We start from the raw sequence: 115,343 nt of genomic DNA, 5'->3' as shown, positions 1-115,343 counted from the left end.
ACCAGAAGGTTAACTAAAATCCCTGCTCGTTAACCATTCAGCGTCCCTGACGGGCCGCATTTTTCAGGAAAAATTATGGAGCTGCTCTGCCCAGCCGGTAACCTTCCGGCGCTTAAGGCGGCCATCGAAAACGGCGCCGATGCCGTCTATATCGGGCTGAAAGATGACACCAACGCCCGCCACTTTGCCGGCCTTAATTTCACCGAAAAGAAACTGCAGGAAGCCGTCAGCTTTGTGCATCAGCACCGTCGTAAGCTACATATTGCGATCAACACCTTCGCCCATCCCGACGGCTACGCCCGCTGGCAGCGCGCGGTGGACATGGCCGCCCAGCTGGGCGCCGATGCGCTGATCCTGGCCGATATCGCCATGCTGGAGTATGCCGCGGAGCGTTATCCACACATTGAGCGTCACGTTTCGGTGCAGGCTTCCGCCACCAATGAAGAGGCCATTCGCTTCTATCATCGCAACTTTGACGTGGCACGCGTCGTACTACCACGAGTGTTATCTATTCACCAGGTGAAGCAGTTGGCCCGTGCCACGCCGGTGCCGCTGGAAGTCTTCGCCTTCGGTAGCCTGTGCATCATGGCGGAAGGCCGCTGCTATCTCTCTTCCTACCTGACCGGCGAATCGCCGAATACCGTCGGCGCCTGTTCACCTGCCCGCTTCGTGCGTTGGCAGCAAACGCCGCAGGGGCTGGAATCTCGCCTTAATGAGGTGCTGATCGACCGCTATCAGGATGGCGAAAACGCCGGCTATCCGACGCTGTGCAAAGGCCGCTATCTGGTCGATGGCGAGCGCTATCACGCACTGGAAGAACCCACCAGCCTAAACACCCTGGAGCTGTTGCCGGAGCTGATGGCCGCCAATATCGCCTCGGTGAAAATCGAAGGCCGTCAGCGCAGCCCGGCGTACGTCACCCAGGTGGCGAAAGTCTGGCGCCAGGCGATCGACCGCTGCAAAGCCGATCCGCAGAATTTTGTGCCGCAATCCGCCTGGATGGAAACCCTTGGTTCGATGTCCGAAGGGACGCAAACCACCCTTGGCGCCTATCACCGTAAATGGCAGTGAGAAACATGAAATATTCATTAGGGCCGGTGCTGTACTACTGGCCAAAAGAGACGCTGGAAGATTTTTACCAGCAGGCGGCAAACAGCAGCGCCGACACCATTTATCTCGGCGAAGCCGTGTGCAGCAAACGCCGCGCCACCAAAGTTGGCGACTGGATCGAGATGGCAAAAGCGCTGGCCGGTAGCGGCAAACAGGTGGTGCTGTCTACCCTCGCGCTGGTGCAGGCCTCTTCCGAACTGGGCGAACTGAAGCGCTATGTCGCTAACGGCGAGTTCCTGATTGAGGCCAGCGACCTTGGCGTGGTGAACCTCTGCGCCGAACGCAAGCTGCCGTTCGTTGCCGGGCATGCGCTGAACTGCTATAACGCCGTCACTCTGCGCCTGCTGCTGAAACAAGGCATGATGCGTTGGTGCATGCCAGTAGAGCTTTCCCGCGACTGGCTGGCAAATTTACTGACCCAGTGCGAAGAGCTGGGTATTCGCAACCAGTTTGAAGTGGAAGTGCTGAGCTACGGCCATCTGCCGCTGGCCTATTCCGCGCGCTGCTTTACCGCCCGCTCGGAAGACCGGCCAAAGGACGAATGCGAAACCTGCTGCATCAAGTACCCGACCGGACGCAGCATGCTGTCGCAGGAGAACCAGCAGGTGTTCGTGCTCAACGGTATCCAGACGATGAGCGGCTACGTCTATAACCTTGGCAACGAGTTAACCTCGATGCACGGCCTGGTGGATATGGTGCGCCTGTCGCCGATGGGCAACGAAACCTTCGCTATGCTAGAGGCCTTCCGCGCCAACGAAAACGGTGCTGCGCCACTGGATCTTACCAGCAATAGTGATTGCAACGGCTACTGGAAACGGCTGCCCGGTCTGGTGCTGCAAGCCTGATAAACCGCTCACTTTGTTAACAACAGTGCTCAGATTTTAATGCATTATTAAAGATGCAGCTTTTCTGGCTGGCGCGTCCAGGATGCGCCAGGCTGGAAGAAGACCTTCAATCTGATGACGATGCTGTAGCAAAGTGAGCCTTTATGACTGACAAATCTGTTCCGTTCTCGGTGCTCGACCTGGCGCCGATCCCGCAAGGCTCTTCTGCCAAAGAAGCCTTTACCCACTCTCTGGATCTCGCCAGGCTGGCCGAATCGCGCGGCTATCACCGCTACTGGCTGGCGGAGCACCATAATATGGTCGGCATTGCCAGCGCGGCGACCTCGGTGCTGATAGGCTATCTCGCCGCCAATACCACCACTCTGCATCTCGGTTCCGGCGGGGTGATGCTGCCCAACCACTCACCGCTGGTGATCGCCGAGCAGTTCGGCACCCTGAATACCCTTTATCCCGGGCGTATCGATCTCGGCCTTGGCCGCGCGCCAGGCAGCGATCAGCCGACCATGCGCGCCCTGCGCCGCCATATGAGCGGCGATGTCGATAACTTCCCGCGCGACGTGGCGGAACTGGTGGACTGGTTTGACGCCCTCGATCCGAACCCGCACGTGCGTCCGGTTCCCGGCTATGGCGAACGAATTCCGGTGTGGCTGCTGGGCTCAAGCCTGTACAGCGCCCAGCTGGCGGCGCAGCTCGGCCTGCCGTTTGCTTTCGCCTCGCATTTCGCGCCGGATATGCTGTTCCAGGCGCTGCATCTGTATCGCAGCAATTTCAAACCTTCGGCGCGGCTGGAAAAACCGTACGCGATGGTGTGTATCAATATTATCGCCGCCGACAGCAACCGCGATGCGGAGTTCCTCTTTACCTCTATGCAGCAGGCGTTCGTTAAGCTGCGGCGCGGCGAAACCGGACAGCTGCCGCCGCCGGTGGAAAATATGCATCAGCTGTGGTCAGCGTCCGAGCAGTATGGCGTGCAGCAGGCGTTAAGCATGTCGCTGGTCGGCGATAAAACGAAAGTCCGCCACGGCTTAGAGTCCATTCTGCGCGAAACCGAGGCGGATGAAATCATGGTCAACGGCCAGATCTTCGACCATCAGGCTCGCCTGCATTCGTTTGATTTGGCGATGCAGGTGAAAGAGGAGCTGTTGGGGTAACACAAACGTCAGCCCGGTGGATGTTATGCCACCGGGCATTAACCTTACTGATAAACCGGCAGCAGATTAAAGCTCGACAGGAAGTGCACCACCGCGTTGCCGAGACCAAAGAGCAGGATCAGCACAATCATCGCTTTTCCGCCCCACACGCGGAACTGTGGGCTGCCGAAGCGTTTACGCGAAGCGCGGGCCAGCAGCGCCGGCACAATGGCCGCCCATACCGTCGCCGCCAGGCCGGCATAGCCGATGGCGTAAAGGAAACCATCTGGTTTCACCAGCCCACCGAGCATCGGCGGGATAAAGGTCAACAGCGCGGTTTTAAAGCGCCCCATCGCGCTATCGTCAAAGCCAAACAGATCCGCCAGATAGTCGAACAGACCCAGCGTCACGCCGAGGAACGAACTCGCGACGGCAAAGTTGGAGAACACTACCAGCAGCAGATCCAGGCCGCGGTTATTCAGTACGCCGCTCAGGGCCTGTACCAGTACATCAATGTTACCGCCCTTCTGCGCAATATCGATAAACTGCGGACGCGGGATATTGCCCATCGTCACCAGCAGCCAGACCACGTACAGACCCAGCGCCAGCAGCGTACCGTAAATCAGACAGCGGGTAATGGTGCGCGGATCCTTACCATAATATTTCATCAGGCTCGGCACGTTACCGTGATAGCCAAACGAGGCCAGGCAGAACGGCAGCGTCATCAGCAGGTAGGGCGCATAGGAGGCATTCTTCTCCGCGACGTTAAACAGCGTCGTCGGTTCGACGTGTCCCAGCAGGCTGCCGAAGGTCAGGAAGAAGGTGATGACCTTGGCACCGAGCACGATAGCCGTCATGCGGCTCACCGCTTTGGTGCTCATCCAGACAATAAATGCCACCAGAAGCGCAAAGCCGAAGCCCGCCGCGCGCGCCGGTACGTTCAGCGACATTTCACTGAAGGTATGGTGCAGGATCGAACCGCTCGCCGAAATATAGGCGTAAGTCAGGATATACAGCACAAAGGCGATCGACACGCCGTTCACCAGGTTCCAGCCCTTGCCGAGCAGGTCTTTGGTGATGGTGTCGAAACTGGAGCCAATCCGGTAGTTGAGGTTGGCTTCCAGGATCATCAGACCGGAGTGCAACATGCAGAACCAGGTAAAAACCAGCGCCGCCAGCGACCAGAAGAACCACGCGCCGGACATCACCACCGGCAGCGAGAACATGCCCGCGCCAATAATCGTGCCGCCGATAATCACCACGCCGCCAAACAGGGACGGCCGGGTGGTTGTAGTGGTTAGTGTCGCCATTTACCGAAATCTCCAGTCAAAAAAACTTTCCCACAGTGGGTGCGACGCACTGTACCAGTACATGAGTACAAAAGGAATAAAAAAAGCCCCAATCATGGCGATCGGGGCTGTATTATTTACTTTACGCTAGCGTGTTGCGCTAATTACGCATCGCCACCGAAACGACGACGACCAGCGGAGTCATCACGGCGCGGCGCAGCTGCATCGTCACGACGCGGCGCACGGCCTTCACGACGTTCGCCGCTGAAACGACGACCATCACCACGACCGCCTTCACGACGTTCGCCACCGAAGCTACGGCCGCCTTCACGACGCTCACCGCCGAAACCACGACCGCCTTCACGACGTTCACCGCCGCCACGACGTTCAGTGCGCGGCTGCGCATCGCCCATCAGCTGCATGTTCATCGGTTTGTTCAGGATGCGGGTGCGAGTAAAGTGCTGCAGTACTTCGCCCGGCATACCTTTCGGCAGTTCGATGGTGGAGTGAGAACCGAACAGCTTGATGTTACCGATGTAACGGCTGCTGATATCGCCTTCGTTAGCGATCGCGCCAACGATATGACGAACTTCAACGCCGTCATCACGGCCTACTTCAATGCGGTACAGTTCCATCTCGCCAACATCACGACGCTCACGCTTCGGACGATCTTCACGATCGCCACGCGGGCCGCGGTCATTACGGTCGCCACGACGCTCGAAACGGTCATCACGATCGCGGAACTCACGCTTAGGACGCATCGGCGCATCCGGCGGGACGATCAGAGAACGTTCGCCCTGGGCCATTTTCAGCAGCGCGGCGGCCAGCGTTTCCACGTCCAGCTCTTCGCCTTCCGCCGTCGGCTGGATTTTCGCCAGCAGCGCACGGTACTGGTCCAGATCGCTGCTTTCCAGCTGCTGCTGAACTTTAGCCGCGAATTTTTCCAGGCGACGTTTGCCCAGCAGTTCTGCGTTTGGCAGTTCTACTTCAGGGATCGTCAGTTTCATCGTACGTTCGATGTTACGCAGCAGGCGACGCTCGCGGTTCTCAACGAACAGCAGGGCGCGGCCAGCACGACCCGCACGACCGGTACGGCCGATACGGTGAACGTAAGACTCGGAATCCATCGGGATGTCATAGTTAACAACCAGGCTGATACGCTCAACGTCCAGACCACGGGCCGCAACGTCGGTAGCGATCAGAATGTCCAGACGACCGTCTTTCAGACGCTCCAGCGTCTGCTCACGCAGCGCCTGGTTCATATCGCCGTTCAGCGCGGCGCTGTTATAGCCGCTACGCTCCAGCGCTTCAGCCACTTCCAGGGTCGCGTTTTTGGTACGCACGAAGATAATCGCCGCATCAAAGTCTTCCGCTTCCAGGAAGCGCACCAGCGCTTCGTTTTTACGCATGCCGTAGGCCGTCCAGTAGCTCTGGCTGATGTCCGGGCGCGTGGTGACGCTGGACTGAATGCGCACTTCCTGCGGCTCTTTCATAAAGCGGCGGGTAATGCGACGAATCGCTTCCGGCATGGTGGCAGAGAACAGCGCGGTCTGATGACCTTCCGGGATCTGCGCCATAATGGTTTCTACGTCTTCGATAAAGCCCATGCGCAGCATTTCATCGGCTTCGTCCAGTACCAGACCGCTCAGTTTAGAGAGATCCAGCGTGCCGCGCTTCAGGTGGTCCAGCAGACGACCCGGGGTACCGACAACGATCTGCGGACCCTGACGCAGAGCGCGCAGCTGCACGTCATAACGCTGGCCGCCGTACAGGGCAACCACGTTTACGCCGCGCATATGTTTAGAGAATTCCGTCATTGCTTCAGCAACCTGTACCGCCAGTTCGCGGGTCGGCGCCAGCACCAGAATCTGTGGTGCTCTCAGCTCAGGATCAATGTTGTTCAGCAGCGGTAAAGAGAACGCTGCGGTTTTACCGCTACCGGTCTGGGCCATACCCAGAACATCGCGGCCGTCCAGCAGATGCGGAATGCACTCAGCCTGGATCGGAGATGGTTTTTCGTAACCCAGATCGTTAAGCGCTTCAAGGATGGGAGCCTTCAGGCCCAGATCTGCAAAAGTGGTTTCGAATTCAGCCATGTAGTACGTGTGCCTCAAAATTAATGGCGGCCAGTCTACATAACTCATCGTGAAAATTTACGGTAATTTTCATTGAAAAGTGTGAACCGGCTCAAAGTAGGTGTATTAACGAACAACAACGCCCTCACCCGCAAAGGTGATGGCAAGCAAAAAACTATGGGCTGATGTGTTCGTCAGCTATTGCTGGTCCGATTCTGCCAGGTCATCTTGCTCCTGGCCCAAGAGCGATAATTCCAACAATGCGTATCGGTGCTCAACGTAGTTATGTACGTTGTTAGCGACCGCCAGTTTGAACAGTGCCGTAGCGCTGTCCTTGTCCCCCAGACTTAGGTAGTACTTACCTAAATAGAAGTTGGTTTCACTGAGATGCTCAGCGAGCGAGGTGTTATCCGTTGCGTCTGCCTTCAGACGAGTCATCAGCTCTTTTTCGCTAATGTCGCCAAGGTAGAACTCGACAATGTTCCATCCCCATTGCTCTTTGTCCGACTTGTTTAAGCGCTCTCTGAGTGCTTCAAGCGCCCGCTTCTCGTCGAGTTTACGCTCGGCGATATAAAGCCACAGGCTACGGAAAGGATCATTGGGATCGTCTTGATAAAACGCCAGCAGATCATCTTGCGCTAACTTAGCCCGGCCGCCGTAATACAGGGCGATACCGCGGTTCAAGTGCGCGTAGTTGTAAGTTGGATCAAGCTCAAGTACAGAATCAAACGCTTCATAGGCAGCATCAAAATTGCCTGCCTGCGTTAAGTAAATGCCTAAGTAATTGAATACTTCAGGCATATCGGGTCGGATTGCCAGCGCTTGTGAAAAATCATTTCGCGCTAATGCCCTCAGACCGAGACTATCATACAACACTCCGCGCTCATATAAAAGCTGTGCGCGTTCGTCATCGGATAAAGCCCGACTGGCAAGAATTTGTTCCATGCGTGCCAGAATCACTTCTTGCTGTAAAGTCGGTTGCAATGGTACTGCGAGGACGGCGTCCTTACGCCAGGCGGTGCTACTGCATCCTGCCAGCGTGAGAGCTGTCGCCACGAAACACCAGCGCAAAAAAGGCTTCATTTCCCACTCCCGAAGACAACGATTGGATGAACGTCCTGTTCCCCGGCTGCAAACGAGGCGTCCTGCCCGTAAAACGCCCTCCGCAAAAGCGGAGGGCTAACGGCAACCTTACTCGCCCTGCTCGGCGACCGGAGCTTCCGGCGCTGCGGCAGACGGAGTCTGTTCAGTTGCTTCTTTGATGCTCAGACGAACACGGCCCTGGCGGTCAACTTCCAGAACCTTAACCGGCACTTCCTGACCCATCTGCAGGTAATCAGTCACTTTCTCAACGCGCTTATCAGCGATCTGCGAGATGTGAACCAGACCTTCTTTACCGCCGCCGATGGCAACGAACGCGCCAAAGTCAACGATACGGGTCACTTTACCATTGTAGATGCGGCCAACTTCGATCTCAGCGGTGATCTCTTCGATACGACGGATAGCATGCTGTGCTTTATCGCCGTCGGTCGCTGCGATCTTCACGGTACCGTCATCTTCGATTTCGATGGTGGTGCCGGTTTCTTCGGTCAGGGCACGGATAACAGAACCGCCTTTACCGATAACGTCTTTGATCTTGTCCGGGTTGATCTTGATGGTGTGGATACGCGGTGCGAATTCAGAGATATCGCCGCGCGGCGCGTTAATCGCCTGCTCCATCACGCCCAGGATGTGCAGACGCGCACCTTTAGCCTGGTTCAGAGCAACCTGCATGATTTCTTTGGTGATACCTTCAATTTTGATATCCATCTGCAGCGCAGAGATACCGTCGCGGGAACCCGCAACTTTGAAGTCCATATCGCCAAGGTGGTCTTCGTCACCCAGGATGTCAGACAGAACGACGAAGTTGTCGCCTTCTTTCACCAGACCCATTGCGATACCCGCAACGGCGGCTTTCACCGGCACACCCGCATCCATCAGCGCCAGAGAGGCGCCACAGACGGAGGCCATGGAAGAAGAACCGTTGGATTCGGTGATTTCAGACACCACGCGAACGGTGTACGGGAATTCGTCGATAGTCGGCATCACGGCCAATACGCCGCGCTTAGCCAGACGACCGTGACCGATTTCACGACGCTTCGGAGAACCCACCATGCCAGTTTCGCCTACGGAGTACGGAGGGAAGTTGTAGTGGAACAGGAAGGAGTCGGTGCGCTCGCCCATCAGTTCGTCGATGTTCTGCGCGTCGCGTGCGGTACCCAGAGTCGCGGTAACCAGCGCCTGCGTTTCGCCACGGGTGAACAGTGCGGAACCGTGAGTACGCGGCAGTACGCCGGTACGAACGTCCAGACCACGGATCATGTCTTTTTCGCGGCCATCGATACGCGGCTCGCCTGCCAGTACGCGGCTACGAACCACGTTTTTCTCGATGGCGTGCAGGATTTCACCCAGCTCGTTAGCGTCCAGGGTTTCATCTTCTGCTACCAGCGTGGCGATGGTTTCAGATTTGATCACGTCAACCTGAGCGTAACGCTCTTGTTTGTCGGTGATACGGTAAGCATCGCTCAGGCGGGATTCAGCCAGCGCAGCCACGCGCGCGTTCAGCGCTTCGTTGACGGCTTCCGGCTGCCAGTCCCAACGCGGTTTACCGGCTTCTTTCACCAGGTCGTTGATGTTCTGAATAACAATCTGCTGCTGCTCGTGGCCGAAGACCACCGCGCCCAGCATCTGGTCTTCGCTCAGCAGTTCAGCCTCGGATTCAACCATCAGCACGGCCGCTTCAGTACCGGCAACCACCAGATCCAGTTTGCTGGACTTCAGTTCTTCCTGGGTTGGGTTCAGTACGTACTGGTCGTTGATGTAACCCACGCGCGCGGCGCCGATTGGGCCATTGAACGGAATACCAGACAGGGACAGCGCAGCGGAAGCGCCGATCATCGCGACGATATCCGGGTTAACCTGCGGGTTAACGGAAACGACGGTGGCGATAACCTGAACTTCGTTAACGAAGCCTTCCGGGAACAGCGGGCGAACCGGGCGGTCAATCAGACGCGCGATCAGGGTTTCGCCTTCGCTTGGACGGCCTTCACGACGGAAGAAACCACCCGGGATTTTACCGGCAGCGTAAGTACGCTCCTGGTAGTTAACAGTTAGCGGGAAAAAGTCCTGGCCTGGCTTCGCTTTTTTCTGACCCACAACGGTCACGAATACCGCGGTGTCATCCATGCTAACCATCACAGCGGCCGTTGCCTGGCGCGCCATCATGCCGGTTTCCAGGGTTACGGTATGCTGGCCGTACTGGAATTTACGAACGATCGGATTAAGCAAAATTCTATCCTTTTTATCTATAAATCACGCCATATCAAAGATATAGCGTCTATTGACCCGATCCTCTGCATCCTCGCGACTAATGACAACCTTTACCCGCCCCTGCGGATGAAGCCTCTCATTAGCCGCGCGAACCTCTGCATGAAGATCATTACTAGCAACAATACATGAGTTTTGAATGAATTGCTGCCGCCCGGTCGAAAAAAGGGGCCGTCAGGCCCCTTTTTCTGAAACTCGCAGAATTAGCGACGCAGACCCAGACGCTCGATCAGCGCAGCGTAACGTGCAACATCTTTACGTTTCAGGTAGTCGAGCAGTTTACGACGCTGAGAAACCATGCGCAGCAGACCACGACGGCTGTGGTGATCTTTTTTGTGCTCTGCAAAGTGGCCCTGCAGGTGGTTGATCTGTGCAGTCAGCAGTGCAACCTGAACTTCGGTAGAACCGCTGTCGTTTTCGCCACGACCAAACTCAGAAACGATTTTTGCTTTAGCTTCAACGCTTAGAGACATTTTAGAACTCCAAAAATTAAAAGAAAGAAAGGGTGCCGATCTCTAATTCAGCGACCCCTGATGCAACGCCCGAAAATGTTAAAACACTTTAGCGGACGTTAAGCGGCGATATTCTACTCGTAGCAGGCTTTTATCGCAAGAAAAGCGCTTACGCCGGGTATTCCACCACCAGACGACGCGGCGCCACGCGGCCTTCATCGTCAATTTCGCCCATGCCGAGAAACTTGCCGGATTCGTTTTCCATCACCCGCACCAGCCCGTTAAGCGGCGCGCCTGACTGACGAACCGGGTTACCGTTTTTAAAGTAAACCGCGGAGGTCTCCGGAATCGCCACCAGCGGATAGTCCGATGCCGGGCTGTCCATCGGCATCAGCAGCGGATCAAGCAGCTGCGCGGCAGGAATATCCTGCGCTGCCGCCTGATCGACCAGCGCCTGCAGCTGCTCGAGGGTCACCATCCGCTCAACCGGGTATTTGCTCACCGCCAGGCGACGCAGGAAAATCACGTGCGCGCCGCAGCCGAGCTTTTCACCTAAATCATCGATAATCGTCCGGATGTAGGTGCCTTTCGAGCAGTGGATCTCCAGCTCCAGTTCATCGCCTTCATGGCGAATAAACAGCAGCTCATAGACCGTAATCGGCCGGGCTTCACGCGGGACCTCAATGCCCTGACGAGCATACTCGTACAGCTTCTTGCCCTGATACTTCAGCGCCGAGTACATCGACGGTACCTGCTGCGTCTCGCCGCGGAAACTATCCAGCGCCGCCGCCAGCTGCTCGTCGCTAAAGGTTAGCGGACGCTCTTCCACCACCTGACCGTCGGCATCGGAGGTATCCGTGCGCTGGCCCAGTTTGGCGATCACGCGATAACGCTTATCGGAGTCCAGCAGATACTGGGAAAACTTGGTCGCTTCGCCAAGACACACTGGCAGCATACCGGTCGCCAGCGGATCCAGCGCGCCGGTGTGGCCAGCGCGGTTGGCGTTATAAATACGCTTTACTTTCTGCAGCACATCGTTGCTGGAAGCGCCCTGAGGCTTGTCCAGCAACAATACGCCGTGCACGTCGCGGCCGCGACGACGAGGACGACTCATCAGTCCTCCTTGCTGTCGTCCGGGTTCACACGACGTTCATCGTCGTGTTTCACCACGCTGGTGACCAGGTTGGACATACGCATCCCTTCCACCAGCGAGTTGTCGTAGAAGAAAGTCAGTTCCGGCACGATACGCAGACGCATCGCTTTACCCAGCAGGGAGCGGATAAAACCAGAAGCTTCCTGCAGCGCTTTGATGCCCGCTTTCACCGCGGCTTCATCTTTGTCGTTGAGGAAGGTGACATACACCTTGGCATAGGCCAGGTCACGGGACATTTCCACACCGGAAACGGTGGTCATCATACCCAGACGCGGATCTTTGATTTCACGTTGCAGGATGATGGCAATCTCTTTTTGCATCTCCTGGGCCACACGCTGCGGGCGACCAAATTCTTTCGCCATAATAAGTTCTCCAGAATAAAGACAAAAAAGGGGCCAAAAGCCCCTTTTTAAAATGATTGCCGGGTGGCGCTTCGCTTCCCCGGCTGCTTAGCCATCAAATGATTAATCGATGCTACGCTGGATTTCGATGATTTCGAACACTTCGATCATATCGCCAACGCGAACGTCGTTGTAGTTCTTCACACCGATACCACATTCCATGCCGTTACGGACTTCGTTAACGTCATCTTTGAAGCGGCGCAGGGATTCCAGCTCGCCTTCATAGATAACCACGTTGTCGCGCAGGACGCGGATTGGGTTGTGACGTTTGATCGTCCCTTCGGTAACCATACAGCCCGCGATGGCGCCGAATTTCGGCGATTTGAACACATCACGCACTTCAGCCAGACCGATGATCTGCTGTTTCAGTTCCGGAGACAGCATGCCGCTCATCGCCGCTTTCACTTCGTCGATCAGGTTATAGATGACGGAGTAATAACGCAGATCCAGGCTTTCCGCTTCGATAACTTTACGCGCAGAGGCATCGGCACGAACGTTGAAGCCAACCAGAATCGCGTTGGATGCTGCTGCCAGGGTCGCGTCGGTTTCGGTGATACCACCTACGCCGGAACCGATGATCTTCACTTTCACTTCGTCGGTAGACAGTTTCAGTAAGGAATCGGAAATCGCTTCGACAGAACCCTGTACGTCCGCTTTCAGCACGATGTTCACTTCGTGAACTTCGCCTTCGGTCATGTTAGCGAACATGTTTTCCAGCTTAGATTTCTGCTGACGCGCGAGCTTAACTTCACGGAATTTGCCCTGACGATACAGTGCCACTTCACGCGCTTTTTTCTCGTCACGAACCACAGTCACTTCATCACCCGCAGCCGGCACACCGGACAGACCGAGGATTTCCACCGGAATGGACGGACCCGCTTCCAGCACTTCGCGACCCAGTTCGTCACGCATCGCACGCACGCGGCCATATTCAAAGCCACACAGGACAATATCGCCCTTATGCAGAGTACCTTCGCGAACCAGAACGGTAGCCACCGGGCCACGACCTTTATCGAGGAAGGACTCGATGACCGCGCCGCTCGCCATACCGTTACGTACAGCTTTCAGTTCGAGAACTTCAGCCTGCAGCAGAATCGCGTCCAGCAGGTCGTCGATGCCGGTACCGGCTTTCGCGGAAACGTGGACGAACTGGCTCTCGCCGCCCCACTCTTCCGGCAGGATGCCGTACTGGGACAGTTCATTCTTCACGCGATCCGGATCAGCTTCTGGCTTATCGATTTTGTTCACCGCAACCACCACCGGTACCTGCGCCGCTTTAGCGTGCTGGATAGCTTCGATGGTCTGCGGCATCACGCCGTCGTCTGCCGCCACCACCAGAACCACGATATCCGTCGCCTGCGCACCACGAGCACGCATGGAGGTAAACGCGGCGTGGCCCGGGGTGTCCAGGAAGGTGATCATGCCGTTGTCGGTTTCTACGTGGTAAGCACCGATGTGCTGGGTAATACCACCCGCTTCGCCGGAGGCAACCTTAGTAGAACGAATATAGTCCAGCAGCGAGGTTTTACCGTGGTCAACGTGACCCATGATGGTCACGACCGGTGCGCGCGGTTCAGCCGCAGCGCCGGTGTCACGGTCGCTCATTACCGCTTCTTCCAGTTCGTTTTCACGACGCAGGATAACTTTGTGGCCCATCTCTTCGGCAACCAGCTGCGCGGTTTCCTGGTCGATGACCTGGTTAATGGTCGCCATGGCGCCCAGTTTCATCATCGCTTTGATGACCTGAGAACCTTTCACCGCCATCTTGTTAGCCAGTTCACCAACGGTGATGGTTTCGCCGATGATAACGTCACGGTTAACGGCCTGCGCCGGCTTCTGGAAGCCCTGCTGCAGAGCGGAACCTTTACGGTGCTTACCGCCTTTACCGCCGCGAACGGCCGCACGGGCTTCTTCACGATCAGCTTTGGATTCAGCGTGTTTGTTGCCTTTCTTCGCCGGACGCGCCGCTTTGCTGCTACGGCTACGGCCGCGACCGCCTTCAACTTCACGATCGTTATCATCTTCAGCCTGACGAGCATGCTGTGACGTAGTGACGTGATAGTCGCTGCTATCTTCCGGGCTGTCTGAGGTTTCAGACCAATTTTTTTCGTTTTCTTCTGCCATACGGCGTGCTTCTTCCGCTACACGGCGCGCTTCTTCTTCAAGTTTGCGGCGTGCTTCTTCTTCCGATTTGCGCTTCAGTTCCGCGGCTTCGTTCTCACGGCGGATCTTTTCAGCCTGGGCGGTTTTGGTCATTTCGTCGGTATGTTGATTGCTCACTTTGTCTTTTTCCGCAGCTTCACGTTTCGCTTTATCAGCGACTTCACGTTTAGCTTGTTCTGCGGCCTCACGTTCAGCTTTTAATTGCGCCTCGCGTTTCGCTGCTTCTTCAGCTTCACGACGGGCCTGCTCTTCCGCTTCACGCTGCGCCTGCTCTTCCGCGGCCAGACGTTCAGCCTCTTGCGGATCGCGTTTCACAAAGGTGCGTTTCTTGCGGACTTCGATTTGTACCGATTTACTCTTTCCACCGGTACCTGGAATATTCAACGTGCTGCGGGTTTTACGCTGCAACGTCAGCTTGTCGGGCGCCGAGCCGTGTTCACGGTTCAGGTGCGTCAACAAAGTTTGTTTCTCTTGCGCGGTCACAGAATCATCAGCCGATTTGCGGATGCCTGCGTCAGCAAATTGCTGTATCAGGCGATCCACAGAGGTCTGAATCTCTGAGGCCAGCGCTTTAATAGTCACATCTGTCATGCTGTTCCTTCCTGCTACAGTTTATTACGCTTCGTCGCCGAACCAACAAATGTTGCGAGCGGCCATGATGAGCTCGCCAGCTTTCTCGTCGGTCATCCCTTCGATATCAGCCAGGTCATCAACGCCCTGCTCGGCGAGATCTTCCAGCGTACAAACACCACGGGCAGCCAGTTTGAATGCCAAGGCACGATCCAGACCTTCCAGATTCAACAGATCATCGGCAGGTTTGTTATCTCCCAGGCTTTCTTCCTGAGCCAGCGCCAGCGTAGTCAGTGCGTTTTTCGCACGCTCACGAAGTGCTTCAACGGTGGCTTCATCCAGACCGTCGATTTCCAGCAGTTCTTTCATCGGCACATAGGCCAGCTCTTCCAGCGAGGAGAAGCCTTCTTCAACCAGCACTGTCGCGAAATCTTCATCAATATCGAGATATTTGGTGAAGGTATCGATAGCGGCATGCGCTTCCGCCTGGTGCTTAGCCTGCAGGTCGTCAACGGTCATCACGTTGAGTTCCCAGCCGCTGAGCTGCGAAGCCAGACGAACGTTCTGACCGTTACGGCCAATCGCCTGCGCCAGGTTGCCCGCTTCTACCGCGATATCCATGGTGTGTTTATCTTCATCCACCACGATAGACGCGACGTCTGCCGGCGCCATGGCGTTGATCACGAACTGCGCCGGGTTATCATCCCACAGGACGATATCGATGCGTTCGCCGCCCAGCTCAGTAGAGACGGCCTGCACGCGCGCACCGCGCATACCGACGCAAGCGCCAACCGGGTCGATGCGCTTGTCGTTGGTTTTCACCGCGATTTTGGCACGAGAGCCCGGATCGCGAGCCGCCGCTTTGATCTCCAGCACTTCTTCACCGATTTCCGGCACTTCAATGCGGAACAATTCGATCAGCATCTCAGGTTTGGAACGGGTCACGAACAGCTGGGCGCCACGCGCTTCCGGACGGACAGCGTACAGTACGCCGCGGATGCGGTCGCCCGGACGGAAGTTTTCACGCGGCAGCATATCTTCACGCAGGATCACGGCTTCAGCGTTGTTGCCCAGATCCAGGGTGATGTTGTCGCGGTTCACTTTTTTCACCACGCCGGTGATGATCTCACCTTCGTGCTCGCGGAACTGATCGACCACCATCGCGCGCTCGGCTTCGCGGACTTTCTGCACGATAACCTGTTTAGCGGTCTGCGTGGTGATACGGTCGAAGGTAACAGATTCAATCTGATCTTCGACATAGTCGCCGACGTTCATGCTTTCATCTTCGTAACGCGCTGCTTCCAGCGTGATCTCGCGCGTCGGCTGAGTCACCTCTTCAACAACCAGCCAGCGACGGAAGGTGTCGAAATCGCCGCTCTTACGGTCGATTTCTACGCGAACGTCGATCTCTTGTTCGTATTTTTTCTTGGTGGCCGTTGCCAGCGCGCTTTCCAGCGCTTCGAAAATTTTCTCGCGCGGCAGCGCTTTTTCGTTGGAAACGGCTTCAACAACAGCCAAAATTTCTTTGTTCATCGGGGCCTTTCACCTCAATCCAGACTGTTAAAAGTGGGGAACCAGGTTCGCCTTCTGGATGTTACTCAGCGCGAACACTTCATCTTTGCCTTCGACGGTTACCGTGATCATTTCACCGTCTACCGCTTTGATAATGCCCTGCCATTTGCGACGGTTCTGAACCGCCATGCGCAGCACCAGCGCAACTTCTTCGCCAGTGAAACGTTGGTAGTGTTCGGCGGTGAACATCGGACGGTCGAGACCAGGCGAAGAGACTTCCAGGTTGTAAGCGACAGTGATCGGGTCTTCAACATCCATGACGGCGCTTACCTGGTGGCTCACATCAGCACAATCATCAACGTTGATGCCATCTTCACTATCAATATAGATGCGCAGTGTGGATGTGCGACCGCGAATAAATTCGATGCCGACCAGCTCAAAGCCAAGCGCTTCAACCGGCGCTGTGAGCATCTCTGTCAATTTTTGCTCTAATGTGGACAAACCCACCCCCAAGACATAAAAAAAGGGCGTATAGCCCAGTTATTCTGAAGTCAGATAACAAAAAACCCCGATAAATCGGGGCTTTAGATAACTGAACCCTGAGATCGCCATGGCGATCTGGAACACCTTCCGCAAGAATTCTTTCAAATTCGGCTACGAAGGACACTTAGTCCTCACAGTATATTTGAAAAAGTACTTAATGGGAAAGTGGTTGCGGGGGCCGGATTTGAACCGACGACCTTCGGGTTATGAGCCCGACGAGCTACCAGGCTGCTCCACCCCGCGCCTGAAACGTGGCATATTTTACTCTTATTGAGCAAAAGACGCAAATACTGCTGGGATTTGGTACCGAAGACGGGACATAAAATCGGGGTGAATTGTATCGGCAATTAGTATATTTTGTCAACATGCTTTTTATCGCCCCCGATTGCCGTTTGTGCTGGTATTTCAGGCTTTTTTAGCAAAAAGATGATGAAGCCCTTCCTGTCGCCAGTAAAAGATGGTTAAATGAATACTCACAATTAATGCATAAAAATGCAGTTAAGGTTGTTGAGTCGAACTCACCACAGTCTATCGAGCAGGGTTTTATTTTATGACGACGATTCTCAAGCATCTCCCGGTTGGTCAACGTATTGGTATCGCTTTCTCTGGTGGACTGGATACCAGCGCCGCGCTGTTATGGATGCGCAAAAAAGGCGCCGTGCCTTATGCATATACCGCTAACCTGGGTCAACCGGACGAAGACGACTACGATGCTATTCCGCGCCGCGCGAAAGAGTATGGCGCTGAAGGTGCCCGTCTGATCGACTGCCGCAAACAGCTGGTCGCAGAAGGGATCGCGGCGATTCAGTGTGGCGCTTTCCATAACACCACCGGTGGGTTGACCTACTTCAACACCACGCCGCTGGGCCGCGCGGTCACCGGCACCATGCTGGTGGCGGCAATGAAAGAAGATGGCGTCAACATCTGGGGCGATGGCAGCACCTATAAAGGCAACGATATCGAACGTTTCTATCGTTACGGCCTGCTGACCAATGCTGAACTGCAGATTTACAAGCCGTGGCTGGACAGTGATTTCATCGATGAGCTCGGCGGCCGGCACGAAATGTCCGAATTTATGATCGCCTGCGGCTTTGACTACAAGATGTCGGTTGAAAAAGCCTATTCCACTGACTCCAACATGCTCGGCGCGACGCACGAAGCGAAAGACCTCGAATTCCTCAATTCCAGCGTGAAAATCGTCAACCCGATTATGGGCGTGAAGTTCTGGGACGAAAACGTGAAGATCCCAGCGGAAGAGGTAACCGTACGCTTTGAGCAAGGCCATCCGGTGGCGCTGAATGGCAAAACCTTCGCTGACGACGTCGAGATGATGCTGGAAGCCAACCGCATCGGCGGCCGCCACGGTCTGGGGATGAGCGATCAGATTGAAAACCGCATTATCGAAGCGAAAAGCCGCGGTATTTATGAAGCCCCCGGGATGGCGCTGCTGCATATCGCCTACGAGCGTCTGCTGACCGGTATCCATAACGAAGACACAATCGAGCAATACCACGCCCACGGTCGTCAGTTGGGCCGCCTGCTGTATCAGGGACGCTGGTTCGATTCCCAGGCGCTGATGCTGCGTGATTCTCTGCAACGCTGGGTCGCGAGCCAGATCACTGGAGAAGTTACCCTTGAGCTGCGTCGCGGTAACGACTACTCGATCCTCAATACCGTTTCAGACAACCTGACCTATAAAGCAGAGCGTCTGACCATGGAAAAAGGCGATTCCATGTTTACCGCCGAAGACCGTATCGGTCAGCTGACCATGCGTAATCTGGATATTACCGATACCCGCGAGAAGCTGTTCGGCTATGCCCAGTCAGGCCTGCTGAGCGCCTCCTCGGCAACCGGTTTACCGCAGGTTGAGAATCTGGAAAACAAAGGCAAATAATCGCCTGACGATGTTTGCTCCCCGCCGGCGGCCCTCCGCCGGCTTTTTATTTTTTGTTCCCTGTCAGCGCCAGAAAAATTGAAAAGAGGCATTTTTTCCTTATCGCCCGGTCAGCAAAATTGTTGACTATAATAGCCTCAATTGATTAATTCATATCTGGTGATAAACATCATGAATATTAAACCGCCGATCAGGCCGCAAAAGGCCATTGACCGACTGATCGATGTGCTTGAGCCACACGCGACGCCCGTTAACGCGATCGCCAGAAAAAGACTCACCTGGGAATATAAAGGCAAAACCCAGCTCTTTATTTTTAAAAAAGGCGAGCTATCGATTATTCGGAATTCCGACAAGCTATTGATGGTGACCGTCTATGAGCCCCACCTTTTCGGCGTGGCGGAAATGCTACAGCCCAGCCGCAGCCATAGCCTGCGAGCGGAAGTCTCTTCCGAACTGCTACGCATCGACTATGACCTGGCTTCCGCGCTCTTTCGTCAGCATAACCTGTGGGAGGAGGTGACCAGCCTGCTGGCCTATCATACTTCTTACCTGGTATATCGTGACGATCTGGTCCTGCAACAGCGAACCTATTCAGTGATCCGTAACCATCTGCTGGAAATGATGCTATTAACCGCAGAGACCCGACTGCGCGTGTCTATTCTTGAATATATTCAGGACAGGACCCACCTGTCGCGCAGCAGTATTCTCAATGTCTTGTCAGCATTAAAGAAAGGCGGTTATATTGCTTTCGCCCGCGGCGGTTATTTGCAAAGCATCACCTCACTTCCTGAAAAATTTTGACCGCGTCAGTCACCTTTATTTGTTGTTACTCGCCTCAATGTTGAAAATGTTTAAATTTAAATTAATAAACGCTAACGGTAAAAAAAGAAAAATTTTATGCTGAGCACCTGAATTTACCGGCGGACAACATGTCCCTGGGCTCGACCAGCAGGCAACCACTCACGGCGTTAACCGCCGGGCCTGCACCGGCTCAGGATATGCCCCGGAAATCGGCCAGGCGTGAGCAGCGGTAGCGGGAGTTGACCCCCTCGCCTGCCGTCTGCAGCGACCATAACGATGAGATCCAAGAACCCGTTAATTTTGCCCGAACGCCCGTATCGGGCTTTTTTTTATCTGAAGGAATTCAACAATGAAGTCGATTACTCCAAAATTGGTTGCCGTGATGATCGCCATGGAGGCCAGCAGCGCCGTCTGCGCATCCGTTAACCTGCATGGTGAAGCCGGAGCCGAGTTCACCAATCTGTCCGCCAGCTTTGGCGCCGGGGAACCGGGTATGACGTTCAATACCCAGTGGGCTCACAGCGACAATGACGGGGACAGCGTAGGGCTGGGAATGGGCTACAACTTTAACCTTGGACCTTTTCTGATGACGCTGGGCGGTAAAGGCGTCTATCTGAATCCCAAAGATGGTAATGAAGGCTACGCCATCGCCGCTGGCGGCGGCGCGGAGCTGCCCCTCGGCCAGTACTTCACGCTCTTCGGTGAGGGGTATTACTCGCCGGACTCAATGTCCAGCGGCGTCGATGATTATGTGGAGGCCAATGCCGGATTACGTATTAACGTACTCCCGTCTCTGAATATCGAAGCAGGCTATCGTTATATCGATATGGCGGGGAAAGATGGCAATCGCGACAACACCCTTGCCGACGGGGCCTATGCCGGGGTTAACTTCCGCTTTTAATCCTTACACAGGGATTGCTGTCCGGCAGTCCCTGTCTTCTCTCAGCTGGCCAACGGCACGCTTTTCAGCACGCGGTTAATCTCCTGCAGACCGGCAACATTATTCTCTTTACGGTAAACATCATTCATGGACGCCATCTGCTCCAGGCGGGTCAGGGCGCCATACACCTGGTACGCCTCACTATGTCTGTCAAACACATCGCGGCGCTCCACATCCTGCAAATAATGACTTTTCAACGAATGGTTAAGGCGACCAATCAGTGCCGTATTGTCCTGGAAATAGCGCGTCACCGCCTGGGCATTATTCGCTGTAGCCCCAGGCTCACTGTGCGATACCGGTACCGTTAGCGCATTAATCGTCTCCACCGTTTGGGAGGGTGATGTTGAACTGCACCCTGCTAAACCGAGCACACCGGCGACGACAAGCAACCCGATCTTGTTCATTATGTCACTTCACCTCTGTTAATTTGACGAGGCGACTTTAACGACAGTAAAAGAAGGGAACCAGCAAAGAGATGTTTATAATTAAATGGCCGGAGGGGACAAAAACAAAAAAAGACGCTTTTCAGCGTCTTTTTTCTGGAATATTGGTACCGAGGATGGGACTCGAACCCACAAGCCCGTTAGGGCACTACCACCTCAAGGTAGCGTGTCTACCAATTCCACCACCTCGGTACAGAATACTTAGTGCGGGATGTCGCTGGTCGGCTGAGCCGGCGCAGTTGGCTGAGTTTGCTCCGTTTTCGGTGCGCTCAGGTTATCCCACTCACTTCCTTTACTGGTCTTGTTGCTGTTGATATTACCCAGCGCCAGACTGATGATGAAGAACAGCGCAGCCAGGATGCCGGTCATACGGGTCATGAAGTTGCCAGAACCGCTGGACCCAAACAGTGTGCCGGAAGCGCCTGCACCGAAGGAGGCTCCCATATCAGCGCCTTTACCTTGCTGCAGCATAACCAGACCAACAAGGCCAATCGCTACAATAAGGAAAACAACCAAAAGAGCTTCGTACATAATCAACCTGTTCCTTGCGGATTTGCCGCATACCAAGTGCTTCGACCAATAAAGCGGGACGTTTTAACGTTTCCCACTGAAGCGGGTGTGAATACTAACCAAAGCGAATGACCTTCGCAAGGGCAATTTCGACACATTGTATCAACTGCAGAAAAAAACAGCAAAAAGTCGGTTTTCTATCATAAAAAAGGCGGCAAGCGCCGCCTTTTTAACCACTTAGCCGGCAAGCTTAGACGCTTTTTACCGCTTCGGCGATGCGATGCGCAAACTCGTGCACCTGATCTTCATGCTCGCCTTCTACCATGACGCGGATCAGCGGCTCCGTTCCGGATTTACGCAGCAGGACACGGCCGCGTTTCCCTAACGCTGCTTCCACTTCTGCGGTCACCGCTTTGACATGCTCGTTCTCCAGTGGGTTACCGCTGCCTTCGGTAAAACGCACATTCACCAGTAACTGAGGGAACATCTTCATGCCACTGCAAAGGTCATGCAGACTCATATGGTTACGTACCATCGCCGCGACCACCTGCAGACTGGCGACGATGCCATCACCGGTGGTGGTTTTATCCAGCAGGATCACGTGGCCTGAGTTTTCCGCACCAATGCGCCAGCCTTTTTCCTGCAGCATCTCCAGTACATAACGGTCACCGACCTTCGCGCGGGCAAACGGGATGCCTAACTGCTTGAGCGCCAGCTCCAGTCCCATATTACTCATCAGGGTACCCACGGCGCCGCCGCGCAGCTGCCCCTGACGCAGCCCTTCCCGGGCGATGATGTAGAGGATCTGGTCGCCATCGACTTTATTGCCTTCATGGTCAACCATGATCACCCGATCGCCATCGCCGTCGTAGGCAATACCCAGATCGGCTTTCTCCGCCAGCACGCGCGCCTGCAGCGCACGCACGTCGGTGGCGCCGACCTCTTCGTTGATGTTGAGGCCATCAGGCTCGCAGCCCATCGCGATAACCTGGGCGCCCAGCTCGCGGAAGACATTGGGGGCAATGTGATAGGTCGCACCGTGCGCGCAATCCACCACCACTTTCAGCGTGCCGAGGCTCAGTTCGTTGGGAAAGGTGCCTTTACAAAATTCAATGTAGCGCCCGGCGGCATCAACGATACGGCTGGCTTTGCCCAGCTCTGCCGAATCCACGCAGGTGAGTTCTTTCTCCATTTCGGCTTCAATCGCCTCTTCCACATCATCCGGCAGCTTGGTGCCCTCAATGGAGAAGAATTTAATACCGTTGTCGTAGAAAGGGTTATGCGAAGCTGAAATAACGATCCCCGCCTCGGCGCGGAATGCGCGCGTCAGGTAGGCGATGGCCGGTGTCGGCATTGGCCCGGTGAACGACGCAGAGAGCCCCGCGGCCGCCAGCCCAGCTTCCAGCGCGGACTCCAGCATATAGCCCGAAATACGGGTATCCTTGCCGATGATAATTTTACGCGAGCCGTGGCGCGCTAACACTTTCCCCGCCGCCCAGCCCAGCTTAAGCACAAATTCCGGAGTGATCGGCGCATCGCCGACGCGGCCACGAATACCATCGGTGCCAAAATACTTGCGGTTACTCATAACGTTTTTTTCCCTTAGCGGCGAGGGTGGCTTCCACCACGCGCAGCGCTTCTACCGTTTCTTTGACATCATGGACGCGGATTATCTGCGCGCCCTGCATTGCTGCAATGACGGCACACGCCAGGCTGCCGTTCAGCCGTTCTGACGGCCCGACGTTCAGCAACTGACCTACCATCGACTTCCGCGACATACCAACCAACAAAGGCAGCCCAAAGTGGTGAAATTCACCCAGTCTGGCCAGCAGCTGATAATTGTGGGAGAGATTTTTACCGAAACCGAATCCCGGGTCGAGCAGCAATTTTTCTTTTGCGATCCCCGCCTGCTCGCAGCGCACAATATGTTCTGCAAAAAAGCGCTCGACATCGGCGAAGACATCCTCATATTTCGGCGCCTCCTGCATGGTTTTCGGCTGACCCTGCATATGCATCAGACACACCGGCAGCCCGGTTTCCGCAGCGGCCTGCAGCGCGCCAGGTTCGGTCAGCGAACGAATATCGTTAATGATATGCGCCCCGGCCCGGGCCGATTCGCGGATAACCTCCGGTTTGGACGTATCCACCGAGATCCACACTTCAAAGCGCTGAGCGATCGCTTCGACAACCGGGATCACCCGCGCGAGTTCCTCTTCTACGCTCACCTCAGCCGCTCCTGGCCGCGTGGATTCACCGCCGATATCAATGATGGTCGCCCCTGCGTTAATCATCAGATTGGCATGCTTCACCGCCTCAACCAGCGAGTTGTGAGCGCCGCCATCGGAGAAAGAGTCGGGCGTCACATTAAGAATGCCCATCACATGCGGATGAGAGAGATCGAGGGTTGAGCCCTGGGCTACAAGTTTCATCACAAAATCCCTGAGACTGAAGAGGTTAAAAAAAGAAAAACCCCGGAGCGGGCGCCCCGGGGTTTTTAAGGTTAAAACAAGACATCAACAGCGGTAGCTTACTTGTCGCCCAGCTGCTCTGACATGGTGTTGCCCGGGTTCGGCGTACGCGGTTCATCAACCGGACGCGGCGCACGAGGCGTGCCATTGTTGTCAGAGTTATTCGAAGAACCCGGTTCTTCCCAACCCGCCGGCGGACGAACATCGCGACGAGCCATCAGGTCGTCAATCTGCGGCGCATCGATAGTCTCATATTTCATGAGCGCATCTTTCATCGCGTGCAGGATATCCATGTTGTCGTTCAGCAGCTGGCGAGCACGACCGTAGTTACGCTCGATCAGCGATTTCACTTCCTGGTCGATGATACGCGCGGTTTCATCGGACATATGCTTCGCTTTCGCTACGCTACGGCCGAGGAAGACTTCGCCTTCTTCTTCCGCATACAGCAGCGGACCGAGTTTGTCGGAGAAGCCCCACTGGGTCACCATGTTACGCGCCAGGTTCGTCGCCACTTTAATGTCGTTGGACGCGCCGGTAGAAACATGTTCCGGACCGTAGATAATCTCTTCCGCCAGACGACCGCCGTACAGGGTGGAGATCTGACTTTCCAGTTTCTGACGGCTGGCGCTGATCGCATCGCCTTCCGGCAGGAAGAAGGTCACACCCAGCGCACGACCGCGCGGGATAATCGTCACTTTATGGACCGGATCGTGTTCCGGAACCAGACGGCCGATAATGGCGTGGCCTGCTTCGTGGTAAGCGGTCGATTCTTTCTGCGCTTCCGTCATCACCATGGAGCGACGTTCCGCACCCATCATGATTTTGTCTTTCGCTTTTTCGAACTCAACCATCGAAACAACACGTTTGTTGCCGCGAGCAGCAAACAGCGCCGCTTCGTTGACCAAGTTCGCCAGGTCCGCACCAGAGAAGCCAGGGGTACCGCGCGCAATGATCGCCGCGTCGATATCCGGAGCCAGCGGTACGCGACGCATATGCACTTTCAGGATCTGTTCACGACCGCGAACATCCGGCAGACCAACGACAACCTGACGGTCGAAGCGGCCTGGACGCAGCAGCGCGGGGTCCAGAACGTCCGGACGGTTAGTCGCCGCGATAACGATAATACCTTCGTTACCTTCGAAGCCGTCCATTTCAACCAGCATCTGGTTCAGGGTCTGCTCACGTTCATCGTGACCACCGCCAAGGCCCGCGCCACGCTGGCGGCCGACGGCGTCGATTTCATCGATGAAGATGATGCAAGGCGCTGCTTTCTTAGCCTGCTCGAACATGTCACGCACACGAGATGCACCGACACCGACGAACATTTCGACGAAATCAGAACCGGAAATTGTGAAGAACGGTACTTTTGCTTCGCCAGCGATCGCTTTCGCCAGCAGCGTTTTACCGGTACCCGGAGGGCCGACCATCAGGACGCCTTTCGGGATCTTACCGCCCAGTTTCTGGAAGCGGCTCGGCTCACGCAGGTATTCCACCAGCTCACCGACTTCCTCTTTCGCTTCGTCACACCCGGCAACGTCGGCAAAAGTGGTTTTGATCTGGTCTTCCGTCAGCATACGGGCTTTGCTTTTGCCGAAGGACATCGCGCCCTTCCCGCCACCGCCCTGCATTTGCCGCATAAAGAAGATCCAGACGCCGATCAACAGCAGCATAGGGAACCAGGAGATGAAGATGGAAGCCAGCAGGCTTGGCTCTTCTGGTGGTTCGCCAATAACTTTGACGTTTTTAGTCAACAGGTTATCGAGCAGCTTCGGATCGTTAACCGGAATGTAAGTCGTGTAACGGTTACTATCTTTCTTGGTAACGTTGATCTCACGTCCGTTGATACGCGCTTCGCGAACCTGGTCCTGATTGACCTCTTGCAGGAAGGTAGAATAATCCACCTTGCGGCCATTCGACTCGCTGGGCCCAAAGCTCTGGAATACTGACATCAGCACAACGGCAATGACCAGCCAGAGTATTAGGTTTTTCGCCATGTCACTCAAGGGATTAACCTCTTATTACAACTGTGTTAAAAACAGCGTCAGGATACTCTATATCCAGTTTCTTTCAAACTTTCGTTTGAAATCTGCCGGTTATGGTTTACGCCCGGTCGCTACAATATACACTTCACGCGAACGAGCGCGGGAAGAGTCCGGTTTACGAACTTTGACCTTCGTAAACAGGGAGCGAATTTCTCGAAGATACTCATCGAAGCCTTCGCCCTGGAACACCTTCACTACAAAACTACCACCTGGCGCTAATACATCACGAGACATTTCAAGCGCCAGTTCTACCAGATACATAGCCCGGGGAATATCCACCGCCGGTGTTCCGCACATATTCGGCGCCATATCGGACATGACAACTTGGACTTTACTGTCGCCCACTCGCTCAAGTAACGCTTTCAGGACTAATTCATCACGAAAATCGCCCTGAAGGAAGTCCACACCAACGATTGGATCCATTGGTAAAAGATCGCAAGCGATGATGCGGCCGCTGTTGCCGATCTGCGTGACCGCATACTGCGACCAGCCACCGGGAGCAGCACCGAGATCGACTATCGTCATCCCCGGCTTAAAAATTTTGTCACTTTGCTGTATTTCATCAAGTTTAAACCAGGCACGGGAACGTAACCCCTTTTTCTGTGCCTGTTGAACATATTTATCGCTAAAGTGTTCCTGAAGCCAGCGGCTTGAGCTGGCAGAACGCTTTTTACCTGTCATTTAACATTCCCGTTCGGGTTCATCGTACTTTACTGCGTAAAAATCGACGCGGTAGTTTGGCGATATATGGGAGATGGCGGTAGAATGACCCGTTTTCAATCCCAACGTAAGCAAAAAAACACGATGAATCTGAGTACTAAACAAAAACAGCACCTGAAAGGTCTGGCACATCCGCTCAAGCCGGTAGTTATGCTTGGCAATAATGGTTTGACCGAAGGGGTACTGGCCGAGATCGAACAAGCGTTAGGGCACCATGAGCTCATCAAGGTGAAGATCGCCTCAGAAGATCGCGAAACTAAAGCCTTGATCGTGGAAGCCATCGTACGTGAAACCGGCGCCTGTAACGTACAGGTCATCGGTAAAACGCTGGTTCTGTACCGCCCAACGCCAGAGCGTAAGATCTCGCTGCCACGCTAAGAATATCCTGAATCTCGACACAACTTTGTGTAAAACGAGGGATTTCTGCGGCCAGGCGAGCAAAATGCCATGCTCCTGACGTTGATAAAAGGCCGCTATGCGGCCTTTTTCCTTTCTTTACAATCTATAAACATCGTAGCGGGAAATACGCCTTACAGGTATTCAACCTTAGTAATTTCGTATTCCACTTCACCACCCGGGGTACGGATAGTCACGACGTCATCCTGCTCTTTGCCGATCAGACCACGGGCGATCGGCGAGTTCACGGAGATCAGATTCTGCTTAAAATCAGCTTCATCATCACCCACGATGCGGTAGGTCTGTTCCTCATCGGTATCGAGGTTGAGCACGCTGACGGTTGAGCCAAAAATTACCCGGCCATTGTTCGGCATTTTGGTGATATCGATCACCTGGGCATTGGACAGCTTCGCTTCAATATCTTTGATACGCCCTTCGCAGAAGCCCTGCTGCTCACGCGCAGCATGATACTCAGCATTCTCTTTCAGATCGCCGTGTTCACGAGCGTCAGCAATAGCGGCAATGATTTCAGGACGACGCACAGACTTCAGATAATCCAGTTCTTCGCGCAGTTTCTCAGCGCCACGTAAGGTCATCGGAATCGCTTGCATTTGTTATACCTCTTTATCATTCCTTCAGGGAACGGAGAGCTCCGCCCCGCCACCTGCCCTGCCCACAGGCAGGACACGAGCAAAAAGAAACCGACCCGGGAAACACTCCCCAGGTCAGCAGCAATTTTTCATTTGATAGGTATTTTACCCCGAAGTTCATTATGGGTCATCGTTTACTTTACTGGGCGTTGCACCGTAGTATGACGGCCTGGCTTCAGGTTGTTAGCGCGAGATTATGCGATTTCCCAGATTTATCATCGGATTGACTGCCGGTATAGCGCTTAGCGCTCAGGCGGCGAATATTGACGAGTACATCAACCAGCTTCCCGCCGGTGCGAACCTTGCCTTTATGGCGCAAAAGGTCGGCGCATCGACGCCGGAAATCGACTATCACAGCCAGCAAATGGCGCTCCCGGCCAGTACGCAAAAGGTCATCACCGCGCTGGCGGCTCTGCTGCAGCTGGGGCCCGATTTTCGCTTTACCACCACGCTGGAAACCAAAGGCTCACTTGACGGCGGCGTGCTGAAAGGCGACCTGATTGCGCGCTTCGGCGGCGATCCGACGCTCAAACGGCAGGATATTCGCAATATGGTGGCGACGCTGAAAAAAGCTGGCGTGCAGCGTATCGAAGGCAATGTGCTCATCGATACCTCGGTCTTCGCCAGCCATGACAAAGCGCCGGGCTGGCCGTGGAACGACCTGACGCAGTGCTTCAGCGCCCCGCCGGCGGCGGCAATTGTCGACCGTAACTGCTTCTCTGTCTCGCTGTATAGCGCGCAGAAACCGGGCGATCTCGCCTTCATTCGCGTTGCGTCCTATTATCCGGTCACCATGTTCAGCCAGGTGCGAACGCTGGCGCGCGGCTCAGCAGAAGCACAGTACTGCGAGCTCGACGTAGTGCCAGGCGATCTCAATCGCTATACCCTCACTGGCTGCCTGCCGCAGCGTAGCGAGCCGCTGCCGCTGGCCTTCGCCATTCAGGATGGCGCCAGCTACGCCGGGGCGATCCTCAAAGCGGAGCTGACCCAGGCGGGGATCACCTATAGCGGCACGCTGCTGCGCCAGACGCTGGCCAATGACCCCGGAACGGTATTAGCCACCACCCAGTCGGCTCCACTGCACGATCTGCTGCGGATCATGCTGAAGAAGTCAGATAACATGATTGCCGACACCGTCTTTCGTACCATCGGCCACGCCCGCTTCGGCGTACCAGGCACCTGGCGGGCAGGATCCGATGCCGTACGCCAGATCCTGCGTCAACAGGCTGGGGTCGATCTCGGCAATACGATCATCGCCGACGGCTCTGGCTTGTCGCGCCACAACCTGATCGCCCCGGCGACCATGATGCAGGTGCTGCAGTATATCGCCCAGCACGATACCGAGCTCAACTTCATCTCCATGCTGCCGCTGGCGGGCCACGACGGGTCGCTGCAATACCGCGCCGGTCTCCACCAGGCGGGCGTGGATGGCAAAGTCTCGGCGAAAACAGGTTCGTTGCAGGGGGTTTATAACCTTGCAGGCTTTATCACTACCGCCAGCGGACAAAAGGTGGCCTTCGTGCAATATCTCTCCGGTTACGCCGTGGAACCCGCCGACCAGCGTAATCGCCGCATCCCGCTGGTCCGCTTTGAAAGCCGCTTGTATAAAGATTTGTACCAGAACAACTAAAACAAAAGGGCCGCATCAGATGCGGCCCTTTTTGATCCAGCGAAGTCAGGATTAGCGTTTGTAGATGAATTCGACGCCTTCTTCGTCGTCTTCGTCCCAGTCGTCATCCCAGTCTTCGTCATCTTCCACTTCGACTTCGGCTTCTTCAAGCTGCTGACGGTGATAGTCGTCCCACATGAACTCGACTTTCTCCGGCTTCTGCTCTTCTTCCACATGCACGATCGGGTTTTCGATGATAAAGGTCATCACGTCCCAGCACAGCTCTTTCACGCCCTGCTGGCTGGCCGCGGAGATCAGGTAGAATTTATCTTCCCAACCCAGCGCTTCGGCAATCGCCTTCGCTTTGGCTTCGGCTTCCGCTTTGTCCATCAGGTCAATCTTGTTAAAGACTAACCAGCGTGGCTTGGAGGCCAGCTTCTCGCTGTATTTCTCCAGCTCGCCAATGATAATGCGGGCATTCTCAACCGGATCGGAACCATCGATAGGCTCGATGTCGATGAGATGCAGCAGCACACGGCAGCGCTCAAGGTGCTTGAGGAAGCGGATACCAAGGCCTGCGCCTTCCGCTGCGCCTTCAATCAGCCCCGGGATATCGGCGACCACGAAGCTCTTCTCGTTGTCCATACGCACCACGCCCAGGCTCGGCACCAGGGTGGTAAACGGATAGTCAGCCACTTTCGGCTTGGCGGCGGAGACCGCGCGGATGAAGGTGGATTTGCCGGCGTTCGGCATCCCCAGCATCCCGACATCGGCCAGCAGCATCAGCTCCAGCTGCAGGTCGCGTTTATCACCCGGGGTACCCATGGTCTTCTGACGCGGGGTGCGATTAACGGATGATTTGAAACGGGTGTTGCCCAGACCGTGCCAGCCACCTTTCGCCACCATCAGACGCTGACCGTGTTTGGTCATGTCGCCCATGGTCTCGCCGGTGCCCTGGTCGATAACCCGGGTCCCGACCGGCACTTTCACCGTCACGTCTTTACCACGCTTACCGGTACAGTCGCGGCTCTGGCCATTCTGCCCGCGTTCGGCGCGGAACGATTTTTCAAAACGGTAGTCGATCAGGGTGTTCAGGTTCTCGTCCGCTTCCAGCCAGACATCGCCGCCGTCACCGCCATCGCCGCCGTCCGGACCGCCTTTCGGAATATACTTTTCGCGGCGGAAGCTTACGCAACCATTGCCGCCGTCACCTGCTACGACCAGGATCGTTGCTTCATCTACAAACTTCATTTTACTCTCCGTAAATCATTCGCCTGAGCGGGGCAGCGGTACTACCGCTTCTCGCTTACGCCAACGCCCCCAAAGACGATGGCCGATGGCGGAATACATCGCGCCCGCAACCACGACAAACGCACCGAGATAACCAATCAGGTTTAACATCGGTCTGGCGAAAACATCGGGCCAGGCCATTGATAATAAATCAGAAAACAGTAGCGTAAACAGTGGCGTCAAGGTGATTAACGCGCTGACCTGCGCCGCCTGCCAGCGCGCCATGGCTTCCGCCAGCGCCCCGTAGCCGACCAGGGTATTTAGCCCGCAAAAAATCAGGCATGCCAGTTGCCAGTCGCTTAGCTGGGATATCACCCCAGGCTTAGCGAGCGGCAGTAATGCAATCGAACATAAAGTGTACAGCAAAAATAGTATCTGCTGTGATGCCAGACGGCGCAATAACACCTTTTGCGCGACGCCATAGCTTACCCACACCGTTGCAGCAGCAACGCCGAAAATTACCCCCCATGTGTAATCCGTCAGGCGGGTAAAGATTTCAATCAGGCTGGTGTTGAAAAACATCACCAGCCCGCTGAGCAACATCAACGCGCCCACCACCTGGGTACCGCGCATGCGCTCTTTCAGAATCACGACGCTTGCCACCATCATGCCCACCGGCGATAGCTGGCCGATGACCTGAGAAGCAGTGGGGCTGAGATATTGCAGGGAAGAACTGAACAGAATGAAGTTACCGAACAGGCCACCGGTGGCAATGGCTAACAAAACCAGCCAGCGCGGCTTGCGAAAAATTCGCAGCGGCGGCAGTTTGCCTTTGATCGCGAGGATCGCGCCAAGCCCAATGCTGGCCATCAGGAAGCGATAAAACACCACCGTAGGCGGCTCCATCACCTCAAGAACCTGTTTCATCGCAATCGGCAACGCTCCCCAACACATCGCGGTGGTAAGCGCCAGAATAATGCCAATCCCAGCCTGCTGCTTCATGCCTGTTTCCCTGCAAAATTTTCCAGTAGACGAATGTAAAAAGCCCCGCAACGTGTTGCGGGGCTTTCATCCGTTACCGGGACGCGAAAAACTTATTCAGCAACGATGCTGATGAATTTACGGTTTTTCGGGCCTTTAACTTCGAACTTGACTTTACCGTCAGTCAAAGCGAACAGAGTGTGGTCACGGCCGCAACCAACGTTGGTGCCAGCGTGGAATTTGGTACCACGTTGACGAACGATGATGCTACCTGCCAGAACTGCTTCACCGCCGAAACGTTTTACGCCCAGACGTTTAGCTTCTGAATCGCGACCGTTACGAGTCGAGCCGCCAGCCTTTTTATGTGCCATTTAAATCTACTCCTCAGGTCTTAGGCGCTGATGCCAGTGATTTTCACATCAGTGAACCACTGACGATGGCCCTGCTGCTTACGATAGTGTTTACGACGACGAAACTTAACGATTTTAACTTTCTCGCCACGACCGTGAGCAACAACTTCAGCTTTGATTACGCCGCCCTCAACGAAAGGAACGCCGATCTTGATTTCTTCACCGTTTGCGATCATCAGCACTTCAGCGAATTCAACAGCTTCGCCAGTTGCGATGTCCAGCTTTTCCAGGCGAACGGTCTGACCTTCGCTTACTCGGTGTTGTTTACCACCACTTTGGAAAACCGCGTACATATAAAACTCCGCTTCCGCGCACCTCTTTATGTGATTCAGAGTGCGCTATAAATATTCACAATAGGGCGCGAATATTACGCAAAACGCGAGCCTTTGACAAGAGCGATTAGCGATCAATGCAGAAAAAAAACACAACTTTCACGACAACGTTTATCTACGGCAATTTTTCAGTACAATCATATCTTCTTTTAATTCTGTCTTAATCCTTCTGTGATCCCACCTGGATTCATGGTAACAGGACATTTGGCCCGGCTTTTGCGATGAATTTAGAAAAAATCAATGAGTTAACCGCGCAAGATATGGCGGGTGTCAATGCGACGATTCTTGAGCAACTCAACTCCGATGTTCAGCTTATCAATCAGTTAGGCTATTACATCGTCAGCGGCGGCGGCAAACGCATTCGCCCGATGATTGCTGTGCTTGCCGCGCGCGCGGTGGGCTATCAAGGGAGCGCGCATGTCACTATTGCTGCGCTGATTGAATTTATTCATACCGCCACGCTACTGCATGACGACGTCGTCGATGAGTCTGACATGCGTCGCGGCAAAGCCACGGCCAATGCGGCGTTCGGCAATGCCGCCAGCGTGCTGGTTGGCGATTTCATCTATACCCGCGCCTTCCAGATGATGACCCAGCTAGGCTCACTGAAGATCCTCGAGGTCATGTCGGAGGCGGTGAACGTCATTGCCGAAGGCGAAGTGCTGCAGTTGATGAACGTCAACGATCCGGATATCACGGAAGAGAACTATATGCGCGTCATCTACAGCAAGACGGCGCGCCTGTTTGAGGCGGCCTCGCAGTGTGCGGGAATGCTGGCCGACTGCTCCGCGGAAGAAGAGCGCGCGTTGCAGGATTATGGTCGCTATCTCGGCACCGCTTTCCAGCTGATCGACGATTTACTCGACTACAGCTCCGACGGAGAACGACTCGGTAAAAACGTCGGTGATGACCTGAACGAAGGCAAACCGACGCTACCGCTGCTGCATGCTATGCATCATGGCACCCCCGATCAGGCGGCGATGATCCGCGGGGCGATCGAGCAGGGCAATGGTCGCCATCTGCTGGATGCTGTTCTGGAAACCATGGCCACCTGCGGTTCGCTGGAATGGACGCAGAAGCGCGCTGAAGAAGAAGCCGATAAAGCGATTGCAGCCCTGCAGATCCTCCCGGACACACCGTGGCGCGAAGCTTTGATTGGACTGGCACATATTGCGGTCCAGCGCGATCATTAATCCCCCCTCCTTTCCCGCGCGATGCGCGGGAAAGTTCCAGTAAAATGCCACTTCTCTCCCTAAACTTCCGAATATCTTGATAGATTCTGAATATTCTGGCGCCTTAACAGAACTTGTTAGAACCCTACATAGTACGCGGGTATAGTGTCCCCATCGCCCATGTGGACGATCTGGACCTTTAACACCAGGAGAATTTATGGATAAGTTCATCGACTGGCATCCCGCCGATATTGTTGCTGGGTTACGTAAACGGGGAACATCGCTGGCGGCAGAGTCGCGACGGCACGGCCTGAGTTCTTCAACGCTGGCGAACGCCCTGACCCGCCCCTGGCCGAAAGGCGAGTTGATTATCGCCACGGCGCTGGAAACGCAGCCGTGGGTCATCTGGCCGTCACGCTACCACGACCCGGTGACTCATGAGTTTATCGACAGAACGCAGATGATGCGTCAAAAGAAGACAGACAGGTGATGTGATAATCGACAGGGTCCCGAAGCAACGCCCCGGGGCCCTGTCAGGACACGGTTACTCGCCCTTCACGCGCTGAATATTGGCACCCAACGCCTGCAGTTTATCCTCGATACGCTCATAGCCACGATCGATGTGGTAGATGCGATCAACGATGGTGGTCCCTTCAGCGATACAGCCTGCCAGCACGAGGCTCGCCGACGCACGCAAATCGGTCGCCATCACCTGCGCGCCCGAAAGCTGCTTCACGCCGTGACAGATAGCGGTATTGCTCTCGATCTCCGCGTGCGCGCCCATACGGATCAGTTCCGGAATGTGCATGAAGCGGTTTTCAAAGATCGTTTCGGTGATCACGCCGGTCCCTTCCGCCACCAGGTTAAGCAGCGTGAACTGGGCCTGCATATCGGTCGGGAAGCCCGGGTGCGGAGCGGTACGCACGTTGACCGCTTTCGGACGGTTGCCGTGCATATCGAGGCTAATCCAGTCTTCTCCCGTTTCGATGTCAGCCCCGGCGTCACGCAGTTTCGCCAGAACGGCATCCAGAGTATCCGGCTGCGCGTTACGGCAGAGGATCTTGCCGCCGGAAATCGCCGCGGCCACCAGGAAGGTGCCGGTTTCGATACGGTCCGGCAGTACACGGTATACGCCGCCACCCAGACGCTGCACGCCTTCGATGGTAATGCGATCGGTGCCCTGGCCTTTGATTTTCGCGCCCAGCGCGTTAAGGAAGTTGGCGGTATCGACAATTTCCGGCTCGCGCGCGGCGTTTTCGATAATCGTCGTCCCCTCCGCGAGGGTCGCTGCGCTCATGATAGTTACGGTAGCGCCGACGCTCACCTTATCCATCACGATATGCGCGCCTTTCAGGCGACCGTTGACCGAGGCTTTGACATAACCTTCTTCCAGTTTGATCTCGGCGCCCAGCTGTTCCAGACCGCTAATGTGCAGGTCGACCGGACGCGCGCCGATGGCGCAGCCGCCTGGCAGAGAAACTTGTCCCTGACCAAAACGCGCCACCAGCGGGCCCAGCGCCCAGATGGAGGCACGCATGGTTTTCACCAGGTCGTACGGAGCACAGAATACATCAACCGGACCGGCGTCAATCCATACCGAACCATTGCGCTCAACCTTCGCGCCCAGCTGGCTCAGCAGCTTCATGGTGGTATCGATATCTTTCAGCTTAGGTACGTTCTGGATCTCTACCGGCTCTTCGGCAAGCAGCGCGGAAAAGAGGATTGGCAGGGCGGCGTTCTTTGCACCAGAAATGGTGACTTCGCCCTGAAGGCGAGTCGGCCCCTGAACACGGAATTTATCCATTGATTCTGTTCTCTATTAAAAATTCACATACGCTGCAGGGGACCCCCCACAGCTTAGAAGCCATTTAGTTTGCGGTCTCGCGCCCACTCCTGCGGAGTGAAGGCCTTGATCGACAGCGCATGGATACGGTTGTCAGCAATATATTCCATCAGCGGCGCGTAGACGCTCTGCTGCTTTTTAACCCGACTCATGCCATCGAACATCTCACCCACAGCAATAACCTGAAAGTGGCTGCCATCGCCAGAGACGTGGACTTCCTGGAGGGGGAGTGCGTTCATCAGCACGGTCTGAATTTCATGATTTTCCATGGGCTCAAATTTATCTGATAGTGAAAACAGCCCAACATCTTAGAGGAAAGTGGCGCGGTCTTAAACAAGCAAAAAGCCCCGACGAAAAGATTGCCGGGGCTTTCGGAATAGCTTCAACGCTAAGGCACTGAAAAGATTATGGGATCATATCGACAGGCAGGTTGTAAAGACCGATCAGCGTTTGCAGATTTTCGCTCTTCGCGATCAGCTGCGCTTCCCGCCCCTGACGGCGGATCAGTGCCACAAAATGCACTAACAGCGCCAGGCCCGCCGTGTCCACGCGCGTAGTCTGGCTGAGATCGATGATCGTCGCCCCCTCCGTCGCCCTGGCGCGTGCTTCCCAGAGCGGGACCAGCAGATCCTGGTCCAGCTCTCCGTGCAGCGCCAGCGTCTCGCCCTCGCGAGTCCAGCTCAGCTGCCCGGTCATTATTTTTTCTGTTCCAGCGTGATCGGCTGAGCGGAGATCGCTTTCAGCTGCGCGGTCAGGCCGTCAACGCCCTTGGTGCGCAGCAGATCGCTCCACTCATTCTGTTTGGTAGTGATCATACTGACGCCTTCGGCGATCATATCGTAGGCCTGCCAGTTACCGGTCTGGGTATTTTTACGCCACTGGAAGTCCAGACGCACCGGCGGACGACCGTTCGGGTCGATGATAGTGACGCGGATCGGAACGATGGTTGCGCTGCCCAGCGGCTGCTCCGGCGCAATCTGGTAAGTCTGCCCGTGGTACATCGCCAGCGCCTGGCCGTAGGCCTGCTTCAGATATTCACGGAAGGCGGCAAAGTAGGCCTCACGCTGCGCGGGGGTCGCTTCTTTGTAATAGCGGCCCAGCACCAGCGCGCCAGCATATTTCACCTGCACATACGGCAACAGCTCCTGGTCGACGATGTCGCGCAGATAGTTAGGGTTGGCTTTGATCTTCGGCTGTTCATTCTTCAGGCGATCGAAGGTTTTCTGCGCCGCTTCATTCATCAGCTTATACGGATTGGACTGGTCTGCCGCCTGGACAGCGGTCAGCGGGGCAATCACCAGCATGGCGACCATGAGTAAGCGTTTAAACATATCGTGTTTCTCCTGAAATTAATGCGTCGTGCCGGCTGCCGGCGTCGCGTCAGTATGACCTTCTGCCTCGGCCTTATCATTGCCAGAATTCTGATTGTCGCCGCCCTTGCTGTTATAAAGGAACTGACCAATCAGATCTTCCAGCACCATGGCGGACTTGGTGTCCTGGATAGTACCGCCGTCTTTAAGGATAGTCGTCCCAAGGTCCGGGTCTTCAAAACCGACGTTCAGCGCCAGATACTGTTCGCCCAGCAGACCCGAGGTGCGGATCGCCAACGAACTGGTATCCGGGATATGGTTGTAGCGCTCATCGATATCGAGCTCCACGCGTGGCAGATAGGTTTTCGGGTCGAGAGTGATGTCCGCTACCCGTCCCACAACCACACCGCCGATGCGTACCGGCGAACGCGCCTTCAGGCCGCCGATGTTATCGAAGGTCGCGTAAAGGCGGTAAGTCGGCTCAGTACGTAGCGAGGTGACGTTCGCCGCCTTCAGGCAGACAAACAGCGCCGCCAGCAGCGCCACCAGTAAGAACACCCCTACCCAGATTTCATTTTTTTTCGTTTGCATGAACTCAATTCCCAAACATCAGCGCAGTCAGCACAAAATCCAGCCCCAGAACCGCCAGCGACGCATGCACCACGGTGCGTGTTGTCGCCCGGCTAATCCCGGCGGAAGTGGGGATAGCGTCATAACCGTTAAATAACGCAATCCAGGTTACCGTAATGGCGAATACCAGACTCTTAATCAGGCAGTTCACCAGGTCCATTCGCCAGTCGACGGCATTTTGCATCGCGGTCCAGAAAAAACCACCGTCAATGCCTTTCCAGCTTACGCCTACCAGCGCACCACCCCAGATCCCTACCGCGACAAAGATAATCGTCAACAGCGGCAGCGAAATGACGCCAGCCCAGAAGCGTGGAGAAATCACGCGACGCAGCGGGTCCACCGCCATCATCTCCATACTCGAGAGCTGCTCCGTGGCCCGCATCAGGCCAATCTCGGCGGTCAGCGCCGATCCGGCGCGCCCGGCAAACAGCAGCGCAGCGACAACCGGCCCCAGCTCGCGCAGCAGCGACAGCGCCACCAGCATGCCAAGACTGGTCTCTGCGCTGTAGGTGGTTAAGACCAGATACCCCTGCAGCCCGAGCACCATACCGATAAACAAGCCCGATACAATGATAATCAGCATCGACAGAACGCCAACGTTATAGAGCTGACGAACCAGCAGCGGCGCGTGCTTGCGAAACTCTGGTTTGCCCACAACGGCGTTGAAAAGCATTAATCCGGCGCGTCCAAACGTCGCGGTGGTTTTAATCCCGCGATGTCCTAGCGCGGCCAGCGCATTAAACAGCATGAGTCGCTCAACTCCCTATGCCTAATAAATCATGGTGATAGTCGCCAGCCGGATAACGGAACGGCACCGGGCCGTCGGCAATACCATCAATAAACTGACGAACCCGAGGATCGGTATTCTCCCGCAGCGACTGGGCGCTACCGTGGGCGACAATCTTTTTATCCGCCACGATATACGCGTAGTCCGCAATGCTAAGCACCTCAGGCACATCGTGCGAAACCACGATGCAAGTGACACCCAACGTGTTGTTGAGTTCAGAAATCAGCTTCACCAGCACGCCCATGGTGATGGGATCCTGCCCGACAAACGGTTCGTCGAACATAATCAGATCCGGCTCAAGGGCAATCGCTCTCGCCAGGGCGGCGCGGCGCGCCATCCCGCCGGAAAGCTCGGAGGGCATTAACTTCGCCGCCCCACGCAACCCCACCGCTTCCAGCTTCATCATCACCGTCGTATGCAGCAGCGCAGGCGGCAGCTGCGTATGCTCGCGCAGCGGATAGGCAACGTTATCAAAGACATTGAGATCGGTGAACAGCGCGCCAGACTGGAACAGCATGCTCATCCGCTTACGCACCGTATAAAGACGCGATCGCGTCATCTGCGGCACGTTCTCGCCATCAAACAGGATCTCTCCCCTGTCCGGCGGGATCTGCCCGCCGATCAGGCGTAACAGGGTAGTCTTGCCGATCCCCGAAGGTCCCATGATCGCAGTAATTTTACCGCGCGGCACCGACAGCGAGATGTCGTCGAAGATCACACGATCGCCGCGTGAAAAGCGGATACCGCGTACTTCAACTAAATTCGCCTGAGTTTGGCTCATAAAATCATCCTTACTAAACACCTGACGGGCAAGCATGGCCCTTTCTTGCGCCACAATCACAACATTTTTACAGAATCTTACCTGCACAGGTTAGCGAAAGCTGGCATTTGTTTTACTTTTGGCACACATAAAGTCAAAATTAAGAATTCGTTACGCTGCGTAGGGATAACCCAGCGAGGCGACGATTATACCTGAAGAAAGGACTTTAGATGCTCTTAGCGACGGCTCTGTTAATTATTGGTTTACTGCTGGTTGTCTACAGCGCCGATCGTCTGGTCTATGCCGCTTCCATCCTGTGTCGTATGTTGGGGATCCCGCCGCTGATCATCGGTATGACGGTGGTGAGTATCGGCACCAGCCTGCCCGAGATCATGGTTTCCACCACGGCCTCGCTGCATGGGCAGATCGATCTGGCGGTCGGCACCGCGCTCGGCTCCAACATTACCAATATTCTTCTGATCCTCGGACTCGCCGCCTTACTCAGGCCATTTACCGTGCATTCTGATATTCTGCGCCGCGAATTACCGCTAATGTTGCTGGTCAGTGTGCTGGCCGGGCTGGTGCTCTACGATGGACAGCTGTCCCGTCTCGACGGGCTGTTTTTACTGGCGTTAGCGCTTCTGTGGCTGCTGTTTACCATCAAAATCGCCCGTCTGGCGGAGCGCCAGGGCAGCGATAGCCTGACTCGCGAACAGCTGGCGGAGCTGCCGCGTGAAGGATCGCTGCCGGTCGCTCTGCTCTGGTTAGGGGTCGCGATGATTGTCATGCCCATGGCTACCCGTATGGTGGTGGATAACACCACGGTATTGGCAAACTTTTTTGCCATTAGCGAGCTGACCGTCGGTCTGACGGTGGTGGCGATAGGTACCAGCCTGCCAGAGCTGGCCACCGCTATCGCCGGGGCGCGGAAAGGGGAAGATGACATTGCTATCGGCAATATCATCGGCGCCAATATCCTCAATATTGCGCTGGTGCTGGGTTTACCGGCGCTGATCGCGCCGGGGAGCTTTGCGAGCGAAGCCTTCACTCGCGATTATGGCGTGATGCTGCTGGTCAGCCTGATCTTCGCGGTGCTGTGCTGGCGCCGCCAGCAGCAGCCGGGACGGCTGGTTGGCGCACTGCTGGTCGGCGGCTTTGTGGTTTGGTTGGCGATGCTGTTCTGGACAGCGCCGCTCTTCGTTGAATGACTCGGGATAACATCATGTCGCAAATAGATTTGCCCACGGATTTTGACTTTCAACAGGCAGGCCGTCAGGTGCTGGAAATTGAACGTGAAGGTCTGGCCCAGCTCGATCAATATATAAATGAAGACTTTACCCATGCTTGCGAAACGATTTTCCGCTGCGGCGGCAAAGTCGTGGTGATGGGGATGGGCAAATCCGGCCACATCGGCCGCAAAATGGCGGCGACGTTCGCCAGTACCGGCACCTCGGCTTTTTTTGTCCACCCCGGCGAAGCGGCGCACGGCGATTTAGGAATGGTCACTCCACAGGATGTGGTGATTGCGCTGTCGAATTCCGGCGAATCGAATGAAATTCTGGCGCTGATCCCGGTCCTGAAGCGCCAGCAGGTGAAGCTTATCTGCATCACCAGCCGGCCTGAGAGCAGCATGGCGCGCGCAGCGGATATCCATCTGTGCGTGAAAGTGCCCAAAGAGGCCTGCCCGTTAGGGCTGGCGCCCACCTCCAGCACCACCGCGGCGCTGGTGATGGGTGATGCCCTCGCCGTCGCTCTGCTGGAAGCCCGTGGCTTTACCGCCGAAGATTTCGCCCTGTCTCATCCTGGCGGCGCACTCGGTCGTAAGCTGTTGCTGCGCGTCAATGATATTATGCATACCGGTGATGAAATCCCGCACGTCGGCCTGCAGGCCACCCTGCGCGATGCGCTGCTGGAAATCACGCGTAAAAATTTAGGCATGACCGCCGTCTGCGATGACGATATGAACATCATCGGGATCTTCACCGATGGTGACCTGCGCCGGGTCTTTGATACCGGCGTCGATATGCGTAATGCCAGCATTGCCGATGTCATGACCCGGGGAGGGATCCGCATCCGTCCCGGCACCCTGGCGGTAGATGCGCTAAACCTGATGCAATCCCGTCATATCACCTGCGTGCTGGTTGCCGATGGCGACCACCTGCTAGGTGTGGTACATATGCACGATCTCCTGCGCGCGGGCGTAGTGTAAGTAAGGAAAAAATAATGAATAATGCTGATGCTCAGTTAGCGACATGCTATGGGCCGGTAAGCCAGGCGTTTCTCGATCGCGCGGCTAAGATCCGTCTACTGATCCTCGATGTTGACGGTGTATTATCCGACGGACTTATCTATATGGGTAATCACGGCGAGGAGCTGAAAGCGTTCAACGTCCGCGATGGCTATGGTATCCGCTGCGCGCTGACCTCCGGCATCGAAGTGGCGATTATTACCGGGCGAAAAGCTAAACTGGTAGAAGACCGCTGCCAGACGCTGGGCATTACGCATCTCTATCAAGGTCAGTCGGATAAGCTGTTGGCGTTTCGCGAATTAGTCAGCAAACTGGCGGTTCGTCCGGATGAAGTGGCGTATATCGGCGACGATCTGATCGACTGGCCGGTGATGGCGGAAGTGGGTTTAAGCGTCGCCGTCGCCGATGCGCATCCGCTGCTGCTGCCGCGGGCGAATTATGTCACGCGCATTAACGGCGGACGCGGCGCGGTACGCGAAGTCTGCGATTTGTTACTATTGGCGCAGGGCAAGTTGGATGAGGCCAAAGGGCAATCAATATGAGTAAAACCAGACGTTGGGTTATCATTTTACTGTCGCTGCTCGCGCTGATCCTCATCGGCCTGAATCTGGCGAATACGGACGACACGGCCCAGCCGGAGGTCAATCCCAACGACCCGACGTATAAAAGCGAACATACCGACACCGTCGTGTACAGCCCGGAAGGCGCCCTGAGCTATCGGCTGATTGCCGAGCATGTGGAATACTTTTCCGATCAGGAGGTTTCCTGGTTTACCAAGCCGGTGATGACCACCTTTGATACCAATAAGGTGCCAACCTGGTCAATCAGGGCAGATAAAGCGAAGCTGACGAATGACCGTATGCTCTATCTTTACGGGCACGTTGAGGTGAATGCGCTCGCGCCTGACTCTCAACTGCGCAAAATTACGACGGATAACGCCCAGATAAATCTGGTCACACAGGACGTTACCTCCGATGACATGGTGACGTTATACGGCACCACATTTAATTCCAGCGGCCTGAAAATGCGTGGAAACCTTCGCAGCAAAAATGCCGAGCTGATTGAAAAGGTGAGAACCTCTTATGAAATTCAGAACAAACAAACTCAGCCTTAAGATTGCGCTCGCCGGCGCTTTACTGGCCGCCAGCCTGCCGGCCCTGGCCAAGACGGGAGATACCGATCAGCCGATCCATATCGAGTCCGATCAGCAGTCACTGGATATGCAGGGCAACGTCGTCACTTTCACCGGTAACGTGGTCGTCACCCAGGGGACGATCAAAATTAACGCTGATAAAGTGGTGGTCACCCGTCCGGGCAATGAGAAAGGTAAAGAGGTGATCGAAGGCTTCGGTAACCCGGCCACCTTCTACCAGATGCAGGATAACGGCAAGCCGGTAAAAGGCCGGGCGTCGAAAATGCGCTACGAGCTGCAGAATGATTACGTCGTGCTGACCGGCAACGCTTACCTTGAGCAGCTCGACAGCAATATCAAGGGCGATAAGATCACCTATCTGGTGAAAGAGCAAAAAATGCAGGCCTTCAGCGACAAAGGTCGACGCGTCACCACCGTTCTGGTGCCGTCTGAGCTGCAGGATAAAAGCGGCAATCAGCAAAAGAAGAGTAACTAATTCGTTATGGCAACCTTAACTGCGAAGAACCTCGCCAAAGCTTATAAAGGCCGCCGCGTGGTGGAAGATGTCAGTCTCACCGTTAACTCCGGAGAGATTGTCGGCTTGCTCGGCCCGAACGGCGCCGGTAAAACCACCACCTTCTACATGGTGGTCGGCATTGTGCCGCGCGACGCGGGCAATATTATTATCGATGACGAAGACATCAGTCTGCTACCGCTGCACGCGCGCGCGCGCCGGGGCATCGGCTATCTGCCGCAGGAAGCCTCTATTTTTCGTCGTCTGAGCGTCTATGACAACCTGATGGCGGTCCTGCAGATCCGTGACGATTTAACCAGCGAACAGCGGGAAGATCGCGCCAAAGAGCTGATGGAAGAGTTTCATATTGAGCACCTGCGCGACAGCCTCGGTCAGGCGCTCTCCGGTGGTGAACGCCGCCGTGTCGAAATTGCTCGCGCGCTGGCGGCGAACCCGAAATTTATCCTTCTGGATGAACCCTTTGCCGGTGTTGACCCCATCTCCGTTATCGATATCAAACGCATCATTGAACACCTGCGCGACAGCGGCCTCGGCGTACTGATCACCGACCATAACGTCAGAGAGACCCTCGCCGTCTGCGAACGGGCGTATATTGTCAGTCAGGGACACCTTATTGCTCATGGTACGCCGCAGCAGATCCTCGAAGATGAGCAGGTTAAGCGCGTGTATCTTGGGGAAGACTTCAGACTCTGATAGGGTAGAGGTTACAGACGTTTTAGCCGGAGATATTTACCCTGAACATGAAGCAAGGTTTGCAATTAAGGCTTAGCCAACAGCTTGCCATGACGCCGCAACTGCAGCAGGCTATTCGTTTGCTGCAGTTGTCCACGTTAGAACTCCAGCAAGAGCTCCAGCAAGCGCTGGAAAGTAACCCATTGCTTGAGCAAACCGATCTTCACGACGAGGTAGAGGCGAAAGAAGTGGAGGACCGCGAGTCCCTCGATACCGTCGATGCGCTTGAGCAAAAAGAGATGCCGGACGAGCTCCCTCTCGATGCCAGCTGGGATGAAATCTATACCGCCGGTACGCCGTCAGGCAACGGCGTGGATTATCAGGACGACGAGCTGCCCGTCTATCAAGGCGAAACCACTCAGACGCTGCAGGATTATCTGATGTGGCAGGTCGAGCTGACGCCCTTCACCGACACTGACCGCGCCATTGCCACCTCCATCGTCGACGCCGTCGACGATGCGGGCTATCTCACCATTCAGATTGAAGACATCGTCGACAGCATTGGCGATGACGAAATCGGCCTGGAAGAGGTGGAGGCCGTTCTGAAGCGCATCCAGCGTTTTGATCCGGTTGGCGTCGCGGCGAAAGATCTGCGCGACTGCCTGCTGATCCAGCTGTCGCAATTCGCTAAAGAGACGCCGTGGCTGGAAGAGGCCCGGTTGATTATCAGCGACCATCTCGATCTGCTGGCTAACCACGATTTCCGCACCCTGATGCGAGTAACGCGCCTGAAAGAAGAGGTGCTGAAAGAGGCGGTGAATCTGATCCAGTCGCTGGATCCCCGCCCTGGCCAGTCCATTCATACCAGTGAACCGGAATATGTCATTCCCGACGTACTGGTCCGCAAGGTCAGTGGCCGCTGGACCGTGGAGCTCAACGCCGACAGCATTCCCCGGCTGAAGATTAATCAGCAATATGCGGCAATGGGCAACAGCACCCGCAATGACGCCGACGGCCAGTTCATTCGCAGCAATCTGCAGGAAGCCCGCTGGCTAATCAAAAGTCTCGAAAGCCGCAACGATACGCTGCTGCGCGTCAGCCGCTGCATCGTTGAACAGCAGCAGGCTTTTTTCGAACAGGGTGAAGAGTATATGAAGCCGATGGTGCTGGCCGATATCGCCCAGGCTGTCGAGATGCATGAATCCACCATTTCCCGTGTCACCACGCAAAAATATCTGCACAGTCCGCGCGGTATTTTTGAACTGAAGTATTTCTTCTCCAGCCATGTGAATACCGAAGGCGGCGGCGAAGCCTCGTCGACGGCCATTCGCGCGTTGGTGAAGAAGTTAATCGCCGCGGAAAACCCCGCGAAGCCGTTGAGCGACAGTAAGCTCACCTCCATGCTGTCCGAGCAGGGTATCATGGTCGCGCGCCGCACTGTCGCGAAGTACAGAGAGTCTTTATCCATTCCGCCGTCAAACCAGCGTAAACAACTGGTCTGACACAACCGATAAGGAAGACACTATGCAGCTCAACATTACAGGACACAACGTCGAGATCACCCCCGCGATGCGCGACTTCGTCACGGCGAAGTTCAGCAAACTGGAGCAATTTTTCGACCGGATCAATCAGGTCTATATTGTGTTAAAAGTAGAGAAAGTGACGCAAATTGCGGACGCGAATCTGCATGTCAACGGTGGCGAAATCCATGCCAGTGCGGAAGGGCAGGATATGTATGCAGCTGTCGATGGTCTTATCGACAAGCTGGCAAGGCAGTTAACGAAGCACAAAGATAAACTAAAACAACACTAATTGTCCGGGCCCCCCTGCGTCCGTCGTGGTTTAACATCGGCGGCGGGCGCGGGGGCGCTCAGGTGAAATTATGATGAACAACGATTCGGCTCTACAACTGAGCAACGTCCTGAACCAGGAATGTACCCGTAGCCAGGTTCACTGCCAGAGCAAGAAGCGTGCTCTGGAAATCATTAGCGAACTGGCCGCCAAACAGTTAAGTTTGCCGCCGCAGGTGGTGTTCGAAGCGATCCTCACCCGCGAAAAAATGGGCAGTACCGGGATTGGCAATGGTATTGCCATTCCTCACGGTAAACTGGAAGAGGATACGCTGCGTGCTGTCGGCGTTTTTGTCCAGCTGGAAACCCCCATCGCCTTCGACGCGATCGACAATCAGCCTGTCGACCTGCTGTTCGCGCTGCTGGTGCCAGCCGACCAGACAAAGACTCACCTGCATACGCTCTCCCTGGTGGCCAAACGGCTGGCGGACAAAGCGATTTGCCGTCGCCTGCGCGCGGCGCAGAGCGATGAAGAGTTGTATGAGATCATCACCGAAGCAGGAAGCAGCGATGACGCATAACGGCAGTCGCACCTTATCCTTTATCGTACTGAGGAGAAACGGTACATGGTACTGATGATCGTCAGCGGCCGCTCGGGCTCGGGGAAATCCGTCGCTCTGCGAGCGCTGGAAGATATGGGCTTTTACTGCGTGGATAACCTGCCGGTCGTGCTGCTGCCCGATCTGGCGCGGTCGCTGGCTGACCGCAATATCTCCGCGGCCGTCAGCATCGACGTGCGTAACATGCCGGAATCACCGGAAATCTTTGAACAGGCGATGCAGAACCTGCCGGAATGCTTTTCTCCGCAATTGCTGTTCCTTGATGCCGATCGTAATACCCTGATCCGCCGTTACAGCGATACTCGTCGCTTACACCCGCTCTCCAGCAAGAACCTGTCGCTCGAAAGCGCCATCGACGAAGAGAGCGACTTGCTGGAGCCACTGCGCTCCCGTGCGGATCTGATCGTCGATACGTCCGAAATGTCGGTGCATGAGCTGGCGGAAATGCTGCGTACTCGCTTGTTAGGCAAACGCGAGCGCGAACTGACGATGGTCTTCGAATCCTTCGGCTTCAAGCACGGTATTCCGATCGATGCTGATTACGTCTTTGACGTGCGCTTTCTGCCAAACCCGCACTGGGATCCGAAACTGCGTCCAATGACCGGTCTGGATAAACCGGTGGCCGCCTTCCTTGACCGGCACACTGAAGTGCACAACTTTATTTACCAGACCCGGAGCTATCTTGAGCTATGGTTACCGATGCTGGAGACCAACAATCGCAGCTATCTGACGGTGGCCATTGGCTGCACCGGCGGTAAACATCGTTCGGTTTATATTGCTGAACAACTGGCTGACTACTTCCGCTCCCGCGGCAAGAACGTACAGTCTCGTCATCGGACGCTGGAAAAACGTAAATCATGACCGTAAAGCAGACCGTTGAAATCACCAATAAGCTGGGCATGCACGCCCGCCCGGCGATGAAACTGTTTGAGCTGATGCAGAATTTCGATGCCGAAGTACTGCTGCGCAACGATGAAGGCACGGAGGCGGAAGCAAACAGCGTGATTGCCCTGCTGATGCTGGACTCCGCGAAAGGGCGGCAGATAGAGGTGGAAGCCAGCGGTCCGCAGGAAGTTGAGGCGCTCGCCGCGGTGATTGCTCTTTTTAATGCCGGATTTGATGAAGACTAAGCGTCACGCTTCCCGGCGACGGCCGACTGGCGACAGTGCCAGCCCCGGCGCCGGATTCACGCGCTAATACAGCTTATGCTCGCGCATAAACCCTTCCCCGCCCAGCTGTCGCATCTGGCGTAAGATCCAAGCCTGGCGGCTGCGCACATAGCCCGAAGGCGCGTCAGCGCGATAGCGGATCGGATTTGGCAGTACCGCGGCCAGCAGAGCCGCTTCCCCCGGCGTCAGCTGGCTGGCAGGCTTATGAAAATAGCGCTGCGCGGCCGCTTCCACACCAAATATCCCATCGCCAAACTCGGCAATATTCAGGTAGACGGTCAGGATCCGCTTTTTACTCCAGACGGTTTCTATACCGACCGTCAGCCCGGCTTCCAGCCCCTTACGCAACCAGCTGCGGCCATCCCATAAAAACAGGTTTTTCGCCGTCTGCTGCGACAGCGTTGACGCGCCGCGGATGCGGGTATCATGACGCTCATTGTGCGCCAGCGCTTTTTCTATCGCCGATACGTCGAACCCCCAATGTTCCGGGAACTTTTGATCTTCGGCGGCAATCACCGCCAGCCCCATCCACGGAGAGATCTCATCCATGCCGACCCAATCAGAGTGCGCCAGATAGTGGACATCTCCGGAGAGCCAGGCGCTCACCTGCCGCTCAAGCATCACCGCCGAAAACGGCACCGGCAGCACGCTAAACAGCGCGATCCCCCCGCCCCAGAAGACGGCGGCGATCAGCAGCAGACGCAGCGCCAGTCGTTTTAGCAGCGCAAAGGGCGCAACGCGGAGCCTCATGCGCTCAGCGCCAGCACGCGGGCGACCAGCTTTTCGATCCCGGTGGCGGCTTGAGCAATATTCTCTGCCAGCATATACGCCGGGGTGGTGACCACTTTGTTCTCTTCATCCACCACGATGTCGTCGACCGGACAAGGCACGTGCTCCGCCCCCATCTCTTCGACCACATCGGCAGTATCGAGATCGGTCCCGATGGTTATGCGCAGCGGAAACGCAAAAATCTTCGGCAGCAGCGCCGGGGCAATGCACATGAAACCCAGCGGTTTGCCGGCCTGATGCATCGCCAGTGCCAGAGCCTGCAGATCGCGGTCCACCTGGCATTCGCTGCCCTCGGCGGCGAAGCTGCTTAAATTTTTCGCCGCGCCGAAGCCGCCGGGGACGATCAGCCCGTCCAGCGTCTCCGCACGCGCCTGCGTCAGCGGTAAGATGTCGCCGCGGGCAATTCGCGCCGCTTCCACCAGCACATTGCGTTGCTCCGTCAGCGGTTCCCCCGTCAGATGGTTGATGACGTCGCGCTGCGGTTTATCGGGTGCAAAGCACACCGCCTGCGCGCCGTTGCGCGCGATCGCCAGCAGGGTAATCACCGCTTCATGAATTTCACTGCCGTCGTACACGCCGCAGCCGCTCAGTACCACACCAATTTTTTTCATCGCTTTCGCTCCTCCATGCAACTCGCTGAAACCAGTCAAAAATGTCGATTTACTCGCTATGCTTCACATATTTTACTGATTCATGTAACAAATTAGTTAAGCTTTGCTATCTTAATGAGCGAGCAATCCACTTCTCAGGTTGCGCCACGTAACAACATCACTCAAATAACACTGGCTCAACCACCAGTTCCCTGGTGTTGGCGCAGTATTCGCGCACCCCGGTCTGTCCGGGGTCATTTTTTCCCGGCCTTCGCCACCCACGCCTTCAGTACCGCCACGTCGTTTTGCCACTCAGATTTCATCTCTTCAACCCATTCAGCGACATTATCAGACCAGGCTGGCAGATCCGGCGTCTGGATCTGCTGCCCCAGCTGCTGGATGTGGCGCAGACCAATAGAACCCGCCGCCCCTTTGATCTTATGCCCCTCTTCGACAATCCCTTTTTGATCGCGGGCGGTGAGATTGGACTCGAGGACAGACATATAGCCCGGCATCATCTTCTCAAACACCGCGAGGCCATCGTTGATAAGCTTCGGTCCCACCAGTTCGATATATTGCTCCAGCATATCGGTATCCAGCACCGCGTCGGCTTTATGCAGATCGGCCGCCGGCGCTTCCTGCGCTTCCTCTTCCGGCGCATCCCAGAATTTCTTGATCATGGCCGTGAGCGCTGGCACCGACAACGGCTTGCTCAGCACATCGTCCATCCCGGCGTCGAGATACTCTTTCTTATTCTTCAGTACGTTGGCGGTCAGGGCCACCAGCGGCGGCAGCTCATCCGCGGCAAAGTTCTGTTTTAGCTGGCGAGAGATATCCAGCCCCGTCATATCCGGCAATTGAATATCCAGCAACACCAGGTCGTACTCGCCTGGCTCAAACATCTCCAGCGCGGCTTTCCCGGTCATGGCGACATCCACGCTGTTGCCCAGCTTTTCCAGCACCGAACGGGCCACAATGACGTTGAGCTCAATGTCTTCCACCAGCAGCACGTTAAGCGCGGGTAATGGCATGTCGTCTTCCGCCAACGTATCTTCCACTTCTTCCGCAATGGCAGGCGCATGGACGGTGAGCGTAAAGGTCGCCCCTTTACCCGGCTGGCTGGTTACGCTGATATCGCCGCCCATATTGCGCGCCAGGCGACGCGAGACGGCGAGACCAATGCCGGTTCCGGTGGCTGGTTTGCCGCCGTGGCTGTCTTTGACCTGGTAATACATGGCGAAAATTTTGTCCTGTTCCGCTTCAGGAATACCAATTCCGGAGTCTTCCACTTCGAAGTGCAGGATATCGCCTTCGTCATAGCGCACGCGGACATTCACCCCGCCGCCCTGGGGGGTAAACTTCACGGCGTTGCTGATAAGGTTCCACAGGATCTGGCGCAAACGCGTACCGTCGGTGATCACTTTATGCGGTAGCGGCAGGCTCGGCTCCAGCACAAAGCGCAGGCCCTTCTGCTGGGCCTGCAGACCGGAGAGGTTTTCAAGGTCGGCAAGGAAGCTGGTGAAGTCCACCGGCTGGTTATCGAGCTGTACCTTACGGCGCTCCATTTTATCCATGTCGATAATATCATTGAAGATATTCCCCAGCGTCACCGCCGAGACATGGATGGTTTTCAGGTATTTCTCCTGCTCGCTGGTCAGTTCGGTATCCAGCAAAATACGGCTCAGCCCGACGATCCCGTTTAGCGGGGTACGCAGCTCATGGCTGATGGTCGAGATAAAGGTAGTTTTATCCCGGCTGGCGCGCTCGAGGGCATCCTGATAGCGTTTTCGTTCGGTGATATCGCGCCCGAAGCCCATCAGGCCGCGACGCTTACCGACGCGATCGTAGTACGGGACCTTGCGGATTTCGAAGCACGCTTTGCGGCCATCGGGATAGTCCAGCCACTGCTCATAGGTCAGCGATACATTGTGGCGGAACACCTTCTCGTCGGTTTCCAGCACCTTTTCTGCGGCCTCTTCGCTATAGACGTCCTGCGGTTTGAGATGGATCAGCTGTTTCTCACTTTTGCCGGTCAACAGCTCCATCGCCCGGTTACAGCCTGAAAACTCCTTATCTTCATTGCGATAGAAGACCAGGTCCGGGGAAGCATCAAGGAAAGAGCGCAGAAAGGAGGATTGCTGTTCGAGTTGGATCTGCGTCTCTTCACGCTCTTTCATCTCGATCTTCAACTGCTCGAGAGTGGTCTCGCGCTCGGCTTCTGCTTTTTCACGTTCGCCTATCTCCTGATTCAACTGCGCGATGTTATCTTTCAGCTGCACGTTCAGCTTCAGATCGCGCTCGCGCATCTCCTCCAGCTTGTCCACCAGCCGCGAAAGACGCTGGCGAGATTCTTCGAGTTGCTCCACCACCACCGAGAGAAAGTAGACCGCCCAGGGGGTAATCAACAGACCAAAGAAGATAGAGCGGATAACGTCGATACTTTCTACCTGGCCATGCAGCACCATGGTGACCGCCATCTGTACCACAATGGCCAGCACCACCAGCGCAAGAGCCAACAGCATCGAAAAGCGGACCAGACCCAGCTTCATCATCAGGTCGACATAATACTGCGCCAGCATACGAATTTGCTTCATAGAGGATTCCTTCACGACAACTCCGCACAATAATACTCAATTCTGAGCAATGCGCTGTAAGTTGTGCAAAAAATGCGGGAAGGAGCTGATATGACGGCTGGTCGCCAAGGCGAACCAGCCGCTAAAAAGAGGCAAGGTCAGGAGAACGGTTAGCGCTTGCTTAACGCCTCCCAGAGCCCCTTCAGGTAGGTCACGCCGAGAGCGCGGTCGTACAAGCCATAGCCTGGCCGTCCGGTCTCTCCCCAGATAAAACGGCCATGATCCGGGCGAATATAGCCGTCGAACCCGTTGTCATACAGCGCTTGCATCACCTTGTACATATCCAGGGAACCGTACTCTGACGGATGGGCGCACTCGTAAAAATCTTTATCCCGTATCAGCTTAATATTGCGGACGTGGGCAAAGTGGATCCGTTTGCGCCGGGTAAACTCTGCCAGGATGGCGTACACATCGTTATCCGGATCTTCGGCAATCGAGCCGGTGCAGAGCGTGATGCCGTTAGCGGGCGAATCGACGGCCCGGCAGATCCAGTCCAGATCGTCGCGGTTTTTGACCACCCGCGGCAGGCCAAAAATGGAGTACGGCGGATCGTCCGGATGGATCGCCATTTTCACCCCGACCTCTTCACAGACCGGGATCACCGCCCGCAGAAAATAGACCAGGTTCTCCCGCAGCTTGTGGTCATCCACCGCGCTATATTTGGCAAACAGGGTCTGCACCTCCGCCAGCCTTTCTGGCTCCCAGCCCGGCAAGGCGAAGCCGTTTGAGTTCTCCAGTACCTCTTTCACTACGTCTTCCAGCCGTTTATCGATATCTTTCTTCTCAAAAGCCATCGTCAACGAACCATCCGGCAGGACGTAGTTCATATCCGTCTTCATCCAGTCAAAAACCGGCATGAAGTTATAACAGATAACTTTGACGCCGAAGCGGGCAAGGTGGCGAATGGTCTGCTGATAGTTGGCAATATAGCGGTCACGGGAAGGAAGGCCGATTTTAATGTCATCATGAATGTTGACGCTCTCTATCACCTCCATTTTCAGGCCCGCGGCATGGGCCTGGCTGACCAGACGCTCAATTTTATCGACTGGCCATACCTCACCCACCGCGACGTCATAGAGCGCGCCGACGACCCCCTCCACGCCGGGCACCTGTCGTATATGCTCTAATGAAACCTTGTCTTCCTCTGGCCCAAACCAGCGCATTGTCATCTGCATCGTTATCACCTGCTTCATAATTTGTGTTTTTACCCTACTACCATACCAGCAATCATAATCGAATTGCCCTTTCCTGTCGTGATAACGATCACATTCCTGCACCGGGCAAGCCCATCCCGGCGCATTCATATTTTTTTTCAATTTATTTCAATAGATTAATAATAGTCTGGCTTTTTCTGACGACCTCTTCCAAATGTGATCCAGAGCTATTTATGATCAAATGCATACTTGTATGGTAATAAAAACAGGCGAAATTCGTTCGCGAAACAGACAATGGAAGGAACAGAAATGAGAAGCGTCATCGTCAAAGAGCCAGGCCAACTGAACATTGCATCACGTCCGGTTCCCGTTCCGGGCAGCCATGAAGTACGGGTGAAAATCGCCTTTGCCGGGATCTGCGGTTCCGATGTACACATCTATCAGGGCCACAACCCCTTCGCGAAATATCCCCGCGTTATTGGTCATGAATTCTTCGGCATTGTCGATGCCGTCGGCGAGCAGGTCTCTCCGGCGCGTATTGGCGAACGCGTCGCGGTCGATCCGGTGGTCAGCTGCGGCCATTGTTATCCCTGCTCGGTTGGTCGGCCGAATGTTTGCGCGCAGCTCCAGGTCATCGGGGTGCACCGCGATGGGGGATTCAGCGACTATGCCTGCGTGCCGGCCAAAAATGCCTGGCGCATTCCGGAGGCTATCAGCGATCGTCAGGCGACAATGGTTGAGCCTTTTACTATTGCGGCAAATATTACCGCCCAGCTGCAGCCCACGCCGCAGGATATCGCCCTGGTTTACGGCGCTGGCCCAATGGGCCTGACGGTGATCCAGGCGCTGAAGGGGGTGTATGGCGTTAAGCAGGTGATCGTCGTGGACCGCATTGCCGAACGTCTACAGATGGCACGGGACAACGGCGCCGATCTGACGCTCGATAACACCCATCAGCCGCTGGCGGATCAGCTGGCGCAGCGGCAGATAGCCCCCACGCTGGTCATTGATGCCGCCTGCCACCCAGCCATTCTGCAGGAGGCAATCCTCCTCGCCTCCCCTGCAGCCCGCATCGGCATACTCGGTTTCTCCGGCGAGGCGTCCACGCTGACCCAGCAAAGCATCACCAGTAAAGAGATCTCCATTTTCTCCTCGCGGCTGAACAGCGGGCGCTTTCCGCTGGTCATCGACTGGATGGAAAAAGGCCTTATCCATCCTGAGGCGTTAATCACCCACTGTATGCCGCTGGAGCAGGTGAAAGAAGCCATGGAGATTTTCGCCAACGATCGGAAGACCTGCTGCAAAGTGCTGCTGCAATTAGGCTAAGCCGACATTATTTTTAAATAACGGCCGACGGATATCTGTAGATCCGCCGCGCCTGATATAAATCATATAATGAGCATGGTGTTATCATGGGAAAAAATATTCGCTGGATTATCGTCCTGTTATTATTTTTAGTGTATATGATAAATTATCTGGACCGGGTGGCGTTATCCATTACGGTGCCGATGATTGAAAAGGACCTTGCACTTAACGCTGAACAATTTGGTATGATTTTCGGCAGCTTTTTCTTCGGCTACGCGGTCTTTAATTTTATTGGCGGCCTCGCCGTCGATAAATTTGGCGCCACATTGGTGATGGGCCTGGCGGTTGGGTTATGGTCGCTGTTTTGCGGCTTAACCGCGGTTGCCACCGGCTTTTATTCCATGCTGGTGCTCCGCGTGCTCTTCGGGATGGCAGAGGGCCCGATTTGCGCCTCAGCGAACAAGATGATTAACGGCTGGTTTCCTAAAAAGCAAGCAGCAACCGCAGTGGGGTTCCTCAGCGCCGGCTCTCCGCTGGGCGGCGCGGTCGCCGGACCTATCGTCGGTTATCTGGCCCTGGCTTTCGGCTGGCGTCCCGCGTTTATGATTATTTTCGCCATCGGTATTGTGTGGATGGTCGTGTGGTTTTTTATTGCCGCCAACTCGCCTGACAAACATAAGCATGTCAGTCAGGAAGAGCTCATGCTCATTAATAAAATGAAGCAAGAGGAGGACGCCCTGGAAACCGTAGAAAATCAAACGGCCCACTCACTGGGTTATTATCTCAAGCAGCCTATTATTCTGGTGACGGCATTTGCCTTCTTCTGCTACAACTATATTCTGTTTTTCTTTCTCAGCTGGTTTCCGTCCTATCTGGTCCAGCAGCACCATCTGGATATTAAACAGATGAGTCTCACCACCATGATCCCGTGGATCGTCGGTTTTGTCGGTCTGGCGCTGGGGGGTTATATATCCGATAAAATATTTAACCTTACCGGAAGGCTGCTGCTGTCGCGCAAAATCGTGCTGGTGGTATGCCTGCTAATGGCCGCGCTCTGCGTGGGGCTCGCCGGTACCGTTAGCAGCGTCGTTCCTGCCGTTCTGCTGATGTCGGTCTCCATCTTTTTCCTCTATGTGACCGGGGCGATCTACTGGGCGATTATTCAGGACGTGGTGCATAAATCCCGCGTCGGCGGCGCCAGCGGCTTTATCCATCTTATCGGCAGCGTCTCCGGCATCGTGGGGCCGATTGTCACGGGCTATATCGTGCAGTCCACCGGCAAATTCGACAGCGCCTTTATTCTCGCCGGCACTATCGCCGCGCTTGGCGCCGTGCTGGTGCTGCTGGTGATTAAAACCCCACGGATGACGATGAAAGCCAGTCAGGCATAAATGGCTGAAGAGCGATGTCCGGCCTTGGCCCGGACATCGTCTGCTTCTACTTCTCCGCCAGGGGCACTGCCCAGCTGCGGCCTAGCGCCGAGCCCTGAGCGCCCTGCTCATTCAGATAGCGATCCAGTTCAACCATTCCGGTCCAGCGATTTTCGCACCACAGCGGCGCCAATAGCGTGGGTCGACGGGCGCTGGCCGATATCCGGTGATAGATCACCTCCGGCGGCGTATGGCGAATCATCTCCCCGGCGGTCACGGTATACGCCTCCAGCTCAATGCCATTGAGACGCCCGGCCTGCCACGCTTTGGCCATAATACTGCCTTTGACAATGTGCAGCGGGTGCAGCTTGATGCCGTCCACGCCGGTCGCCACCACCCGCTCCAGCGTCTCCAGGCAATGGCCCAGGGCCTCTCCGGGCAGGCCGACGATCAGATGTGCGCAGACCTTCAGCCCTCGCGCTCGCGCCAGACGCGCAGTACGCTGGTAGCAAGCGAAATCATGCCCACGGTTAATCCGATGCAGGGTTTTATCGTGCGCGGTTTGCAGTCCCAGCTCCAGCCATACCTCATATCCTTGCTCATGATATTCACTCAGCAGATCGAGGACTGCCTCCGGCACGCAGTCCGGGCGGGTGCCGACGCAGAGGCCGACAATATTCGCCTGGCTGATGGCCTGACGATACATCGAGCGGAGCACCTGCACTTCAGCGAAGGTGCTGGTATAGGCCTGGAAATAGGCCAGATAGCGCTTTGCCCGGTTGACGAGCTGCGCCTGATGAGCGAGCTGTTCGGCGATGGAGCGATGCTGCTGCGCCTCATCGGCAAAGGAAGCCACATTACAGAAAGTGCAACCGCCGCGGCCCAGCGTGCCGTCGCGGTTCGGGCAGCTAAAACCGCCGTGCAGCGTCAGCTTATGGACCTTTTCGCCATAGCGGCGCATAAGATCCCCACCAAACATATTGACTAATTTCTGTAACTGCATAATCTGATAGACCGGCCTCAACAAAGGGGGCCAAGCCTGCCACTTTTTGTCACCGACGGCGATGACCTGGATCAATCGTCAGCGCGGCGGCCACCCTCATTGCATAAACAATCATGATTACTGCAATTTCATTCACCTCTGTGGTGATGAGTTTTCCTTATATTTCACCTGCGGATAGCCCTAATCTTCTTCACGGTAAAAAACAGTATTAATATCCATTGAGAAAATATATGGCAGTCAAATATGCTAATGATGACATGCATTTCAGCGCATAACGGTAATGCAAAGCCGCGTGCACAGTGAGACAGATCACACTAGCCTGACCTTCCTGAGGCGTATTCATAGCACGAAAAATGGCACTATTTATTTTTAAAACAACAAGTTAACACCTGTATAGCACATTTTTGTATTAATAAGATTGCCATTTGACGTAAGTGTGGATTCCCGATAAGTTGGGAATCCGCTGGAAGCTTTCTGGATGAGCACTCTGCTCATCATATTTATGCAGTAATTGAGATTCCCTCTTAACAGCAAGTCCTCAAACTTGTGTACCGATGCGAAAAGGATTTAAAGAGGGCGAATGCGAGGTGCAAACCCCGTCGCCATACTCTTTCTGTGCCTGTGCGCAATCGGTATCGGAGGGTGTCCGCAGAGCCTGGGGAGGTTCACTGATATGTTGTACGACAAATCCCTTGAGAGGGATAACTGTGGTTTCGGCCTGATCGCCCACATAGAAGGCGAACCTAGCCACAAGGTAGTGCGAACCGCGATACACGCACTGGCCCGCATGCAGCACCGTGGCGCAATCCTTGCCGATGGTAAAACCGGCGACGGTTGCGGTCTGCTGCTGCAAAAACCCGATCGTTTCTTCCGCATCGTTGCTGAAGAGCGCGGCTGGCGTTTAGCCAAAAACTACGCCGTTGGGATGCTGTTCCTGAATAAAGATCCTGAGCTGGCTAAAGCGGCGCGCCGCATCGTTGAAGAAGAACTTCAGCTTGAGACCCTGTCGATTGTCGGCTGGCGCGATGTGCCGACCAACGAAGGCGTCCTCGGTGAAATCGCCCTCTCCTCGCTGCCCCGTATTGAGCAAATCTTTGTGAACGCCCCGGCTGGCTGGCGCCCGCGCGATATGGAGCGCCGTCTGTTTATTGCGCGTCGTCGCATTGAAAAACGCCTGCAGGAAGACAAAGATTTCTACGTTTGTAGCCTGTCCAACCTGGTCAACATCTATAAAGGTCTGTGTATGCCGGCGGATTTGCCGCGCTTCTACCTGGACCTCGCGGACCTGCGCCTGGAGTCGGCTATCTGCCTGTTCCACCAGCGCTTCTCCACCAACACCGTGCCGCGCTGGCCGCTGGCGCAGCCGTTCCGTTACCTGGCGCACAACGGTGAAATCAACACCATCACCGGCAACCGCCAGTGGGCCCGCGCCCGTACCTATAAGTTCCAGACCCCGCTGATCCCGGATCTGCACGACGCCGCGCCGTTCGTTAACGAAACCGGCTCTGACTCCAGTTCAATGGACAACATGCTGGAGCTGCTGCTGGCCGGCGGGATGGATATCGTGCGCGCCATGCGCCTGCTGGTGCCGCCAGCCTGGCAGAACAACCCGGATATGGATCCGGAGCTGCGTTCGTTCTTCGACTTTAACTCCATGCATATGGAGCCGTGGGACGGCCCGGCGGGCATCGTCATGTCCGATGGCCGCTACGCTGCCTGTAACCTCGATCGTAATGGCCTGCGCCCGGCGCGCTACGTCATTACCAAAGATAAGCTCATCACCTGCGCCTCTGAAGTCGGTATCTGGGACTACCAGCCGGACGAAGTGGTCGAGAAAGGCCGCGTGGGCCCAGGCGAGCTGATGGTTATCGATACCCGCGCCGGACGCATTCTGCACTCGGCGGAAACCGATGACGATCTGAAGAGCCGCCACCCGTACAAAGAGTGGATGGAGAAAAACGTTCGTCGCCTGGTGCCGTTCGAAGATCTGCCGGAAGAAGAAGTCGGCAGCCGCCAACTGGATGACGACACGCTCGCCAGCTACCAGAAACAGTTTAACTACAGCGCGGAAGAGCTGGACTCCGTCCTGCGCGTGCTCGGCGAAAATGGCCAGGAAGCAGTCGGTTCGATGGGCGATGACACACCTTTCGCCGTGCTCTCCAGCCAGCCGCGCATTATCTACGATTACTTCCGTCAGCAGTTCGCCCAGGTGACTAACCCGCCTATCGATCCGCTGCGTGAAGCGCACGTCATGTCGCTGGCCACCAGCATCGGTCGCGAAATGAACGTCTTCTGCGAAGCGGAAGGCCAGGCCCATCGCCTGAGCTTCAAATCGCCGATCCTGCTGTACTCCGATTTCAAACAGCTGACGACGATGGAAGAAGAGCACTATCGTGCCGACGTCCTCGACATCACGTTTAACCCGGCAGAGGCCTCGCTCAGCGAGACGGTGAAAGCCCTGTGTGACAAAGCAGAGCAAATGGTGCGCGAGGGTACCGTGCTGCTGGTGCTGTCCGACCGCAACATCGCCAAAGACCGTCTGCCGGTACCGGCGCCGATGGCCGTTGGCGCGATCCAGACCCGTCTGGTCGATAAAAGTCTGCGCTGCGATGCCAACATCATCGTTGAAACCGCCAGCGCCCGCGATCCGCATCACTTTGCGGTCCTGCTCGGCTTCGGCGCGACCGCTATCTATCCGTACCTCGCCTATGAAACGCTGGCGAAGCTGGTCGACAGCAAAGCTATCGATAAAGCCTACCGTGCGGTGATGCTGAACTATCGCAACGGTATCAACAAAGGTCTGTACAAAATCATGTCGAAGATGGGGATCTCCACCATCGCGTCCTACCGCTGCTCGAAGCTGTTCGAAGCCGTCGGTCTGCATCGCGAGGTTTCCGATCTCTGCTTCCAGGGCGTGGTCAGCCGCATCGGCGGCGCCGGCTTCGACGATTTCCAGCAGGATCTGCTGAATCTGTCGAAACGCGCCTGGCTGGCACGTAAGCCACTGGCTCAGGGCGGCCTGCTGAAGTTCGTGCACGGCGGTGAATATCACGCCTACAACCCGGACGTGGTTCAGACCCTGCAGAAGGCCGTGCAGAGCGGCGAATACAGTGACTATCAACAATACGCGAAACTGGTTAACGAACGTCCGGCGGCCACGCTGCGCGATCTGCTGGCGCTCAATCCAGGCGAAGACGCTATCAGTATCGACGACGTAGAACCGGCGAAAGAGCTGTTCAAACGCTTCGATACCGCGGCGATGTCGATCGGCGCGCTGAGCCCTGAAGCACACGAATCGCTGGCGGAAGCGATGAACAGCATCGGCGGTTTCTCTAACTCCGGTGAAGGCGGTGAAGACCCGGCGCGCTACGGCACCAATAAAGTGTCGCGCATCAAGCAGGTCGCGTCCGGCCGCTTCGGCGTCACGCCAGCCTATCTGGTCAATGCCGACGTCATCCAGATCAAAGTCGCCCAGGGGGCGAAACCGGGTGAAGGCGGTCAGTTGCCGGGTGATAAAGTCACCCCATATATCGCCAAACTGCGCTATTCCGTACCGGGCGTGACGCTGATCTCCCCGCCGCCGCACCACGATATCTACTCTATCGAGGATTTGGCGCAGCTGATTTTCGACCTCAAGCAGGTCAACCCGAAAGCGATGATTTCGGTCAAACTGGTTTCTGAACCGGGCGTTGGCACCATCGCCACCGGCGTGGCCAAAGCCTATGCCGACCTGATCACCATCGCCGGCTACGACGGCGGTACCGGGGCGAGCCCGCTCTCGTCGGTGAAATATGCCGGCTGTCCGTGGGAGCTTGGCCTGGTGGAAACCCAGCAGGCGCTGGTCGCTAACGGTCTGCGTCACAAGATCCGTCTGCAGGTGGACGGCGGCCTGAAAACCGGCCTCGATATCATCAAAGCGGCGATCCTTGGCGCAGAAAGCTTCGGTTTCGGTACCGGCCCGATGGTCGCGCTGGGCTGTAAATACCTGCGTATTTGCCACCTGAACAACTGCGCGACCGGCGTGGCGACTCAGGATGACAAACTGCGTAAGAACCACTATCACGGTCTGCCGTTCAAAGTGACCAACTACTTTGAATTTATCGCCCGTGAGACCCGCGAGCTGATGGCCCAGCTGGGCGTCAAACGTCTGGTGGATCTGATTGGCCGCACCGATCTGCTCAAAGAGCTGGATGGGTTTACTGCCAAGCAGCAGAAACTGGATCTGGGTAAACTGCTGGAGACCGCAGAGCCGCATCCGGGCAAAGCGCTGTACTGCACCGAGAACAACCCACCGTTCGATAACGGTGTACTCAACGCGCAGCTGCTGCAGCAGGCGAAACCGTACGTGGATGAAAAGCAGAGCAAAACGTTCTGGTTCGATATCCGCAATACCGACCGCTCCGTGGGGGCCTCGCTGTCCGGGTATATTGCCCAGACCCATGGTGACCAGGGACTGGCCGGGGATCCGATCGTCGCCCACTTTAGCGGCACCGCAGGCCAGAGCTTCGGCGTGTGGAACGCCGGTGGCGTAGAGCTGCATCTGACCGGCGATGCCAACGACTATGTCGGGAAAGGCATGGCGGGCGGTCTGCTGGCCATTCGTCCTCCGGTCGGCTCTGCGTTCCGCAGCCATGAAGCCAGCATTATCGGCAACACCTGCCTGTACGGCGCGACCGGTGGTCGTCTGTACGCCGCAGGCCGCGCAGGCGAGCGTTTCGCCGTGCGTAACTCCGGCGCCATTACCGTGGTGGAAGGCATCGGTGACAACGGCTGTGAATATATGACCGGCGGCATCGTCTGCGTGCTCGGTAAAACCGGCGTCAACTTTGGCGCAGGGATGACCGGCGGCTTTGCTTATGTCCTGGATGAAGATGGCGACTTCCGTAAACGCGTGAACCCGGAACTGGTGGAAGTGCTGGATGTTGATTCTCTGGCAATCCATGAAGAGCACCTGCGCGGTTTAATCACCGAACATGTGCAGCTTACCGGTTCGCAACGTGGCGAAGAGATCCTCGCCAACTGGCCGGCCTTCTCCGCGAAGTTTGCGCTGGTTAAACCGAAGTCCAGCGATGTTAAAGCACTGTTGGGTCACCGTAGTCGTTCCGCAGCTGAGCTGCGGGTGCAGGCGCAGTAAGGGGTTAAGATGAGTCAGAACGTTTATCAATTTATCGACCTGCAGCGCGTTGATCCGCCAAAGAAACCGCTGAAGATCCGTAAAATTGAGTTTGTGGAAATTTACGAGCCGTTTTCAGAAGGCCAGGCCAAGGCGCAGGCAGATCGCTGCCTCTCCTGCGGCAACCCGTACTGTGAATGGAAATGCCCGGTGCATAACTACATCCCGAACTGGCTGAAGCTGGCCAACGAGGGGCGTATTTTTGAGGCGGCTGAGCTGTCGCATCAGACCAACACCCTGCCAGAAGTCTGCGGGCGCGTTTGCCCGCAGGACCGCCTGTGTGAAGGCTCCTGTACGCTGAACGATGAGTTCGGCGCGGTGACCATCGGCAACATCGAACGCTATATCAATGACAAAGCATTCGAAATGGGCTGGCGTCCGGATCTCTCCGGCGTGAAGCCGACCGGTAAAACCGTCGCGATCATCGGTGCTGGCCCGGCGGGCCTCGCTTGTGCCGACGTGCTGACCCGCAACGGCGTCAAGGCGGTGGTGTTTGACCGCCATCCGGAAATCGGCGGCCTGCTGACCTTCGGTATCCCGGCGTTCAAGCTGGAAAAAGAGGTGATGACCCGCCGCCGTGAAATCTTCACCGGCATGGGCATTGAGTTCAAACTCAATACCGAAGTGGGTCGCGACGTACAGCTCGACGACCTGCTGAAAGAGTACGATGCCGTGTTCCTCGGCGTCGGGACCTATCAGTCGATGCGCGGTGGACTGGACAACGAAGACGCCCCGGGCGTCTACGACGCGCTGCCGTTCCTGATCGCTAACACCAAGCAGATCATGGGCTTTGGCGAAACAGCTGATGAGCCCTACGTCAGCATGGAAGGCAAACGCGTGGTCGTGCTCGGCGGTGGCGACACCGCGATGGACTGCGTGCGGACCTCCATTCGTCAGAATGCGGCGCACGTGATCTGTGCCTATCGTCGTGACGAAGAGAACATGCCCGGTTCAAAACGCGAAGTGAAAAACGCGCGTGAAGAAGGCGTTGAGTTCCAGTTCAACGTCCAGCCGCTGGGCGTGGAAGTGAATGCCAATGGCAAAGTGTGCGGCGTGAAGATGGCGCGCACCGAGATGGGCCAGCCGGACGCGAAAGGCCGCCGTCGCGCGGAGATCGTCGCTGGTTCTGAACACGTGGTGCCGGCTGATGCGGTGGTAATGGCCTTTGGCTTCCGTCCGCACAGCATGGAGTGGCTGGCGAAGCACAGCGTCGAGCTGGACTCTCAGGGCCGCATCATCGCGCCGGAAGGCAGCGACAACGCGTTCCAGACCAGCAACCCGAAAATCTTCGCCGGTGGCGATATCGTTCGCGGTTCCGACCTGGTGGTCACTGCGATTGCCGAAGGCCGTAAAGCGGCGGACGGGATCCTCAACTACCTTGAAGTCTGATTAGGCTCTGAGCCTCAGCGCCTAAAAGCCCGATGGTTAACGCCATCGGGCTTTTTTATTGCTCATTCGCCGGGCAAACCGCCGCTTTCAGCGCCGAATTATACCAGCCGCAGATATGCTCTAAGCGGGTGATCGCCGATCCGACGGTCACCGCCCACGCGCCGCAGCGCATCGCTTCAGCCGCCTGCGCAGGCGTATTGTAGCGCCCCTCTGCGACCACTCGGCAGCCCGCGGCGCTCAGGCTTTTCACCAGCGCCAGGTCCGGTTCGTCCGGTGTCTCCTCTGCGGTATAGCCGGAGAGAGTAGTGCCAACCATATCGAAGCCCAACTGCCAGCATTCCAGGGCATCGTCGAGAGAGGAACAATCTGCCATCGCGTTTTTCCCCTGGCGGTGAATTGCCGCCAACAACGATGCGACAGAGGCCGGACGCTGGCGCCGCGTGCCGTCAACCGCAATGATATCGGCCCCCGCCTGCGCCAGGGCATTCACATCCTCAAGCCACGGCGTAATACGCACCGGGCTATCATGCAGATCGCGCTTAATCAGCGCGATAACAGGCACCGTCACTAACGGACGAACGGCCTGCAGGTTGGCCAGACCTTCTATGCGCAGCGCCACCGCCCCCGCCTGTTCCGCCGCCAGCGCCATCGCCGCGACGATGGCGGGGTTATCCAGCGGGCTGCCCGGCACCGGCTGACAGGAGACAATTAACCCACCGTAATAGCGAATACGCCGATCCAGTTGTGCAAGTAAAGACATGACTGCTCCCTGAAAGATAAGTGTGGCAATAACAGTACCAGCCGCAGGGGCGCGTCGTGTGTGGCGGGGTTAACAAAGCAGGCAGGAAAAAAAACAGGCCCCGGAGGGCCTGTCAGGCGTTACTTCACAACGCGGAGCGCCGGGCGACCACCGCGCGGCGGCGGCGTGTCGTCAGGATCGTCGTCGTGATTATCCGGCTTATCGCCATCGATCACCGACATCACCGTTTCGCTTTCACTCTCAGGCGCGACGTCATCATCGTTGAGGCTGCTGACATCTTCGTCATAGGCCGCTTCCGGTTCAAACATCGTGCCGGCGCCGTTCTCACGGGCATAGATGGCGAGTACCGCAGCCAGCGGAACAGACACGTTACGCGGCACGCCGCCAAAGCGCGCGTTAAAACGCACCTCGTCATTCGCCAGCTCCAGATTGCCGACCGCACGCGGGGCAATATTGAGAACGATTTGACCGTCGCGCGCGTACTCCATCGGTACGAGCACGCCCGGCAGAGTGACATCCACCACCAGGTGCGGCGTCAGCTGGTTATCCAGCAGCCACTCATAAAACGCCCGTAACAGATACGGGCGACGCGGCGTCAGCTGTGATACATCCATTATTTAGCCCCGACCGAGGCGCATTTCACGCTCGGCTTCAGTTAAAGAAGCGAGGAAGGAATCACGCTCAAATACGCGAGTCATGTAGCCTTTGAGCTCTTTCGCGCCTGCGCCAACCAGTTCCACACCGAGAACCGGCAAACGCCACAGCAGCGGCGCCAGGTAGCAATCCACCAGGCTGAACTCGTCGCTCAGGAAGTAAGGTTTCTGGGTGAAGACCGGCGCGATGGCCAGCAGTTCTTCACGCAGCTGCTTACGCGCAGCATCAGCTTGCGCTGCGGTACCGCTCTGGATGGTGTTCATCAGCGAATACCAGTCCTTCTCGATACGTTGCATATACAGGCGGCTTTCTCCACGCGCCACCGGATAAACCGGCATTAACGGCGGATGCGGGAAACGCTCATCCAGATACTCCATAATGATGCGAGATTCCCACAGAGTGAGCTCACGATCCACCAGCGTCGGTACGCTTTGATTCGGGTTGAGGTCAATCAGATCCTGAGGTGGGTTGTCCTTCTCCACGTGCTCTATCTCAAAACTGACACCCTTCTCAGCCAGCACAATGCGGACCTGATGGCTATAGATGTCAGTAGGACCAGAAAACAGCGTCATTACCGAACGTTTGTTGGCAGCGACAGCCATGAAAACCTCCAGGTATATTCAGAATTTTGTACTGCTGCCAGTCACTCATGACCGGCCAGATGTAAAAACCCCAGTAGCGCGATGTCACCTTCGTTCACGAATAAAACAAAAAATGAACAATCACCAGCATTTGGGCAGAAAATTGGATGATAGTTTACCAGATTTTGAAGACGTTGTGGTGAGGGGATTCTGGAAATGCTGAAAAAGTGGCGAAAACCGGCGGCATGATTGTGGATAACAGCCGTTTTATCCATAAAAAAACCCGCCGGAGCGGGTTTTTTCGCAAATTGTTCTGCGTGAGCAGAAGACAATTAACGTTTGGAGAACTGCGGACGACGACGTGCTTTACGCAGACCGACTTTCTTACGTTCAACCTGACGAGCGTCACGAGTAACGAAGCCTGCTTTACGCAGTTCGCCACGCAGGGACTCATCGTACTCCATCAGAGCGCGGGTGATACCGTGACGGATCGCACCAGCCTGACCAGAGATACCACCACCTTTAACAGTGATGTACAGATCCAGTTTCTCAACCATGTCGACCAGTTCCAGCGGCTGACGAACTACCATGCGGGCAGTTTCGCGACCGAAGTACTGTTCCAGAGAACGCTGGTTGATAACGATTTTACCGTTGCCCGGTTTGATGAATACGCGAGCTGCGGAACTTTTGCGGCGACCAGTGCCGTAGTATTGATTTTCAGCCATTGCCTATAATCCCGATTAGATGTCAAGAACTTGCGGTTGCTGTGCCGCGTGGTTGTGCTCGTTACCCGCGTAAACTTTCAGTTTACGGTACATAGCACGACCCAGCGGGCCTTTTGGCAGCATGCCTTTAACCGCGATTTCAATCACACGCTCAGGACGGCGGGCAATCATCTCTTCAAAGGTCGCTTCTTTGATACCACCGATGTGGCCGGTGTGGTGGTAGTACATTTTGTCTTCGCGCTTGTTGCCGGTTACAGCAACTTTTTCTGCGTTCAGAACGATGATGTAATCACCGGTATCAACGTGCGGAGTGTATTCCGCTTTATGCTTACCGCGCAGGCGACGAGCCAGTTCAGTAGCCAGACGGCCCAGAGTTTTACCGGTCGCGTCAACAACATACCAGTCGCGTTTTACGGTTTCTGGTTTAGCTGTAAAAGTTTTCATTAAAAGCTTACCCAAATAATAAGTTACACGTTGGTGAACACCCAAACGTTTAGTCAGTTGAGGTTCACACGACATTGTCCAGCAAACCTACCCCTTCGAATAGCCTATGCCGGCGCATAGAAAGTTTCGGGAAAAAAACCTTCTCGTAACGTGGGGTCGCAAGATTATAGAGAAGTCGGGGTCAAAGATCGACCCCTTTATGAGATTTTTCAGGCAGGCCCCGGGGTGGTCTTCCGGCTCTCAATCCGTCGGGAAAAAGCGCCCTGTCAGGGCATATGCGGACGCTTGAGATACTCTTCGCTCTGCATCTCCTGCAGACGCGACAGACAGCGCTGGAACTCAAACTTCAGCCGCTCTCCCTGATAAATGTCGTACAGCGGCACCGCGGCGCTGACCACCAGCTTCACGTGGCGCTCATAGAACTCATCCACCAGGGCGATAAAGCGCCGCGCTTCGCTCTCCAGCTGCGCGGTCATCACCGGCACGTCGAGCAGCATCACGGTGTGGAACAGACGGGAGAGGGCAATATAGTCATGCTGGCTACGGGCATCCACACACAGCGTGGCGAACGACGCCGCCAGCGTCTGGTTTTCGACGCCAAGCGTGGGCAGCTCGCGGTGATTGATCTCCAGCGTCGGCCCGGCAGCAGCGCGCGGCGCCCCGGCCAGCGCCAGCCACAGTTTATCCATCTGTTCGCGGGTTTCGCTGTTCAGTGGCGACAGCCACAGGTGCGCCTGCGTCAGCGTACGCAGACGATAATCGATGCCGGCATCGACGTTCATAATATCGCAATGCTGCTTGATGGCGTCGATCGCCGGCAGAAAACGGGCCCGTTGCAGGCCATTGCGATAGAGCTCATCCGGCGGAATATTGGAAGTGGCGACCAGGGTGATGCCGCGGGCAAACAGGGCTTTCATCAACCCGCCTAACAGCATGGCATCGGTAATATCAGAGACGAAAAACTCGTCAAAACAGAGCACATCCGCTTCCGCCTTGAAACGGTCGGCGACAATCTCCAGCGGGTCGCTATGTCCCTGCAGGGTGGTCAGCTCTTCGTGCACGCGCAGCATGAAGCGATGGAAATGCAGGCGCTGCTTACGCTCGCCCGGCAGGCTCTGGTAAAACAGGTCCATCAGCCAGGTTTTTCCCCGCCCCACGCCGCCCCACATATACAGGCCGCGGACAGGCGCCGCCTCGGCAGCCGGTTCGCGCTTACCCAGCAGTTTGCCGAATTTCGCGCGCAAACCGCCGCCTGACGCGACGGGCGCGGGCTGAGTCTGCAGTTCCTGGTAAATGGTATCAAGGCGGCTCACCGCTTCTTGCTGGACGTCGTCGGGTTGATGGCTGCCCTCTTTCAGGGCTAAAAGGTAACGCGATGTTGGAGACAGGCTTTGCATGATCTAATTGTTATTCCTTGAAAACCGTAATGCCGAAGCTCACGATTGACGAAAAAAAGGCCGTTCTACACTACGCGATGATACGCCAGGATTCCACTTCTGTGGAATTAGCGGTTATAGTGGCACTATCGGGCGCAGGCGGAGAGCCTAAGAGCCACCCTACGGAACCACAAAACAACGGGAGATGTTCATGACCTGGGAATACGCGCTAATTGGGTTAGTCGTCGGTATCATTATTGGTGCCGTCGCCATGCGTTTCGGCAACCGCAAACTGCGCCAGCAGCAGGCGCTGCAGTTCGAACTGGAAAAGAATAAAGCCGAGCTTGAAGAATACCGTGAAGAGCTGGTCAGCCACTTCGCGCGCAGCGCCGAGTTGCTGGATAACATGGCGCATGACTATCGTCAGCTGTATCAGCATATGGCGAAAAGCTCTAACAACCTGCTGCCGGACTCTATGGCAGACGCCAACCCGTTCCGCAACCGTCTGGAAGAGTCTGAAGCCAGCAACGATCAGGCGCCGGTCCAGATGCCGCGCGACTACTCTGAAGGCGCATCCGGTTTACTGCGCGGTGGCGCAAAACGAGATTAACTGATCGCGTCTGATAAAATATCTCCGGGCGCGCCCACCGCGCCCGCTCCTTCCCCCACTTCCCGGCTACAATTTAAACCAGTACCCACATTGTTACCTGTGCAAAAATTCAATAACATCAGGTTATTCAGGACGTTTTTCCATACACCTCAGGTTACGAGAGCCAGCATCTAATGAAGAAACAGACTTTGCTGTTGAGTGCGTTAGCGTTAAGCATTGGGTTATCGTTGTCGGCCCTGCCTCCGGCAGCAGCATCCTTACCGACTCAGGTGCCCGGCCAGGGCGCGTTACCGAGCCTGGCGCCGATGCTGGAAAAGGTCCTGCCAGCGGTGGTCAGCGTGCAGGTGGAAGGCACCGCCTCGCCGACGCTCAATATGCCGGAAGAGCTGAAGAAATATTTTGGTGATAACGCCCCGCAGGAGCAGGCGCAGCCGTTTGAAGGGCTCGGCTCCGGCGTCATCATCGACGCAGCGAAAGGCTACGTGCTAACCAATAATCACGTCATCAATCAGGCGCAGAAGATCAGCGTCCAGCTGAACGATGGCCGTGAATTTGATGCCAAACTGGTCGGCAGCGATGAACAGAGCGATATCGCTCTGCTGCAGCTGATCAAGCCGGCGAACCTGACGCAAATCGCCATTGCTGACTCCGATAAACTCCGCGTCGGCGACTTCGCCGTCGCCGTCGGCAACCCGTTCGGCCTTGGCCAGACCGCCACCTCCGGCATTATCTCTGCCCTTGGCCGCAGCGGCCTGAACCTGGAAGGGCTGGAGAATTTCATCCAGACCGATGCCTCGATTAACCGCGGTAACTCCGGCGGCGCGCTGTTGAACCTCAACGGCGAGCTTATCGGGATCAACACCGCGATCCTGGCGCCGGGCGGCGGTAGCATCGGTATCGGCTTCGCCATTCCAAGCAACATGGCGAAAACCCTCGCCGACCAGCTCATTCAGTTTGGCGAAATCAAGCGCGGCCTGCTGGGCATTAAAGGCATGGAAATGAGCGCCGATATCGCTAAGGCGATGAATCTCGACGTTCAGCGCGGCGCCTTCGTCAGTGAAGTGTTACCAAACTCCGGTTCCGCCAAAGCAGGGATCAAATCCGGCGACGTCATTGTCAGTCTGAACGGCAAGCCGCTGAACAGTTTTGCCGAACTGCGCTCGCGCATCGCCACCACCGAACCGGGGACCAAGGTCAAACTTGGCCTGCTGCGCGACGGAAAACCGGTCGATGTCGAAGTGACGCTGGATAAGAGCACCTCCTCCACCGCCAGCGCCGAGCTGATTATCCCTGCCCTGCAGGGAGCCTCGTTCAGCGATGGTCAGATGAAGGACGGTACCAAAGGCGTGGTGATCGATAATGTCGATAAAGGCAGCGCCGCCGCCCAGGTCGGCCTGCATAAGGATGACATTATCATTGGCCTTAACCGGGAACGTATTCATTCGATTGCCGAACTGCGCAAAGTGCTTGAAGGCAAACCGCCGGTCATCGCCCTGAATGTGATCCGCGGCAACGAAAGCATCTATCTGCTGCTACGCTGATTGTCTTCCCGGACATCGCCGCCATGTGCGATGTCCGGACAACTCATGCTATGCTGCGTCTGACCATTCATTAACGATATTTGCATCATGCCTGGAAAGTTATTACGTTCGATACTCATCGGTTTGATTGTCGGGGGACTGCTGCTGGCCCTGATGCCATCGCTGCGCCAGTGGCAGCTGACGCCGACCACCCAAAACGATACGGCAGACGACTCCCCTGTGAGCTATAACGCCGCCGTACGCCGCGCGGCGCCCGCCGTGGTGAACGTCTATAACCGCGCCCTGAACAGCACCAGCCATAATCAGCTGACGCTTGGCTCCGGGGTGATCATGGATCAGCGCGGCTATATCCTGACCAACAAGCATGTTATCAATGATGCCGATCAGATCATTGTCGCACTGCAGGACGGCCGCGTCTTCGAAGCGCTGCTGGTCGGATCCGACACCCTGACTGACCTCGCCGTGCTGAAGATCAACGCCACCGGCGGGCTGCCGGTGATCCCGATCAACCCGAAACGCACGCCGCATATTGGCGATGTCGTCCTGGCGATTGGCAACCCCTATAACCTGGGGCAGACCATCACTCAGGGGATCATCAGCGCCACAGGGCGCATTGGCCTCAACCCGACCGGCCGCCAGAACTTCCTGCAAACTGACGCCTCGATTAACCACGGTAACTCGGGTGGGGCGCTGGTGAACTCCCTCGGCGAGCTGATGGGGATTAACACCCTCTCCTTTGACAAGAGCAATGACGGCGAAACGCCGGAAGGCATTGGCTTTGCGATCCCGTTCCAGTTAGCGACCAAAATTATGGATAAGTTGATCCGGGATGGCCGGGTGATCCGCGGCTATATCGGCATTAGCGGCCGGGAGATCGCCCCGCTGCACGCACAGGGCGGCGGGATCGATCAGATCCAGGGGATCGTGGTTAACGATGTGGCGCCTGATGGCCCCGCAGCACAAGCCGGGATCCGCGCCAACGACGTGATCATCTCCGTGAATGACAAACCTGCGGTTTCTGCACTGGAGACGATGGATCAGGTGGCCGAGATCCGCCCGGGATCGGAAATTCCGGTAGTCATCATGCGTGATGATAAGAAAATTACGCTCCATATCGCCGTTCAGGAATACCCGGCCACCAACTAAACGGCTCCCCGTTTGGGGAGCCTCGTTAATCGCTAAATACCGGACCGGCCGGGAATCTGACCAGAAACCCGGTCACCGCCAGCAGCGATCTCAGCCCGGGCCAGACTATCTGTCGCTCGCGAAGCTCATCATCCAGCGTCAGTAGCGCAAATTCCCCCTTCTCACCCAGCACGCCACCCTGCCAGAGCAGGCGCTGCGCCTGCTGCCGCGCCCAGGGCGACTCACTCTTCCAGGCCAGCAAATGCAGCAGCGCCTGCTGCAGACAGACGCTGTGCGAATGGTTATCCCGCCGCAGCCGCCGGTAAACGGGCAGGGACACGCTGCGCACGGTATAAAATCCACTGCCCGCCTCTTCATCGCCTTCAGGAATAGCGCGGGCGAACTGCCCCGCCACGTCGCACAGCCGGTTGTGCGTCAGCGGAAGTTGCCGGGCGCTGAGCGCCCCGGCCGCCATGCACAGCAGACCGCTGCGCTGCAGCGAGGGCGTCGCAGAGCGCACGACCGCCGCCGGTAAGGCGATCACCGCCCGTGTCGCCTCGTCAGCGTTATGGTCAGCGCCGGCCTCATAACAGCTGGCCAGCAGCGCTTCACCAGGCGTGGCGTTCAGCGGGGGCGAAAGCAGGTTCAGCGCCGGCTGCAGTTGTGCAAGTTCATCGCCTGACGCCAGCATGGCGTCAACCACCGCCTCCCGTGTTGATGTCCGGTTTTCCGGACAGCATGCTATGGCTTCATTCATCACCGTCTCCTTATGAGAAATCTCCGCGGCCGGTATGCCAGCCGCGGGAACAGGCTGGCCTACATCGCCAGCACGTACTTGAGCATCACCCCGGCGGCGATCGCCGAGCCGATCACCCCGGCCACGTTCGGGCCCATGGCGTGCATCAGCAGGAAGTTCTGCCCGTCCGCTTCCAGACCCACTTTGTTCGACACCCGCGCCGCCATCGGCACCGCCGACACCCCCGCCGAGCCGATCAGCGGGTTGATTTTGTGCCGGCTGAACACGTTCATCAGCTTCGCCATCAGCACCCCGGCCGCGGTGCCCACGCAGAAGGCGATCACCCCCAGCACCAGGATCCCCAGCGTCTGCGGCTGCAGGAACTTGTCCGCCACCAGCTTGGCCCCCACCGACAGCCCGAGGAAGATGGTCACGATGTTGATCAGCGCGTTCTGCACCGTATCGCTCAGCCGCTCCACCACGCCGCTCTCGCGCATCAGGTTGCCGAAGCAGAACATCCCCAGCAGCGGCGCGGCGTCCGGCAGCAGGAGCGCCACCAGCAGCAACAGCACCGCCGGGAACAGGATCTTCTCCCGCTTACTTACCGTGCGCAGCTGCACCATGCGAATTTTCCGCTCCCTGTCGCTGGTCAGCGCCTTCATGATCGGCGGCTGGATCAGCGGCACCAGCGCCATATAGGAGTAGGCCGCCACCGCGATGGCCCCCAGCAGCTCCGGCGCCAGCTTGCCCGACAGGTAAATCGCCGTCGGGCCGTCGGCGCCGCCGATGATGCCGATGGCCGCCGCCTGCGGCAGGGTGAAGCTGATGATGCCGAAGTAGTTCAGCGTCAGCGCCCCGAGCACGGTGGCGAAGATCCCGAACTGCGCCGCCGCCCCCAGCAGCAGGGTGCGCGGGTTGGCCAGCAGCGGGCCGAAATCGGTCATTGCCCCAACGCCCATAAAGATGACCAGCGGCGCAATGCCTGAGCCAATCGCCACCTTATAGAAGATGGCCAGCACCCCGGCGGAGTAGCCCATGTCCACCGCCAGCGTCTCCATCTGCCCCTGCACCGACGGCAGGGCCAGCGCCAGCGCCTCCTTAATGGCGTGGACGTCCGGCGCGCAGTGGAGCTTCGCGGCAATCACCGCCAGCTGCGCCGGGTCGTGGTGGGCCAGCAGGCTCTCCAGGGCGGTGAGCGCCAGCCCGGCCTCCGGGATGTTCGACAGCAGGCCGCCGAAGCCAATCGGCAGCAGCAGTAACGGCTCGAACTTCTTCGCAATCGCCAGCCACAGCAGCAGCAGGCTGACCAGCAGCATGATGGCCTGGCCGGCGCCGAGGTGCATCAGCCCCATGCCCTGAATCAGGGCGTTCAGACTTTCCATTTCCGCTCCTCGTCCTTACGCCAGCTGCAGCAGAGTGTCGCCGACCGCCACCGCGTCGCCGGCTTTCACCGCGATACCGCGCACGGTCCCGGCCTGCGCGGCGCGGATTTCGGTCTCCATCTTCATGGCTTCCAGAATCAGCAGCACCTCGCCTTCGGACACCGTCTGGCCTTCCGCGGCCAGCACCTTCCAGATAGTGCCCGCCAGCGGGGCGGTCACCGGGGTGCCGGCGCCGGCCGGAGCCGGGGCGGCAGCAGGCGCGGCGCTGAGCTGGCTGACGTCGCCGCCGTCGCTGACTTTGACCACAAAGGCTTTGCCTTCCACTTCCACGGTGTAGATACCGGAGGCGGCTGGTTTTTCTGCTTTTGCCAGCGGCTGCGCGGCTTCCGCCTGCGGTACCGGCTCAAAGGCTGCCGGGTTGTGGCGGTTTTCGAGGAACTTCAGGCCGGGCTGCGGGAACAGGGCCACGGTGAGCACGTCGTCGATGGCGTTTTCGGCAAGGGTGATGCCTTTCTCCTGCGCCTGACGTCTGACGTCGGCTTCCAGCTGCGCCAGCTCCGGCTTCAGCAGGTCGGCCGGGCGGCAGGTCACCGGGTCAGCGCCCTCGAGCACCCGCGCCTGCAGGGCGGCGTTCACCGGCGCCGGGGTGCGGCCGTACTCACCCTTCAGGATACCGGCGGTCTCCTTCGCGATGGTTTTGTAGCGCTCGCCGGTCAGGACGTTGAGCACCGCCTGGGTGCCGACAATCTGCGAGGTCGGGGTCACCAGCGGGATGAAGCCGAGGTCCTCGCGCACGCGGGGGATTTCCGCCAGTACCTCATCCAGACGGTGGGCGGCGCTCTGCTGCTTCAGCTGGCTTTCGAGGTTGGTGAGCATCCCGCCCGGAACCTGGGCCACCAGGATACGGCTGTCGGTGCCCTTCAGCTGGCCTTCGAAGGCGTGGTACTTCTTACGCACCTCGCGGAAGTACGCCGCAATGCTCTCCAGCTTGTGGATATTGAGGCCGGTGTCGTACGGCGTGCCGGCGAGGGTGGCGACCAGCGCCTCGGTGGCCGGGTGGCCGTAGGTGGCGCTCATCGAGGAGATGGCGGTGTCGACGCCGTCGACCCCGGCTTCAATGGCCTTCAGCAGCGCCATCTCCGCCATCCCGGTGGTGGCATGACAGTGCAGGTGCAGGGTGACGTCGTAGCGCTTCTTGATTTCGCTGACCAGCTCAAAGGCGGCCCCCGGCGTCAGAATGCCGGACATGTCCTTGATGGCGACGGAGTCAACGCCGGTCTCCAGCAGCTGTTCGGTGAGGTCGAGCCAGGTCTGCAGGGTGTGCGCCGGGCTGGTGGTGTACGAAAGCGTACCCTGGGCGTGGGCGCCGTGGCGGCGGACCGCCTGCAGGGCGGCCTGCATGTTGCGCGGGTCGTTCATGGCGTCGAAGACGCGGAAGACGTCCATGCCGTTTTTGACGGCGCGCTCCACGAAGCGCTCCACCACGTCATCGGCGTAGTGGCGGTAGCCGAGCAGGTTCTGGCCGCGGAGCAGCATCTGCAGCGGGGTCTTCGGCATCGCCTTTTTCAGCTCGCGCAGGCGGACCCACGGGTCCTCGCCGAGGAAGCGGATGCAGGCGTCAAAGGTGGCGCCGCCCCAGCACTCCAGCGAGCGGTAGCCGACGTCATCCAGCTGAGCGGCGATGGGGAGCATATCGTCGAGACGCAGACGGGTGGCGAACAGGGACTGGTGGGCGTCGCGCAGGACGACATCGGTAATGGCAACGGTCATAAATTCCTCCGTGAATTAAGGGTGAAGACGGCGATGGTGGTGAATGGCGGCGACAATCGCCGGCTTTAAGCGGGCGAAGTCGTCGGCGGGCGCGGCCGGGGCCGGTTTGGGGGCGGCAGGCGGCTCGGGAAACAGGCGGTTGACGGCGAGGGACATTCCCCGGATGGCAAAGATGAGCAGCAGCAGGAACACCAGCACAAAGCCCATGCCGAGAAACATCAGGGTGAAGCCTTCGCCTAACAGGACGGCATTGTTAGTCATAAAATAGCCTTTGGGAGGGGGCGCAATAATGGCTAACAGCAGACCGCGTTAGCCGAGTGGATTTCCCCGGACCGCCTGGTCAGAAGCCTCTGTTTAGCAGTCAGCTGCCGCTGCCATTACTGCGCTATATATTCAATCGGGGTTATTTAATGAAGCTCACATGTTTGCAGATTTCATCGGCGACAATGTCTTTGCGCTGATTAAAGATCACTTTATTCTGCTCAAACAGGTTATTGCCGTGGGTATCGATTGAGACAATTAACGGCCCGAACTCTTTCACCCGACATACCCATAAGGTTTCCGGCATCCCTAAATCACGCCACTGCGCATCTTCGATTTCTTCCACGCAGACCGCGGCGACGACCGCGCAGCCGGCCGGGAACACGCAGTGCAAGGCTTTATGCTCGGCGCAACCCTCTTCAGTTCCCTTCCCCATACCGCCTTTACCAACGATTAATTTCACGCCAGTCCTGGCAATAAACTCTTTTTCAAATTTCTCCATGCGCATACTGGTGGTCGGCCCAACGGAGACCATTTCAAATTTATCTTCCGAACCTTTAATCGGTCGCACAATCGGCCCGGCATGCAATATCGCGCCACCGGCAACATTGACCGGTAATTCACGCCCGCCCTCAATTAAGCGACGATGAGCCACATCGCGACAGGTCACAATATGGCCGTTGAGATAAATGATATCGCCCGCTTTAATATCAGCTAAATCTTCATCTTTAATGGGCGTAGTGAGTATTTTTTTAGCCATCAGAATGCCACTCCTGTGTGAGACGTAATGGTGTAGTTCAGGTCTTTATCGAAAACGATATGTCCTTTGCGGTGCGACCAGCAGCCGACGTTGACCGCCACGCCAATGGTGGAAGGATGGCGTGCGGTATTTTCGATATTGACGCCCATCACGGAGGTATTGCCGGACATCCCCTGCGGGCCCAGACCGATTTTGTTGATGCCGTCTTCGAGCATTTTTTCCAGCGATGCCGCCCGTTCGTTATCATTGTGCGAGCCAATCGGGCGCATCAGCGCTTTCTTCGACAGCAGCGCCGCGGTTTCCACCGACGTTGCCACCCCAACGCCAACCAGCAATGGCGGACAGGCGTTCAGGCCATAGCTGGTCATCACATCCAGCACAAAGCGGGTCACCCCTTCATAGCCAGCGCCAGGCATTAACACCATCGCTTTACCCGGCAGCGAGCAGCCGCCGCCAGCCATATAGGTGTATATGCTGCACTGATCGGAATTGGGAACGATCTCCCAGAAGACCGTCGGCGTACCTTTACCGACGTTTTTACCGGTGTTGTATTCATCAAAGGTCTCGACGCTGTTATGACGCAGCGGGGAGTCGACGGTGGCTTTGATCACCGATTCGCGCAGCAGCGCTTCCAGTTCGCCGATCAGCGGAAAGTTGGCGCCGCACTCCACCAGAAACTGGATCACGCCGGTATCCTGGCAGGAGGGACGATCCAGCTCTTTCGCCAGACGCTGGTTTTCAATCATGGTGGTAAAGATGACGTCCGCCAGCTGGCTGGTCTCTTTCTTATGCAACTCTTTTAGTTTTGCCGTGACGTCATCAGGCAATACTTTGCCGGTATATCCCACAAATCTGGCCATGATGTCGGTCATGCGGGATATCTGTTCGCTTTTGCTCATAAAGGCTCCTTAGTCAGAACAGCGTCCGTAAGTTACGGATGAAAAGGGAAAAGGATTGGCAGCAGGATCAGGCTGACAATGGTGGAAACGATAATCAGAGGGATGCCGGATTTGGCGTAATCGACGAACTTATAGCCCCCGGCCGACAGCACCATCATATTGGCGGGCATCCCGATCGGCGTCGCATAGGCGCAGGAGCTGCCAATCACCGTCGCCATCAGCACCGCACGCGGATCGGCGCCCATACCGGCGGCAATCGACAGGCTCACCGGCACCAACAGCGCGACGGTGGCGGTATTGGACATAAAGTTGGTCATCACCACGGAGAGGGCAAAGACCACCACCAGCAGCATGAACGGCGAGGAGTTGTTGCCCAGTAGACCGATAACCTGGTCAGCCACCAGCTTGCCCGCCCCGGTCATTTCCAGCGCCTTTGCCAGCGCCAGAGTGCCGCCGAAGATAAAAATAGTCTGTGAATCAATGGCCTTGTAAGCTTGCTTTTCCGTCAGTACCCCGGTAACCACCAGCACCAGGGCACCGATACAGCCGGCCACCGCCAGGCTAATGCCGGTCTGTTTTTCGAAAATCATGCCGAGGATCGTGGCGATCAACACCACCAGGGACAGGATCTGCTTCCAGCGTGGAACGTGGCTGTAATCCCGCTGTTCGCCGACGCAGCCCACTTCCCCGCTGTTTGGATTATTGGGCAAAAACTTATAGCCGATGGTCAGGAAATAGAGGATGCCGCAGACCAGCATCGGTAGACCCACTTTCGCATACTCAAAGAAACCGAAGCCGCTGCCGATGTTCTGTAAGGCCGATTGCGCGATCAGGTTGCCCGGGGCGCCAATCAGCGACAGGTTGCCGCCCAGCGCGGCAGCAAACACCAGCGGCATCAGCAGACGCGAGCGGGAAAATCCCGATTTGGCGGCCACGCCAATGACGACCGGGATCAGCACCGCCGCCGTACCGGTGTTGGAAAGAAAGCCCGACATCACGCCGACCACCACCATGATGGTGAAAATCAGCTGTTTTTCGGTTTTGGCGAAGTGAGTGATCACCCCGCCGACTTTATTGGCCATCCCGGTTTCAAATAACGCCCCGCCGACGACGAACATGGCGACAAAAAGAATGACATTGCTGTCGATAAAACCGGCAAAGGCCTGCTTCAGATCCAATACGCCAGTGACCACTAACGCCACACAAACCACCATGGAAGTCACTGCCAGCGGCACTTTCTCCCAGACGAACATGACGATAGCGAACACCAGCAAACATAGGGTGATGGTAATCGGTTCCATACTTATAATTATTCATATCAATGATATATGATATTGTATCCAATATTGACGAAGGAGAAATTATTCCCATGCAAAAAGTAAGTCAATGCGTTTTTGTGGAATGATCGCGCAATGAGATCTACATCAAGATCCTGCGCAGATCGTCACGTTGAGGAATTAATAACGTTGATAAATATAACAAACGCCAGCTATTCGCTGGCGATCGATCCGGTCAGGGAGCAGGATCGGGCAGGTAACGCGTGAGCATATTCTCCATCGAGCGGATGATATGCTCATGCATTCGCTGACGGGCCAGCGCTTCGTTATGCTGCTCAAGCGCTTGTAAGATCGCTTTATGTTCACGGAGGGAAATGACGGCGTACTCTTCTTCGGTCACCTTGTGCCCCATCGACAGTCCGTTCCACATGTTGCAGAGCAGCATCTTCATTTTTTCATTTCCCGCCGCGTTCCAGATCTCCATGTGGAAGGCCTGGTTCAGGTCGGAATATTCAGCAGAATTATTGTCTGCCAGCGCCTTCTCTGCGGCATAGTGAACCTGAGCGATGCGTGAAATATCGGTCCCTGGACGAGAAGCTTTCGCCACCGCTTCACTTTCCAGTACAGCGCGAATTTCGTAATGCTCGCGGATAGTCTGCTCATTAATCCCCAGCACCACCGCACCTTTATTCGGCCGCACTTGAATCAGACCATCGGCGGCTAAAATCTGAAACGCTTCACGTACCGGCATGCTGGAAACGCCAACCATTTTGGCAATCCCTTCAAGGGTAATTTCCTGCCCTTCCACTAAATCCCGCGAAAGGATCGCTTTACGCAAAACCGCCGCCACCTGCTCCTTCGCGGAAAGAAGCTTAATTTTCCCTAATTTAGGCTTCTGCACTTTCCCAATCCTTCATATGTTGACGCATTATCTCCGCAAGCATAAGGAAATAACGCTGTGTTGCCTGAGCAATTTTTTCGCCTTCGCCATGGCCAATGGCGCTCGCCAGTTCGTTCAGGATCTGCGCCGACTCCTGGCCATCCTCTTTCAGGTACAGAATGACATAGGAAATATAACCATCCAAAAATTGCTGATACGCCTTTGCCAGATAGCGGTTATCAAGATAGGAAATCAGCAACTGATGAAACGCCAGTTCACCGGCGTTATCGCCAGCACGCGCCAGCTCCTGCGCCCGCGCGCGAAGTAATTCCCCCTGATTTGCCGGCACGAGGGCAAACAGTTCCGCAGCCATCACCGCGATGACGCGAAAAATATGGCTCACATCCTCGACGGCCAGCGTGGAGACCTGCATATGTCGGTTAGGCAAGCGCACCAGAAATCCTTCCTGTTCAAGGGACTGTAGCGCTTCCCTAACCGGCATACGTGAAAGTCCCAATTGTTCCGCGATGTTCTCCTGAGTCAGTTCCTCCCCAGGTTTCATGGCGCCGGAGAGGATCTGATAACGAATCATCTGCGCGATTTGGTCCCGGGTCTGTTTTCTTTCGATCTTTTTCACGCTGTCCTCATGGCTGGTGGCTTAAAACGCGGGGGATTTTAGCAGATTTGCCCGACCGCTGGCGCATGGAGGCGAAAAGTGAGGCAATAAAAAGCCGGAACAACGGTTCCGGCTTTTTTGCACGTGCGAGGTTACTTGTTGACGAAGTCTTCGCCGAGCGCGATATCTTTCTTCAGGGTGTCCAGCATGCCTTCCAGCGCCTGCTGCTCAAAGGCGCTGAGTTTGCCGATAGACTGTCGCTCTTCCACGCCGTTTTTCCCCAGCAGCAGCGGCTGGGAGAAGAAACGCGCATAGTGGCCGTCGCCTTCCACGTAGGCGCACTCCACCACACCTTTCTCTCCCTGCATCGCGCGAACCAGAGAGAGACCAAAGCGCGCAGCCGCCTGACCCATCGACAACGTCGCCGACCCACCGCCCGCTTTCGCTTCCACGACTTCGGTACCGGCATTTTGAATGCGTTTAGTCAGATCGGCCACTTCCTGATCGCTGAAGCTGACGCCCGGGATCTGCGACAATAATGGCAGAATGGTGACGCCGGAGTGACCACCAATGACCGGGACTTCCACCTCGGTTGCCGATTTACCTTTCAGCTCAGCGACAAAGGTATTGGAGCGGATAATGTCCAGCGTGGTGACGCCGAACAGCTTGTTTTTATCGTACACGCCGGCTTTTTTCAGCACTTCGGCGGCGATAGCCACGGTGGTATTCACCGGGTTGGTGATAACACCGATGCAGGCCTGTGGGCAGGTTTTGGCAATCTGCTGCACCAGGTTCTTAACGATGCCGGCATTCACATTAAACAGGTCGGAACGATCCATGCCGGGCTTACGCGCTACGCCCGCGGAGATCAGCACCACATCAGCGCCTTCCAGCGCCGGGGTAGCATCTTCACCGGAAAATCCTTTAATTTTTACATCTGTGGGGATATGACTTAGATCTACCGCCACGCCCGGCGTAACCGGAGCGATGTCGTACAACGAGAGCTCTGAACCTGAAGGCAGTTGGGTCTTAAGTAGTAGGGCAAGCGCCTGGCCGATACCACCGGCGGCGCCAAGGACTGCAACTTTCATCCTAAACTCCTTATTATGGTTAATTTAGTCTTTCGTTATTCCGTCGCCTGGACCTTAATTCACAAGATGAACAATTACAATGATTATGGCTGAAGAATGCATTATTGTGCGTAGCAATAGAACAGCGGCGCACTTTATGCTTCCTGACTGACCATCCAGCAAAGCGAAGTACCGGATCGACTGTTGGTTACAATACACCCAGCCAGTTGCGCAAAACAACACCAACTCAATAACATTTCATTTACTTTTACATGGCTTTAAGCGTTGTGATGTGAACATGTTCCTTATATGGTTTTTTTGCTAAAATATGCCCCCTTCATAACATTATTGACCTATCCCGTTGCGGATTATTTGCATAAAAATTCACGGTTATGCATAATGATGTTGTTTTTACCACCATAATCTGGGTGACTTATGCGAAGTTCGGCAAAACAAGAAGAACTGGTTAAAGCGTTTAAAGCGCTGCTTAAAGAAGAAAAATTCAGCTCGCAGGGTGAGATCGTCCAGGCGCTGCAGGAAGAAGGCTTCGAGAATATCAACCAATCGAAGGTCTCCCGCATGCTCACCAAATTTGGCGCGGTTCGTACCCGTAACGCCAAAATGGAAATGGTCTATTGCCTGCCTGCTGAGCTTGGCGTGCCGACCACCTCCAGCCCGCTGAAAAATCTGGTGCTGGATATCGACTATAACGATGCCGTCGTGGTGATTCACACCAGCCCCGGCGCGGCGCAGCTGATTGCCCGTCTTCTCGACTCGCTGGGCAAGGCGGAAGGTATTCTCGGCAGCATCGCCGGGGATGACACCATCTTCACCACCCCTGCGCGCGGCTTTACGGTGAAAGATCTGCACGACGCCATCCTGGTCCTGTTCGAACAGGAACTCTGAGTATTCCCCTCTGGCAATCGTCAGAGGGCGACTCCCCTTTCTTTCTCTCTCACGCCCCTCAATCCAACAATTACTTAACATTTTGTGTGATTTAACGCGTCTATACGTTCTTTTACTTAAGGGAAACGCCTAAAACGCACAAAAGATCAAATTCGCATACCTTTATGATTTTATTAGAAATAAATCTTATCACTGCGGATAAGTTGTCATTTTTAATTCTTATAGGTTATAAAAAGCGCAATTCATTGTAACTATTAACGCGCAAAACAATTAGCATGGTATTAATATTTTTGGTGATTAGTGTATACTTGGTTTTGTGATGAGGGTCACGAAACAAAGACCCTCAACAAAAAGATTCGACGAGGTGAACATCATGAAAATCAAAACCACTGTAGCAGCACTCAGCATCCTGTCCGTCGTGTCGTTTGGCGCTTTTGCCGCTGACGTTATCAACAGCGAGCAAGCCCAGGGCCGCGAGGCCATCGGCACAGTTTCCGTCGGCGCGGTAGCCTCTTCCCCGATGGATATGCATGAAATGCTGAACAAGAAAGCGCAGGAAGAAGGGGCTTCTTCTTATCGCATTATCGAAGCCCGCACTGGCGACCACTGGCATGCCACCGCTGAGCTTTATAAATAAGTTGTAGTTCGTCAACGACTAACCCGACACAGATTCTCTACCGCGGCCTGGGCGCATACATCCCCCGCCGCGGCAAAACAAAGACTGGAGTAAAGATTATGAAACGCGCAATGATCATCGCATCCCTTGGCCTGGCTTCCGTTCTCTCTTTCGGCGCAAGCGCGGCCGTTCAGCAAGTTAACGCTGAACAAGCACAAAACCTGCAGTCCATGGGCACCATCTCCGTATCCCAGGTAGGTAGTGCGCCAATGGACATGCGTCAGGAGCTGGCCGCTAAAGCCGAGAAAGAAGGCGCCAGCAGCTACCGTATTATTGAAGCACGTACCGGCGATAGCTGGCACGCCACCGCTGAGCTGTACAAATAAACCCTCGTCGTCTTATTTCGACGACTTGCCCCCGCCTGCCGGGGGCTTTTTTTTGGTTCATCGCCAGACCCGTCCGAACAATGCGTTCCGCTTCCATAACGGAACAGCGATTTACAGATTGGCGTCCTTATCTTTCGTCCCGTTGGCAGTGTGAACCGGCGCGCCGAGCGTCGCTTTAAACCAGTTGACCACGCGATCGATAACCGGCTTCTGATACCAGCTATCGTCGCCATGTTCAGCGCCTTCGACCAGTACATAGTCTGCCTTATTACCTTCCGCTTTTAATGCCTTATATAACTGCGCGCTTTGGACAGGTGAAACCAGGGTGTCAGCGCTGCCATGCATAATCAACATTGGCGGTTCGTTACGAGAGATATGCCCCATCGGGCTGGCATTGAGCGCTTTTTGCCGGTCACTGCCGATAGCCGCGCCAGGCCAGTCGCGAAAAGCGCTGCCATGGACCAGGAGCGCCTCCGTCACGGCCGGCGAGGCGTGCACGTGCTGAACCTCTGGTGGGAAGCCTTCACCAATATTCAATAGATTAGAGATGCCATATAGCGTCGCTGCGGCCTGGACATCGGAAGACTGGTCGAGAAAATCGCCCTGCTCCCAGGCTTTCTCGCCGTGCGTCAGCGCCATCATCTGCGCCATATAGCCGCCAGCAGAATCGCCCAACACGCCGATACGTTTAGGATCAATGCCATATTCCGCCGCGTGGGCGCGCAAGTAGCGGATAGCCGCTTTACCATCGACAACCGGCGCCGGAAACGTGTCTGGTACCGTGCGGTATTCCGCCGCTGCGACGACAAATCCGGCTTCCGCCAGCGCCATGCGCATTTCGATAAATTTATCCCATGCCGCGCTGGTAAAGCCGCCACCAGGGAAGTAGACAATGGCGGGCTTTAGATCGTGATTGCGCGGCACCAGCAAAGACATATGCATCTGACGCACAGAGACCGCGTTTTTAACCTGGCCATAAACCACGCCATTGAATGTGTCGATACGGCCACGAGTCTGGTCCACGTGAATAACCTGCGCACCATCAGCATAACCAGGGAGTTCCGCAGCGTAGGCTGTCGCAGACATGGTGCCCAGCATCAGGCCGCTGGTGAATAACAAAGGAAGGGTTTTCATGGTATTCAGTCCTGGAGAATACCTGCCAATAGCAGGTCAAATACAAAATGCGATCGCGTTTCAGGCAGTGTATCCCCGAAAAATCACCATGAATAATGCGCTTTTTGTATTAAATTCATCTACTTTTTTGATGAAAACAGCCATTTATCGCTCAACACTGGTCACGAACGACAGCACAATGTTAGTGGCCGGCAGGATACAGATGACGTCATCCTGAAAATCAAAGCCGTGTTTCTCGGTTTAAAAGATGAACGTTAGCTATGCCGGGCGTTAAAGCGCAACTCCCCCTCCAGCTCCTCTTCTGCTTCATCAAATAATAAAATCAGCGCGCCGAAGCGCCGACGCTGCTTGTCGTTTAAATGAATAAACTCAATATCCAGCGGCAATGGCAGCAGCCCACCAGTCACCGCGTCCCACAGTGAATCCAGGTTGTTGACCTTATCCTGAGCCAGCTCAAAGGTTCGGGAAAACTCCCGGTAGAAATCCTGTTGTTCGGCGATTTCGTCAAAATCAAACGTATAGGTGGTCATGGCAGCCCCTCCCGCTTCTCTTCCTGTCGCCGTTAAGTATAGCGATAAAAAAACCGACGCCTGGGCGTCGGTTTAGGGGTTAACTGCTGGTCAGCACATGCTGGTACTTGTGCAACATCTCAACCAGCCGCCGCACGGGCTCGGTCACCTGGGGCGAAGCCTCCCAGACCCGCAACTTCTCCTGATAGACATCAAGCTCAGCCAGCAGCTGGGTAAAGTAGCGCCGACGCTTATCATCACTCCCGGCGGAGATCACATGATCTGCGGTACGTCGCAGCTGTCGATGGAAGGCCGACAGATCGTCGTTCACCGGCACGGGCGCATCACGCAGGCGCTGATGGGCAATAATCAACGTCAATGCCAGACGGAAGCGGGCGACATCGCCGGGGAACTTATTGAGCAATAAAAACAACTGCTGATAGAGCGCGGGCAGATGGTTCTCTTTACGACGCGCCGAGTTCGTTGTCAGCGAAGAGACCGCCGCAGAGACAAACTGATTCAACAGCACCCGACCGGTTCTGGCCCGAGAATTATCCCTGACAATGAGAATGACCATCAGGGCAAGGAAACAGCCGACGATCTGCCCCAGAGCACTGTCGAGGAACTGACTGAACTGAAACTGCATCGGGTTATCCAGCACCAGAATGTTAATGGTGCTCGCCAGCGCCCCCAGCGATCCGAGACGCCTTTTCTGCACTTCGATACCGATAAAGAACGCCATCGCCGCCAGGCTGATGCAAAGCAGCAGCATGCTCTGCTGCGTCGCCGGCATGATCACCAGGAAGTACAGGGTACCCAGCGGTAACGCCGCCAGGGTGCCATAAAGGAAGTCCATCGCCACCATTCGGGGGTTAGGCAGGCGCATCGCCAGCGCGGTAACGACGGCAATCATCACCATCGCGCCGCTGCCTGAGGTCCAGCCTGTCCACAACCAGAACAGCGTCCCGAGGATACAGGAGACGGAGGTACGCCAGAAGTTCACCATCGCATGGTGGCGCTCAGCAGATTCCACTTTGACCACCGCTTCGCCGCGCAGCACACTATCTTCAATGCGACTGATTTTGGTGTTACCCACCACGCCACGCTTAAGCAATAAGTAGCGCGTAGCGGCACCCACCCAGCTGTAGATGGTGACGGGCGTATTATGCTCGCCTTTCCAGGTCAGAAAACGGCGCATACGCTTCAGCTGCTGGTGGACGTCCTGCACTGTCTCCACCGGCTCGGCGAACAGCTCACGGTAGTCATCCGTCACCATTTCCGGGCGCGAGTTCTGAATCAGGTAGGTCTCGCAAGCCTGGGTGATAAGCGTTAATGAAAGGGTATTGATCGCCTTCAGGCGCTGATTCGCCTTCGCCCAGCGAGAGGATTCCATGATCAGATTACTGCGCATACCTTCCAGCGCCGTGGTGCGACGCACCAGCGCGCCCCACGCCTGATCCACTTCCTCTTTTTCACCGTGGGCGACGCATAACTGCATCAGCTTATATTGCGCAATCAGCAGGTTATCCAGCTCAAGGTCGATCTCTTTTTTAATCGAACGTGGAGAGAACAGCAGGTCGGCGACGATAGCGCTGACAATACCGATGACAATTTCGCTACAGCGTTCGACAGCAAACTGCGGCGCCAGCATCGGATTGGTATGGATGGTGATAATGATAATCAGCGCAGTGTACCCGGCCAGTCCCCAGGCATAGGAGTTCTCGACCTTAACCAGCGACGAAATCCAGGTACAAAACCCGGCCCACAGGCAGCAAACCAGCATCATCAGCAGAGGCGCACGGATCATCAGGATGATGATAATCAGCGCCGCAATACAGCCAATAAAGGTCCCGGCAATTCGCAACATCCCACGATAGCGGATCGCGCCCGAGTAAGGTTCGCCGCCAGCAGCAAAGGCTGGCCCGGCGGCGACGATCGCTGCCGTCAGTACTGCCCAGCGCGGTGTTTCGAGCTGAAAATGGAAACCGACGAACAGCGCCAGCACCACCGCGCATGCAAGCTTAATGGCAAAGCGGAGATGCCGGGGAGCAATGGTATATGTCCCCATAGCGATTAACCGAATTCGCGCAGGCGCATAGCCAGTTTCTGGAAGAAGTTGGCCCGGCTGGTATCGCGGTCTTCTTTACCGGTGATCACCACCGTCGCCGTGGTGCCCGATGGCCACAGATTGCCCTGCTGCTGGTCGAGGCGAATACGCACCGGCACACGCTGCGCCAGACGCACCCACTCAAGGTTGGAGTCGACCGAGGCCATCCCTTTCGAGTCGCTGCTGCTGCTGGCGTTGGTCACCCCTGCAGCGATACTGTCCACTGTCCCTTTAATGGTTTTGCTGCTGCCAAGCGGGGTAATCTCCGCACGGTAGCCAGGGCGGACGCCTTCCAGCTTGGTCTCTTCCAGATAGGCCATGACGTAAAACGTATTCTCTTTCACCAGCGCCACCGCCGTGGAGCCGCGGGTAATAAACTCCCCGGTATAGACGTTAAGGTTGGTCACCCAGCCATCCGCGGGGGCGCGAATTTCTGTGCGCTCGAGGTCCAGCCTGGCCAGATCGCGGCTGGCTACCGCTTTCGCCAACTGATGCTCAACGGTTTGCAGCACGTTGTTCGCCTGGTCTATTTCTTCCCGCGACATCGCCTGTATGCCCAGCTTATTACGCCGACCCGCTTCAACGCGCTTCTCCTGCGCTAAGGTCTGGTAGTAGGCGACATCGGCTTCCGCCTCCGCCAGCGCTTTTTGGTAACGAGGTTGGTCAATAACGAACAATACCTGGTCTTTCTTAACCAGTTGGTTATCCTTGACGTTTACCTGGGAAATCAGCCCGGAGACGTCAGGGGCAATCGCCACAATGTCAGCACTAAAGCGCGCATCCCGCGTCCACGGCGAAGCGGTGTAATAGACCCAGGCGCGGAAAATCGCCACGAAAGCCAAAATGACCAGTATCACGGTAATAGCGGTACGGAGGATATTTCTTGTTAGTGTTTTCACATCAACCTCAAACGAACAAGCGCGATATCAAATAAAAAAGGCAGCAATATAGCGCCGTATTAAACAGTGCAGGGTGCCAGACAAAATCGTAAATGCCGGTCGGAACCAGCAGTCGATGCACCAGCCAAAAGATGGCCAGCGACAAAAGCAACTCGAAGAAGATCGGCGGAAACGATAAGCCGAAAATCACGATGACAGGAAACAGACTCATGATGACCTTGAATAAGAAGCGTACAGGTAGTGAGCAGATGCGTTTATTATGTAGCTAACAATATATTAACGTAACGATTGCCGCATTATCTACAATGTGTGATCTAAATCACTTTTAAGCCAGAGTGAATAATGGAACGATTAAAACGCATGTCCGTTTTCGCCAAAGTGGTCGAATTAGGTTCATTCACCGCGGCGGCCCGCCAGCTTCAGATGAGCGTTTCTTCGATCAGTCAGACCGTCGCCAAACTGGAAGATGAGCTGCAGGTAAAGCTGCTCAACCGCAGCACCCGCAGCCTTGGCTTAACTGAAGCAGGTAAAATCTATTACCAGGGCTGCCGTAGGATGCTGTTTGAAGCGCAGGATGTCCATGAGCAATTATACGCATTTAATAACACCCCCATCGGGACGCTGCGCATCGGTTGCTCTTCAACTATGGCACAAAATGTTCTGGCGCGCATAACGGCGGAAATGCTGAAAGAATACCCCGGACTCTCCGTCAATCTGGTCACCGGCATACCAGCCCCTGACCTGATCGCCGACGGCCTTGACGTGGTGATCCGCGTGGGGGCCCTGCAGGATTCCAGCCTTTTTTCCCGCCGCCTGGGCTCAATGCCGATGGTATTATGCGCCGCCAAAAGCTATCTGGCGCAGGCAGGCAATCCGGAGAAACCGGCCGACCTCGCCAGCCATTCATGGCTCGAATATAGCGTACGTCCGGATAACGAATTTGAAATTATCGCCCCGGAAGGGATCTCAACCCGCCTGATCCCGCAGGGGCGCTTTGTGACCAACGATCCCATGACGCTGATACGCTGGCTGACAGCCGGGGTGGGTATCGCTTATGTACCATTGATGTGGGCGATCGAAGAGATCAACCGCGGCGAGCTTGAGATCCTGCTGCCCAGCTATCAGTCCGATCCACGGCCGGTCTACGCGCTGTATACGGAAAAGGATAAACTGCCGCTGAAAGTGCAGGTCTGTATCAACTATCTGACAGAGTATTTTGTCGACGTGGCGAAGATCTATCAGGGCATGCACGGGCGCGGGATCGCCCGGTGAAGCGGTTCCCGGCAGCGCCGGGAACCTGGTCAGGATCAGGCGGTACCGCCGACGGTAAGATTATCGACCTTCAGGGTCGGCTGGCCGACGCCCACCGGCACGCTCTGGCCCTCTTTGCCACAAACGCCAACGCCGTTATCCAGCCGCAGGTCATTCCCTACCATCGAAATCTGCTGCATGGTTTCAATCCCGGAGCCGATCAGCGTGGCCCCTTTCACCGCCTTCGTGACCTTCCCTTTTTCGATCAGATAGGCTTCGGAGGTAGAGAAGACAAACTTACCGGAGGTGATATCCACCTGCCCGCCGCCAAAGTTAGGCGCGAAGATACCGTAATCGACCGACTCGATAATCTCCTGCGGCGTCGACTGGCCCGCCAGCATATAGGTATTGGTCATACGCGGCATCGGCAGATGAGCATACGACTCGCGACGGCCGTTACCGGTCGGCGCGACGCCCATCAGACGCGCATTGAGCTTATCCTGCATATAGCCTTTCAGGATGCCGTTTTCGATCAACACGTTGTATTGCCCCGGCGTGCCTTCGTCATCGATGGCAACCGACCCGCGACGATCGACGATGGTGCCATCATCCACCACGGTGCACAGCTCAGAGGCAACTAATTCCCCCATATGGCCGCTAAAGACCGAGGTGCCGCGACGGTTGAAATCACCTTCCAGCCCATGGCCGACCGCTTCGTGCAGCAGGACGCCAGGCCAGCCGGCGCCGAGCACCACCGGCAGCATCCCCGCCGGGGCGGCGACTGCCGAAAGGTTCACCAGCGCCATGCGCACGGCTTCTTTCGCCCAGGCATCAGCCCGCACGTCGCCCTCCTGGGAGGCGAGGAAATAGTCATAGCCAAAGCGTCCACCGCCGCCGCTGCTGCCGCGCTCACGCTTGCCATCCTCTTCCACCAGCACGCTGACCGAAAGGCGCACCAGCGGGCGAACGTCCGCGGCGAGGGTGCCGTCGGTGGCGGCCACCAGAATCAGCTCATAAACGCCGCTCAGGCTGGCCGAAACTTCCTGCACGCGCTTGTCCGCCGCCCGGGCGACTTTGTCCACCCGGCGCAGAATATCCAGCTTCTCTTCCCGACTCATGCTCTGCAGCGGGTCGATGCTGGTGTACAAAGGGCTGTACTCAACGGCTCCCAGGGTCTGCACTTTGCCATTACCGGTATCACGCACAATCGTCCGCGCCGCCTGGGCGCTCTGCTCCAGCGCCAGCTTGCTAATCTGGTCCGCATAGGCAAAGCCCGTTTTTTCGCCGCTGACGGCGCGCACGCCTACGCCCTGGTCAATGTTGTACGACCCATCTTTAATGATGCTGTCTTCCAGAACCCAGGATTCGTGATAGCTCGACTGAAAATAGAGATCGCCGTAATCGAGGCGGCGCTCGGTCAGTTGACCAAGAATGGCAAACAGATCCTGATGATTCAGGCCATTTGCCGACAGTAATTGTTCACTTACCAGGTTCAGACTCATCGTTATGCTACTCGTTTGTTGCCGCCTGACAGGCGGAAATACAGAAGGCGATCTATTGAGATTGCGGCAATTCCCGGCAATCGTCAAATCATTGCTTTTTGTTGCTACGCGCCTGGCGCAGCACCTCATTGATCTGCGGCTGGTCAATCGGACCAGTAATGCGATAGCGCAGAATCGAGACTTTGTTCCACAGCGGGCCCAGCACCTTGCTGGCGGCAAACACCGCCGCGCCGACGATAGGGTTGACGGCAAAAGCCGCCGCCACGCCGACGGTCGCAGAGATCTCCGGCGCCACCACCGCCTGCAGATCCAGCCGGCGACGCACCAAATCGACCGAACCTTTCATGGCAATATCCGCTTCCAGGCCATCCACCAGCGTATCGTCGGTATGCAGCACGCCATCCTTGATCCATGCCGTACTGTTAATCGAGTCGAAGTAAAAGCCCTCGCTGAAGGTATCGCTAAAGTCGAAGCGCAGCTTACGCAGCAGGGCATCAACGCTCAGCAAACGCAGCAGTTGGCCAGCGTGTCCGGTACTCAGGTCGGTAAACTGTCCCTTGCCGAGGTGGCTTTTAATGATCCCATTGAGCGATGCGACATCGGGCGACCAGGGCGGCGCGCGCCAGTGCAGATCATAGTCGATGTCAAACGGCGAATCCTTCACCGGCGTGGAAACGCCGAAGAAACTGGCAAACTCATCCGTTTTATTGCCATGCAGTTTGCCTTTCAGCGACGTGCGTACACCAGCCGGCGCGCTGACCCAGACGCCATCGGTCGTCAGTCGGCCAAACCCGGTATCCACCAGACCATTGGAGAGCGTTAAGGTATCGCCCTTAATCGCCACATCGCCGTCGATACGGCCATATTTTTGCCCCCACAGCCAGCATTCCGCACAGCGCAGCTGCAGATCGGGCCAGCCGTGGAAATCCAGCCGCGTCTCTGCCTGCGGGGCAGCGTTCTTCTCACCGGTCTGGCCATTGACGCTGGTCGGGTTGAAATAGAGATAACGCACATTCGCCAGCCAGGGCGCATTGTCGCGCATCGTCAGGGTAGCGTTGATTTCACGCCCCTGCGCCTCGACCTGCGAGCCGCCGGCGACCGGCTGCGACATCAGACTGACGTTGTTCCACTGTTGACCGGCAAGCGCCAGCGACGGCGTACGCAGCACAATGCGCTGGGGAAAGAGTATGGTGCTGCTGACTTCATTCGCCGCCCCGTTTTGAAAGAGCGCCAGCCATTGAGCGCCATCCATCGGTGGCAAATTGAGTTCAACCCCAGGCTGGTCAGGCAGCGGAGAGAGCCCCTTGCTGTCCGAAGTAAGGATTGCCCGATCCAACGTCAGCTTATGGTTCAGCAACCAGCGGCTGTTGATATGATTCTTCGCGCCGACGGAGCCGGTCAGGTCGAAGCTGCTCAAACCGCCGGCGACGTTAATTTTGATCGGCATCGGCTCTCCAGCGGGCTTATTGACCGGCGAAGGTAAGTGACTGCTCACATTCTTGAGGTCGCCGTTGATATCAACCTTATAGCTGGCGTTACCATGGTACGGCAGTTCGATAGCGACCTTGCCCTCCCACGGCACGCTGCCGCTCAGCGACTCGTTGACGGCTTTTGGCAGCAACCCGGTATGCGATGGCTGCCAGTTGGCGTTCATCCCGACGTCCACCAGAAACGCTTTTTCGCCCTCCCGGGTGGAAAAATTGAGATTCAGCGGCTGATGAAACCAGGTCGCGCTCAACGTTTCGCTATTGAGATCGCCATTCACGAAGCTGAAATTCCCGCTCAGGTTTTGCAGAGTGGTGTCTAACGGCTTGATAAACAGACTGTTATTCTGCAGACGCACATCGCCTTTCGCGGTGGTCATTTCGCCATCTAAAGGGATGTTAAGATGTAAGCGAGCGCTCACATCCCCGTCCAGCTGCAGGGAATCCAGCGCCGCTCCCAGGGTCTCTTTCAGCGGCGTGGTGTTGAAATAAGGTCCCACCTCTTTGCCCGGGCCTTTGATATCGGCATCAATCAACAGCTTTTCAGCGGTATAGTCCGGGATCGCGGCATCGAGATTGCTGGCGGTGACATTGCCGAGCATCGCTTTATCCGCCCGCATCCACAACCCGTTATTGATGAAGTTGAGGTCGATGTTCAGCCCGGTCAGCGCCGGCCAGTCCGGCTGGAAGGCAAAAGTGGCGTTCTTCAGTGGGACATAAACCTGGAACTGCCCTTCATTATGCGGGTAAGGGAAAAGATGCGGATTGCCGCCATACACCAGCGTCGCATCGCGAGCCTGTCCGGCTTTAATCGCGCCGCTGAGATAGTCCACCAGCGCCTTGCCCATCAGGTTTTCCGGGAAGTAACGCCATGCCTGGCCACCATCATTGGTGCTGATGCCCGCCAGAATGCCCAGCCAGGGATCATCTCCCTGCGGTTGCAGATAGCGGAAGCCGCCGCGGGCGCGGACACCCGTCGCCTGCACGTCAATATCGCGGCCATCAAGCATAAACCCTTTGTCGTTTTTCACCCAGCTGAGGGTGGCTTCGCCAGCGGCGATCTCCAGCGGGGCGCGGAAAACACCGGTATAAGGCATCAGCGCCTGCGTCATGCGGGCGCGCAGTTCCCCGTGCTCAACGCTGCCATTCAGACTGCCGGAAAAGTGTTCCGCTCCCGGCAGGAGTTTCCACTGCTTCCATGCCAGATCGCTCCACTGCGCCTGAAAGCGCGTTTTCTCCGTCGCCTGCAGGGGAATATCGAGCGCCAGCAGGTTGATTTTGCCGCTGGGCTGCGTGGTGCGCCAGAGCTCGCCCAGGGAAGGCGCCAGCTTATCGGCGAAGGGCTGTAATCCGCTGAGGCCGCTGAGGGTTAAGTTGCTGGCACGAATGCGTAATTCATCGCTACGCTGATGGTCGTCGCCACCGACGTCCTGCGCCGGGATCCAGGCCATCGCCAGCGCGCCGCTTGGCCAGGGTTTATCGTCGATAGCGATCCGCGTATCGGGAATGTAGAAGCCCCAGCTCTGCTTGTCATGGGAGAGATGCGCCGTCAGGTTATCCACTGACAGGTGATGCACCTCGTCATCCCCCTGCCAGCTGGCGCCCCCTTTTTTCAGCCATACGTCACCGCTGGCCACATCGCCTTTTTCAATGGTCATCCAACCTTCAAGGCTGAAGCGGGCGCTCTTCAGAGCGATATTGTCCTGCATCCAGCGGCCGAGCCACGGTTTGACGTCAATATCGTCAGCCTGTAGCCAGACTCGCCCTTTATTCAGCAGGCCATCCTCATCGCGGAGATCCATCCGCACCTGCATCACGCCATGCTGGCCGGTGAGACTGGAGAGGCTAAGCTGCCCCTCGGCGCGGTGACGGTTCCTGCCGTTAAGCCAGGTCAGCTGCGGGACTGCCAGCTCCGCCCGCTGACCGGAAATGGTCAGGAAGCTCAGATGGCTGTCGCGCAGGGTAAAGTGGTCGAACTGACGTAAAAAGAGATCGCTGATGCGGTCGGTTTTCAGGCTTTCGCCGCCGTCATTGGTCTGAATAGGGGTGTTGGTATGAACCTGCAGCTGCCAGAAGGTAAGATCGCGGAACTGCCAGCGCATATGCAGCAAACTCTGCCAGACGTCCAGCGCCAGGGTCACGCGCTTCACCGCCATTTTGCCGCCGTCTTTCAGCCCGACCTGAATATCACGGACATCTAACGTCGGACCAAAATTTTGCCAGCTGGCGGTGATCTGCGAGGCATCCACCGGCGTGCCGGTAAGTGTGGAAATCTTCTCCAGCAGCTGCGGACGCCAGGCGTCAAGCTGCGGCAACACGAGACGCAAGCCACTCACCAGCAGCGCGACGATAACAATCAATGTTGCCACGGTGAGCAATAAAATCCCGGGCAGTCGCCTCACGCCTCTCTCCTTGTCAGCCGCACAATGACGCGGTGTCTTACATCATAACCACATCGAACTGCTCTTGATTATAGAGCGGCTCAATTTGTACCTTGACCTGCTTGCCGACAAAGATTTCCACTTCCGCCAGCGCGTGCGACTCTTCCCCTTTCAGGGTTTCCGCCACCGCAGGGGAAGCATAGACCAGGAAGCGATCGGAATCATAAGCATGATGCACGCGGACGATCTCACGCATAATCTCATAGCATACCGTTTCAACCGACTTTACCGTTCCGCGTCCGTGGCAGGTCGGGCACTCGTTGCACAGCACATGCTCCACGCTTTCACGCGTCCGCTTGCGGGTCATCTCCACCAGCCCCAGTTGAGAGAAACCGTTGATGCTGGTTTTCACCCGATCTTTACTCAGCGCCTGCTCTAAGGAGTGCAGTACCCGTCGCCGATGGTCTTCATTGTTCATGTCAATGAAATCAATGATGATAATGCCGCCGAGGTTACGCAAACGTAGCTGGCGGGCTATCGCCTGGGTGGCTTCGATATTGGTATTGAAGATAGTATCGTCAAGATTCCGGTGCCCGACAAACGCCCCGGTATTGATATCAATGGTAGTCATCGCCTCGGTCTGGTCGATGATCAGGTAGCCCCCGGACTTCAGCTCAACCTTACGCTCCAGCGCGCGCTGAATTTCGTTCTCCACATCAAAGAGATCGAAAATCGGCTGGCGGCCGCTGTAGTGTTCCAGCTTGCTGGTCATTTCCGGGATATATTCAGCGGTGAACTCAAGTAACGCCTCGTAGGTCAGGCGAGAGTCGACGCGAATACGGTCGAGATGCGCATCGGCAAAATCACGCAGCACGCGCTGAGCCAGGGCCAGCTCGCCGTACAGCTGATAACGGGTCTGATTGCGCTTTTTGCGCTCCATCACCTTGGTCCAGACGCGCTTCAGATAGGCGGCATCGGCGGCCATTTCCTGCTCGTGAACCCCTTCCGCAGCGGTGCGAATGATAAATCCGCCCTGCTCGTCGCAGTAATCTGCGACAACCTTCTTCAACCGCTCACGCTCGGCTTCGCTTTCAATGCGTTGGGATACTCCCACATGGGAGGCGCCTGGCATAAACACCAGATAACGGGAAGGCAGGGTGATATCCGTGGTCAGACGCGCGCCTTTGGTGCCCAGCGGATCTTTGACCACCTGGACCATCAGGTCCTGGCCCTGGCGCACCAGCTCCGAAATATCGCGTACGGTAAACTGCTTTTGCTCCTCACCAGCGACACATTCGGTATGCGGCATGATATCGGAGGCGTGGAGGAACGCCGCCTTATCGAGACCAATATCTACAAAAGCCGCCTGCATTCCCGGCAGCACTCGGCTAACACGACCTTTGTAGATATTGCCTACTATTCCGCGTCGCGCTTCACGCTCAATATGGATTTCCTGCAGAATACCGCCATCGATATACGCGACGCGCGTTTCGGATGGCGTTACGTTAACTAATAATTCAGCCGTCATCTTTATCCCTTTTCTTTACGCAGTGAGTTAAAGTTACTGAGCAACTCATACGTTTCCACCAGCGGTAAGCCGACTACGGCGTGATAGCTGCCATTAATCTTCCTGACGAAGCAACCACCCAACCCTTGAATACCGTATGCACCTGCTTTATCTAAAGGCTCGCCGCTGGCCACATATTCGGCGATATCCTGCTCGCTAAGCAGCCGGAAGGTCACGTCCGTGACCACCAGACAGTCCAGCGTCTGCTGCGTATCTGCCAGCGCCACCGCAGTCATGACCTGATGCGTTTGGCCGGAAAGCAGACGCAGCATTGCTGCAGCGTGTTCAGCGTCGCGCGGTTTCTCCAGCACTTCGCCGTTAAGAATGACAATCGTATCCGCCCCCAGCACCGGCAAATCGCGCGATGCCATCGCCACCCCGGCCTGCGCTTTTTCGCGCGCCAGGCGGACAACATAGTGCTCGGCGCTCTCCTGCGGCTGGCGCTGTTCCTCAATACCGGGAACCAGACGCTCGAAAGTGAGACCAAGCTGAGTCAGCAGTTCCTGCCGACGCGGGGAACCTGAAGCAAGATACAGAGTTGTCATATCAACCTTATTGCACTGCAAATTGCTGACGCACTTTGCGCATCAGCAGGAAGAGCCATGGCCAGAGGACACCGTTTACTACACTACTCCAGAATACTTCCGGACGGAAAGAGACGTTGATCACTAAAAACTCTGCCCAGAAAACAATGATATCCACGGCCAGGGATAACAGCATGACCACCAGCGCTTGTTGCCACAGCGCCAGGTTACGGAACAGCTGATATTTCAGCGCGACCAGATAGGCGATAATGCTTAAGGACAGGGCGCGAACGCCCAGCGTCGAGCCGCTAATGAGATCAAGAATAGCCCCCATCACGAAGCCCGTCCCCACGTTCACCCGGTGCGGCAGGGCGAGGATCCAGTACAGCAGGATCAATAATACCCAGTTGGGCCGGAAAACGCTGATGTCCGCCGGCCAGGGCATAATTTGCAGCAATAGCGCGATAAGAAACGAGAGCCAGATAACCCAGCGTCCCTGGCTACGATAACTTGCCACTATTGCCCCCCTGCAGGCAGAGACGGCTGCGATGGCGTCAGCCCGGTGGCTGGCGCCGGCATCTGCGGCCCCATGGCATCCGGCGCAGGCAGCACCTGCGGCATCATCTGCATCAGGCGCTCGTTAGCCACGCGATGGACCTCTTCCGGGGTCATCGGGTTGGCGCCATTGCGATCGGCGCCCCACAGCAGCAGCAGATAGCGCAAGCGCTGCAGCCCGGCCGTCGGACGCGCCTGAATCACGGTGTAGGCGCGCTGAGTGTCCAGCTTCACCGAGGAGACCACCCCGACCGGATACCCTTCCGGGAAGCGGCCACCGAGACCAGAGGTCACCAGCACATCGCCGACGCGAATATCGGTATTCGCCGGCAGATGCTCAAGCTGGAGATCGTCAGTACAGCCGTTACCGGCGGCAATCACGCGAATGTCGTTACGCAGGACCTGGATCGGCAGCGCATGGGTGGCATCGCAGATCAGCAGCACCCGGCTGGTCATTTTCGCCACGGCCACGACCTGCCCCACTACGCCTTTATCGCTGATAACCGGCTGGCCTTCGTAAACACCGTTCACGCTGCCCTTATCAATAACCACCTGATCGCTGTAGGGGTCGTTGACCGTTGAGATGACCTGCGTCACCATTTTTTGTTCGTCCTGGCGCAGCGGCGAGCCAAGCAGTTCACGCAGACGCGCGTTCTCTTGCTTGTACTGGCCCAGCATCAGCAGATCGCTGTTTTTCAGCAACAGTTCCTGACGCAGCGCGCGGTTTTCCAGTTCGAGCTGATCGCGGGTCGCCAGCGTTTGCGATACGCTGTCGAGGAGTTCCCGGGGACCATTAGAGACAAAGTAGAAAGGGCTGACGGCTGTATCCATGTACGTTCTGATTTGACTGAACGTACCCAGGCGGCTGTCGGCGATAATGACGCCAAGCGCCACCAGCACCGCCAGAATAAGGCGAATCTGTAGCGAGGGGCCACGGCTAAAAATTGGCTTCATAGGCTATGCGTATTCTCGTGTCAGTAAAGACCAGGGGCAGCCGCTAAGCCACCCCAGACCTTCAGGCTGACTACTCTTCGCTAAACAGGTCGCCGCCGTGCATGTCGATCATTTCCAGCGCCTTGCCGCCGCCACGCGCTACGCAGGTCAGCGGATCTTCAGCAACCACGACTGGAATACCGGTTTCTTCCATTAACAGACGGTCCAGGTTGCGCAGCAGCGCACCACCGCCGGTAAGAACCATCCCGCGCTCGGAGATATCAGAAGCCAGTTCCGGCGGGCACTGCTCCAGAGCAACCATGACCGCACTCACGATGCCGGTCAGCGGCTCCTGCAGCGCTTCAAGAATTTCGTTGGAATTCAGGGTAAAGCCGCGTGGTACGCCTTCCGCCAGGTTACGGCCGCGAACTTCGATTTCACGCACTTCATCGCCCGGGTAAGCCGAACCGATTTCGTGTTTGATACGCTCAGCGGTCGCTTCACCGATCAGGGAGCCGTAGTTACGACGCACGTAATTAATCACGGCTTCGTCGAAACGGTCGCCGCCGATACGCACGGAAGAAGAGTAGACCACGCCGTTCAGGGAAATAACCGCGACTTCGGTAGTACCGCCGCCGATATCGACAACCATAGAACCGGTCGCTTCAGAAACCGGTAAGCCTGCGCCAATCGCTGCCGCCATCGGCTCTTCGATCAGGAAGACTTCACGAGCGCCAGCGCCCTGCGCGGATTCACGGATCGCACGACGCTCAACCTGGGTGGCGCCAACCGGTACGCACACCAGCACGCGCGGGCTCGGGCGCATAAAGCTGTTACTGTGCACTTGTTTGATAAAGTGCTGCAGCATCTTTTCCGTCACGAAGAAGTCAGCGATGACGCCGTCCTTCATCGGGCGAATCGCCGCGATATTACCCGGGGTACGGCCGAGCATCTGCTTCGCTTCATGACCTACGGCGGCGACGCTTTTCGGCGATCCGGCACGATCCTGACGAATGGCCACCACGGAAGGCTCATTCAATACGATGCCTTGTCCTTTTACGTAAATAAGGGTATTCGCGGTACCCAGGTCAATGGACAGGTCATTGGAAAACATGCCACGAAATTTTTTTAACATACTAAGGGATAATCCTGAAAGCTGGGGCGGAAAACAAAATCCGCTTACTTTACCAACCACACGCAGCAGCGACAAGGCGCAAAAATCACCTGCTGCGGTGAAAATTAGTGCAGTTCATTTCCTTTGTTACAAATTTTTCCGACTCCGTTCATTGCTGAAATCTTCAGCAGCGCTCCACGCCTGAATTTGTAACCTGTCAAAGGAGGGTCACTGGCATTTACATTGCGATGATCCGGCGAGTAGACAAGCACACCCCCTTCACGATGGCGCGCGTTATTCTACGTGAAATCACGCTAAACGGCAGATCAAACCGAGTATCTTTGCGAATATTTTTTCACATTTGTGTCAAGTGGCTGTGAGGCCGCAAAAAATTCCCCCTGACCGCCTGTGACACCGCATTGGGACAGCACTAACCACTCGCTGCGGCTGCGTACGCCCGTCGCAAAAACTTGCATAGGCATGCCTTTGCAGGCTTCCACCAGACTTTGCACCAGCAGCTGGTTCTCACTGCGCTTTTCAATGTTGCGCGCCAGCCCAGGATGCAGTTTGATCAACTCCGCATCCAGCTGCTTGATCCAGCTGGTTCCCACCAGGGTTAGTCCCGCCTGAACGACCGCCACCCGAACGCCCAGGGCGTTAACCAACCGCATAACCGGCTGCAGACGGCCGATATATTGACAAACATCTGCCTCCGCAAGTTCAAAAATAATCCGCTGACGCTGCGATTTTTCACACTGCATTAAGGCATCGCGCAGCCAGCGCTGAAAACGGGGACGGATCAGCGACTCCACCGACAGCTGTAACGCCAGGTTTTCTTCAGGCCAGAAGCCTAAAAATGGCAGCAGGCGCGTCACCTGCAGGCGGTCATACTCCTCCGCCAGACCAAACTGCAGCACCATCGGCATGTACTCGGCGGCGATCACCTCTTCTTTACCGTCGTACATCCGCGACATCAGTTCACGGTGATGCACCCGGCCATCGCGGGTAACGGCAGGTTTTTGGTACAACCGCGGTCCCCCGCGGCTCAGCATCTGTTCGATCAGCGTCCGCCAGCGAACGTTGCCGCGACCTTTCTCAGGAAGGGTGTCATCGTAAACCGACCAACTATTGCTACCCTGCAGCACCGCGTTGCGCGTTGCCGCTTCCGCGTGCTCCATCACCTGCGCTGTCGATTGCCCGCTGCGGAAAGCACAGATCCCGATATGCATCATATCGTCGCGATCGAGAATGCGCGTCGGCGGCAGTGCGTCCATGGCCTTCAGCAACAGCCCGGCGATACTATCTGCCTCTTTTAACGTGCGGTGCGGCAGCAGCACGGCGAAGTCGCTACGGTGATAGCGCGCCAGTAGCGCGCCGGGATAACGCATAATAAAGGTAGAGAGCAGGTTGATAAGCGTGAAGTAATGCTCTTCGGCGGCCGCCCGTCCCCAGTTGTCCCGTAGCAGATCGAACTCCGGCAGACGGATCATCATGACGATGCCGTAGGCGCCCACTTTCTCCTGGTCTTCCAGCAGCGTGGCCAGCTGATTATCAAAGAACAGGCGGTTATTCAGGCCCGTTTTAGAATCCTGTGCCGCATAGGAGCGAATCAGCGTATCCATACGGCTGCGCTGATCGCTGGCGAATTGCAGCTCCGACAGCAGCATATCCAGCGCGCTGCTGGTGCTGGCTGGCCATTCATAGACCGATCCGCGCACCTGCGGCCCGCGCTCGCCGCTCAGGATGCGCGTGGAACGCAGCTCAAGCAGCTCCTGACCAGCCAGCTGGCGGCGGATCCAGCGGACGGCGAAGAAAATAATCACCACCATAAAGCCGATGGAGATCGACAACGGGGCCGTGATCGACAGCGAGCGGAAATAGTTCACCATTGGGTCAACGTAGACCAGATGCAGAGTGATACCGGGGTGTTTAAGCGACGGGACCGTGACCTCACGGAATTGCTCATGGCTGCCAAGCGGGCGGTAGCTGTCGGTTCGGGAGTGGCTGTAGAGTGGTTTGCCGTTAAGCATGAAATCGATATGCACGATCTCGATCGGCGTCATCAGCTCATCCAGCTGCGGCTCAAGCTGATCAAAAGAGGTGGTGATGAGCCGGTTATCCAGCATGGTCGCCACCGCCTGAACCCGGTTTTCGACCTTGTTCTCAATGCCGTTATAAAAACTCAGCGAAGCGCCAATCAGCGTGACAAAGATGGTCAGGCTAGTTAGCAGCGTGATAAAGGCTGAGAACTTCGTCGTTAATCGCATCCCTGTGTTAACTCCGCGAGTGAATGACTGCCCGATGAACCATCAGGCTCCCGTGCTGGCGCGCGCCTTGCCGCTAGCATTAACCTTTTAAAGCGCGACGCATACTATCAAAGATGGCGAGTCTGGCAATGGAATGCGTATTATCGGCGAAAGTATGCCGATAGCGAGTATAGTCGGCAGAAAAAATTTGCCAATCATTGCCCGCCTGCGGCCTGCGCCAGAAGCGCTTTAATTTTAGACGCAGGATGGCAAACCCGCGCCAGCGACGCAAATTATTACCGGTTTACCGTTTGGCCTGCTTGCCGCCCTCTTTTCCCTGCTAAAGATGCCGGGTCATGCGCGGTAAAGGAAACGTCTTGCGCCACTTTCCGATGATTCCTGGACGACCGCGCCTCTGCTTCGGCGGCGGCTCCTCATCCTAATCTGCAATTTTTCGTGACATATTCGCGATAAATCGTCGTCTCCGTCATGCTTAGGGAAACGCATGACGGAGGACACCATGAAAAGAAAAAAACTGACGGAAGCCGACGTCACGGCCGAATCCGTTTTTATGCTCAAGCGGCGCCAGGTGCTGAAAATGTTGGGTATCAGCGCGACGGCGCTTTCGCTTCCCGCCGCCGCGCAGGCCGATCTGCTGGACTGGTTTAAAGGAAATGACCGCCCGCCGGCCCCGGCGGGCAAGGCCCTGGACTTTGCTAAACCCGCCGAGTGGCAGGCTAATCTGACGCTCACCCCGGAAGATAAGGTCGCCGGTTACAATAACTTTTATGAATTCGGCCTAGATAAAGCCGACCCGGCGGCGAACGCAGGTAGCCTGCGCACCGATCCCTGGACACTGACCATCGGCGGTGAAGTGGCGAAGCCGCTGACCCTTGACCATGACGATCTGACCAAACGCTTTCCGCTGGAGGAGCGCATTTACCGTATGCGCTGCGTGGAGGCCTGGTCGATGGTCGTTCCCTGGGTCGGTTTCCCGCTGCATAAACTGTTGGCGCTGGTGGAACCCACCAGCAACGCACGCTATGTCGCCTTCAAAACCCTTTACGCCCCGGATCAAATGCCCGGGCAGAAAGATCGTTTTATCGGCGGGGGACTTGCTTATCCTTACGTGGAAGGGTTGCGACTTGACGAAGCCATGCACCCCTTGACGCTGCTTACCGTCGGCGTGTATGGCAAAGCGCTGCCGCCGCAGAACGGCGCGCCGATCCGCCTGACCGTGCCGTGGAAGTACGGTTTTAAAGGCATTAAATCCATCGTCAGCATTGAGCTGACGCGCGAGCAGCCGCCGACCACCTGGAATCTGGCGGCGCCGGACGAATACGGCTTCTTTGCCAACGTTAATCCCCATGTCGATCATCCCCGCTGGTCGCAGGCCAGCGAGCGGTTCATCGGCTCAGGCGGTGTGCTCGATGTGAAACGTCAGCCGACGCTGCTGTTTAACGGCTATGCCGACGAGGTGGCCTCACTGTATCGCGGTATGAACTTGCGGGAGAACTTCTAGTGCGTTTCACCGTCAAACAGATCGCGTGGTTGAAAGTCTTCCTCCACCTGGCGGGGTTTTTACCGCTGGTCTGGTTGTTCTGGGCCGGGCATCAGGGCTACTTTAGCGCCGATCCGGCCAAGGATATCCAGCACTTTACCGGCAGGATGGCGCTTAAATTTCTGCTGGCGACTCTGCTGGTCGCCCCGCTGGCGCGCTATGCGAAGCAGCCATTATTGATTCGCATTCGCCGCCTGTTAGGTTTATGGTGTTTTGCCTGGGCGACGCTGCACCTGACCAGCTACACCTTGCTGGAGCTGGGCATTAACAATCTGGCGCTGCTGGGCTCGGAGATTATCAATCGCCCCTATCTGACGTTAGGCATGATCTGCTGGGTGATCCTGCTGGCGCTGGCGGCGACTTCGACGCAGGCGATGCAGCGAAAACTGGGCCGTCGTTGGCAACTTTTGCACAATTTCGTCTATCTGGTGGCGATCCTCGCGCCGATTCACTACCTGTGGTCAGTGAAGATCGTCTCGCCGCAGCCCATCATTTATGCCCTGCTGGCGGTGGTGCTTTTGGCATGCCGTTATAAGAAGTTCCGCCAGTGGTGGCGCTGAATCCGGTAATGTGCAGTTTCCCGCAGATCTTTTATCAACCGCGACTCTTTTTACGATAGCGGTTGATAATCTTCCCTGATAAGACCAGTATTTAGCTGCCAATTGCTACGAAATCGTTATAATGTGCGACTTTGGTTTTCCTGACGGGGTTTTCTGACCCTGAAAAGGTGACAAGGGCGCATTGAAGGTATATGTTGTTTTTTACCCGAAGATGGCAGGAGATCGCCACACGATGGCTGACAAGTTTCACATTTTGCTTTTGAATGGTCCAAACATTAACATGCTCGGTACCCGCGAGCCTGATAAGTATGGCACCCTCTCGCTGGCTGAAATTGTTAACCGTTTGACATCTGAGGCGGCGGCGCTGAATGTGAGCCTGGATCACCTGCAGTCCAACGCGGAGTATGCGTTAATCGACCGAATTCATCAGGCTAAAGACAACGTGGACTATATCCTGATTAATCCGGCCGCGTTCGCGCATACCAGCGTAGCAATCCGTGACGCGTTGCTTGCCGTGAACATCCCGTTTATCGAGATTCACTTGAGCAACGTGCATGCACGCGAACCCTTCCGCCAGCACTCATACCTGTCAGATGTCGCCGCTGGCGTCATTTGCGGACTGGGGGCGGACGGCTATTCATACGCTTTACAGACGGCGGTAAAACGCCTGTCACAATCACACTAAACAAAGAGTACGGAACCCACTCATGGATATTCGTAAGATTAAAAAACTGATCGAGCTGGTTGAAGAATCAGGTATCTCCGAACTGGAAATTTCTGAAGGCGAAGAGTCTGTTCGCATCAGCCGCTCTGCACCGGTCGCAAGCTATCCGGTTATGCAGCAGGCTTATGCTGCGCCGATGATGCAGCCTCAGGCGCCTGCCGCCGCGGCTGCCGCACCAGCTGCTGCAGCTGAAGCGCCGGCAAAAGCGGAAATCAGTGGTCACATCGTACGTTCCCCGATGGTTGGTACTTTCTATCGTACGCCAAGCCCGGACGCGAAAGCGTTTGTGGAAGTTGGCCAGAAAGTTAACGTGGGCGACACCCTGTGCATCGTCGAAGCGATGAAAATGATGAACCAGATCGAAGCCGACAAAGCCGGCGTGGTGAAAGCCATTCTGATCGAAAGCGGCCAACCGGTAGAATTCGACGAGCCGCTGGTAGTTATCGAGTAACGAGGCGAACATGCTGGATAAAATTGTCATCGCTAACCGTGGCGAGATCGCATTGCGCATCCTGCGTGCCTGTAAAGAACTGGGCATCAAGACCGTCGCTGTGCACTCCACCGCGGATCGCGATCTAAAACACGTATTGTTAGCGGATGAGACGGTCTGTATTGGCCCGGCTCCGTCCGTAAAAAGCTATCTCAACATCCCGGCTATCATCAGTGCGGCGGAAATCACCGGCGCGATAGCGATTCACCCGGGTTATGGTTTCCTCTCCGAGAACGCCAACTTTGCCGAGCAGGTTGAGCGCTCCGGCTTTATCTTCATCGGTCCGAAAGCCGACACTATCCGCCTGATGGGCGACAAAGTGTCCGCAATCACCGCGATGAAGAAAGCCGGCGTCCCGACCGTTCCAGGTTCTGACGGCCCGCTGACCGACGATATGGACGCTAACCGCGCCCATGCCAAACGCATTGGCTATCCGGTGATCATCAAGGCCTCCGGCGGCGGCGGCGGTCGCGGTATGCGCGTTGTGCGTAGCGACGCCGAACTGGCGCAGTCTATCTCCATGACCAAAGCGGAAGCGAAAGCGGCTTTCAATAACGACATGGTCTACATGGAGAAATACCTGGAAAATCCTCGCCACATCGAGATCCAGGTACTGGCGGACGGTCAGGGTAACGCTATCTATCTGGCAGAGCGTGACTGCTCCATGCAGCGTCGCCACCAGAAAGTGGTCGAGGAAGCGCCGGCGCCGGGCATCACCCCGGAACTGCGTCGCTACATCGGCGAACGTTGCGCGAAAGCCTGTGTGGATATCGGCTACCGCGGAGCGGGCACCTTCGAGTTCCTGTTCGAAAACGGCGAGTTCTACTTCATTGAAATGAACACCCGTATTCAGGTAGAACACCCGGTTACCGAAATGATCACCGGCGTTGACCTGATCAAAGAGCAGCTGCGTATTGCAGCTGGCCAGCCGCTGTCCATCAAGCAGGATGAAGTGGTCGTCAGAGGCCATGCGGTGGAATGCCGTATCAACGCCGAAGACCCGAACACCTTCCTGCCGAGCCCGGGTAAAATTACCCGCTTCCACGCGCCGGGCGGTTTTGGCGTGCGCTGGGAGTCTCATATCTACGCCGGTTACACCGTACCGCCGTACTATGACTCCATGATCGGTAAACTGATCTGCTACGGCGAAAGCCGTGACGTGGCGATTGCCCGCATGAAGAATGCGCTGCAGGAGCTGATCATCGATGGCATCAAAACCAACGTCGATCTGCAGATGCGCATTATGAGCGACGAGAACTTCCAGCATGGTGGCACTAACATCCACTATCTGGAGAAAAAGCTCGGACTGCAGGAAAAATAATCCTGTATTTGCTGCAAAAGGCCGGTTAATCCGGCCTTTTTTCTTTTTCTCTCCCCTCGACTTTTCCATGCGGTACAATCCCCGCTTTCTTCATCCTCAAGGGACAAAAAATGGACAAACGCTTTGTTCAGGCCCATAAAGAAGCGCGCTGGGCGCTGTGGCTGACCCTTCTCTATCTTGCCGCCTGGCTGGCGGCGGCCTATCTGCCGGGCGTCAGTATCGGTTTTACCGGCCTGCCCCACTGGTTTGAAATGGCCTGCCTGCTGGTGCCGCTGCTGTTTATACTGCTGTGCTGGGCGATGGTGCGCTTTATCTTCCGTGATATCTCTCTGGAGGATAACGATGCAGCTTGAGATTATCGTGGTGCTGATCGCTTATCTGTTTGTGGTCTTCGGGCTGTCGATTTACGCGATGCGTAAACGCAGCACCGGGAACTTCCTTAGCGAGTATTTCCTCGGCAGTCGATCGATGGGGGGGTTTGTATTAGCCATGACCCTCACCGCCACCTATATTAGCGCCAGCTCGTTTATCGGCGGCCCCGGCGCCGCCTATAAATATGGGCTGGGTTGGGTACTGCTGGCGATGATCCAGGTACCGACGATCTGGCTCTCTCTCGGGATCCTCGGCAAGAAGTTCGCGATCCTGGCGCGACGCTACAATGCTATTACCCTTAACGATATGCTGCAGGCGCGCTACCAAAGCCGCGCGGTGGTATGGATTGCCAGCGTCAGCCTGCTGGTGGCCTTTGTCGGGGCCATCGCGGTGCAGTTTATTGGCGGCGCGCGCCTGCTGGAAACCGCTGCCGGGATCAAGTACGAAACCGGTCTGCTGATCTTTGGGATCACCATCGCGCTGTATACCGCTTTCGGCGGCTTCCGCGCCAGCGTACTCAACGATACGATGCAGGGAATGGTGATGTTGATCGGGACGATCGTCCTGCTGGTTGGTGTCGTCCATGCTGCCGGCGGCCTGCATCAGGCGGTGGACACACTGCAGCGGATCGACCCACAGCTGGTGTCGCCGCACGGTGCGGATGATATCCTGTCCCCCACCTTTATGACCTCGTTCTGGGTGCTGGTTTGCTTCGGCGTTATCGGCCTGCCGCATACCGCCGTACGCTGTATCTCCTATAAAGACAGCAAAGCCGTGCACCGCGGGATTGTCATTGGCACGATCGTCGTGGCGATTCTGATGTTCGGCATGCATCTCGCCGGCGCTCTTGGCCGCGCCGTCCTGCCGGGCCTCACCGTGCCCGATCTGGTGATCCCCACGTTGATGGTCCAGGTGCTGCCGCCGTGGGCTGCAGGACTGTTCTTAGCCGCGCCGATGGCCGCGATTATGTCGAACGTGAACGCCCATTTACTGCAGGCATCGGCTACGATCATTAAAGATCTGTGGCTCAGCGCGCAGCCAACAAAAAAACGCAATGAGCAGAAGCTCAAGCGGATCTCAACGATCGCCACCTTAGTGCTGGGTATATTAATGATGCTGGCCGCCTGGCGGCCGCCGGAAATGATTATCTGGCTCAATCTGCTGGCCTTCGGCGGCCTGGAAGCGGTGTTTTTATGGCCGTTGGTGCTGGGCCTTTACTGGGAGCGAGCAAACGCTGCCGGGGCGCTCAGCGCGATGTTGGTGGGCGGCGTGCTGTATGCCGTGCTCGCGACGTTTCATATTCAGTTCCTGGGCTTCCATCCTATCGTGCCCTCGCTACTGCTAAGTTTGTTGGCTTTTGTCGTCGGGAACCGTTTCGGCCAACCCGTCCCGCCAGCCCCTGTGATGACTACTGATAAATAAAGAGTTTTGCTATGCCATGGATCCAACTGAAACTAAATACTACCGGCGCGAACGCAGAAGATCTTAGCGATGCGCTGATGGAGGCCGGATCGGTCTCCATCACCTTCCAGGATACGCACGATACGCCGGTATTTGAGCCGTTGCCCGGGGAAACCCGGCTGTGGGGCGATACCGACGTGATCGGCCTGTTCGATGCCGAAACCGATATGAAAGCGGTCGTTGCCCAACTGGAGCAGCATCCGCTGCTCGGCGCCGGCTTTGCGCATAAAATTGAACAGCTGGAAGATAAAGACTGGGAGCGCGAGTGGATGGATAACTTCCACCCGATGCGTTTCGGTGAGCGCCTGTGGATTTGTCCGAGCTGGCGCGATGTCCCCGATGAGAACGCGGTCAACGTGATGCTTGATCCGGGACTGGCTTTTGGTACCGGCACTCATCCCACTACCGCCATGTGTCTGCAGTGGCTCGACGGCCTCGACCTACAGGGCAAAACCGTTATCGATTTTGGCTGCGGTTCCGGCATCCTTGCGATCGCCGCCCTGAAACTGGGTGCCGCTAAAGCGATCGGGATTGATATCGACCCACAGGCCATCCAGGCCAGCCGTGATAACGCCCAGCGTAACGGCGTCTCCGAGCGTCTTGAACTGTATCTGCCGCAGGATCAGCCAGAAGCCATGAAAGCCGATGTCGTGGTCGCAAACATCCTCGCGGGCCCGTTACGTGAGCTGGCCCCATTAATCAGCGTCCTGCCGGTTACAGGCGGCCTGCTGGGCCTTTCCGGCATTCTGGCAAGCCAGGCGGAAAGCGTCTGCGAAGCCTACGCCCCGCTCTTCACCCTCGACCCGGTGGTGGAGAAAGAGGAGTGGTGCCGGATCACCGGCCGGAAAAACTAAGCACAATGCGGCCTGCGGGCCGCATTTTTGTTTCCAGTAGCCACCAAATAATGCCTGGAAATGAGAGGCAGATCGCACTACAGAGTACTTTTTTGGCTACAAAAACAGCGTTTTATGCCGTCAGGTAGCGAGTTTATCTAAGAAAAATCGAGAAGTTTTACGATTTTATAAATGGACACAAATTACCCACCATCAATTAAAGTAATGATTAATATAAGTATTTATTCATCGCTTTTACGCTAGTCCCGGATTCATTGATCTGCAACAGAGGATTGCTCAAAGTTTGGCCTTTCATCTCGTGCAAAAAATGCGTAATATACGCCGCCTTGCAGTCACAGTATGGTCATTTCTTAACTCATGCGCATCGGACACCACCAGCTCAGAAATCGCCTGATCGCAGCGCCCATGGCTGGCATTACTGACAGACCATTCCGGACGCTGTGCTATGAGATGGGAGCGGGTTTAACCGTTTCCGAGATGATGTCCTCTAACCCACAGGTGTGGGAGAGCGACAAGTCCCGTTTACGGATGGTGCATATTGATGAGCCCGGTATTCGTACCGTGCAAATCGCCGGTAGCGTACCGGAAGAGATGGCTGCAGCCGCGCGGATTAACGTGGAAAGTGGCGCCCAGATTATAGATATCAATATGGGATGCCCGGCGAAAAAGGTGAATCGCAAGCTTGCAGGTTCAGCCCTCTTGCAGTACCCCGAGCAGGTGAAGTCAATCCTGACGGCGGTCGTCAACGCGGTGGACGTTCCTGTGACTCTCAAGATTCGCACCGGTTGGGAACCGGAACACCGTAACTGCGTAGAGATTGCCCAACTGGCCGAAGAGTGTGGCATTCAGGCTCTGACTATTCACGGACGCACCCGCGCCTGCTTGTTTAACGGAGACGCTGAGTACGACAGTATTCGGGCAGTTAAGCAGAAAGTTTCCATTCCGATTATCGCGAATGGTGACATTACTGACCCGCTTAAAGCCAGAGCTGTGCTCGACTATACAGGGGCTGATGCCCTGATGATAGGCCGTGCAGCTCAGGGAAGACCCTGGATCTTTCGGGAAATCCAGCATTATCTGGACACTGGAGAGCTGCTGCCCCCGCTGCCACTGGCAGAGGTTAAGCGCTTGCTTTGTGCGCACGTTCGGGAATTGCATGACTTTTACGGTCAGGCAAAAGGGTACCGAATCGCGCGTAAACACGTCTCCTGGTATCTTCAGGAACATGCTCCAGATGACCAGTTTCGGCGCACATTCAACGCCATTGAGGATGCCAGCGAACAGCTGGAGGCGTTGGAGGCATACTTCGAAAATTTTGCGTAATAGAAATAAAGAGCTGACAGAACTATGTTCGAACAACGCGTAAATTCTGACGTACTGACCGTTTCTACCGTTAACTCTCAGGATCAGGTAACTCAAAAACCCCTGCGTGACTCGGTTAAACAGGCACTGAAGAACTATTTTGCTCAACTGAACGGTCAGGATGTGAATGACCTGTATGAGCTGGTACTGGCTGAAGTTGAACAGCCCCTGTTGGACATGGTGATGCAATACACCCGTGGTAACCAGACCCGCGCAGCCCTGATGATGGGCATCAACCGCGGTACACTGCGTAAAAAACTGAAAAAATACGGCATGAACTGATACTAGTCAGTTGCTTGCTTGATATAAAAGGCGCTCTTCGGCATGGGGAAGCGCCTTTTTTATTATCTGCGCCGACAAAACACATTACTGATTCACTACCCGCAGTACAGGCTCCTGCGATAAACGAGCAGCACAGACCACCGCCATAATATTATCCACCAGCGCAGGTGCCTGCTGATACAGATCGAAGCGTTGCGGTTCAAGCAGCCAGTTTTTAATCAAGCCGGAAAAGGCGCTATGTAAAACAATTAATATCACGTCGATATTTGTTTCGGCTGGCAATATATTGTTACGCACACAGCGCTGCAGAATGCCGCCAATAACGGAATAGTTAAATCCAATGCGTTGGCGAATTTCGCTCTCCGATAACATATCGCTGGCAAACTCACAGCGTTGATAAAGGATTTGCATCAGGGCACGCTGGCGAGGATTCTCAGCAATATAGCGCAGGCCGGCAATAAATCGCTGGCGCAAATCTTTTAAGGGCTCCTGCTCATTCCTTGTCGCCAGGTTTTGCTGAATCAAATCCCTGAGCGGCGGCTGCTGCTGCCACATCTCATTAAACAACTCGGTCTTACTGGCAAAATGCCAGTATACGGCACCGCGAGTCACCCCCGCCGCATCAGCGATATCCGTCAGGGTCGTATTGATCACCCCCCGCAGGGCGAACTGCTGGATCGCGGACTCAATCAGGAGCTGCCGCGTGCGCAGCGCCTCCTCTTTGGTTTTTCTCGCCATATAAGATCTCAGTTCCCGATTAACAGGCAATATAGATTTTTCTGAAGATCCCTTAATCTAACATTCGGTGCACAATATTATTTAGCAAAAATGCAGACAAGCTAATTCTGATGTAGAAAACCAACGAATCACCTTAATGAATATTAATAGCCAACTCATTCATTAAAACAATGTCTATTTATTATGTTTTACAATTAAGATAAATAGTAAAAACAGATCGGCCATTTTTTTGTTTTTGCGTGCCTTGCTGATTGCTTAAAAATAAGTATCTCTTACATCCAATGGCGTTTATTTGTAGGATGTCAAACTGCTTTTTGATTCCCTCTTTCTTTCACAGATTCGCCGCCGAATTTGGCACGTAATCTATAAGGAACCGCAATGACAACTCACGCCAGAGTGACACTTTTATCCGGTTTAATTATCTCTGCCTTGTTGCTTACCGGCTGCGATAATTCGGGCAACCCGCAACCCCATGCACAGGCGCCGCAGGTGACGGTCCATGTCGTGAACAGTGCGCCGTTGTCGGTCACCACCGAACTGCCAGGCCGCACCTCTGCTTTTCGCGTGGCGGAAGTCCGCCCCCAGGTGAGCGGTATCATCCTGAAGCGTAACTTTGTTGAAGGAAGTGATGTCGAAGCAGGTCAGTCGCTCTATCAGATCGATCCGGCAACCTATCAGGCCGCCTGGAACAGCGCGAAAGGCGATGAGGCCAAGGCCGAAGCCGCAGCCGCCATCGCCCATTTGACGGTGAAACGCTACGTTCCACTGCTGGGTACCAAATATATCAGCCAGCAGGAATACGATCAGGCGGTGGCCACCGCACGCCAGGCCGACGCCGACGTCATCGCCACCAAAGCCGCCGTAGACACCGCCCGTATCAACCTGGCCTACACCAAAGTGACCTCCCCCATAAGCGGGCGCATCGGCAAATCGAGCGTCACCGAGGGCGCGCTGGTCACCAACGGTCAGTCGGATGCCCTGGCCACCGTCCAGCAGCTCGACCCCATCTATGTCGACGTGACGGAGTCCAGCAATGACTTTATGCGCCTTAAGCAGGAAAGCCTGCAGCGCGGCGGTGATACAAAAAGCGTTGAGCTGGTGATGGAGAACGGCCAGGCCTATCCGCTTAAAGGGTCGCTGCAGTTCTCTGACGTCACTGTCGATGAAAGCACGGGCTCTATCACGCTACGCGCTATCTTCCCTAACCCGCAGCATGCCCTGCTGCCGGGGATGTTCGTCCGTGCTCGCATAGACGAAGGTGTCGATCCGCAGGCCATCCTGGTGCCGCAGCAGGGAGTGACCCGCACGCCGCGGGGCGATGCCTCCGTGATGTTGGTGAATGACAAAAACCAGGTTGAAACCCGGGAAGTGGTCGCGACTCAGGCCGTTGGCGATAAATGGCTCATCACCAGCGGGCTGAAGCCGGGCGATAAAGTGATTGTCAGCGGCTTACAGAAAGTCCGTCCAGGCGTCACCGTCAAAGCGGAAGCGGAGCGTGCGGCACCGGCCGCACAATAAGGATACTCAGCCATGTCTAAGTTTTTTATCCATCGACCGGTCTTCGCCTGGGTGCTGGCCATCATTATGATGATTGCCGGCGGCCTGGCCATCCTGCAGCTACCGATAGCGCAGTATCCGACGATTGCGCCCCCTGCGGTGGCGATCTCCGCCACCTACCCGGGTGCGGATGCCCAAACCGTGCAGGATACGGTCACTCAGGTTATCGAACAGAATATGAACGGTATCGACAACCTGATGTATATGTCGTCAACCAGCGACTCCGCTGGCTCGGTAACCATTACGCTCACCTTTAAGTCCGGCACCGATCCGGATATCGCCCAGGTGCAGGTGCAAAACAAACTGCAGTTGGCTACGCCGCTGCTGCCTCAGGAAGTACAGCAGCAAGGGATTAGCGTCGAAAAATCCAGCAGCAGCTTCCTGCTGGTTGCCGGCTTTATCTCTGATAACCCGGCCACCACCCAGGACGATATTTCTGACTATGTCGCCTCCAACGTGAAAGACCCTATCAGCCGCCTCAACGGCGTGGGCGATGTGCAGCTGTTCGGCGCGCAGTACGCCATGCGCGTCTGGCTGGACGGCAATTTGCTGAATAAATACAACCTCACGCCGGTCGACGTCATCAATGCGCTGAAGGTTCAGAACGATCAGATCGCCGCGGGTCAGTTGGGCGGTACGCCGGCGCTGAAAGGTCAGCAACTGAACGCGTCGATCATCGCTCAGACGCGGCTTAAAGATCCGCAGGAGTTTGGCAAGGTTACACTCCGGGTCAATGCCGATGGTTCGGTCGTCCATCTGAAAGACGTCGCCCGCATTGAGCTGGGGGGAGAAAACTACAACGTCGTCGCGAGAATTAACGGTAAACCCGCCTCTGGTCTGGGTATTAAGCTTGCGACCGGCGCCAACGCGCTGGATACTGCCACCGCGATTAAAGCGAAGCTGGCCGAGCTACAGCCCTACTTCCCTCAGGGGATGAAGGTTGTCTATCCGTACGATACGACCCCTTTCGTCAAAATATCCATCCACGAAGTGGTTAAAACGCTCTTTGAGGCAATTATCCTCGTCTTTCTTGTCATGTATCTGTTTCTGCAGAACATGCGCGCAACGCTCATTCCGACGATTGCCGTTCCTGTCGTGCTGTTGGGTACCTTTGCGGTACTGTCGATGTTTGGCTACTCCATCAACACCCTGACGATGTTTGGCATGGTGCTGGCGATAGGCCTGTTGGTCGATGACGCCATCGTGGTGGTGGAAAACGTCGAACGTGTAATGGTTGAGGAGAAGCTCTCGCCAAAAGAAGCGACAGAAAAGTCGATGTCGCAGATCCAGGGGGCGCTGGTGGGTATCGCCATGGTGCTCTCTGCGGTATTCGTCCCGATGGCCTTTTTCGGCGGCTCGACTGGCGCGATTTATCGTCAGTTTTCGATCACTATCGTCTCCGCCATGGCGCTCTCCGTGCTGGTTGCGCTGGTACTGACGCCGGCGCTCTGCGCCACGTTGTTGAAGCCAGCCTCAGCCGAACACCATGAGAAAAAAGGATTTTTCGGCTGGTTTAACGCCCGCTTTGACCAGAGCGTCAATCACTATACCAACAGCGTTAGCGGCATTCTGCGTGGAACAGGCCGTTATCTGGTGATCTACCTGGTGATAGTCGTGGGGATGGCCGTGTTGTTCATGCGTTTGCCCACGTCCTTTCTGCCCGACGAGGATCAAGGCGTCTTCCTGACCATGATCCAGCTGCCTTCCGGCGCGACCCAGGAGCGCACGCAGAAGGTGCTGGATACCGTAACCGACTACTATCTGCATAACGAGAAGGCCAATGTTGAAAGCGTCTTTACCGTTAACGGCTTCAGCTTCAGCGGCCAGGGGCAAAACTCCGGCATGGCGTTTGTCAGCCTGAAACCCTGGGAAGCGCGTAGCGGTGATGAAAACAACGTTGAGTCGATTATTAAACGGGCCACCGTGGCCTTCAGCCAGATAAAAGACGCCATGGTTTTCCCGTTCAACATGCCGGCCATTATTGAGCTGGGTACCGCCACCGGCTTCGACTTTGAGCTGATCGACCAGGGTGGACTTGGCCATACCGCCCTGACCCAGGCGCGAAACCAACTGCTCGGTATGGTGAAACAGCATCCGGATCAGCTGGTCCGGGTACGGCCCAATGGGCTGGAAGATACGCCGCAGTTCAAACTGGATGTCGATCAGGAAAAAGCGCAGGCGCTGGGCGTATCCCTCTCCGATATCAATGAAACGATATCTGCGGCGCTGGGGGGGTACTATGTCAATGACTTTATCGACCGCGGCCGCGTGAAAAAAGTGTACGTCCAGGCTGATGCCCATTTCCGTATGCTGCCGAGCGACATTAACAACATGTACGTTCGTAGCGCCAACGGCGAAATGGTTCCGTTCTCCGCCTTTGTCACTTCACGCTGGATCTATGGCTCGCCGCGTCTGGAGCGCTACAACGGCTTGCCGTCCATGGAGATCCTCGGTGAAGCCTCGCCAGGAAAAAGTACCGGGGAAGCCATGGCCCTGATGGAACAACTGGCCAGTAAACTGCCGAGCGGCATCGGTTACGACTGGACCGGGATGTCTTACCAGGAACGGCTCTCCGGCAACCAGGCGCCTGCACTTTATGCCATCTCATTGATCGTCGTCTTCCTGTGCCTGGCAGCGCTGTATGAGAGCTGGTCGATCCCCTTCTCAGTCATGTTAGTGGTTCCGCTGGGGGTCATTGGCGCGCTGTTAGCGGCCACGCTGCGTGGGCTGAATAATGACGTTTACTTCCAGGTCGGTCTTTTGACTACGATCGGTTTGTCGGCAAAGAATGCGATCCTGATCGTTGAGTTCGCCAAGGATCTGATGGAGAAAGAAGGGAAAGGGATCATTGAGGCTACGCTGGAGGCATCGCGGATGCGCCTGCGCCCTATTCTTATGACATCTCTGGCTTTTATCCTCGGGGTTATGCCGCTGGTGATTAGCCATGGTGCCGGTAGCGGGGCTCAGAATGCAGTGGGCACCGGCGTGATGGGCGGGATGCTTACCGCGACACTGCTGGCGATCTTCTTTGTTCCGGTGTTCTTCGTGGTCGTTAGGCGACGCTTTACCCGGCACGCTGAATAATTCGGCTATGTCTTGAAGGCGCCCCCTCCGGGCGCTTTTTTTTGCATGGAATATTGGTCGCCAGCTAAACTAAACTCCCCCGCAGTCTGGCAACCGCCATCGCACGCAACATCGCTGAATCACAATCTTTCTCTCCATCTTTTCTGCATATTCCCGGGCTTATCTTCACGATATTTACGCGGCTCATAAATTGAGATGATTTCGGCATCCGGGCCGGACAATCCGCGGTGATAAAATAAGCCATTCCGTTCTGCACTGGCTCTCAGTACAACCCTGCGGATTATCCAGAGGTAATATCATGAAAAAGTATTTAATCGTGGCGCTGCTGGCCTCTCTGCTGGCAGGCTGTGCCCATGACTCTCCTTGCGTGCCGGTTTATGACTCGCAAGGCCGCTTAGTCCACACCAATACCTGTATGAAAGGCACAACAGAAGACAACTGGGACACCGCAGGTGCGATCGCCGGGGGGGCCGCCGCGGTAGCCGGCCTCACGTTAGGGATCGTCGCGCTGACTCGTTAGCAACTCCGCTCCACAAATGCTCAGCCTGGAGGCGTTCTCTTCGGCTCAGTCGCCAGAAAGACAAAAGGCCCAGTCACACGACTGGGCCTTTCATTTACGTTGATATGACCGCTGCTTTCCCCAGAGGCGGTGCTGCGCACCTTTTCCGGGCTACGGGGTCTGTAGCCCCAGTAAGCGCAGCGCCACCGGGGGAGCTGGCGGCGCGTCTGGCCGCAAAAAACAATAAAGCCCGGTCTTCCGACTGAGCCTTTCGTTTTATTTGATGCCTGGGAATGATGGCGGGCGTCCTGCCCGCTACCCTCCGGCCGTTGCTGCGCAACGTTCAAATCCGCTCCCGGCGGATTTGTCCTGCTCCGGAGAGCGCTCATCGGCAAACAACAGATATAACAAAAGCAAAAGGCCCAGTCTTTCGACTGGGCCTTTTGCTTTATTTGATGCCTGGCGATTCCCTACTCTCACATGGGGAGACCCCACACTACCATCGGCGCTACGACGTTTCACTTCTGAGTTCGGCATGGGGTCAGGTGGGACCGCCGCGCTATTGTCGCCAGGCAAATTCTTTACAACGTGCCGAACTTTAACCTAAAAAGTGGTGCTGATACCCAGAGTCGAACTGGGGACCTCACCCTTACCAAGGGTGCGCTCTACCAACTGAGCCATATCAGCACGCTAAATTTGATGCCTGGCAGTTCCCTACTCTCACATGGGGAGACCCCACACTACCATCGGCGCTACGGCGTTTCACTTCTGAGTTCGGCATGGGGTCA

At 56.1% G+C, this 115,343-nt stretch carries 111 protein-coding genes, 3 tRNA genes and 2 rRNA genes; 45 read left to right on the top strand and 71 right to left on the bottom strand.

The features are described 5' to 3' along the window. Positions 1–75: 75 nt before the first annotated feature. From FHW76_RS24695 to FHW76_RS24685, 3 genes are all read left to right on the top strand, one after another. Complete coding sequence (locus FHW76_RS24695) at positions 76–1,071, top strand: peptidase U32 family protein (RefSeq protein WP_004206164.1); 996 nt, start codon at positions 76–78, stop codon at positions 1,069–1,071. Between the two features lie 5 nt (positions 1,072–1,076). Next, positions 1,077–1,955, top strand: a complete 879-nt coding sequence (locus tag FHW76_RS24690; RefSeq protein ID WP_008806623.1) for a U32 family peptidase — start codon at positions 1,077–1,079, stop codon at positions 1,953–1,955. A 143-nt stretch (positions 1,956–2,098) separates the two neighbouring features. Further along, on the top strand, positions 2,099–3,106 hold the full coding sequence (locus tag FHW76_RS24685; RefSeq protein ID WP_183477062.1) for a luciferase-like monooxygenase: 1,008 nt from the start codon (positions 2,099–2,101) through the stop codon (positions 3,104–3,106). Positions 3,107–3,150: 44 nt separating this feature from the next. Here the strand turns inward: FHW76_RS24685 and mtr are convergent, their stop codons facing one another. The 12 genes from mtr to FHW76_RS24625 all read right to left on the bottom strand — a co-directional run bounded on the left by mtr (position 3,151) and on the right by FHW76_RS24625 (position 16,852). Further along, on the bottom strand, positions 3,151–4,395 hold the full coding sequence (mtr, locus tag FHW76_RS24680) for a tryptophan permease (RefSeq protein WP_012540482.1): 1,245 nt from the start codon (positions 4,393–4,395) through the stop codon (positions 3,151–3,153). 143 nt (positions 4,396–4,538) lie between these two features. After that, positions 4,539–6,470, bottom strand: coding sequence for an ATP-dependent RNA helicase DeaD (gene deaD / locus FHW76_RS24675; RefSeq protein WP_012540481.1), 1,932 nt, complete (start codon positions 6,468–6,470; stop codon positions 4,539–4,541). Beyond that, positions 6,463–6,543 (bottom strand): protein YrbN, encoded by an 81-nt coding sequence (yrbN, locus tag FHW76_RS24670; protein WP_085903200.1) that lies wholly within the window; start codon positions 6,541–6,543, stop codon positions 6,463–6,465. The genes deaD and yrbN overlap by 8 nt, the downstream gene beginning before the upstream one ends. A 104-nt stretch (positions 6,544–6,647) precedes the next feature. After that, on the bottom strand, positions 6,648–7,532 hold the full coding sequence (gene nlpI, locus FHW76_RS24665) for a lipoprotein NlpI (protein WP_002918241.1): 885 nt from the start codon (positions 7,530–7,532) through the stop codon (positions 6,648–6,650). 108 nt (positions 7,533–7,640) lie between these two features. After that, positions 7,641–9,776 carry a polyribonucleotide nucleotidyltransferase gene (gene pnp, locus FHW76_RS24660; protein ID WP_008806626.1) on the bottom strand — a complete coding sequence of 712 codons (2,136 nt, stop codon included), beginning with the start codon at positions 9,774–9,776 and terminating at the stop codon, positions 7,641–7,643. A gap of 242 nt (positions 9,777–10,018) precedes the next feature. Further along, positions 10,019–10,288 carry a 30S ribosomal protein S15 gene (gene rpsO, locus FHW76_RS24655; protein ID WP_012540479.1) on the bottom strand — a complete coding sequence of 90 codons (270 nt, stop codon included), beginning with the start codon at positions 10,286–10,288 and terminating at the stop codon, positions 10,019–10,021. 148 nt (positions 10,289–10,436) lie between these two features. Continuing rightward, positions 10,437–11,381, bottom strand: a complete 945-nt coding sequence (truB, locus tag FHW76_RS24650; RefSeq protein ID WP_008806628.1) for a tRNA pseudouridine(55) synthase TruB — start codon at positions 11,379–11,381, stop codon at positions 10,437–10,439. Next, a complete protein-coding gene (gene rbfA, locus FHW76_RS24645) occupies positions 11,381–11,782 on the bottom strand; it encodes a 30S ribosome-binding factor RbfA (RefSeq protein WP_002918248.1) in 402 nt (133 codons plus the stop codon). Before rbfA ends, truB begins: the two co-directional genes overlap by 1 nt. A 102-nt stretch (positions 11,783–11,884) precedes the next feature. After that, positions 11,885–14,575, bottom strand: coding sequence for a translation initiation factor IF-2 (gene infB, locus FHW76_RS24640; RefSeq protein WP_008806629.1), 2,691 nt, complete (start codon positions 14,573–14,575; stop codon positions 11,885–11,887). 24 nt (positions 14,576–14,599) lie between these two features. Continuing rightward, entirely contained in the window at positions 14,600–16,087 is a 1,488-nt protein-coding gene (gene nusA, locus FHW76_RS24635; protein WP_008806630.1) for a transcription termination factor NusA, read from the bottom strand. A gap of 27 nt (positions 16,088–16,114) precedes the next feature. Continuing rightward, a complete protein-coding gene (gene rimP, locus FHW76_RS24630; protein WP_002918364.1) occupies positions 16,115–16,567 on the bottom strand; it encodes a ribosome maturation factor RimP in 453 nt (150 codons plus the stop codon). A 208-nt stretch (positions 16,568–16,775) separates the two neighbouring features. After that, positions 16,776–16,852, bottom strand: a tRNA-Met gene (locus FHW76_RS24625). Between the two features lie 307 nt (positions 16,853–17,159). Here FHW76_RS24625 and argG point away from each other — a divergent pair. From argG to FHW76_RS24610, 3 genes are all read left to right on the top strand, one after another. Next, positions 17,160–18,503, top strand: coding sequence for an argininosuccinate synthase (argG, locus tag FHW76_RS24620; protein ID WP_008806631.1), 1,344 nt, complete (start codon positions 17,160–17,162; stop codon positions 18,501–18,503). Positions 18,504–18,674: 171 nt separating this feature from the next. Further along, positions 18,675–19,304, top strand: coding sequence for a winged helix-turn-helix transcriptional regulator (locus tag FHW76_RS24615; protein ID WP_012540476.1), 630 nt, complete (start codon positions 18,675–18,677; stop codon positions 19,302–19,304). Positions 19,305–19,653: 349 nt separating this feature from the next. Further along, the gene (locus FHW76_RS24610) at positions 19,654–20,205 is read left to right on the top strand and encodes a YfaZ family outer membrane protein (RefSeq protein WP_183477060.1); all 552 of its coding nucleotides are present in this window, start codon (positions 19,654–19,656) and stop codon (positions 20,203–20,205) included. Positions 20,206–20,246: 41 nt separating this feature from the next. Here the strand turns inward: FHW76_RS24610 and FHW76_RS24605 are convergent, their stop codons facing one another. From FHW76_RS24605 to rlmE, 7 genes are all read right to left on the bottom strand, one after another. Further along, on the bottom strand, positions 20,247–20,495 hold the full coding sequence (locus FHW76_RS24605; protein ID WP_165454103.1) for a hypothetical protein: 249 nt from the start codon (positions 20,493–20,495) through the stop codon (positions 20,247–20,249). A gap of 297 nt (positions 20,496–20,792) precedes the next feature. After that, positions 20,793–20,879: transfer RNA gene (locus FHW76_RS24600), tRNA-Leu, on the bottom strand. A 9-nt stretch (positions 20,880–20,888) separates the two neighbouring features. Further along, positions 20,889–21,218, bottom strand: a complete 330-nt coding sequence (secG, locus tag FHW76_RS24595; protein WP_002918369.1) for a preprotein translocase subunit SecG — start codon at positions 21,216–21,218, stop codon at positions 20,889–20,891. 229 nt (positions 21,219–21,447) lie between these two features. Continuing rightward, positions 21,448–22,785 (bottom strand): phosphoglucosamine mutase, encoded by a 1,338-nt coding sequence (gene glmM / locus FHW76_RS24590; protein WP_002918370.1) that lies wholly within the window; start codon positions 22,783–22,785, stop codon positions 21,448–21,450. After that, the gene (folP, locus tag FHW76_RS24585) at positions 22,778–23,626 is read right to left on the bottom strand and encodes a dihydropteroate synthase (protein ID WP_012540474.1); all 849 of its coding nucleotides are present in this window, start codon (positions 23,624–23,626) and stop codon (positions 22,778–22,780) included. The genes glmM and folP overlap by 8 nt, the downstream gene beginning before the upstream one ends. Before the next feature lie 98 nt (positions 23,627–23,724). After that, positions 23,725–25,659, bottom strand: a complete 1,935-nt coding sequence (ftsH, locus tag FHW76_RS24580) for an ATP-dependent zinc metalloprotease FtsH (RefSeq protein WP_008806637.1) — start codon at positions 25,657–25,659, stop codon at positions 23,725–23,727. Between the two features lie 99 nt (positions 25,660–25,758). Continuing rightward, a complete protein-coding gene (rlmE, locus tag FHW76_RS24575; protein WP_008806638.1) occupies positions 25,759–26,388 on the bottom strand; it encodes a 23S rRNA (uridine(2552)-2'-O)-methyltransferase RlmE in 630 nt (209 codons plus the stop codon). A gap of 123 nt (positions 26,389–26,511) precedes the next feature. Between rlmE and yhbY the strand changes: the two genes are divergently transcribed. Beyond that, on the top strand, positions 26,512–26,805 hold the full coding sequence (gene yhbY, locus FHW76_RS24570; RefSeq protein WP_002918374.1) for a ribosome assembly RNA-binding protein YhbY: 294 nt from the start codon (positions 26,512–26,514) through the stop codon (positions 26,803–26,805). 152 nt (positions 26,806–26,957) lie between these two features. Here the strand turns inward: yhbY and greA are convergent, their stop codons facing one another. Continuing rightward, a complete protein-coding gene (gene greA, locus FHW76_RS24565) occupies positions 26,958–27,434 on the bottom strand; it encodes a transcription elongation factor GreA (protein ID WP_008806639.1) in 477 nt (158 codons plus the stop codon). A 235-nt stretch (positions 27,435–27,669) separates the two neighbouring features. Between greA and dacB the strand changes: the two genes are divergently transcribed. Beyond that, positions 27,670–29,103, top strand: a complete 1,434-nt coding sequence (dacB, locus tag FHW76_RS24560) for a serine-type D-Ala-D-Ala carboxypeptidase (RefSeq protein ID WP_008806640.1) — start codon at positions 27,670–27,672, stop codon at positions 29,101–29,103. A 51-nt stretch (positions 29,104–29,154) separates the two neighbouring features. Here dacB and cgtA read toward each other — a convergent pair whose 3' ends face one another. The 4 genes from cgtA to rplU all read right to left on the bottom strand — a co-directional run bounded on the left by cgtA (position 29,155) and on the right by rplU (position 31,996). Then, on the bottom strand, positions 29,155–30,333 hold the full coding sequence (gene cgtA, locus FHW76_RS24555; RefSeq protein ID WP_008806641.1) for an Obg family GTPase CgtA: 1,179 nt from the start codon (positions 30,331–30,333) through the stop codon (positions 29,155–29,157). A gap of 15 nt (positions 30,334–30,348) precedes the next feature. Beyond that, the gene (locus FHW76_RS24550) at positions 30,349–31,314 is read right to left on the bottom strand and encodes a DMT family transporter (RefSeq protein ID WP_117120654.1); all 966 of its coding nucleotides are present in this window, start codon (positions 31,312–31,314) and stop codon (positions 30,349–30,351) included. Positions 31,315–31,406: 92 nt separating this feature from the next. After that, positions 31,407–31,664, bottom strand: coding sequence for a 50S ribosomal protein L27 (gene rpmA, locus FHW76_RS24545; protein WP_002434222.1), 258 nt, complete (start codon positions 31,662–31,664; stop codon positions 31,407–31,409). 20 nt (positions 31,665–31,684) lie between these two features. Next, complete coding sequence (rplU, locus tag FHW76_RS24540; protein ID WP_002918379.1) at positions 31,685–31,996, bottom strand: 50S ribosomal protein L21; 312 nt, start codon at positions 31,994–31,996, stop codon at positions 31,685–31,687. Between the two features lie 260 nt (positions 31,997–32,256). Here rplU and ispB point away from each other — a divergent pair, with 260 nt between their 5' ends. Together ispB and sfsB are read left to right on the top strand one after the other, a co-directional pair. Then, positions 32,257–33,228 (top strand): octaprenyl diphosphate synthase, encoded by a 972-nt coding sequence (gene ispB, locus FHW76_RS24535; RefSeq protein ID WP_008806643.1) that lies wholly within the window; start codon positions 32,257–32,259, stop codon positions 33,226–33,228. 196 nt (positions 33,229–33,424) lie between these two features. Then, positions 33,425–33,697: a DNA-binding transcriptional regulator SfsB gene (gene sfsB / locus FHW76_RS24530; RefSeq protein WP_008806644.1), complete on the top strand. Its 273-nt coding sequence runs from the start codon at positions 33,425–33,427 to the stop codon at positions 33,695–33,697. Between the two features lie 54 nt (positions 33,698–33,751). Here sfsB and murA read toward each other — a convergent pair whose 3' ends face one another. The 7 genes from murA to mlaF all read right to left on the bottom strand — a co-directional run bounded on the left by murA (position 33,752) and on the right by mlaF (position 38,558). Beyond that, positions 33,752–35,011: a UDP-N-acetylglucosamine 1-carboxyvinyltransferase gene (gene murA, locus FHW76_RS24525; RefSeq protein WP_008806645.1), complete on the bottom strand. Its 1,260-nt coding sequence runs from the start codon at positions 35,009–35,011 to the stop codon at positions 33,752–33,754. A 53-nt stretch (positions 35,012–35,064) separates the two neighbouring features. Further along, positions 35,065–35,319, bottom strand: coding sequence for a BolA family iron metabolism protein IbaG (gene ibaG, locus FHW76_RS24520; RefSeq protein ID WP_004144910.1), 255 nt, complete (start codon positions 35,317–35,319; stop codon positions 35,065–35,067). Between the two features lie 136 nt (positions 35,320–35,455). Next, on the bottom strand, positions 35,456–35,746 hold the full coding sequence (gene mlaB / locus FHW76_RS24515; RefSeq protein ID WP_008806646.1) for a lipid asymmetry maintenance protein MlaB: 291 nt from the start codon (positions 35,744–35,746) through the stop codon (positions 35,456–35,458). After that, a complete protein-coding gene (mlaC, locus tag FHW76_RS24510) occupies positions 35,746–36,381 on the bottom strand; it encodes a phospholipid-binding protein MlaC (protein ID WP_002918386.1) in 636 nt (211 codons plus the stop codon). The genes mlaB and mlaC overlap by 1 nt, the downstream gene beginning before the upstream one ends. Before the next feature lie 18 nt (positions 36,382–36,399). After that, the gene (mlaD, locus tag FHW76_RS24505) at positions 36,400–36,951 is read right to left on the bottom strand and encodes an outer membrane lipid asymmetry maintenance protein MlaD (protein ID WP_004206195.1); all 552 of its coding nucleotides are present in this window, start codon (positions 36,949–36,951) and stop codon (positions 36,400–36,402) included. 4 nt (positions 36,952–36,955) lie between these two features. Continuing rightward, positions 36,956–37,738: a lipid asymmetry maintenance ABC transporter permease subunit MlaE gene (mlaE, locus tag FHW76_RS24500; RefSeq protein WP_004150949.1), complete on the bottom strand. Its 783-nt coding sequence runs from the start codon at positions 37,736–37,738 to the stop codon at positions 36,956–36,958. A gap of 7 nt (positions 37,739–37,745) precedes the next feature. Further along, positions 37,746–38,558, bottom strand: a complete 813-nt coding sequence (gene mlaF / locus FHW76_RS24495; RefSeq protein ID WP_012540470.1) for a phospholipid ABC transporter ATP-binding protein MlaF — start codon at positions 38,556–38,558, stop codon at positions 37,746–37,748. A gap of 209 nt (positions 38,559–38,767) precedes the next feature. Between mlaF and FHW76_RS24490 the strand changes: the two genes are divergently transcribed. The 11 genes from FHW76_RS24490 (at position 38,768) to npr (ending at position 46,664) form a co-directional block, all read left to right on the top strand. Beyond that, complete coding sequence (locus FHW76_RS24490; RefSeq protein WP_008806648.1) at positions 38,768–39,745, top strand: calcium/sodium antiporter; 978 nt, start codon at positions 38,768–38,770, stop codon at positions 39,743–39,745. Further along, positions 39,742–40,746 carry an arabinose-5-phosphate isomerase KdsD gene (gene kdsD, locus FHW76_RS24485; RefSeq protein ID WP_075206807.1) on the top strand — a complete coding sequence of 335 codons (1,005 nt, stop codon included), beginning with the start codon at positions 39,742–39,744 and terminating at the stop codon, positions 40,744–40,746. The genes FHW76_RS24490 and kdsD overlap by 4 nt, the downstream gene beginning before the upstream one ends. Positions 40,747–40,760: 14 nt before the next feature. After that, positions 40,761–41,327 carry a 3-deoxy-manno-octulosonate-8-phosphatase KdsC gene (kdsC, locus tag FHW76_RS24480; RefSeq protein WP_008806650.1) on the top strand — a complete coding sequence of 189 codons (567 nt, stop codon included), beginning with the start codon at positions 40,761–40,763 and terminating at the stop codon, positions 41,325–41,327. Then, positions 41,324–41,899 carry an LPS export ABC transporter periplasmic protein LptC gene (gene lptC, locus FHW76_RS24475; protein WP_008806651.1) on the top strand — a complete coding sequence of 192 codons (576 nt, stop codon included), beginning with the start codon at positions 41,324–41,326 and terminating at the stop codon, positions 41,897–41,899. The genes kdsC and lptC overlap by 4 nt, the downstream gene beginning before the upstream one ends. Continuing rightward, positions 41,868–42,413: a lipopolysaccharide ABC transporter substrate-binding protein LptA gene (lptA, locus tag FHW76_RS24470; protein WP_002918415.1), complete on the top strand. Its 546-nt coding sequence runs from the start codon at positions 41,868–41,870 to the stop codon at positions 42,411–42,413. Before lptC ends, lptA begins: the two co-directional genes overlap by 32 nt. Positions 42,414–42,419: 6 nt before the next feature. Beyond that, complete coding sequence (lptB, locus tag FHW76_RS24465) at positions 42,420–43,145, top strand: LPS export ABC transporter ATP-binding protein (RefSeq protein WP_002918417.1); 726 nt, start codon at positions 42,420–42,422, stop codon at positions 43,143–43,145. 47 nt (positions 43,146–43,192) lie between these two features. Beyond that, positions 43,193–44,626, top strand: a complete 1,434-nt coding sequence (gene rpoN, locus FHW76_RS24460) for an RNA polymerase factor sigma-54 (protein WP_183477058.1) — start codon at positions 43,193–43,195, stop codon at positions 44,624–44,626. Positions 44,627–44,648: 22 nt separating this feature from the next. Then, positions 44,649–44,936: a ribosome hibernation promoting factor gene (gene hpf / locus FHW76_RS24455; RefSeq protein ID WP_004206206.1), complete on the top strand. Its 288-nt coding sequence runs from the start codon at positions 44,649–44,651 to the stop codon at positions 44,934–44,936. A gap of 70 nt (positions 44,937–45,006) precedes the next feature. Next, on the top strand, positions 45,007–45,495 hold the full coding sequence (gene ptsN, locus FHW76_RS24450) for a PTS IIA-like nitrogen regulatory protein PtsN (RefSeq protein ID WP_004144926.1): 489 nt from the start codon (positions 45,007–45,009) through the stop codon (positions 45,493–45,495). 45 nt (positions 45,496–45,540) lie between these two features. Then, positions 45,541–46,395, top strand: coding sequence for an RNase adapter RapZ (rapZ, locus tag FHW76_RS24445; RefSeq protein WP_002918428.1), 855 nt, complete (start codon positions 45,541–45,543; stop codon positions 46,393–46,395). Next, entirely contained in the window at positions 46,392–46,664 is a 273-nt protein-coding gene (gene npr, locus FHW76_RS24440) for a PTS phosphocarrier protein NPr (protein ID WP_002918431.1), read from the top strand. Before rapZ ends, npr begins: the two co-directional genes overlap by 4 nt. A 63-nt stretch (positions 46,665–46,727) precedes the next feature. Here npr and mtgA read toward each other — a convergent pair whose 3' ends face one another. The 4 genes from mtgA to uxuA form a co-directional block, all read right to left on the bottom strand. Then, positions 46,728–47,453 carry a monofunctional biosynthetic peptidoglycan transglycosylase gene (mtgA, locus tag FHW76_RS24435; protein ID WP_008806653.1) on the bottom strand — a complete coding sequence of 242 codons (726 nt, stop codon included), beginning with the start codon at positions 47,451–47,453 and terminating at the stop codon, positions 46,728–46,730. Then, entirely contained in the window at positions 47,450–48,103 is a 654-nt protein-coding gene (elbB, locus tag FHW76_RS24430) for an isoprenoid biosynthesis glyoxalase ElbB (protein ID WP_032733859.1), read from the bottom strand. The genes mtgA and elbB overlap by 4 nt, the downstream gene beginning before the upstream one ends. Before the next feature lie 233 nt (positions 48,104–48,336). Next, positions 48,337–50,676, bottom strand: a complete 2,340-nt coding sequence (gene arcB, locus FHW76_RS24425) for an aerobic respiration two-component sensor histidine kinase ArcB (protein ID WP_012540466.1) — start codon at positions 50,674–50,676, stop codon at positions 48,337–48,339. A 149-nt stretch (positions 50,677–50,825) separates the two neighbouring features. Further along, positions 50,826–51,890 carry a mannonate dehydratase gene (uxuA, locus tag FHW76_RS24420; protein ID WP_008806656.1) on the bottom strand — a complete coding sequence of 355 codons (1,065 nt, stop codon included), beginning with the start codon at positions 51,888–51,890 and terminating at the stop codon, positions 50,826–50,828. Positions 51,891–52,178: 288 nt separating this feature from the next. Between uxuA and FHW76_RS24415 the strand changes: the two genes are divergently transcribed. Next, a complete protein-coding gene (locus tag FHW76_RS24415) occupies positions 52,179–53,195 on the top strand; it encodes a Zn-dependent oxidoreductase (RefSeq protein ID WP_012967168.1) in 1,017 nt (338 codons plus the stop codon). Positions 53,196–53,281: 86 nt separating this feature from the next. After that, positions 53,282–54,565 (top strand): MFS transporter, encoded by a 1,284-nt coding sequence (locus FHW76_RS24410; RefSeq protein ID WP_008806658.1) that lies wholly within the window; start codon positions 53,282–53,284, stop codon positions 54,563–54,565. 46 nt (positions 54,566–54,611) lie between these two features. On the opposite strand, the gene FHW76_RS24405 is transcribed toward FHW76_RS24410, so the two are convergent. Continuing rightward, the gene (locus FHW76_RS24405; protein WP_032731319.1) at positions 54,612–55,547 is read right to left on the bottom strand and encodes a TIGR01212 family radical SAM protein; all 936 of its coding nucleotides are present in this window, start codon (positions 55,545–55,547) and stop codon (positions 54,612–54,614) included. A gap of 673 nt (positions 55,548–56,220) precedes the next feature. On the opposite strand from FHW76_RS24405, the gene gltB reads away from it, so the two are divergent. Then, positions 56,221–60,681, top strand: a complete 4,461-nt coding sequence (gene gltB, locus FHW76_RS24400) for a glutamate synthase large subunit (RefSeq protein WP_008806660.1) — start codon at positions 56,221–56,223, stop codon at positions 60,679–60,681. Positions 60,682–60,690: 9 nt separating this feature from the next. Next, on the top strand, positions 60,691–62,109 hold the full coding sequence (gltD, locus tag FHW76_RS24395) for a glutamate synthase subunit GltD (protein ID WP_008806661.1): 1,419 nt from the start codon (positions 60,691–60,693) through the stop codon (positions 62,107–62,109). A gap of 55 nt (positions 62,110–62,164) precedes the next feature. On the opposite strand, the gene FHW76_RS24390 is transcribed toward gltD, so the two are convergent. The 7 genes from FHW76_RS24390 to zapE all read right to left on the bottom strand — a co-directional run bounded on the left by FHW76_RS24390 (position 62,165) and on the right by zapE (position 66,670). After that, positions 62,165–62,869: an N-acetylmannosamine-6-phosphate 2-epimerase gene (locus tag FHW76_RS24390; protein ID WP_032731321.1), complete on the bottom strand. Its 705-nt coding sequence runs from the start codon at positions 62,867–62,869 to the stop codon at positions 62,165–62,167. A 119-nt stretch (positions 62,870–62,988) separates the two neighbouring features. After that, positions 62,989–63,483 carry a ClpXP protease specificity-enhancing factor gene (gene sspB, locus FHW76_RS24385; RefSeq protein WP_008806663.1) on the bottom strand — a complete coding sequence of 165 codons (495 nt, stop codon included), beginning with the start codon at positions 63,481–63,483 and terminating at the stop codon, positions 62,989–62,991. Positions 63,484–63,486: 3 nt separating this feature from the next. Then, positions 63,487–64,125, bottom strand: coding sequence for a stringent starvation protein SspA (gene sspA, locus FHW76_RS24380; RefSeq protein WP_002918467.1), 639 nt, complete (start codon positions 64,123–64,125; stop codon positions 63,487–63,489). Positions 64,126–64,166: 41 nt separating this feature from the next. Continuing rightward, positions 64,167–64,379, bottom strand: a complete 213-nt coding sequence (locus FHW76_RS24375) for a hypothetical protein (RefSeq protein WP_136047529.1) — start codon at positions 64,377–64,379, stop codon at positions 64,167–64,169. A gap of 57 nt (positions 64,380–64,436) precedes the next feature. Next, a complete protein-coding gene (rpsI, locus tag FHW76_RS24370) occupies positions 64,437–64,829 on the bottom strand; it encodes a 30S ribosomal protein S9 (protein ID WP_000829815.1) in 393 nt (130 codons plus the stop codon). 15 nt (positions 64,830–64,844) lie between these two features. Continuing rightward, positions 64,845–65,273 (bottom strand): 50S ribosomal protein L13, encoded by a 429-nt coding sequence (rplM, locus tag FHW76_RS24365; RefSeq protein ID WP_002918559.1) that lies wholly within the window; start codon positions 65,271–65,273, stop codon positions 64,845–64,847. 266 nt (positions 65,274–65,539) lie between these two features. After that, positions 65,540–66,670, bottom strand: a complete 1,131-nt coding sequence (zapE, locus tag FHW76_RS24360; RefSeq protein ID WP_183477056.1) for a cell division protein ZapE — start codon at positions 66,668–66,670, stop codon at positions 65,540–65,542. 190 nt (positions 66,671–66,860) lie between these two features. On the opposite strand from zapE, the gene zapG reads away from it, so the two are divergent. From zapG to degS, 3 genes are all read left to right on the top strand, one after another. Beyond that, positions 66,861–67,259, top strand: coding sequence for a Z-ring associated protein ZapG (gene zapG / locus FHW76_RS24355; protein WP_012540461.1), 399 nt, complete (start codon positions 66,861–66,863; stop codon positions 67,257–67,259). A 173-nt stretch (positions 67,260–67,432) separates the two neighbouring features. After that, positions 67,433–68,800, top strand: coding sequence for a serine endoprotease DegQ (gene degQ, locus FHW76_RS24350; RefSeq protein ID WP_008806666.1), 1,368 nt, complete (start codon positions 67,433–67,435; stop codon positions 68,798–68,800). A gap of 87 nt (positions 68,801–68,887) precedes the next feature. After that, the gene (gene degS, locus FHW76_RS24345) at positions 68,888–69,946 is read left to right on the top strand and encodes an outer membrane-stress sensor serine endopeptidase DegS (protein WP_008806667.1); all 1,059 of its coding nucleotides are present in this window, start codon (positions 68,888–68,890) and stop codon (positions 69,944–69,946) included. Positions 69,947–69,971: 25 nt separating this feature from the next. Here degS and FHW76_RS24340 read toward each other — a convergent pair whose 3' ends face one another. The 10 genes from FHW76_RS24340 to mdh all read right to left on the bottom strand — a co-directional run bounded on the left by FHW76_RS24340 (position 69,972) and on the right by mdh (position 79,597). After that, a complete protein-coding gene (locus tag FHW76_RS24340; RefSeq protein ID WP_008806668.1) occupies positions 69,972–70,682 on the bottom strand; it encodes a hypothetical protein in 711 nt (236 codons plus the stop codon). A gap of 59 nt (positions 70,683–70,741) precedes the next feature. Beyond that, positions 70,742–72,043 carry an oxalacetate decarboxylase subunit beta gene (locus tag FHW76_RS24335; RefSeq protein ID WP_012540460.1) on the bottom strand — a complete coding sequence of 434 codons (1,302 nt, stop codon included), beginning with the start codon at positions 72,041–72,043 and terminating at the stop codon, positions 70,742–70,744. Between the two features lie 15 nt (positions 72,044–72,058). Beyond that, on the bottom strand, positions 72,059–73,813 hold the full coding sequence (oadA, locus tag FHW76_RS24330; RefSeq protein WP_183477054.1) for a sodium-extruding oxaloacetate decarboxylase subunit alpha: 1,755 nt from the start codon (positions 73,811–73,813) through the stop codon (positions 72,059–72,061). Between the two features lie 15 nt (positions 73,814–73,828). After that, positions 73,829–74,074, bottom strand: coding sequence for an oxaloacetate decarboxylase subunit gamma (locus FHW76_RS24325; RefSeq protein ID WP_032731325.1), 246 nt, complete (start codon positions 74,072–74,074; stop codon positions 73,829–73,831). Between the two features lie 142 nt (positions 74,075–74,216). Further along, positions 74,217–74,834 carry a L(+)-tartrate dehydratase subunit beta gene (ttdB, locus tag FHW76_RS24320; protein WP_008806673.1) on the bottom strand — a complete coding sequence of 206 codons (618 nt, stop codon included), beginning with the start codon at positions 74,832–74,834 and terminating at the stop codon, positions 74,217–74,219. Further along, a complete protein-coding gene (gene ttdA / locus FHW76_RS24315) occupies positions 74,834–75,733 on the bottom strand; it encodes a L(+)-tartrate dehydratase subunit alpha (protein WP_008806674.1) in 900 nt (299 codons plus the stop codon). Before ttdA ends, ttdB begins: the two co-directional genes overlap by 1 nt. Before the next feature lie 32 nt (positions 75,734–75,765). After that, positions 75,766–77,034 (bottom strand): SLC13 family permease, encoded by a 1,269-nt coding sequence (locus FHW76_RS24310; RefSeq protein WP_183477052.1) that lies wholly within the window; start codon positions 77,032–77,034, stop codon positions 75,766–75,768. A 211-nt stretch (positions 77,035–77,245) separates the two neighbouring features. Beyond that, a complete protein-coding gene (locus tag FHW76_RS24305; RefSeq protein ID WP_008806676.1) occupies positions 77,246–77,911 on the bottom strand; it encodes a GntR family transcriptional regulator in 666 nt (221 codons plus the stop codon). Next, on the bottom strand, positions 77,898–78,527 hold the full coding sequence (locus tag FHW76_RS24300; protein WP_008806677.1) for a GntR family transcriptional regulator: 630 nt from the start codon (positions 78,525–78,527) through the stop codon (positions 77,898–77,900). The genes FHW76_RS24305 and FHW76_RS24300 overlap by 14 nt, the downstream gene beginning before the upstream one ends. A 131-nt stretch (positions 78,528–78,658) precedes the next feature. Beyond that, positions 78,659–79,597, bottom strand: a complete 939-nt coding sequence (gene mdh / locus FHW76_RS24295; protein WP_008806678.1) for a malate dehydrogenase — start codon at positions 79,595–79,597, stop codon at positions 78,659–78,661. 414 nt (positions 79,598–80,011) lie between these two features. On the opposite strand from mdh, the gene argR reads away from it, so the two are divergent. The 3 genes from argR to yhcN-B all read left to right on the top strand — a co-directional run bounded on the left by argR (position 80,012) and on the right by yhcN-B (position 81,484). Further along, positions 80,012–80,482: a transcriptional regulator ArgR gene (gene argR / locus FHW76_RS24290; protein WP_002918625.1), complete on the top strand. Its 471-nt coding sequence runs from the start codon at positions 80,012–80,014 to the stop codon at positions 80,480–80,482. Positions 80,483–80,855: 373 nt separating this feature from the next. Beyond that, on the top strand, positions 80,856–81,119 hold the full coding sequence (gene yhcN, locus FHW76_RS24285; RefSeq protein ID WP_008806679.1) for a peroxide/acid stress response protein YhcN: 264 nt from the start codon (positions 80,856–80,858) through the stop codon (positions 81,117–81,119). Positions 81,120–81,217: 98 nt separating this feature from the next. Beyond that, a complete protein-coding gene (gene yhcN-B, locus FHW76_RS24280; protein ID WP_008806680.1) occupies positions 81,218–81,484 on the top strand; it encodes a DUF1471 family stress response protein YhcN-B in 267 nt (88 codons plus the stop codon). Positions 81,485–81,595: 111 nt separating this feature from the next. Here the strand turns inward: yhcN-B and FHW76_RS24275 are convergent, their stop codons facing one another. The 5 genes from FHW76_RS24275 to aaeX all read right to left on the bottom strand — a co-directional run bounded on the left by FHW76_RS24275 (position 81,596) and on the right by aaeX (position 86,344). Beyond that, on the bottom strand, positions 81,596–82,618 hold the full coding sequence (locus tag FHW76_RS24275) for an alpha/beta hydrolase (RefSeq protein ID WP_012540454.1): 1,023 nt from the start codon (positions 82,616–82,618) through the stop codon (positions 81,596–81,598). A gap of 254 nt (positions 82,619–82,872) precedes the next feature. Then, entirely contained in the window at positions 82,873–83,148 is a 276-nt protein-coding gene (locus FHW76_RS24270; RefSeq protein ID WP_012540452.1) for a barstar family protein, read from the bottom strand. 79 nt (positions 83,149–83,227) lie between these two features. Continuing rightward, on the bottom strand, positions 83,228–85,195 hold the full coding sequence (gene aaeB / locus FHW76_RS24265) for a p-hydroxybenzoic acid efflux pump subunit AaeB (protein ID WP_008806682.1): 1,968 nt from the start codon (positions 85,193–85,195) through the stop codon (positions 83,228–83,230). Between the two features lie 5 nt (positions 85,196–85,200). Continuing rightward, positions 85,201–86,133, bottom strand: a complete 933-nt coding sequence (aaeA, locus tag FHW76_RS24260) for a p-hydroxybenzoic acid efflux pump subunit AaeA (RefSeq protein WP_008806683.1) — start codon at positions 86,131–86,133, stop codon at positions 85,201–85,203. 7 nt (positions 86,134–86,140) lie between these two features. Next, the gene (aaeX, locus tag FHW76_RS24255; RefSeq protein WP_002918640.1) at positions 86,141–86,344 is read right to left on the bottom strand and encodes a p-hydroxybenzoic acid efflux pump operon protein AaeX; all 204 of its coding nucleotides are present in this window, start codon (positions 86,342–86,344) and stop codon (positions 86,141–86,143) included. Between the two features lie 131 nt (positions 86,345–86,475). Between aaeX and aaeR the strand changes: the two genes are divergently transcribed. Continuing rightward, on the top strand, positions 86,476–87,405 hold the full coding sequence (aaeR, locus tag FHW76_RS24250) for an HTH-type transcriptional activator AaeR (protein WP_008806684.1): 930 nt from the start codon (positions 86,476–86,478) through the stop codon (positions 87,403–87,405). A gap of 35 nt (positions 87,406–87,440) precedes the next feature. On the opposite strand, the gene tldD is transcribed toward aaeR, so the two are convergent. The 9 genes from tldD to FHW76_RS24205 form a co-directional block, all read right to left on the bottom strand. After that, positions 87,441–88,886: a metalloprotease TldD gene (gene tldD, locus FHW76_RS24245; RefSeq protein ID WP_008806685.1), complete on the bottom strand. Its 1,446-nt coding sequence runs from the start codon at positions 88,884–88,886 to the stop codon at positions 87,441–87,443. Between the two features lie 88 nt (positions 88,887–88,974). After that, on the bottom strand, positions 88,975–92,772 hold the full coding sequence (yhdP, locus tag FHW76_RS24240; RefSeq protein ID WP_080835496.1) for an AsmA2 domain-containing protein YhdP: 3,798 nt from the start codon (positions 92,770–92,772) through the stop codon (positions 88,975–88,977). Between the two features lie 37 nt (positions 92,773–92,809). Then, the gene (gene rng / locus FHW76_RS24235; RefSeq protein ID WP_008806687.1) at positions 92,810–94,279 is read right to left on the bottom strand and encodes a ribonuclease G; all 1,470 of its coding nucleotides are present in this window, start codon (positions 94,277–94,279) and stop codon (positions 92,810–92,812) included. Between the two features lie 2 nt (positions 94,280–94,281). After that, the gene (locus FHW76_RS24230; RefSeq protein WP_008806688.1) at positions 94,282–94,863 is read right to left on the bottom strand and encodes a nucleoside triphosphate pyrophosphatase; all 582 of its coding nucleotides are present in this window, start codon (positions 94,861–94,863) and stop codon (positions 94,282–94,284) included. 7 nt (positions 94,864–94,870) lie between these two features. Further along, on the bottom strand, positions 94,871–95,359 hold the full coding sequence (gene mreD / locus FHW76_RS24225; protein ID WP_008806689.1) for a rod shape-determining protein MreD: 489 nt from the start codon (positions 95,357–95,359) through the stop codon (positions 94,871–94,873). Further along, positions 95,359–96,351, bottom strand: a complete 993-nt coding sequence (mreC, locus tag FHW76_RS24220; protein WP_008806690.1) for a rod shape-determining protein MreC — start codon at positions 96,349–96,351, stop codon at positions 95,359–95,361. The genes mreD and mreC overlap by 1 nt, the downstream gene beginning before the upstream one ends. A 70-nt stretch (positions 96,352–96,421) precedes the next feature. Further along, entirely contained in the window at positions 96,422–97,465 is a 1,044-nt protein-coding gene (gene mreB / locus FHW76_RS24215) for a rod shape-determining protein MreB (RefSeq protein ID WP_002918653.1), read from the bottom strand. 305 nt (positions 97,466–97,770) lie between these two features. Continuing rightward, positions 97,771–99,711, bottom strand: coding sequence for an RNase E specificity factor CsrD (gene csrD / locus FHW76_RS24210; RefSeq protein ID WP_110200480.1), 1,941 nt, complete (start codon positions 99,709–99,711; stop codon positions 97,771–97,773). A gap of 79 nt (positions 99,712–99,790) precedes the next feature. Then, positions 99,791–99,982 carry a hypothetical protein gene (locus FHW76_RS24205; RefSeq protein WP_032691257.1) on the bottom strand — a complete coding sequence of 64 codons (192 nt, stop codon included), beginning with the start codon at positions 99,980–99,982 and terminating at the stop codon, positions 99,791–99,793. Positions 99,983–100,210: 228 nt separating this feature from the next. Between FHW76_RS24205 and msrP the strand changes: the two genes are divergently transcribed. The 10 genes from msrP (at position 100,211) to fis (ending at position 108,677) form a co-directional block, all read left to right on the top strand. Beyond that, the gene (gene msrP / locus FHW76_RS24200; RefSeq protein WP_012540448.1) at positions 100,211–101,212 is read left to right on the top strand and encodes a protein-methionine-sulfoxide reductase catalytic subunit MsrP; all 1,002 of its coding nucleotides are present in this window, start codon (positions 100,211–100,213) and stop codon (positions 101,210–101,212) included. Continuing rightward, the gene (gene msrQ, locus FHW76_RS24195; protein ID WP_012540447.1) at positions 101,212–101,811 is read left to right on the top strand and encodes a protein-methionine-sulfoxide reductase heme-binding subunit MsrQ; all 600 of its coding nucleotides are present in this window, start codon (positions 101,212–101,214) and stop codon (positions 101,809–101,811) included. Before msrP ends, msrQ begins: the two co-directional genes overlap by 1 nt. Before the next feature lie 232 nt (positions 101,812–102,043). Then, positions 102,044–102,496, top strand: coding sequence for a type II 3-dehydroquinate dehydratase (gene aroQ, locus FHW76_RS24190; protein ID WP_012540446.1), 453 nt, complete (start codon positions 102,044–102,046; stop codon positions 102,494–102,496). Positions 102,497–102,518: 22 nt separating this feature from the next. Next, positions 102,519–102,986 carry an acetyl-CoA carboxylase biotin carboxyl carrier protein gene (gene accB, locus FHW76_RS24185; protein ID WP_008806696.1) on the top strand — a complete coding sequence of 156 codons (468 nt, stop codon included), beginning with the start codon at positions 102,519–102,521 and terminating at the stop codon, positions 102,984–102,986. 10 nt (positions 102,987–102,996) lie between these two features. Continuing rightward, on the top strand, positions 102,997–104,346 hold the full coding sequence (accC, locus tag FHW76_RS24180) for an acetyl-CoA carboxylase biotin carboxylase subunit (RefSeq protein WP_008806697.1): 1,350 nt from the start codon (positions 102,997–102,999) through the stop codon (positions 104,344–104,346). Positions 104,347–104,456: 110 nt separating this feature from the next. Further along, positions 104,457–104,699 (top strand): YhdT family protein, encoded by a 243-nt coding sequence (locus FHW76_RS24175; RefSeq protein ID WP_012540445.1) that lies wholly within the window; start codon positions 104,457–104,459, stop codon positions 104,697–104,699. Next, a complete protein-coding gene (gene panF / locus FHW76_RS24170; RefSeq protein WP_012540444.1) occupies positions 104,689–106,140 on the top strand; it encodes a sodium/pantothenate symporter in 1,452 nt (483 codons plus the stop codon). The genes FHW76_RS24175 and panF overlap by 11 nt, the downstream gene beginning before the upstream one ends. 11 nt (positions 106,141–106,151) lie before the next feature. Then, the gene (gene prmA, locus FHW76_RS24165; protein WP_008806699.1) at positions 106,152–107,033 is read left to right on the top strand and encodes a 50S ribosomal protein L11 methyltransferase; all 882 of its coding nucleotides are present in this window, start codon (positions 106,152–106,154) and stop codon (positions 107,031–107,033) included. 357 nt (positions 107,034–107,390) lie between these two features. After that, a complete protein-coding gene (gene dusB / locus FHW76_RS24160; protein ID WP_008806700.1) occupies positions 107,391–108,356 on the top strand; it encodes a tRNA dihydrouridine synthase DusB in 966 nt (321 codons plus the stop codon). Positions 108,357–108,380: 24 nt separating this feature from the next. Then, on the top strand, positions 108,381–108,677 hold the full coding sequence (gene fis / locus FHW76_RS24155; RefSeq protein ID WP_000462905.1) for a DNA-binding transcriptional regulator Fis: 297 nt from the start codon (positions 108,381–108,383) through the stop codon (positions 108,675–108,677). 84 nt (positions 108,678–108,761) lie between these two features. Here the strand turns inward: fis and envR are convergent, their stop codons facing one another. After that, positions 108,762–109,415, bottom strand: coding sequence for an acrEF/envCD operon transcriptional regulator (envR, locus tag FHW76_RS24150; RefSeq protein ID WP_039102587.1), 654 nt, complete (start codon positions 109,413–109,415; stop codon positions 108,762–108,764). 378 nt (positions 109,416–109,793) lie between these two features. Between envR and FHW76_RS24145 the strand changes: the two genes are divergently transcribed. The 3 genes from FHW76_RS24145 to FHW76_RS24135 all read left to right on the top strand — a co-directional run bounded on the left by FHW76_RS24145 (position 109,794) and on the right by FHW76_RS24135 (position 114,576). Continuing rightward, positions 109,794–110,933 (top strand): efflux RND transporter periplasmic adaptor subunit, encoded by a 1,140-nt coding sequence (locus FHW76_RS24145; protein WP_008806702.1) that lies wholly within the window; start codon positions 109,794–109,796, stop codon positions 110,931–110,933. Between the two features lie 12 nt (positions 110,934–110,945). Then, on the top strand, positions 110,946–114,056 hold the full coding sequence (locus FHW76_RS24140) for an efflux RND transporter permease subunit (protein ID WP_008806703.1): 3,111 nt from the start codon (positions 110,946–110,948) through the stop codon (positions 114,054–114,056). Between the two features lie 298 nt (positions 114,057–114,354). Next, positions 114,355–114,576 carry a membrane protein gene (locus FHW76_RS24135; RefSeq protein ID WP_004206262.1) on the top strand — a complete coding sequence of 74 codons (222 nt, stop codon included), beginning with the start codon at positions 114,355–114,357 and terminating at the stop codon, positions 114,574–114,576. Positions 114,577–115,012: 436 nt separating this feature from the next. Here FHW76_RS24135 and rrf (FHW76_RS24130) read toward each other — a convergent pair. From rrf (FHW76_RS24130) to rrf (FHW76_RS24120), 3 genes are all read right to left on the bottom strand, one after another. After that, a 5S ribosomal RNA gene (gene rrf, locus FHW76_RS24130) occupies positions 115,013–115,128 on the bottom strand. Positions 115,129–115,166: 38 nt separating this feature from the next. Then, positions 115,167–115,242: transfer RNA gene (locus FHW76_RS24125), tRNA-Thr, on the bottom strand. 14 nt (positions 115,243–115,256) lie between these two features. Next, positions 115,257–115,343: ribosomal RNA gene (rrf, locus tag FHW76_RS24120) — 5S ribosomal RNA — on the bottom strand; the annotation flags it as partial.

It is taken from the genome of Klebsiella sp. RC2, from assembly GCF_014192815.1.
GTDB classification, from domain to species: domain Bacteria; phylum Pseudomonadota; class Gammaproteobacteria; order Enterobacterales; family Enterobacteriaceae; genus Klebsiella; species Klebsiella variicola.
This window is presented reverse-complemented; position numbering and strand designations above follow the sequence as displayed.

Bases quoted from the DNA above. Each gene is read 5' to 3' on its own strand.
- FHW76_RS24325 (WP_032731325.1), bottom strand. From the start codon at position 74,074: ATGACTAACAATGCCGTCCTGTTAGGCGAAGGCTTCACCCTGATGTTT.
- mlaD (WP_004206195.1), bottom strand. From the start codon at position 36,951: ATGCAAACGAAAAAAAATGAAATCTGGGTAGGGGTGTTCTTACTGGTG.
- cgtA (WP_008806641.1), bottom strand. From the start codon at position 30,333: ATGAAGTTTGTAGATGAAGCAACGATCCTGGTCGTAGCAGGTGACGGC.
- nusA (WP_008806630.1), bottom strand. From the start codon at position 16,087: ATGAACAAAGAAATTTTGGCTGTTGTTGAAGCCGTTTCCAACGAAAAA.
- FHW76_RS24335 (WP_012540460.1), bottom strand. From the start codon at position 72,043: ATGGAAAGTCTGAACGCCCTGATTCAGGGCATGGGGCTGATGCACCTC.
- aaeX (WP_002918640.1), bottom strand. From the start codon at position 86,344: ATGAGTCTGTTTCCTGTCATCGTGATTTTCGGCTTATCGTTTCCGCCG.
- deaD (WP_012540481.1), bottom strand. From the start codon at position 6,470: ATGGCTGAATTCGAAACCACTTTTGCAGATCTGGGCCTGAAGGCTCCC.
- rbfA (WP_002918248.1), bottom strand. From the start codon at position 11,782: ATGGCGAAAGAATTTGGTCGCCCGCAGCGTGTGGCCCAGGAGATGCAA.
- rpsI (WP_000829815.1), bottom strand. From the start codon at position 64,829: ATGGCTGAAAATCAATACTACGGCACTGGTCGCCGCAAAAGTTCCGCA.
- envR (WP_039102587.1), bottom strand. From the start codon at position 109,415: ATGGCGAGAAAAACCAAAGAGGAGGCGCTGCGCACGCGGCAGCTCCTG.
- kdsC (WP_008806650.1), top strand. From the start codon at position 40,761: ATGAATAATGCTGATGCTCAGTTAGCGACATGCTATGGGCCGGTAAGC.
- FHW76_RS24695 (WP_004206164.1), top strand. From the start codon at position 76: ATGGAGCTGCTCTGCCCAGCCGGTAACCTTCCGGCGCTTAAGGCGGCC.
- FHW76_RS24270 (WP_012540452.1), bottom strand. From the start codon at position 83,148: ATGACCACCTATACGTTTGATTTTGACGAAATCGCCGAACAACAGGAT.
- nlpI (WP_002918241.1), bottom strand. From the start codon at position 7,532: ATGAAGCCTTTTTTGCGCTGGTGTTTCGTGGCGACAGCTCTCACGCTG.
- FHW76_RS24175 (WP_012540445.1), top strand. From the start codon at position 104,457: ATGGACAAACGCTTTGTTCAGGCCCATAAAGAAGCGCGCTGGGCGCTG.
- rpoN (WP_183477058.1), top strand. From the start codon at position 43,193: ATGAAGCAAGGTTTGCAATTAAGGCTTAGCCAACAGCTTGCCATGACG.
- arcB (WP_012540466.1), bottom strand. From the start codon at position 50,676: ATGAAGCAAATTCGTATGCTGGCGCAGTATTATGTCGACCTGATGATG.
- FHW76_RS24340 (WP_008806668.1), bottom strand. From the start codon at position 70,682: ATGAATGAAGCCATAGCATGCTGTCCGGAAAACCGGACATCAACACGG.
- rplM (WP_002918559.1), bottom strand. From the start codon at position 65,273: ATGAAAACTTTTACAGCTAAACCAGAAACCGTAAAACGCGACTGGTAT.
- ftsH (WP_008806637.1), bottom strand. From the start codon at position 25,659: ATGGCGAAAAACCTAATACTCTGGCTGGTCATTGCCGTTGTGCTGATG.
- mdh (WP_008806678.1), bottom strand. From the start codon at position 79,597: ATGAAAGTTGCAGTCCTTGGCGCCGCCGGTGGTATCGGCCAGGCGCTT.
- aroQ (WP_012540446.1), top strand. From the start codon at position 102,044: ATGGCTGACAAGTTTCACATTTTGCTTTTGAATGGTCCAAACATTAAC.
- accC (WP_008806697.1), top strand. From the start codon at position 102,997: ATGCTGGATAAAATTGTCATCGCTAACCGTGGCGAGATCGCATTGCGC.
- FHW76_RS24690 (WP_008806623.1), top strand. From the start codon at position 1,077: ATGAAATATTCATTAGGGCCGGTGCTGTACTACTGGCCAAAAGAGACG.
- lptC (WP_008806651.1), top strand. From the start codon at position 41,324: ATGAGTAAAACCAGACGTTGGGTTATCATTTTACTGTCGCTGCTCGCG.
- folP (WP_012540474.1), bottom strand. From the start codon at position 23,626: ATGAAACTTGTAGCCCAGGGCTCAACCCTCGATCTCTCTCATCCGCAT.
- glmM (WP_002918370.1), bottom strand. From the start codon at position 22,785: ATGAGTAACCGCAAGTATTTTGGCACCGATGGTATTCGTGGCCGCGTC.
- mlaF (WP_012540470.1), bottom strand. From the start codon at position 38,558: ATGAGCCAAACTCAGGCGAATTTAGTTGAAGTACGCGGTATCCGCTTT.
- rng (WP_008806687.1), bottom strand. From the start codon at position 94,279: ATGACGGCTGAATTATTAGTTAACGTAACGCCATCCGAAACGCGCGTC.
- sspB (WP_008806663.1), bottom strand. From the start codon at position 63,483: ATGGATGTATCACAGCTGACGCCGCGTCGCCCGTATCTGTTACGGGCG.
- ibaG (WP_004144910.1), bottom strand. From the start codon at position 35,319: ATGGAAAATCATGAAATTCAGACCGTGCTGATGAACGCACTCCCCCTC.
- murA (WP_008806645.1), bottom strand. From the start codon at position 35,011: ATGGATAAATTCCGTGTTCAGGGGCCGACTCGCCTTCAGGGCGAAGTC.
- ttdB (WP_008806673.1), bottom strand. From the start codon at position 74,834: ATGGCTAAAAAAATACTCACTACGCCCATTAAAGATGAAGATTTAGCT.
- FHW76_RS24550 (WP_117120654.1), bottom strand. From the start codon at position 31,314: ATGAAGCAGCAGGCTGGGATTGGCATTATTCTGGCGCTTACCACCGCG.
- FHW76_RS24275 (WP_012540454.1), bottom strand. From the start codon at position 82,618: ATGAAAACCCTTCCTTTGTTATTCACCAGCGGCCTGATGCTGGGCACC.
- argG (WP_008806631.1), top strand. From the start codon at position 17,160: ATGACGACGATTCTCAAGCATCTCCCGGTTGGTCAACGTATTGGTATC.
- rpmA (WP_002434222.1), bottom strand. From the start codon at position 31,664: ATGGCACATAAAAAGGCTGGCGGCTCGACTCGTAACGGTCGCGATTCA.
- sfsB (WP_008806644.1), top strand. From the start codon at position 33,425: ATGGATAAGTTCATCGACTGGCATCCCGCCGATATTGTTGCTGGGTTA.
- uxuA (WP_008806656.1), bottom strand. From the start codon at position 51,890: ATGCAGATGACAATGCGCTGGTTTGGGCCAGAGGAAGACAAGGTTTCA.
- ispB (WP_008806643.1), top strand. From the start codon at position 32,257: ATGAATTTAGAAAAAATCAATGAGTTAACCGCGCAAGATATGGCGGGT.
- oadA (WP_183477054.1), bottom strand. From the start codon at position 73,813: ATGACCGTTGCCATTACCGATGTCGTCCTGCGCGACGCCCACCAGTCC.
- mlaB (WP_008806646.1), bottom strand. From the start codon at position 35,746: ATGACCGGGCAGCTGAGCTGGACTCGCGAGGGCGAGACGCTGGCGCTG.
- zapE (WP_183477056.1), bottom strand. From the start codon at position 66,670: ATGCAAAGCCTGTCTCCAACATCGCGTTACCTTTTAGCCCTGAAAGAG.
- degQ (WP_008806666.1), top strand. From the start codon at position 67,433: ATGAAGAAACAGACTTTGCTGTTGAGTGCGTTAGCGTTAAGCATTGGG.
- hpf (WP_004206206.1), top strand. From the start codon at position 44,649: ATGCAGCTCAACATTACAGGACACAACGTCGAGATCACCCCCGCGATG.
- argR (WP_002918625.1), top strand. From the start codon at position 80,012: ATGCGAAGTTCGGCAAAACAAGAAGAACTGGTTAAAGCGTTTAAAGCG.
- dacB (WP_008806640.1), top strand. From the start codon at position 27,670: ATGCGATTTCCCAGATTTATCATCGGATTGACTGCCGGTATAGCGCTT.
- csrD (WP_110200480.1), bottom strand. From the start codon at position 99,711: ATGCGATTAACGACGAAGTTCTCAGCCTTTATCACGCTGCTAACTAGC.
- FHW76_RS24230 (WP_008806688.1), bottom strand. From the start codon at position 94,863: ATGACAACTCTGTATCTTGCTTCAGGTTCCCCGCGTCGGCAGGAACTG.
- prmA (WP_008806699.1), top strand. From the start codon at position 106,152: ATGCCATGGATCCAACTGAAACTAAATACTACCGGCGCGAACGCAGAA.
- FHW76_RS24310 (WP_183477052.1), bottom strand. From the start codon at position 77,034: ATGGAACCGATTACCATCACCCTATGTTTGCTGGTGTTCGCTATCGTC.
- rlmE (WP_008806638.1), bottom strand. From the start codon at position 26,388: ATGACAGGTAAAAAGCGTTCTGCCAGCTCAAGCCGCTGGCTTCAGGAA.
- dusB (WP_008806700.1), top strand. From the start codon at position 107,391: ATGCGCATCGGACACCACCAGCTCAGAAATCGCCTGATCGCAGCGCCC.
- sspA (WP_002918467.1), bottom strand. From the start codon at position 64,125: ATGGCTGTCGCTGCCAACAAACGTTCGGTAATGACGCTGTTTTCTGGT.
- npr (WP_002918431.1), top strand. From the start codon at position 46,392: ATGACCGTAAAGCAGACCGTTGAAATCACCAATAAGCTGGGCATGCAC.
- truB (WP_008806628.1), bottom strand. From the start codon at position 11,381: ATGAGTCGTCCTCGTCGTCGCGGCCGCGACGTGCACGGCGTATTGTTG.
- msrP (WP_012540448.1), top strand. From the start codon at position 100,211: ATGAAAAGAAAAAAACTGACGGAAGCCGACGTCACGGCCGAATCCGTT.
- greA (WP_008806639.1), bottom strand. From the start codon at position 27,434: ATGCAAGCGATTCCGATGACCTTACGTGGCGCTGAGAAACTGCGCGAA.
- FHW76_RS24490 (WP_008806648.1), top strand. From the start codon at position 38,768: ATGCTCTTAGCGACGGCTCTGTTAATTATTGGTTTACTGCTGGTTGTC.
- FHW76_RS24405 (WP_032731319.1), bottom strand. From the start codon at position 55,547: ATGCAGTTACAGAAATTAGTCAATATGTTTGGTGGGGATCTTATGCGC.
- aaeR (WP_008806684.1), top strand. From the start codon at position 86,476: ATGGAACGATTAAAACGCATGTCCGTTTTCGCCAAAGTGGTCGAATTA.
- panF (WP_012540444.1), top strand. From the start codon at position 104,689: ATGCAGCTTGAGATTATCGTGGTGCTGATCGCTTATCTGTTTGTGGTC.
- yhcN (WP_008806679.1), top strand. From the start codon at position 80,856: ATGAAAATCAAAACCACTGTAGCAGCACTCAGCATCCTGTCCGTCGTG.
- lptB (WP_002918417.1), top strand. From the start codon at position 42,420: ATGGCAACCTTAACTGCGAAGAACCTCGCCAAAGCTTATAAAGGCCGC.
- FHW76_RS24615 (WP_012540476.1), top strand. From the start codon at position 18,675: ATGAATATTAAACCGCCGATCAGGCCGCAAAAGGCCATTGACCGACTG.
- lptA (WP_002918415.1), top strand. From the start codon at position 41,868: ATGAAATTCAGAACAAACAAACTCAGCCTTAAGATTGCGCTCGCCGGC.
- mlaC (WP_002918386.1), bottom strand. From the start codon at position 36,381: ATGTTTAAACGCTTACTCATGGTCGCCATGCTGGTGATTGCCCCGCTG.
- FHW76_RS24610 (WP_183477060.1), top strand. From the start codon at position 19,654: ATGAAGTCGATTACTCCAAAATTGGTTGCCGTGATGATCGCCATGGAG.
- FHW76_RS24145 (WP_008806702.1), top strand. From the start codon at position 109,794: ATGACAACTCACGCCAGAGTGACACTTTTATCCGGTTTAATTATCTCT.
- FHW76_RS24415 (WP_012967168.1), top strand. From the start codon at position 52,179: ATGAGAAGCGTCATCGTCAAAGAGCCAGGCCAACTGAACATTGCATCA.
- ptsN (WP_004144926.1), top strand. From the start codon at position 45,007: ATGATGAACAACGATTCGGCTCTACAACTGAGCAACGTCCTGAACCAG.
- aaeB (WP_008806682.1), bottom strand. From the start codon at position 85,195: ATGGGGACATATACCATTGCTCCCCGGCATCTCCGCTTTGCCATTAAG.
- mreB (WP_002918653.1), bottom strand. From the start codon at position 97,465: ATGTTAAAAAAATTTCGTGGCATGTTTTCCAATGACCTGTCCATTGAC.
- secG (WP_002918369.1), bottom strand. From the start codon at position 21,218: ATGTACGAAGCTCTTTTGGTTGTTTTCCTTATTGTAGCGATTGGCCTT.
- gltB (WP_008806660.1), top strand. From the start codon at position 56,221: ATGTTGTACGACAAATCCCTTGAGAGGGATAACTGTGGTTTCGGCCTG.
- FHW76_RS24410 (WP_008806658.1), top strand. From the start codon at position 53,282: ATGGGAAAAAATATTCGCTGGATTATCGTCCTGTTATTATTTTTAGTG.
- zapG (WP_012540461.1), top strand. From the start codon at position 66,861: ATGACCTGGGAATACGCGCTAATTGGGTTAGTCGTCGGTATCATTATT.
- mlaE (WP_004150949.1), bottom strand. From the start codon at position 37,738: ATGCTGTTTAATGCGCTGGCCGCGCTAGGACATCGCGGGATTAAAACC.
- mtr (WP_012540482.1), bottom strand. From the start codon at position 4,395: ATGGCGACACTAACCACTACAACCACCCGGCCGTCCCTGTTTGGCGGC.
- kdsD (WP_075206807.1), top strand. From the start codon at position 39,742: ATGACTCGGGATAACATCATGTCGCAAATAGATTTGCCCACGGATTTT.
- rapZ (WP_002918428.1), top strand. From the start codon at position 45,541: ATGGTACTGATGATCGTCAGCGGCCGCTCGGGCTCGGGGAAATCCGTC.
- FHW76_RS24685 (WP_183477062.1), top strand. From the start codon at position 2,099: ATGACTGACAAATCTGTTCCGTTCTCGGTGCTCGACCTGGCGCCGATC.
- yhcN-B (WP_008806680.1), top strand. From the start codon at position 81,218: ATGAAACGCGCAATGATCATCGCATCCCTTGGCCTGGCTTCCGTTCTC.
- gltD (WP_008806661.1), top strand. From the start codon at position 60,691: ATGAGTCAGAACGTTTATCAATTTATCGACCTGCAGCGCGTTGATCCG.
- accB (WP_008806696.1), top strand. From the start codon at position 102,519: ATGGATATTCGTAAGATTAAAAAACTGATCGAGCTGGTTGAAGAATCA.
- FHW76_RS24390 (WP_032731321.1), bottom strand. From the start codon at position 62,869: ATGTCTTTACTTGCACAACTGGATCGGCGTATTCGCTATTACGGTGGG.
- infB (WP_008806629.1), bottom strand. From the start codon at position 14,575: ATGACAGATGTGACTATTAAAGCGCTGGCCTCAGAGATTCAGACCTCT.
- yrbN (WP_085903200.1), bottom strand. From the start codon at position 6,543: ATGAAAATTACCGTAAATTTTCACGATGAGTTATGTAGACTGGCCGCC.
- tldD (WP_008806685.1), bottom strand. From the start codon at position 88,886: ATGAGTCTGAACCTGGTAAGTGAACAATTACTGTCGGCAAATGGCCTG.
- ttdA (WP_008806674.1), bottom strand. From the start codon at position 75,733: ATGAGCAAAAGCGAACAGATATCCCGCATGACCGACATCATGGCCAGA.
- yhbY (WP_002918374.1), top strand. From the start codon at position 26,512: ATGAATCTGAGTACTAAACAAAAACAGCACCTGAAAGGTCTGGCACAT.
- FHW76_RS24140 (WP_008806703.1), top strand. From the start codon at position 110,946: ATGTCTAAGTTTTTTATCCATCGACCGGTCTTCGCCTGGGTGCTGGCC.
- elbB (WP_032733859.1), bottom strand. From the start codon at position 48,103: ATGAAAAAAATTGGTGTGGTACTGAGCGGCTGCGGCGTGTACGACGGC.
- degS (WP_008806667.1), top strand. From the start codon at position 68,888: ATGCCTGGAAAGTTATTACGTTCGATACTCATCGGTTTGATTGTCGGG.
- mtgA (WP_008806653.1), bottom strand. From the start codon at position 47,453: ATGAGGCTCCGCGTTGCGCCCTTTGCGCTGCTAAAACGACTGGCGCTG.
- rplU (WP_002918379.1), bottom strand. From the start codon at position 31,996: ATGTACGCGGTTTTCCAAAGTGGTGGTAAACAACACCGAGTAAGCGAA.
- FHW76_RS24135 (WP_004206262.1), top strand. From the start codon at position 114,355: ATGAAAAAGTATTTAATCGTGGCGCTGCTGGCCTCTCTGCTGGCAGGC.
- FHW76_RS24375 (WP_136047529.1), bottom strand. From the start codon at position 64,379: ATGGATAAAACGGCTGTTATCCACAATCATGCCGCCGGTTTTCGCCAC.
- mreC (WP_008806690.1), bottom strand. From the start codon at position 96,351: ATGAAGCCAATTTTTAGCCGTGGCCCCTCGCTACAGATTCGCCTTATT.
- rpsO (WP_012540479.1), bottom strand. From the start codon at position 10,288: ATGTCTCTAAGCGTTGAAGCTAAAGCAAAAATCGTTTCTGAGTTTGGT.
- fis (WP_000462905.1), top strand. From the start codon at position 108,381: ATGTTCGAACAACGCGTAAATTCTGACGTACTGACCGTTTCTACCGTT.